This is a genomic window from Pseudomonas sp. SJZ131 (assembly GCF_007828705.1).
GTDB classification, from domain to species: domain Bacteria; phylum Pseudomonadota; class Gammaproteobacteria; order Pseudomonadales; family Pseudomonadaceae; genus Aquipseudomonas; species Aquipseudomonas prosekii.
Map to the genome: position 1 here is coordinate 40,075 of NZ_VIVC01000004.1, position 115,343 is coordinate 155,417.

A 115,343-nucleotide genomic window follows, 5' to 3' on the forward strand; every position below is an offset into this window, starting at 1 on the left:
GCGATGGCGGCCTCAAAAACAACACACCAATTGTTGCCATGTTGATCATTCCCATGCGCACGCGCCGAGGCGTTGCACGAGCGGTAATCTTCGCTGCGGCTGATGGCCTCATCGCGAGCAAGCTCGGCTCCCACAGGGGATTTGTGATCGACGCAGGTCCAATGTGGGAGTGAGCCTGCTCGCGATGGCGGCCTCAAAAACAACACACCAATTGTTGCCATGTTGATCATTCCCATGCGCACGCGCCGAGGCGTTGCACGAGCGGTAATCTTCGCTGGGGCTGATGGCCTCATCGCGAGCAAGCTCGGCTCCCACAGGAGTTTTGTGATCGACGCAGATCCAATGTGGGAGCTGAGCTTGCTCGCGATGACGGTATAGCAGCCAAGCCATCTCAAATGCCATATCGTTATTCACTATCGGTATTTAAATTTCATTTCTTATGCCTATAAAGTCATTCCCCTGCGTACCTGCCGACCAATCGGCGCGCCGCACGACACGAACCAACACGGGACCTCCGTGAGTTTCTGATCGACGCGCGCGCCCTTGAGCGTGCCGTGCGTGGGAGTGATTAAATGTCAGCCGTCTCTGCAGCCTCAAGCATCGCACCGCAAACCTTCGACATCCGCCCGTTCACCGGCGCCGTCGGTGCTGAAATCATCGGCCTGGACCTGTCCCGCCCGATCAATGATCAGGACTTCGCGCGCATTCACCGCGCGCATCTGGACCACCACGTCGTGGTGTTCCGCGACCAGCGCATTACCCCTGAGCAGCAAATCGCCTTCAGCCGTCGTTTCGGTGTGTTGCAGATCCACGTGCTCAAACAATTCCTGCTGGCCAATCACCCGGAAATCCTCATCGTTTCCAACATCATCGAAAACGGCGTGTCCGTCGGCCTCGGTGATGCCGGCAAGTTCTGGCATTCAGACCTTTCCTATAAAGAGCTGCCGAGCCTCGGCTCGATGCTGCACGCGCAGGAATTACCGTCCGAGGGCGGCGACACACTGTTCGCCGACATGCACAAAGCCTGGGACGGTTTGCCCGACGCGCTGCGCAACGCCGTCGAAGGCCGCTTCGCCGCGCACTCGTACACAGCGCGCTACAGCGAGACCAAATTCGAAGGCAACTGGCGCCCGACGCTGACCCCGGAACAACTCGCGCAAGTCGCCGAAGTCGTGCACCCGATTGTCCGCACTCACCCGGAAAACGGCCGCAAAGCGTTGTTCGTCAGCGAAGGTTTCACCACGCGCATCGTCGGTTTGCCCGAGGACGAGAGCAAACACTTGCTCGCCGAGCTCTACGCCCACAGCGTGCTGCCGCAAAACATCTACCGCCATCAGTGGCAGCCCCACGACCTGGTGTTCTGGGACAACCGTTCGCTGATTCACCTTGCCGCCGGTTGCCCGAGCCACCTGCGCCGCAAGCTGTATCGCACCACCATCCAGGGCGACGCGCCTTTCTGATTTGCCGGAGAACCACCATGTCCAAACGTCTTTCATTGGCACCGCTGGCCGCCGCCATTGGCCTCGGTTTCAGCCTGATCGCCAGCAGCCTCTTGGCGCCGACCGTGGCGCAGGCCGAAGGTGAAATCCGCATCGCCGAACAGTTCGGCATCGTTTACCTGCTGCTCAACGTGGTCCGCGACCAGAACCTGATCGAGAAGTACGGCAAACAGGAAGGCATCGACATCAAGGTCGACTGGACTCAGCTCTCGGGCGGCGCGGCAGTCAACGATGCGCTGCTGTCCGGTTCCATCGACATTGCCGGCGCCGGTGTCGGGCCGCTGCTGACCATCTGGGACCGCACTCACGGCAAACAAAACGTCAAAGCCGTGGCCTCGCTCGGCAACTTTCCCTACTACTTGCTGAGCAATAATCCGAAGGTCAAAACCATCGCCGATTTCACCGAGAAGGACCGCATCGCGGTGCCGGCAGTTGGCGTTTCGGTGCAGTCGCGGTTCCTGCAATACGCGGCTGCCAAGCAGTGGGGCGACAAGGAATTCAATCGCCTCGACAAGTACACCATCGCCGTTCCGCACCCGGACGCCACCGCTGCGCTGATCGCTGGCGGCACCGAGTTGAGCGGGCATTTCTCCAATCCGCCGTTCCAGGATCAGGCGCTGACCAACCCCAACGTGCACGTAGTGTTGAACAGCTACGACCTGCTCGGCCCGAACTCGCCGACCGTGCTGTTCGCCACCGAAAAATTCCGTGACGAGAACCCGAAAACCTACAAAGCCTTCGTCGAAGCGCTGACCGAAGCCGCGCAATTTGCGCAGAACGACAAGGGCGCCGCCGCCGACACTTACATCCGCGTCACCAAAGCCAAAATCGACCGCGCAGCGCTGCTGAAAATCATCGACAACCCGCAGTTCGAATTCAGCGTCACGCCGAAAAACACCTATCCGCTCGCCGAATTCCTCTACCGCGTCGGCGCGATCAAGAACAAACCGGAATCGTGGAAGGATTACTTCTTTCAGGACGCCAAACCGCTGCAAGGGAGCTGATCAACATGAACGCCCCTTTGCCAGGCCACACGGCCAGCAACCCGATCGCGGCAGCGCAGGCGCTGCTGTCGGTCGATCACGTCAGTCTCGAATACCGCACGCCGCAACGCGTGGTTCGCGCCACGCATCAGGTCAGTTTCGAGATTGATTCGGCGGACCGTTTTGTCCTGCTCGGGCCGTCCGGGTGTGGCAAGTCAACCTTGCTCAAAGCGGTGGCCGGATTTATCCAGCCGTGCGAAGGCGAGATTCGTCTGCAGGGGCAAACCGTGCATGCGCCGGGGCCGGACCGGATCGTGGTATTTCAGGAATTCGATCAATTGCCGCCGTGGAAAACCGTCAAACAGAACGTGATGTTTCCGCTGCTGGCGTCAAAAACCCTCAAGCGTAAAGAGGCCGAAGAGCGGGCGCTGCATTATCTGCACAAGGTCGGTCTGGCGGCGTTTGCCGATGCTTATCCGCACACCTTGTCCGGCGGCATGAAGGCGCGGGTGGCGATCGCCCGGGCGTTGGCGATGCAGCCGAAAATCCTCCTGATGGACGAACCGTTCGCTGCGCTCGACGCGCTGACCCGGCGCAAGATGCAGGAAGAATTGCTGCTGCTCTGGGAAGAGGTGCGCTTCACCCTGTTGTTCGTCACGCACTCCATCGAAGAAGCGCTGGTGGTCGGCAATCGCATCCTTTTGCTGTCGCCGCATCCGGGCCGAGTGCGCGCCGAAGTGCACAGCCATCAATACGATTTGCACAGTCTCGGCGGCGTGGCGTTTCAGGAGTCGGCGCGGCGCATTCATCGGTTGTTGTTCGATGAAGGCCAGTCGCCGGAAACCGAGCGTGAGCTGGATTTCTCCGACATTCGCATCGCTTATTGAGCCATTGAGAGGATTGCCCGATGAGCCAGTTTTCATCCACGCGTAAAGAATTTGAAACCCAGTTACAGCCGTTGACCAGCGTGCCGCTTGAGCGCGAATTACCCCTGCGCCAACGTCTTTGGCAACAGGGTTGGATTCGCAAAAGTGTGATCCTGGTTCTGCTCGCAGTGCTGTGGGAAGTGGTCGCGCGCATTCAGAACAACGACTTGCTGCTGCCGAGTTTTGTGCAGACCAGCAGCGCGTTGTACAGCGGTCTGCTTAGCGGCGAACTGCTGAGCAAAGTGTGGATTTCGCTGGTGGTTTTGTTGAAGGGCTATTTGATCGGAATTGTTCTCGCATTCGGTCTGACGACCTTGGCGGTGTCCACGCAATTTGGCCGTGATTTGCTCAGTACGCTGACCTCGATGTTCAACCCGTTGCCGGCGATTGCCCTGCTGCCGCTGGCGTTGCTGTGGTTTGGCCTGGGGCAGAACAGCCTGATTTTTGTGCTGGTGCATTCGGTGCTGTGGGCGTTGGCGCTGAACACTTATGCCGGGTTTCTCGGGGTCTCGGAAACCCTGCGCATGGCCGGGCGCAACTATGGGCTCAAGGGCATGCGTTTTGTTTTGTTCATCCTGATTCCGGCGGCGCTCCCATCGATTCTCGCCGGATTGAAAATCGGCTGGGCGTTTGCCTGGCGCACCTTGATCGCGGCGGAGCTGGTGTTCGGCGCGACCAGCGGCAAGGGTGGTTTGGGTTGGTACATTTTCCAAAACCGTAACGAGCTGTACACCGACAAGGTTTTCGCCGGGTTGGCGGTGGTGATTCTGATTGGGTTGCTGGTGGAGAATCTGGTGTTCGACACCTTGGAGCGGGTGACGGTGAAGCGTTGGGGGATGCAGCGCTGAGTTCTGCAGTGGTTGAACTGGCCTCATCGCGAGCAAGCTCGGCTCCCACAAGGAATGGCGTCGCCCACACATTTTTCACTCACTGAAAATCCCCTGTGGGAGTGAGCCTGCTCGCGGTAGGGCCAGTCCAGTCAATAACAATCCCAAGGATGTTTGCTAGCATTGCGTCTGAATCATTCCTGATCAGCCATGAGTGCTCAGCATGCAACTCCCGGACATGAACCTGTTGGTCGCCCTCGACGCCTTGCTCGACGAGGGCAGCGTGGTCGGCGCTGCGCGGCGGATGAACCTCAGCCCGGCGGCCATGAGCCGGACCTTGACGCGAATCCGCGAAGCCATCGGCGACCCGATCCTGGTGCGCGCCGGTCGTGGATTGGTGCCGACCCCCAAGGCCTTGGCATTGCGCGAACAAGTACGCGATGTGGTCGAGCAAGCGGCGTTGCTGTTTCGTTCAGCGGATGCGGTGGAATTGGCCACGTTGCGCCGGCGCTTCAGCATTCGCGCCAACGATTTTTTCATCGGCGTCTACGGCGGCAAATTGTTCGATACGCTTGAGCGCCAGGCGCCGCACTGCGAATTGCGTTTCGTCCCGGAGGGCGATGGCGACGACGAGGCGCTGCGCGAAGGGCGGATCGACCTGAACATCAGCAATAACCGCCCGTTGATGCCGGAAGTGAAAGTGCAGAATCTGTTCTCCACGCACTTCGTCGGGTTGGCGCGTGAGGATCATCCGTTGTTCGATGCGGAAATCACCGCAGAACGTTTTGCCGGTTTTGCCCACATCAGCATGTCGCGTCGCGGGATCGCCCGAGGGCCGATTGATACGGCGCTGGAAGCGCTGGACCTGACACGGCGGGTCGCGGTGATCGCGCCGAGTTTCCACGCGGCAATGTTCGCCCTGCCCGACTCCGACCTGATTCTGCCAGTGCCCAAGGAAGCGCTGCTGAGCGTGCGCCGCCTCGGTTTGAAGTTGCGGTCGTTCACCCTGCCGATCCCGCTGCCGACCATCATGCTGACCCAGGCCTGGCACCCGCGCTTCGACAAAGACCCGGCGCACCGCTGGATGCGCGAAACCCTCAAAACCTGCTGCGACGAAACCTGGCTGGCTGCGCAACCAACCTGAACCAACCCCATACAAACCCCTGTAGGAGCGAGGCTTGCCCGCGAAGAGGCCGCCACATCCGACTTGAGTGTCGACTGACCCACCGCCATCGCGAGCAGGCTCACTCCTACAGGGGTTCTTTATTCATGTGTTTGATTGCTGCGTCTGGTGCACTTATAAGCTGCCCATAAGTCAATTTTCGTAATGCCTCGTCCACCCTAAAATGCCTCGGTCTTACCACCCGGAGCTGCAGTAAATGACTTCCCTCACGGCCCCGGCACCTCTTGCCGTGGCCAGTCCCGCCACTGTCACACCACCGATCTTCGGCCTGCGCATCATCATTGGCCTGGTCGGCGTGTTGCTGGCGGTATTGGTTTCAGGCCTGAACGAAATGGTGACCAAAGTCGCGCTCGCCGATATTCGCGGCGCGCTGGCCATCGGTTACGACGAAGGCACTTGGCTGGTCGCCAGTTACACCGCGACCTCGGTGGCCGCAATGGCGTTCGCGCCGTGGTGCGCGGTGACGTTCTCGCTGCGCCGCTTCACTCTCTGCGCCATCGGTCTGTTCACGTTGCTCGGGGTGCTCTGCCCGTTCGCGCCGAACTACGAAAGCCTGTTGCTGATGCGCATCGTCCAGGGTCTGGCCGGCGGGGCGTTGCCGCCGATGTTGATGACCGTGGCGCTGCGCTTCCTGCCGGCCAACGTCAAGCTGTACGGCTTGGCTGGCTACGCGCTGACCGCAACTTTCGGCCCCGGCCTCGGCACGCCGCTGGCCGGGTTGTGGACCGAATACGCCGGATGGCAGTGGACCTTCTGGCAAATTATCGCGCCGTGCCTGATCGCAATGGCCGCCGTGGCTTACGGCTTGCCGCAGGATCCGCCGCGTCTGGAACGCTTGAAGCAGTTCAATTGGCGCGGCTTTCTCTTGGGTTTTCCAGCGATCTGCATGTTGGTGATCGGCATCCTCCAGGGCAATCGGCTGGACTGGTTCGAGTCGAGCCTGATCAACGTTTTGCTCGGCGGCGGCTTGCTGTTGCTGGTGCTGTTTCTGATCAACGAATGGTCGCAACCGGTGCCGTTTTTCAAGTTGCAGATGCTCGGGATTCGCAACCTCGCGTTTGCCTTGATGACGTTGGCCGGGGTGCTGGTGGTGCTGCTGGCGGTGGTGCTTATTCCGTCGAGCTACCTGGCGCAGGTCCAGGGTTACCGGCCGATCCAGACTGCGCCGATCATGCTCATTGCGGCGCTGCCGCAATTGATCGCACTGCCGCTGGTGGCGGCGTTGTGCAATTTTCGCTGGGTCGATTGCCGCTGGGTGCTGGGGATTGGCCTGGGCATGCTCGCGCTCTCCTGCATCGGCGGTTCGCAACTGACCTCGGCGTGGATTCGCGACGATTTCTATGTGCTGCAACTGCTGCAAATCTTCGGTCAGCCGATGGCGGTGTTGCCGTTGCTGATGCTCGCCACCGGCAGCATCACGCCAATGGAAGGGCCGTTCGCCTCGGCGTGGTTCAACACCGTCAAAGGCCTCTCGGCGGTGATCGCCACCGGCGTTATCGAAGCGCTGACCACCTCGCGCCTGCATTTCCACTCGACGATGCTGGTCGACCGTCTCGGCAATTCGCCGCTGGTCGATGCCGACAGCGCCGGCCTCGCGCATCGCTTGCACGAGCAAGCCGTGGTGCTCACGGCGTCGGACCTTTATCTGTGCATGACCGGCGTCGCGGTGGCGCTGATCCTGCTGATTTTCTGGCTGCCGACGCGGATGTATCCGCCGCGCGCACCGACCTGAACGCTTGACTGAAACTGAAGGTTTTTATGACGACTTATTCCAGAAAGAAATTGGCTGTCGGCGTTGCCGCAGCGATCGCGGTCGGGGTGTTGATCTATCTGATCGCGCCGGGGCTGCTCGGCAAACGCACGCAGCAGAGCACCAACGACGCCTTTGTCTCGGCGGACTTCACGCTGGTGGTGCCGCGTGTGGCCGGGTTTATCAAAGAGGTGCTGGTGGAGGACAACCAGCGGGTAAAGGCTGGGCAGTTGCTGGCATTGATCGATGACCGCGACCTGCGCGCCGCCGCTCAGGCTGCCGATGCCGAAACGTTGGTCGCGCGCGCGCAGTTGCAAAATGCCCGGGCGACCCTTGAGCGGCAGACCTCGGTGATCGCTCAGGCGCAAGCGACGGTGGTTTCCGCGAAGGCTGAAATGGCCTTCGCCGAGCATGAACTGAATCGCTACAACCACTTGGCCGGCGTTGGCGCCGGCACCGTGCAGAACGCGCAACAGGCGCGCACGCGCATCGATCAGGCCAGCGCGCGGCTGGCTAATGCCACCGCAGTGTTGGCGGCGGAGCGCAAGCAAGTGGAGATTCTGACCGCGCAACGTGACGCCGCCGAAGGTGGGTTGAAGCGTTCGCAAGCGGCGCTGGAGATTGCCAGTTTCGAGCTGTCTTACACGCGCATCACCGCGCCGCAGGACGGCATGGTCGGCGAGCGCGCGGCGCGGGTCGGCGCGTATGTCACGCCGGGCAGCAAGATTCTCGCCGTGGTGCCGCTGGCGCAGGCCTATGTCGTGGCCAATTTTCAGGAAACCCAACTGACGGATGTGCAGCCGGGGCAAGCGGTGCAGGTCAGCGTCGACAGCCTCGGCGGTGAAGTGTTGCGCGGCCGCGTCGAGAGCATCGCGCCGGCCACTGGCGTGACGTTTGCCTCGATCAAACCGGACAACGCCACCGGGAATTTCACCAAGGTTGTGCAGCGGATCCCGGTAAAAATTGTCCTGGATGCCGACCAGCCGTTGGCCGAGCGGTTGCGGGTGGGGATGTCGGTGGAGGCGCGGATCGACACCGCGACAGCACGACGTGAGGTGGCCGAACGATGAAAAGTCTCCGTAGGTTTTCATCCCTGTGGCGAGGGGGCTTGCCCCCGTTCGAGTGCGCAGCGCTCGCAGATTTTGGGTCCGCTTCGCGGCCCAACGGGGGCAAGCCCCCTCGCCACAGGGAGCGCATGCAGTCAGTGACGATGGTTTTGAGCCTGTTATCTCTGACCGCCTGCACCGTCGGCCCGGATTTCCGCAAACCCGAACCGCAGAAAATCGCCGAATGGGCACAACCCACCAAAGTCGCCGAAAGCCAGGCCGTCGCGCAAACCATGGACGAACGTTGGTGGGAAGTTTTCCACGACGCCAAACTTTCAGCGCTGAGCCAGCGCGCGCTCACCGATAACCTCGACCTCAAACTCGCCAGCAGCCGCCTGCAACAAAGCCGCGCCGCGCGCCAGGTGATCACTGCCGAACGCTACCCGAACACCGCCGCCACTGGCAGTTACGGGCGCAAACGCAACAGCGCCGAAGGCCTGAACGATCCGTCCGGCAACGAGGGCAAATCGGCGTTCAACCTGTGGGACGCAGGCTTTTCGGCATCGTGGGAACTGGATTTCTGGGGCCGCGTGCGCCGCGAAACCGAGGCGGCCGACGCGACCCTCGAAGTCGCGGAAAATGATCGTCGCGGCGTGCTGTTATCGGTGTTGGCCGAAACCGCCCAGGACTACATTCAACTGCGCGGCGTGCAGAGCACCCGCGCGGTCACCGAAGAGAACCTCGACGTCGCGCGCCACAGTTTGAAGCTCTCGCAATTGCGCCTGGCCGACGGCGTTGCCACTGACCTCGACGTTGCCGAAGCAGCGGCGCAAGTGGCGGCCATCGAGTCGCGCCTGCCGGCGCTGGAGCAGCGTCAGTCGCAACTGATCAACGCCCTGAGCCTGATGATGGGCGCGCCGCCGCAAGCGTTGCTCGCCGAATTATCCACCGACGGCCCGGTGCCGCAGACGCCGCGCCAGGTCGCCATCGGCCTGCCGTCGCAACTGGCCGAACGCCGCCCCGACATCCGCCAGGCCGAAGCGCGGCTGCATGCCGCGACCGCCAGCATCGGCGTGGCCAAAGGCGATTTCTATCCGCGCATCACCCTGTCCGGCAACCTCGGTTCGCAAGCCATGCAACTCAGCGATTTCGGTTCCTGGGGCTCGCGTGCGTTCGGCATCGGCCCGCAATTCAGCCTGCCGCTGTTCGACGGCGGGCGCCTGCGCGGCATGCTCAACCTGCGCGAAGCACAACAACAGGAGGCGGGGTTGGCTTATCAACAAACCGTGCTGCGCGCCTGGCACGAAATCGACGACCAACTGAGCGCCTACAACGCCAGCCAACTGCGCCGCGACAGCCTCGCCGAAGCCGTGCGCCAAAACCAGATCGCCCTGCGCACCGCGCAACAGCAATACGTCGAAGGCGTGGTCGATTTTGTCAACGTCCTCACCGTGCAAGGCGAATTGCTCGCGACGCAGCAGCAATGGGTCGAGAGCTCGACCGGGGTGTCGTTGGCGATGGTGGGGTTGTACAAAGCGTTGGGTGGGGGCTGGGAATCGGTTTATCCGGTGGCGGAGACTGCGCAGCGCTGACGGTAATGGTCTGGAAGCGTAAACGAGCAAACCAGTCCCCTGAAACGAAAAAACCGGCTTTCGCCGGTTTTTTCACCCCAACGGCCAGAGAACTAAATCTCTGCGTACGGGGTTGAGTAGTGTCGGCAGCCTACATGCATTCCATTGCGTACGGCACCCGCTGAATTAACAAAGACTGTGCGTCGAGATCCGCGATCAACTGATTTTTCTGCCATTGAGCAACCAGCTCCAATGAACAGGGCGGAAAACCGCCGTTTCGAAATGCCCATTGTTTTTGAAACAACACATTTCCCCCCGATGATGGCTATTCGCTTGACGCTACCCGCCGCTGTCGTAGACTCCGGCAATCCGTCAGGGAGTAACGGCGATGCCACGTTTTTGTAGTTGGGTTCTGGGATTGACCTTTGTAACGTGCGCGGTACAGGCGCAAACGCCTGCGCCAGGCGATCCGCTGCTGGATAGCTCGGCGGTTGCAAGTGCCGGTGCGGCGCCGGTCAGCAGTGAAGCGCGCGGTGTGTTGCGCGCTCGCGATCAGGCGGTGTTGGCGAGTGAGTTGCCGGGGCGGGTGGTCGAGTTGCCGTTCAGCGAGGGCGAGTCGTTCAAGAAAGGCGACACGCTGGCGAAGTTCGATTGTTCGGGTTTTCAGGCGCAGCTCAACGCGGCGCAGGCGGCCAGCCGTGGCGCCAGTGAAGAGTTGGCGCATAACCGGCAGTTGGCGGCGTTGAATTCGGTCGGGCGTTTTGAAGTGGCGCGGGCCGAGGCCAAGGTCAGCGAGACTCAGGCGCAGTCGCAGGTTTATCAGGTTCAGGTGCGGCGCTGCAGCGTGTTGGCGCCGTTTGACGGGCAGGTCGTCGAGCGCAAGGTCCAGCGTTATGAAAGCGTGGCGGCGGGTGCGCCGTTGCTGGACGTGGTCGACAACCGCACGCTGGAAATCCATCTGCTGATTCCCTCGCGCTGGATGGGCAAGCTCAAGCCCGGCCAGACCTTCAGTTTTATTCCCGATGAAACCGGGCAGCCGCTGGACGCCACGGTCAAGCGCCTCGGCGCGCGCATCGATGAAGGCAGCCAGACCTTGCTGCTGGTGGCGACGTTGCCGAATGCCAACGGATTATTGGCCGGCATGAGTGGCACGGCGCGTTTCGCGGAGCTCAAGTGAACGCGCCGCTGAGCGGTGGCGCGGAACAGGTCTTCGCCCGGTTTCTTGATCTCGAACGCCAGACCCGCGCCGCGCGGACCTCGGCGCAGTTGGCCTACAGCCTGGTAAACGACGGCCAGGCACTATTTGGTTTTCGCCACGCGGCGCTGTTGATTGCCGGCAAGGTGCAAGCGGTGACCGGCGTCAGCGCGGTGGATGCGAATGCGCCGTTTGTGGCATTCGTCGAGCAAGCGGTGGCGCAGCTGTTCAAGCGAGACGTGCTGAAACAGGCACGGGTGATCCCGCACGATGCGCTCAGCGAATCGATCCGCGCCGACTGGCAAAGCTTGTCCGCCGCCCAGGTGTTCTGGTTGCCGCTGATCGATCACTCCGGCGCGGTGTTCGGCGGTTTATGGCTGGCCCGCGACAATCCCTGGAATCCTTCCGAACAAGTGCTGCTGTCGCAATTGGGCGACACCTACAGCCACGCTTGGCTGGCGTTGCAACCACGCAAACCGTGGCGGCTGCGCTGGACGCGCAAACGTCAGGTGGCGCTGGTGGCGGCGGCGCTGCTGTGTCTGCTGATCCCGGTGCGCCAATCGGTGCTGGCGCCGGCCGAAGTGGTGCCGCTGGGTGGCCGCGTGGTCGCCGCGCCGCTGGACGGGGTGATTGCCGAATTCCTGATCAAACCCAATCAAGCGGTGAAAACCGGCGACCTGCTGCTGCGCTTCGAAAGCACTACGCTCAAGGCTCAGGCTGATGTCGCGGAACGGGCGCTCGGCGTCGCTGAAGCTGAACTCAGGGCCAATTCGCAGCGTTCGTTCGCCGACGCTGAATCGAGTTCGAAAATAGATTTGTTGGCGGCGCGGGTCGAGCAGAAACGCGCCGAACGCGATTACGCCCGCGAGTTGCTCAAACGCAGCGAAGTGCGCGCCGAGCGCGACGGCATCGCGGTGTTTGCCGACGCCGAACGCTGGACCGGCAAACCGGTGCAAACCGGCGAGCGCTTGATGGAAATCGCCGACCCGAATCAGGCCGAATTGCGCATTGAATTGGCGGTGGGTGACGCGATTGCGCTGGAACCGGGCGCGCAGGTTTCGCTGTTCCTCGACAGCGATCCGTTGCAGCGGCATCAGGCTCGACTCGAACGCTCGGCTTATGAAGCGCAGCCGACGGCGGGCGGACAATTGGCTTATCGGCTGGACGCCAGTTTCGACGCAGCGCCACCCCGCATCGGCCTGCGCGGCACTGCGAAAATTTTCGGCGACCGCGCGCCGCTGGCGTTGTATTTGCTGCGACGGCCGCTGGCCGGTTTGCGCCAAAGCGTGGGCCTGTAAATGAGCCTGCCGAGCCTGCGCGCCGACCTGCAACTGCAAGCGGCGGCCCCGGCCCTCGACGGTTCGCCGCGCTGGACCCTTGCCGACCCGGTGCGCGGGCGTTATTTCAAACTCGGCGCAGCGGCCATGCGTTTGCTCCGGCACTGGTCGCTGGGCGATCCCGAGCAAGTGCTGCGCGCGGCCAATCGCGAACCGGGTCTGCCGCTCGACGGCGCCGAACTTGAGCAGTTGCTGAATTTCCTGCGCGGGCATGATTTGATCAGCGCCCTCGACCCGCAGCAACGAGCGAGCTACAGCCTGAAAACCGCCGCGCAACGGCAGACGCTGTGGCAGATCCTTTTGCATCAATACCTGTTTTTCCGCATTCCATTGTGGCGCCCGGACGCGTTTCTCAATCGTGCCTGGCCGTGGTTGCAGCGCTTCGGCCCCCACGCGTTGCGCATCGGTTTGCCGGCGACGCTGGCGCTCGGAGTGTTTCTGGTGTCGCGCGACTGGCAGCGTTTTATCGGCACGTTCCTGCACCTGTTCAGCCTCGGCGGTGCCCTGGCGTTCGGTGTGGCGCTGTTTTTCGCCAAGCTGTGCCACGAGTTCGGCCACGCGTTCATGGCCAAGCGCGCCGGTTGTCGGGTGCAAAGCATGGGCGTGGCGTTCATGGTGATGCTGCCGATGTTCTACACCGACGTCAGTGATGCCTGGCGGGTCAACGACCGGCGCGCGCGATTGTTTATCGGCGCCGGCGGGGTGTTTGCCGAATTGCTTCTGGCCTGCCTCGCGTTGCTCGCCTGGTCGCTGCTGCCCGATGGCCCGGCGCGCACGGCGGCGTTCATGCTGGCGAGCGCGACGTGGATCACCACGCTGGTGATCAACCTCAACCCGTTCATGCGCTTTGACGGTTATTTTTTGCTCAGCGACTTCTGGGAAGTCGACAACCTCCAGGGCCGCGCGTTTGCCCTGTGCCGATGGCGTTTGCGCGAGGCGCTGTTTGGCTACGGCGCGCCGGCACCGGAACCGTGGTCGCCGTCGATGCAGCGGCGTTTGCTGATTTGGGGTTACGGCGCGTGGCTGTGGCGCGCGGTGTTGTTTTTCGGGATTGCGCTGGCGGTCTATCACTTGTTTTTCAAGGTGCTGGGCATTTTCCTGATGTTCGTCGAATTGATCTGGTTCATTTTCCTGCCGATCGTGCGTGAGTGGCGCGAATGGTGGACACGCCGCGATCAGGCGCATGCGCCGCGTGTGTTGCTCAGCGCGTTGGGGTTGCTGGCGATTGTTTTGCTGTTGGCGGTGCCGTGGCGCAGCGCCGTGGAACTGCCGTCGATGCTCGAGGCCGGGCGCGTCAGCACCTTGCATGCGCCGGTCGCTTCACGGGTCAAGCAAGTCAATGTGCGCGACGGGCAAATGGTTGCGCAGGGCGAGGTGTTGATTGAGCTGGAATCGCCGGATCTCGATTCGCGTCAGGCCATCGTCCGCCGCGAAATCCAGATTCAGCAATTGCAGATGCGCCGTCAGGCCAGCCGCAGTGAAACCGTGGCCGATGCCGGGATCGTCGAGCAGCGTCTGGCCGAAGCGGTGGCCGAGTATCGCGGGTTGGCCGCGCAACGTGAGCGCTTGCTGATTCGGGCGCCGCAGGCCGGCAAGGTGCGTGACGTGTTGCCGCAATTGAATGCCGGGCGCTGGTTATCGCCCAAGGAAGCGCTGGTGCGCATCGTCGAACCCGGCGCGCGGTTGCGCGGTTATCTGGCCGAAGCCGAGCTGTGGCGGATCGCGCCCGGCGCCGATGGCCGGTTTATCGCCGAAGACCCGATGCACCCGGCTGTTGCCGTGCAATTGAGCGAAATCGACGCCAACGGCGTGCGGTTTATCGAGCAGGAAGCGTTGACCTCCGATCACCACGGGCCGATTGCCGTACGCCGTGACCAGAGTCAGCGCCCCGAGCCGGTGCAGGCGCAATACGCGGTGCGCATGACGCCGCTGGACAACATTGCCGCGCCGACCCAGCCGTTGCGCGGCGTGGTGGTGATGCAGGGTCGCGGTGAATCGTTGTTGGGCACTGCCTGGCGCCGGTTGGCGGCGTTGGGGGTGCGGGAGAGTGGTTTTTAGCGCAGGGAGATTGGGCAATGCTGAACAACAATTCCAAAGACGTCGGTGATCTGGTGGTGCGTCCATCGGCGGCCAGCGACGGGCCGTTTTTGCACAGTCTGTACCGCGCCGCGCGGCCCGATCTGCAATGGATCGATGGCGAGCAGGAGCTGGTCGAGGAAGTGGTCGCCCAACAACTGCGCGTGCAGGAACAAGGCACCGGTGAGACTTACCCGAACGCGATGCACTTTGTGGTGGAAAAACTCGGCACGCCGATTGGCGCATTGACCGCCGATTTCGGCACCAACGAAATTCGTGTGTTGTACCTGGCGTTCATCCCCGCCGCGCGCGGCAAGGGTTATGGCCGCACCGTTTTGCAGGGTGTGCAGAAAGCCGCCGAACAGGTGCGCTGTCCGGTGGCGACGGTGGTCTGGGCGAATAACCCGCATGCGCGCCGGCACTATCTGGCGCTTGGGTTTCAGGTCGAGGAAAGCAACGTCGCGGCCGAGCGGCTGGTCTGGTATCCGGGCCAGCCGCAATCAGCTCAAAACGCGCTGCTCAGTTAACCGTGATGTCGAAGTAAACGTGCCCGGCGTCGCGCCCAAGCTCCGGGGTGCGCGAGACGACAATGCCTTCAATCAGGCCCAGCTCTGGCAGTTCGATGGCGCAAGGGCCGTCGATGAAAGAGGTCTGCGCCGGGCTGCTCAGCTCCACGCCAAACGGCATTCGCCCGGTGGCCGACATGCGCGCATTGGGTTTGTCGACCACCGACACGATGGTCACGGGAATCTGGCTGCCATCGCTGAGGTAAAGCGCTTTGGAGGTGCCGAGCAACTGGCGGAAGTGCTCGCCGGTAATCTGATCAAGCATCAATCTGCTCCCTGAAAATCACTGAAAAATCCTCTGAACAAAAAAACTGGGTCGGGGCCATTGGCCCCGACACCAGAGTCAGTTGCGCGAGGGGAAAAGACCTTGCAGGGCGACGCAAAAGTTCAGCACCAGCACCGGGTTGACGATGCCCAGCGGTGTGCCGCTGCCGATCGGTTGCGCGGTGGCGGTGACATTGACGGTGCCGCCGATGGTGCTGTCGACACCTTTGAGCGCGACCGGATTGGCGCCGAGTGCGGTCGAGTAAATCGCCGCAGAGCTTGGCCCTGCTGCTGCCGAAGCGCCGATGTAGGCGTTGTCGTTCGACGGTGTGGTGGTCGCCGTGCTGGGCACGCTGGCCAGATTGACCGTGGTTGTGGTGGTCAGCGCCGAGGTGGCGGTGGCGGTGATGACAGGTGCGTGCGGCGGCAGGTTAGCCACGAGAACGTTGGTGTTTTCGGTGCCAATCACTTGGCCGATTACCCGATTGGTCAGGTTGACGCCTTGGCCCTGGTGCATCGGCAAACGCCCGCACAGGTTCGGCAGCATGAAGGTGGTCGAGCCATTGCCACCGTAGGTAATGCCCAGCAACGCGTAGAGCGCCTGATACTGGTTGAGCGGCAGCGTCTGCCCGTTGGCTTGCATCCAGCCACTTGGCGCAAAAGGGAAACCGAAGGGAAGAATCGTTCCGAGAAACACGTCCATAGTCGTTTTATCCATGAGTTTTTTGGAAGGAGAGACGTACTGGCACGAAGCTACCGCCCGAGCCAGTGCTCAGCGTAGACGCTGTTGCAAAAGTCGCACGCAATTGGCGAGGGTGGTGGTTTAGCGGCAGTGTTTCGACTGTCAGAGCGCTTTCGCGAGCAAGCTCAGCTCCTACAGGGATCGGCGGTGGATCGGCGATGGGGTGTGCGGTGAAGGTTTTTTCAGGCTGCGAAAACGCGCCGAAGCGTCTAGCTCGATATTTGTGAAGGACCAGGGGTTTTTTAGCTTCTAATTGATATCAAAACACCACTATCCGATCCGGCACACGATGTATTACGCTCATCTTCCAAAGGGATTTTTCACACATCAGGGTGAAGGGATGCAGCAGTTTCACTTTATCTCGGGGCTGCCTCGCTCAGGGTCGACCCTGCTCTCCGCCATTCTTTTGCAAAACCCGCGTTTTCACGCCGGGATGAGTAGCCCGGTCGGCACGCTGTTCACCAGTGTCCTGGAACAATGCAGCGCCGGCAGCGAGTTCGGCGCGGTGATCGACACCCCTTTGCGTCGGCGCCTGTTGCGCGGATTATTCGATTCCTACTACGCCGATCAGGCCGACAAACCGGTGGTCTTCGACACCAACCGGCAGTGGTGCGCGCGTTTGCCGGCGCTGCAAGACTTGTTTCCCCAAGCCAAAACCATCGCCTGCGTGCGCAACGTTGCCTGGGTGATGGACAGCCTTGAACGCCTGTACCGCGCCAACCCGTTCGAGAACACCAAGCTGTTCAACGACGAAACCGAGCGCAATACCGTCTACAGCCGCTGCGAAACCCTGGCCCAGCGCAATCGCCTGGTCGGGTTTGCCTGGACCGCGCTCAAGGAAGCCTATTACGGCGAAAACGCCGAGTCGCTGCTGATCGTCGATTACGACCTGCTCAGCCAGGCGCCGGAGCGCGTGCTGCGGCTGGTCTACGAATTCATCGGCGAGCCGTGGTTCGAGCACGATTTCAACAACCTCGTGTACGACGCGCCGGAGTTCGATCAGGCGCTGGGCGTGGCGGGGTTGCATCGGGTCAAACGCAAAGTGGCGCTGGAGTCGCGGCGCACCATCCTGCCGCCGGACTTGTTCGACAAATATGCAGAGCTGTCCTTTTGGCACGATGGGTCATCCAGCGCCGCCAATGTCATTCGTATGAAATCCGATGCCGCGATCAATTGATCGCGGTTTTTTCTGGCAGCAATAGAAGTTCGAGTTCGGGTGAGCAGCATGTGGTGGAAAAACGGCAAATCGCAAAAGGCCCAGGGCGCGCGCGTACTGGCTTCGCCGATGATCATGTCTCTGGAACCGCGCATGCTGTTCGACGGCGCAGTGGCGGCGACCGTCGCGGACGCGGCGCAGGCTGATAGCCAAGCCACCGCCGACGCGGCCAAGGCACCCACCGCCGATCACCCGACGGCGAGCAAAGACACACATGGCCAGGCCGATAATGCCTCGCCCGCGACCCCGGCCGCTGCGGCCTCGCCGACGGCAGTTCCGGGCCAGAGCGTGGTGTTTGTCGACGCGCGGATCAAGGATTCCGACAGCCTGCTGAAGGGTGTGGCGCCCGGCACTGAAGTGGTCACGCTGGACGCGAGCAAGGATGGCTTGCAGCAAATCGCCGCTTACCTTGATACGCACCAAGGCGTGAGCTCGGTGCAAATCATCGGCCACGGCAGCGCTGGCGATCTGTGGCTGGGCAACAGTTATCTGTCGGCTGACAACGTCGCCGAGCGCAGCGCCGTGCTGGCCGACATCGGCAAAGACATCAACGTCGGTGGCGATATTCTGATCTACGCCTGCGACACCGGCGCCGGCGAGCGCGGCGTGAGTTTTGTCGATTCGCTGGCGCAACTTACCGGGCGCGACATCGCTGCGTCGACCAATCGCACCGGCGTGGGCGGCGACTGGGATCTGGAAATCGCCACCGGCACGATTGAAAGCCGCAGCGTGCTGTCGTCGGCATCGCTGGCCGGTTATCAGTACAGCCTGGCGACGCTGACCGTGGTCAACAACGCCGACAGCGGCGTCGGTTCGTTGCGTACCGCCCTGTCCAGTGCGGTGGCCGGCGATACCGTGACCTTCAGCACCGGCATGACCGTTGCGCTGAACTCACAACTGACCCTGACCAAAAACGTCATCATCGACGGCGACCTGAATGACGACGGCGTGGCCGATGTCACCCTCAACGGCCAGTACAAAACCCGCGTGATACAGGTTAACTCCGGCATCACGGCGACCTTTGACGGCTTGGTCATCAAGCAAGGCATGGTCGCCGGTGTCGGCGCTGCGGCGGGCACGGACGGTGCCGGGGCGATGGGCGGCGGGATTCTCAACTCCGGCAACCTGACCCTCCGAAACGTGACCGTAACCGATAACGCGGCCTCGGGCGGCGGCGGTGGCGGTGGCGTTACCGCGCCTTATGTCGGCGGTGCGGTCGGCGGTGGCGGTGGTGGCGGGGGCTCGCTCGGTGGCCAAACCGGTGGTCGTGGTGGCGCCGCCGGTTTCGGCACTGGCGTTTATGCCGGTACGGCCGGCGGGGCGGGCAGTGGCGGTACTGGCGGCGCCTACAACCCCAATTACATGGGCGGCAAAGGCGGGACTACCGTCGGTGGCGCCGGCGGCATTGGCGCGTCCAATTACAGCAGCGGCGGCGCTGGCGGCACGGCGAGCAACGGCACCGTGTCCATCGGCGGCGGTGGTGGTGGCTCCGGTTGGGACAGTCCCGGCCGGGCCGGCTCGTCGGCCTCCGGCGGTATCTACAACGCCTCGACCGGCACCCTGACGGTGGTCGGTACGTCCGTCATCTCCAATAACGTCGCGGCGGGTGGCGGCGGCGGTGGTGGCGGTGGCCTGGGCGGCTCCCCTGACAACGGTGGCGCGGCCGGCAAAGGCGTCGGCGCGATCTGGAACAAAGGCACGTTGCTGATGACGGCGGCCAACTTCAACGCTCTGGCCGGCAACGCCGGCGGCAGCGGCGCGGGTGGCCTGGCGGCGGGCGGCGGCAGTACGGGCAGCGTCCCGGCGGCGGTGAACAACATCTTCAACGACGGCGGCGTGGTCGATACCAACTACTTGCCGGATGTCACGCCACCAACCGTGTCGAGCATCGTCGTCGCCAACACTAACCTGAATTCCGGCGGCACCTCGCTGGTAACCATCACCTTCAGTGAAGCGGTTAACGGTTTCACCAACGCCGACCTGACCGTCGCAAACGGCACGCTGAGCGCGGTGAGCAGCAGCGACGGCGGCATTACCTGGACCGCGACGTTGACGGCGGCGGGCAATATCAATGCGCCGACCAACGCCATCACCCTCAACACCCCGGGTGTGCAGGATCTGGCCGGCAACATCGGCACCGGCACCGGCACTTCCAACAACTACGTGATCAACGACACCGTGGCGCCGACCGCGACCATCGTCGTTGCCGACAACGCGCTGAGAATCGGCGAAACCTCGCTGGTGACCATCACCTTCAATGAAGCCGTGACCGGTTTCACCAACGCCGACCTGACTATCGCCAACGGCACACTCAGCGCGGTGAGCAGCAGCGACGGCGGCATCACCTGGACCGCAACGCTCACGCCGACCGCCGGCCTGACCGACACCACCAACCTCATCACTCTGGACAAAACCGGCGTGCAAGACCTGTCCGGCAACGCCGGCGTGGGCGTGACCAACTCGAACAACTACGCGATCGATACCCAGCGCGCAACCGCGACCATCGTGATGGCGGACACCGCGCTGAGAATCGGCGACACCTCGCTGGTGACCATCACCTTCAGCGAAGCCGTGAGCGGTTTCACCAATGCTGATCTGACCATTGCCAACGGCACCCTGACCTCGGTGAGCAGCGCTGATGGCGGCATCACCTGGACGGGCACTTTTACCCCGAGCGCAAGCATCACCGACACCAGCAACGTGATCACCCTGGACAACACCGGGGTCAGCGATCTGGCAGGCAACGCCGGCACGGGCACCACCGATTCCGCCAACTATACGATCGACACCGCACGTCCGACCGCCACCATCGTGGTCGCCGACAGCAACCTGAGCGCCGGTGAAACCTCGCTGGTGACTATCACCTTCAGCGAAGCGGTCAGCGGTTTCACCAACGCTGACCTGAGCATCGCCAACGGCACACTGAGCGCGGTGACCAGCAGCGACGGCGGCATCACCTGGACTGCAACATTCACCCCGACTGCCGGTATCACTGACACAACCAATATCATCACCCTGGCCAACACCGGCGTGGCTGACCTGGCAGGTAACGCCGGCAGCGGCACCACCAGCTCCAACAACTACATCGTCGACACCGTGCGCCCGACCGCGACCATCGTCCTGGCCGACACCGCGCTGAAAATCGGCGACACCTCGCTGGTGACCATCACGTTCAGCCAAGCGGTCACCGGTTTCACCAACGCGGATCTGACCATCGCCAACGGCACACTCAGCGCCGTGAGCAGCAGCGATGGCGGGATTACCTGGACGGCGACGCTCACGCCGACCGCCAGCATCACCGACGCGACCAACATCATCACCCTGGACAACACCGGCATTCAGGCCGCCAGTTCCGGCAACGTCGGCACGGGCGTGAGCAATTCCGGCAACTACACCGTCGATACCGCACGCCCGACCGCGACCATTGTGTTGGCCGACAGCGCACTGAAAATCGGCGACACGTCGCTGGTGACCATCACCTTCAGTGAAGCCGTGAGCGGTTTCACCAACGCCGATTTGACCATTGCCAACGGCACATTGACGGCGGTGAGCAGCGCCGATGGCGGCATTACCTGGACCGCCACGTTCACGCCGACCACCAGCATCACCGACGCGACCAACCTGATCACCCTCGACAACACCGGCGTCGCCGACTTGGCGGGCAACGCCGGCAGCGGCACCACCGATTCCAGTAATTACGTGATCGACACACTGCGCCCGACAGCGACTATCGTCCTCGCGGACCCGGTCCTGAGCGTCGGCGAGACTTCGCTGCTGACCATCACCTTCAGCGAAGCGGTAAGCGGTTTCACCAACGCCGACCTGGCGATTGCCAACGGCACCTTGACTGCCGTCAGCAGCGCCGACGGCGGCATCACCTGGACCGCGACTTTCACCCCGACCGCTGGCGTCAAGGACATGACCAACATCATCACCTTGGCCAACACCGGCATCGCTGACCTGGCGGGCAACGCGGGCACAGGCACCACCAACTCCGGCAACTACACCATCGACACCGTGGCGCCGACCGCGACCATCGTGGTCGCCGACAATGCGCTGAACATCGGTGAAACCTCGCTGGTGACCATCACCTTCTCCGAAGCCGTGAGCGGTTTCAGCAACGCCGACTTGACCATCGCCAACGGCACGTTGACGGCCGTCAGCAGCAGCGATGGCGGCATCACCTGGACGGCGACCTTCACCCCGACCAACGCCATCACTGATGCGAGCAACCTGATCACCCTGGACAACACCGGCGTCCAAGCCGCTGCCTCTGGCAACGTCGGTGTCGGCAGCACTGATTCGAACAACTACGCCATCGATACCGTGCGCCCAACCGCCACCCTCGTAGTCGCCGACCCGACCCTGGCCCTCGGCCAGACTTCGGTGGTGACCATCACTTTCAACGAAGCCGTAACCGGCCTGACCCTCGCCTATTTCACGGTACAAAACGGCACCCTGAGCGGCCTGACCACCAGCGACAACATCACCTACACCGCGACCTTCACGCCGGGCGGCGGCGTCAACGACGCTACCAATATCATCACGCTGAACAACATCGGCGTGGCGGACGTGGCCGGTAACGTCGGCGCGGGCACCACCGATTCCAACAACTACGTGATCGACAGTCTGCGCCCGACCGCCACCATCGTGGTCGCCGACCCAGCCCTCAGCGCTGGCGAAACCTCCTTGGTGACCATCACTTTCAGCGAGGCGGTCAGCGGTTTCGACAACAGTGATTTGAGCGTGCCCAACGGCACGTTGAGCGCGGTCAGCAGCAGCGACGGCGGGATCACCTGGACCGCAACCTTCACGCCAACGGTTGGCGTGCGTGACACCACTAACCTGATCATTCTGAACAACGCCGGCGTGGCCGACATTGCCGGCAACGCGGGCATCGGCATCACCAACTCGGCCAACTTCACGGTCGACACCGTGCGGCCGACCGCCACCATTGTGGTCGCCGACACCGCACTGAACATCGGTGAAACCTCGCTGGTGACCGTCACGTTCTCGGAAGCGGTCAGCGGTTTCAGCAACGCCGATTTGACCATTGCCAACGGCACGTTGAGCGCGGTCAGCAGCACCGACGGCGGAATTACCTGGACGGCCACTTTTACGCCGACCAACGCAATTACCGACACCACTAACCTGATCACCCTGGACAACAGCGGCGTGGCCAATGCGTCCGGCAACGCTGGCGTCGGCTCCACCGATTCGAACAACTACGCTATCGACACCGCGCGGCCCACCGCAACCATCGTGGTCGCCAACGATGCATTGGCGCTGGGCCAGACGTCGCTGGTGACCATCACCTTCAGCGAAGCCGTGAGCGGTTTCACCAACGCCGATCTGAACGTTGCCAATGGCACGTTGAGCGCGGTCAGCAGCAGCGATGGCGGCGTAACCTGGACCGCGACGTTTACCCCGATCACCGGCATCAACGACACCAGCAACGTCATCACTCTGGACAACACCGGGATCGCAGATGCGGCGGGTAATGCCGGCAGCGGCACCACCGATTCCAACAACTACGTGATCGACAGCCTGCGTCCGACCGCCACCATCGTTCTCGCCGACCCGACTTTGAGCGCCGGCGAAACCTCGCTGGTGACCATCACTTTCAGCGAGGCGGTCAGCGGTTTCGACAACAGCGATTTGATCGTCCCGAACGGCACGCTGAGCGCGGTCAGCACTAGCGATGGCGGCATTACCTGGACCGCCACGTTCACCCCGACCGTCGGTATTAATGACACGACCAACCTGATCACCCTGAACAATGCCGGCGTGACCGACATTGCCGGTAACGCGGGCGTTGGCGTCAGCAACTCGGCCAACTTCACCATCGACACCGTGCTGCCGACCGCCACTGTTGTGGTTGCGGACAACGCACTCAGCGTGGGCGAAACGTCGCTGGTAACCATCACCTTCAGCGAAGCGGTCAGCGGTTTCAGCAACGCCGATCTGACCATCGCCAACGGCACACTCAGCGCCGTCACCAGCAGCGATGGCGGGATTACCTGGACCGCGACTTTCACGCCGACCAATGCAATCACCGACACCACTAACCTGATCACCCTCGACAACAGCGGCGTGGTCAATGCGTCCGGCAATGCTGGCGTCGGCGCCACCGATTCGAATAACTACGCAATCGATACCCTGCGCCCAACCGCGACCATCGTTGTCGCCAACGATGCATTGGCGCTGGGCCAGACGTCGCTGGTGACCATCACTTTCAGCGAAGCGGTCAGCGGTTTCAGCAATACCGATCTGGTTATTGCCAACGGCACGTTAAGCGCAGTCAGCAGCAATGACGGCGGGCTGACCTGGACCGCAACGCTGACGCCGACGGCCGGCATCAACGACACCAGCAACGTCATCACTCTGGACACCACCGGGATCGCGGACACAGCGGGCAACACCGGCAGCGGCACCACCGATTCCAACAACTACGTGATCGACAGCGCGCCTCCAACCGCAACCATTGTGTTGAGCGACACCACGCTGAAACCCGGCGAAACTTCGCTGGTGACCATCACTTTCAGTGAGGCCGTGAGCGGTTTCGACAACGCCGATTTAAGCGTCGCCAACGGCACGCTGAGCGCGGTCAGCAGCAGCGACGGCGGGCTCACCTGGACCTCCACGTTCACCCCGACCGCCGGTGTCACCGACGCCAGCAACCTGATCAGCCTGAACAACAGCGGCATCGCCGATCTGGCCGGCAACACCGGCGCCGGCACCACCGATTCCGCCAATTACGTGGTCGAAACCCAAGTGCCGACCGCGACCATCGCCGTCGCCGATAACGCCCTCAAGGCTGGCGAAACGTCAGTGGTGACCATCACGTTCAGCGAAGCGGTCAGCGGTTTCAGCAACGCCGACCTGAGCATCGCCAATGGCGCGCTGAGCAATGTGTTGTCGAGCGACGGCGGCATCACTTGGACCGCGACGTTCACGCCCACCGAAAACATCACCGATACGAGCAACCTGATCAGCCTCGACAACAGCGGCGTGATTAATGCCTCGGGCAACGCTGGCGTCGGCAGCACCGATTCCAACAACTATGCGATCGACACTGCGCGGCCAACCGCGACCATCGCCGTCGCGGATAACCGTTTGGGCATCGGCCAGACCACCACGGTGACCATCACGTTCACCGAGGCCGTTGCCGGTTTCGACCTCTCGGACCTCAGCGTCGCCAACGGCACGCTGAGCAATCTGCTCAGCAACGACGGCGGCAAAACCTGGACCGCGACGCTGACGCCGACCGCCAATATCAGCGACACCAGCAACCTGATCCTGCTCGACAGCAGCAACGTCAGCGACGCCGCAGGCAATGCTGGCGCCGGGATCGCCATCTCCAACAACTACACGCTGGACGCGACGCGGCCGACCGCGACCATCGTCGTCGCCAACCCGAACCTGGGTATCGGCCAGACGTCATTGGTGACCATCACGTTCAACGAAGTGGTGAACGATTTCGACCTCTCGGACCTCAGCGTGACCAACGGCGAGCTGACCAATCTGGCCAGCAGCGACGGTGGTAAAACCTGGACCGCGACCTTCACGCCGACCGCGAATATCAGCGACCCGAGCAACTTCATCGCCCTCGACACCAGCAATGTTGCCGACCTCTCGGGCAACAGCGGCGCAGGCGTCGCGGTGTCCAACAACTACGTGATCGACGGCGAGCAGCCGAGCGCCACCGTGGTGGTCGCCAACCCTAACCTGGGCGTCGGCCAAACCTCGTTGGTGACCTTCACATTCAACGAAGCGGTGAGCGGTTTTGACCTCTCCGACGTCAGCGTGGCCAACGGCACTTTGTCCGATCTGGCCAGCAGCGACGGCGGCAAAACCTGGACCGCGACGCTGACCCCGACCGGTAACTTGAGCAACGCCAACAACGCGATCAGCCTGAACCTCGCCGGCGTCACCGATGGCTCGGGGAACGCCGGCAGCGGCAGCACGCAATCCAACGGTTATGCGATCAACACCGTGACCGCGCCGTCGACCACGGTTGTGGTGGTGCCGCCGGATCCGGAGTTCCGCGTCTCGCAACCGGTGGTGGTGATCGATCAACCGCGCGTGCCGCTGCAACCGATGATCTTCGTCGCGCCGACCGGCACGCTCGCTTCGCCGCTGACCTTTGCGCCGTTGTTCGAAGATCGGGTATTGGGCGACGGCATTCGCCCGCTCGGGGATATTTTCATCAATCGCGGTGCATTGGCGCCGAGCTATCTGGCGCAAGTGTTCGGCAGCAGCGACAGCGCGGGCGACGGTTCCGGCCACGGTTTCCTCGGGTTTGGCGGCGGCGATGGCGGGGTGTTTGGCACCAGCACGCTGTCGAGCCTGTTCCATCAGGACAGCGACAACGGGCGCGATTCGTTGAACGTTTTCGGCAGCCGTTCGCTGAGCAACGGCGATGTTTCGCAAGGGCTGCGCGGGGCGTTCGGCGCACCGTCGCTGACTCAGCAATTACAAGAAATCAAAGACACCGAGCAACGTCAGGTCGATAGCCTGGCGGCCGCTTTGCAACAAGTCGGCATCAGCGAAATGCAGGCTTGAACCACAACATAATTTCAGTGCGGTACCTAGGGGCGATCCAGGGATGAATAGAACTCATAAGTTATTCGGCGCCAGCCTGCTGGCGCTGGCGATCAGCGGTTGCGCGGTGAAGAGCGATCCTATTGAGCGCAGCGTCAGTGAACAACGCGCCAGAAGCGATATGCAGAACATGTTCACCGGTCAGGAGCCGCTCAGCGGCCCGTTGACCTTGCACCAGGCGATGGCGCGCGCGGTGAAGTACAACCTCGAAGGCCGGCTGAAAATCATGGAAGAGGCCCTGGCCAAACGCCAACTCGACCTCGCCAGTTTCGATATGCTGCCGCGCATGGCGCTCGACGCCGGTTACGCCGGGCGCAGCAACCAGGGCGCATCGAGCAGCCAAAGCGTGCTGACCGGCACCCAGTCGCTGGAACCGTCGACCTCGCAGGACCGTGACCGCCGCGTCGCCGACCTGACCATGGTGTGGAACGTCCTCGACTTCGGCGTCAGCTACATCAGCGCCAAGCAGCAGGGCGACCAACGCCTGATCGTCCAGGAACGTCGGCGCAAAGTGATCAACACCATCGTGCAGGACGTGCGCTCGGCGTATTGGCGCGCGGTGGCCGCCGAACGTCTGCTGACGCAGATTGACAGCCTGGCGGCGCGGGTCGATACCGCGCGCAAAAACAGTCAGAGCATGAGCGATCAGCGCATCGGCGATCCAGTGGTTGCGCTGGGTTATCAGCGTTCGCTGATCGAGGCGACGCGTCAGTTGCAAGAGCAGCGCCGCGCGTTGTCGCTGGCGAAAACCGAACTGGCGACGCTGATCAACCTGCCGATGGGCACTGACCTGAAATTGGCCACGCCGGACGACTACACGATTCCGCAATTGAAAGTCGCCATGACCAGCCTCGAACACGAAGCGCTGGCCAGCCGCCCAGAGCTGCGCGAGCAGGATTACCAGACGCGCATCAGCACCGCCGAAACCCGCAAAGCCATGCTGCGCCTGCTGCCGGGGCTGGAGTTTTCCGCTGGTGGGCATTACGACAGCAACTCCTTCTTGGTCAACGACAAGTGGGCCGACTACGGCGTCAAGCTGACCTGGAACCTGTTCAACGTGATCTCCGCGCCAGCGGCAATCAACGTGGCCAAGGCTGGCGAAGAAGTCGCCAAGGCGCGGCGTCAAGCGATGTCGATTGCGGTGCTGGCGCAGCTTTACGTGGCCAACGCCAACTATCAGGAAGCGCTGCATCAGTTCCAGACCAACCAGGAGCTGTCGAGCATCGACGGGCAGATTCTCGGCCAGTTGCGCAACCGTCATCAGGCTGCCGGCCTCGGTGAACTGGACCTGATTCAAGGTGAATTGAACACCTTGCAGGCGGATCTGCGGCGCGACTTGTCGTACGCCGATTTGCGCAACGCGTACGGGCAAATCTTCGCCAGCGCCGGGCTTGATCCGATGCCGGATGAAGTGCAATCCACCCAAGTGCAGTCGATCGCCAATGCGTTGGCCAGTCGCGAAGCAGCGTGGGCGTCGGGCAACATTGCCGTGCCGGTGGCCAGTGTCCCGGCCGAATAACCTGCTGGCGCCGACTGCCAGCATCAGCCGTGCACAACGCGAGGCCCGCAACGGCCATCGCGGCACGGCGATTTTGCTCACCGGTTTGCCGGCGGCGGGCAAATCGACCCTGGCCCAGGCGCTGCACGCCGCGTTGTTCGAGCGCGGCGTGCAAAGCGTGGTGCTCGATGGCGACGGATTGCGCGTCGGGCTCAATCGCGATTTGGGATTTGCTGACAGCGACCGTCAGGAAAACATTCGCCGTGCCAGTGAGCTGGCGGCGTTGCTGGTCGAGAACGGACAGATTGTGATTCTTGCGATGATCGCGCCGTTGCTCGAATTGCGCGAAATCTTCGCCCAGCGCCTCGGCGCGGATTATCACGAAGTCTGGTGCAGCGCCTCGCTTGCGGTGTGCGAGCAGCGCGACCCGAAAGGTCATTACGCCCGCGCTCGTCGCGGCGATCTGGCGGGGTTCACCGGGGTTTCTGCGCCGTACCAGTCGCCACGCTCGGCAGCGCTGGTGCTCGACACCGGTGAGCAATCGGTCGAGGCCTGTCTGCAGCGCTTGCTGACTTGGCTCGGCGACTGCGCGGTGCTGCCAACACCATGAATCGCGCGGCGTTTTCGCGCTTGCCGGTGACGGTGGATTTGCCGCTGCTGTTGCAGGCGTTGGCGGCGATTGGCGAGGACGAATGGCGCGGTCATTTCAACAGTGCTTTCTACGCCGGCGACTGGAGCGGCGTGGCGCTGATTTCCGCGGCGGATGCGCTGACCGAGTTATCCCCGGGCCTTGGCCAGCCGCTGCTGCGCGCACCGTGGCAGCGCGATGGGCGATGGCAGCAGGGCTTGTGCGAGTTGCCGTTGGAGATCGTTTCGGCGCGTCTGTTGCGACTAGGTCCGGGCGGGCAAATTCATGAACACCGCGACTATGATCTCGGCGAGCCGGATGCCGATCTGCGTTTGCACATTCCGCTGTTGAGCCCGGTGCACGTGGACTTTTTCCTTGATGGCCAGCGCATGCCGATGGCTGCGGGGGAATGCTGGTTTCTCGACCTGTCGCGGCCGCATCGCGTGGACAATCGCGACTGTTCGGCGCGGGTGCATCTGGTGCTCGATTGCCGGCCCGGTGCGTGGTTGCAGCAGGCGATTATCGAGGGTTTGGCGACCACGCCTGCGCCTCCCGTCGCGGAGGGCGCCTTGCTGCAATTTCAGCGTTTGGTGGCGGGTGATTTGCAACTGTCGCAAGCGTTGCAGGGTTTGACCGACAGCGAAGTTTTCATTGCCCGTACGCTGGCGCTGGCAGCCGAACGCGGCTTGGTGTTTTCCCGCGAAGAATTGCGCGCGGCGATGCGCAATGGACGTCGGCAATGGAATGAACAATGGAACGCTTGAACCTCGACGGCTGGCTGCCGATTCGCATCTGGCAGCAGGCCGGCGAATGGCGGGTTGATTGGTGTTGGTTTGGTGATACGCCGCTGCATCAGCCGTTCTTTCGCGAAGCGGTGGACGCTGCGCTGCGCTTGCCGTTCAACCAGGCATTTCGGCGGCAGACGCCGTTGGCGGTGCTCAGTGAGTGGCGGGCGATCAGCCCTGGATTGGCGCCGAGTGCGTTTATCTTTCACGCGTCGCGTTGTGGCTCGACATTGATCAGCCAAATGCTCGCGCAACTCGACAATCACATTGTCATCAGCGAACCGCCGCCGCTGGACACGTTGCTGCGCGGTGATTTGCCGGCGGCGGAGCGGCGCAGCGCGATTGCGGGATTGTTGTCGGCGTACGGCCAGCGTCGGCGCGGGGTGGAGCAGCGGCTGGTGATCAAACTGGACGCGTGGAACATCGCCGAATTGCCGCTGTTGCGTGAATGTTTTCCTGCGACGCCCTGGATGTTTGTCTATCGCGACCCGCTGGAGATTGCCGTTTCCCATAGCCGCCGTCCGGGCATGCACATGGTGCCGGGGATGATTGGCGCGAGTGGGCTGGATGATGGGTTGCCGTTTGATAGCCGCGAGGCTTACATCGCGCGACGACTGGGGCGATTGCTGGAAATGGCGGTCGTGCATTGCCGGGACTATGAAGGGTTGGCGGTGAATTACCGCGAGTTGCCGGACGCGATGGCGGGCCGATTGGCCGAGTTTTTTGCGTTGGATGCGGTTCAGCGCGAGCAGGTATTTGCAGCGGTCGGGCGGCACGCGAAACAGCCGACTGAAGTATTTGTCGGCGATAGCCAAAGCAAACGGCGCGAGGCCTCGCCACAGCTGCGCGAATGCGTGGAGCGCTGGGCGCGCGGGCCTTACGAGGCGCTGGGCGGCGGGTTTTTTGTCGACAGTGACGACGCCATCGCGAGCAGGCTCGCTCCTACAATTGATCTGCAGTGAACCCAGATTTCACGCACGCCCCACGACCCTGTAGGAGCGAGCCTGCTCGCGATAGCAACAGTCAATCCAACACAAACCCGCCTGACCCCACAGCAAAATCCCTCAAGACTTCGAAGACAAATCCGCCATCCCTTTCAGCAGTTCAATCGGCAGCGGAAAGACAATCGTCGAAGTCTTGTCCCCGGCGATCGAACTGAGTGTCTGCATATACCGCAACTGCATCGCGCCCGGCTGCCGGCCGAGCATTTCTGCGGCTTGCATCAATTTCTCCGAGGCCTGCAATTCACCTTCGGCGTGAATCACCTTGGCTCGCCGCTCGCGCTCGGCTTCGGCCTGTTTGGCGATGGCGCGGACCATCGATTCGTTGAGGTCCACATGCTTGATCTCGACATTGGCCACTTTGATGCCCCAGGCATCCGTCTGCGCGTCGAGCACTTGCTGGATATCCACATTCAAACGCTCGCGCTCGGCGAGCAATTCATCGAGTTCATGTTTGCCGAGCACTGCGCGCAAAGTGGTCTGCGCCAATTGGCTGGTCGCCATCAAGAAGTCTTCAACCTGGATGATCGCTTTCTGCGGATCGAGCACTCGGAAGTACAGCACGGCGTTGACCTTCACCGAGACGTTGTCGCGCGTGATCACGTCCTGCGGCGGCACGTCGAGGACCACCGTGCGCAGGTCGACGCGGACCATTTGCTGGATCACCGGAATCAGCAGAATCAGCCCCGGCCCCTTGACCTGCCAGAAGCGCCCGAGCTGGAACACCACGCCGCGCTCGTACTCGCGCAGGATGCGAAACGTCGACCCCGCCAGCGCAATGAGCAACAGCAGCAGCGCGACAAATCCCAGTTGCAGGCCCATGGCTCAATCTCCACTTGGTGTTGGCGCCGCGTCAGTCGCGGCCACTTCCAGCAATAATCCCTTGCGCGCCACCACCCGCACCCGTTGCCCCGGTTGCAGCGGCGTGGCGCTGAGCACTTGCCACTGTTCGCCCTGCAAATGCACCCAGCCGTTATAGGCATTGCCGCGCTGCAACAACGTCACCGGGGTCACGCTGCCGATCAGCCCGGCATCGCCGCTGACCGTCGCGCGCGGTCGAGTCCTGAGCGCGCGCACCAGCAGAAAAACCAGCAGCAGGGCGCTGATCAGTCCGAGGCCGATCATCAGCGGCACCGGCATGTCGGCGTTGGTCAAAATCACCGCGCCGATGACAAACATGACGATGCCGCCCAGACCGATCACGCCGTAATTGGGCAGCGCCGCCTCGGCGATCAGAAAGCCGATGCCGAACACGATCAGCCACAGGCCAATCGGGTCCGCCACAAACGGCATAACCGTATCCGCCGCGAACGCCGAACCGCTCAACGTCAGCAACAGGCACGCAACCACACAACCACGAATATTCACGTGACCCTCCGCGAGAGTCCTGGATGGTGCTTTTTACAGTCTAGTCGAGCGCTGGGTTGGGCGAATTCTGCGGCTTCAATGACGCCGCCCTCACAGGCCGGCCTCGCGCCTGCGGTGGGCCGCGTATACCCTGTAAAAGCAAAGCTTGCCCGCGAATGATTTCCCAATCACCCAGGAGCGCCCCATGGAATCCCCAACCCACAGCCTGCCGTCCCTGTTCAAACAACTCGGCCTGGCCAGCGATCCGATCAGCATCGACCAATTCATCGCCACCCATTCACCGCTCAAACCTGAATTGCATCTGGCAGACGCGTTTTTCTGGAGCAAGAGCCAGGCACAGTTTTTACGCGATGAAATTCTCGAAGACGCGGATTGGGCAGAGGTGGTGGATCAGTTGAATGTGTTGTTGCGCAAGGGACGGGACGGTGCGGCGCTTTGAGCAGGCCCGACGAGGCTCCTGTTATCGACCTCCAACTTGTTTCTACGCTTGACTGTCTTCACTTAGGTCGGATGTTGTGTGTAAAAAAAAATGTAGGAAATGGCTGAAATGTAAAAAAATCTGGTGGGTGGTAAATAAATCTGGGCTTTAATCGCCGAAGTGAATTTTTTCTTTGGACGCTCGCCATGTCTTTCGTTGGATACGCCTACCTGCGTGATGTGCTGAACCTCAAAGCTTTCGCGCCCCACCGCGCTGCGATGATCAAGCCGGTCACTCGTATCACATTGATCGGTGATTGCCTTGCTGTTCCGCAATCAGTCGCTCCGGCTCAAGGGTCGATGCTTGAGCATGTTCTTTTTGCCCTCAAGCACGAAGGCATCAACCTTGGCATTCTGGCCCAGGCACTTGAATCAGTTTCTGCCGAACAACTGTTGGCTGAGTTGGCCCGATCTCCGAATGGCGTGTTTATCCGTAAAGCCTGCTTTTTGTGGGAGAGCTTCAACGGCCAACGACTTGAGTATTCGATACCGGTTCGGGGCAGTGTTGTCGCGTTGTTCGATCCCACACGCTATGTGACTGGTCCGGCCATGCGCAATAGCCGGTGGCGCGTCGACTTTAATGGCTTGGGGTCTCTGCTCTATTGCGCCACCGTAGAGCGAACCGCTGAACTGGAAACCCTGCTCAGTCTCGACATACTCGGTCGAGCCAAGGCCTTCATGGCCACGTTGCCCCCGGAAATGATGGACCGTGCAATCAATTGGGCTTATCTGCACGAAACCCGCGATTCCTTCGCCATCGAGAGAGAAGAACCCAGCGAAGAAAAATCGCGGCGCTTTGTTCAACTGCTGCGCCAGGCCCATGAAGGGCGCGCGTTGAGCGAAGACTATTTGGTCGAACTGCAAAACAGCACCGTTTCCAACCCCTTCGACAAAGCAGTCCTGTTTCGCCACGAACAGAATCACCTGCATAACGGTTTGCGTGGTGCTGCTGGCGTCAGCTACGTTCCGCCTGCCCCGGACCTCTGTCGTGAACTGATGGAAGAACTGATGAGCTTCGCCAATCAGTCATCAAAACAAGTCGACCCTCTGGTGGCGGCTGCCGTGACCGCTTTCGGATTCGTGTTTCTTCATCCATTCATGGACGGCAACGGTCGACTTTCGCGATACCTGATCCACCAAACGCTCTGTCATTGCGGCGCACTGGAAAACGGCTTGTTGCTGCCCGTGTCCGTGGCCATGAAACACGAAGAGGCAAACTACCTCCAAGCGCTGAAGGACTTCTCGACACCTGCCCGCGATTTCTGGAACGTCACCTGGTTGGACGCAGACCAAATGGCCTTCGAATTCGTTGGGCATCCTTCTATTTATCGCTTCTGGGATGCCACCCGTTGTGTCGAATTCACCTTGCGGATGGCGAAACGTGCCTTGGAGGTTGAACTGCGGGAGGAAACCGAGTTTCTGAACCGTTACGACCGGGTGATCAAAGCGGTAAATGAGCGTTTCGATGTGCGGGGGAGTGATCTGTCCAAGCTAGTGATGATGTGTCTGGACAACGATGGGAAGGTTTCCAAGCACCGTCGCAAGCAATTTCAGTACAGCGTGCCGGAGGAAGTGTTTGCGTTTATTGAAGAGGCCGCCGCGAAAGTGATGACGGACGAATAACCGTCAGTCTCGTTTCCAGCAACGAATATGTTTCAAAACTTGACCAAGTTTCCCCGGCAATGAGATATTGATAGTTAGCAAACTAACAGTGTGTCTTCCCGTGTCTCAAAACCTCGATGCTCTCCAGATGAATATCAGCAGTTCGATGGTGGTCGCCGCCCGGCATTGGCGGAAGATTTGCCAGACCACGCTGGTCAATTATGGAATTTCCGAAGCCTGCGCCGTGCCGTTGTTGATGATCGGGCGGTTGGGCGAGGGTGTGCGTCAGGTCACGGTGGCGCAGGCGGCGGGGATGGAAAGTCCTTCGCTGGTGCGCTTGCTCGATCAGTTGTGTCATTCCGGTTACGTGCGCCGCACTGAAGATGCGCAGGATCGCCGGGCCAAATGCCTGAGCCTGACCGACACTGGTCGCGAGTTGGTGCAAGCCGTTGAAGTCGAGCTGGTGCGTTTGCGTCATGAGGTGCTGGAAGGCATCGATCAGAGTGATCTGGAAGCCGCGCTGCGTGTGCTGCGGGCGTTCGAAGGCGCCAACCATCCTTCGGTGATTCAGTCTTGAACGGTTTTTTTACCGGCGTTCCCTCGGCGCGAGACTGGTTTTATGGCGTGCGCACGTTTGCCGCGTCAATGATCGCCTTGTACATAGCCATGCTTATGCAGATGCCGCGTCCTTATTGGGCGATGGCCACGGTGTATATCGTCTCCAGCCCGTTTGTCGGGCCGACCAGTTCCAAGGCGTTGTACCGCGCCATCGGCACCTTCATGGGCGCGGCGGCGGCGGTGTTTTTTGTGCCGATGTTCGTCCAGAGCCCGTACGTGTTGGTGGTGATTATTGCGCTGTGGACCGGCACGCTGCTGTTTCTGTCCCTGCACCTGCGCACCGCCAACAGTTACGCGTTGATGCTCGCCGGTTACACCCTGCCGCTGATCGCTTTGCCGGTGCTGGATAACCCGTTGGCGGTGTGGGACATCGCCGAGGCGCGGACCGAAGAAATCTTCCTCGGCATCGCCGTCGCCGCCGTGGTCGGCGCGATGTTCTGGCCGCGACGGCTGGCGCCGGTGTTCAACGATTCGGTGAACAAATGGTTCGCCGATGCCTCGACCTACAGCCAACGGTTCCTCAGCCGCAACGTGCAACCGGAGGAAGTCAGCGCCTTGCGCTCGGCGATGGTCGCCACGTTCAACAGCCTCGAACTGATGATCGGCCAGTTGCCGCACGAAGGCGCGCGGCCGCAAACCGTGCGCAACACCAAGGAATTGCGCGGGCGGATGATCCATTTATTGCCGGTGATCGATGCCCTCGACGACGCGCTGTATGCGTTGGAGCGGCGCACCCCGGAGCTGGTCGACAAGTTCGCACCGCTGCTGGCCGCGACCTCGGAATGGCTGGAGCACAAGGATGCCGACCTCGCTCGCTGGCAGGCCTTGAAAGATCAGATCGAAGCGCTGCAACCGAGCCCCGAGGCACTGGATGATCGCAAGCAATTGCTGTTTTCCAATGCGCTGTATCGCCTCGGCGAATGGGTCGATTTGTGGCAAGACTGCCGCAGCCTGCAATTCGCCATTCAGTGTGAAAGCCAGGACAGTTGGCGCGCGGTGTATCGGCACTGGCGGCTCGGCCGGCTGACACCGTTTCTGGATCGTGGACTGATGTTCTACTCGGCCATGTCCACGGTCAGCGCGATCATTGTCGCCTCGGTTCTGTGGATTCTGCTCGGCTGGACCGACGGCGGCAGCGCGGTGATTCTGGCGGCGGTGGCGTGCAGTTTTTTCGCCTCGATGGACGACCCGGCACCGCAGATATTCCGCTTCTTTTTCTGGACCGCCATGTCGGTGTTGTTCGCCAGTCTTTACCTGTTTCTGGTGCTGCCGAACCTGCACGATTTTCCGATGCTGGTGCTGGCGTTTTCCGTGCCGTTTATCTGCATCGGCACGCTGACGGTCAAACCGCAGTTTTACCTCGGCATGCTGCTGACGCTCGTCAATACCTCATCGTTCATCAGCATTCAGGGCGCTTACGACGCGGACTTCCTCAGCTTCGCCAACTCCAACCTGGCCGGGCCGATCGGTTTGTTGTTTGCGTTCGTCTGGACGCTGATCGCGCGGCCATTCGGCGCGGAACTGGCGGCCAAGCGCCTGACGCGTTTCAGCTGGCGCGACATCGTCAGCCTGACTGAACCTGCGACGTTGTCCGAACATCGCAAGTTGGGCGTGCAGATGCTCGACCGCTTGATGCAGCACTTGCCGCGTCTGGGCCTGATCGGCCAGGACACCGGCGTCGCGCTGCGTGAAGTGCGGGTGGCGCTGAACCTGCTCGACCTGCTCGCTTACACGCCGCGCGTGGTCGGCGCGCCGCAGGTATTGCTGCACCAAGTGGTGGGCGAGGTTGGCGGGTACTTCAAGGCGTGCCTCAAGGCTGGCGAGCGATTGCCGGCGCCGAGTCCGCTGCTGATGACCCTTGATCGCACCCGCCGCGCGCTGACTACCGAATGCGATGAAGGCGCGCGCCTGCATTTGCTGCACGCCTTGAGCGGGCTGCGTCTGGCGCTGCTGCCAGGGGTTGAATTCGTCGGCTCCAGCGCACTCGAAGAACCGCTTCCGCATGGCATCGATGGAGCGCCTTTATGATCGGTGATCTGGATATCAGCGGGGTGTTCCTGCCCACGCTGCTGGTGCTGATGGGCATTACGTACGTGATTTACCTGCTGGTGCACGGGTTGCTCACGCGCCTGCACTTTTACCGTCTGGTCTGGCACCGGGCATTGTTCAACGTGGCTCTCTACGCTTTGCTGCTCGGCGCCGTGGACTCACTCAGTCGATACCTGATGACATGAAAAAACCTTTTTTGACCCTTGGCCGCGTGGTGTTGACGCTGCTGATCGTAACCTTCGCCGTCGTCGTGGTCTGGCGCATGGTGATGTATTACATGTTCGCGCCGTGGACCCGTGACGGGCACATTCGCGCCGACATCGTGCAGATCGCCCCGGACGTTTCCGGGCTGATCCAGCAGGTGCAAGTGCGCGACAACCAACTGGTGCAACGCGGCCAGGTGCTGTTCAGCATCGACCAGGACCGCTTCAAACTGGCCCTGCGCCAAGCCAAAGCGGCAGTCGCCGACCGTCAGGAAACCCTGGCCCAGGCGCAACGCGAAGCCAAGCGTAACCGTGGCCTCGGCAATCTGGTGCCGGGCGAGCAACTGGAAGAAAGCCAGTCGCGCGTTGCCCGCGCCGAAGTTGCGCTGATGGAAGCGCAAGTGGCGGTGGACAGCGCTCAGCTCAACCTCGATCGCTCGACCATTCGCAGCCCGGTCGACGGCTACATCAACGACCGGGCGCCGCGCGCGCAGGAATTCGTCACCGCCGGGCGGCCAGTGTTGTCGGTGGTCGACAGCAATTCCTTCCACATCGACGGCTATTTCGAAGAAACCAAACTCGACGGTATTCACGTCGGCATGGGCGTCGATATTCGCGTGATCGGCGACCGCGCGCGCCTGCGCGGACACGTCGAAAGCATCGTCGCCGGCATCGAGGACCGCGACCGCAGCAGCGGCAGCAACCTCTTGCCGAACGTCAACCCGGCGTTCAGTTGGGTGCGGCTGGCGCAGCGGATTCCGGTGCGCATCGCTTTCGACGAAGTGCCGGCGGATTTCCGCATGATCGCCGGGCGCACCGCGACCGTTTCGATCATTGACGACACTACCGAGGAGCCGGCGAAATGAGCAAAGCCTCGGCTTTGGCGGTGGCCGGTTTAGGCCTGTTGCTGTCGGCGTGTCAGGTGGTCGGCCCGGATTATCAGTTGCCGGACGACGCCGCCGTGCATCGTCAAGACTTGCAGGGCAACCTCGCGGCCAACGACAAAGACGTGGTGTCGGCGCCGGTGCCGGGCGATTGGTGGCGTTTGTATCAGGACCCGCGCCTCGATCAATTGGTCCAGCAAGCCATGGCCTCCAACACCGATTTGCGTGTCGCGGCGGCCAACCTGTCACGGGCACGGGCGCAGGTTGACGAGGCGCAAGCGGCGGGCGGCTGGAGCGGCGGCGTCAAGCTCGGCGCGCAGCGTTTGCAGGAATCCGGTGAGGCGTTTTTGCTGGCCGACAAAGTGCCGGTGGCCAACGTTGGCGACATCGGCATTACCACTTCTTATCAGTTCGATTTGTTCGGCACCTTGCAGCGCGGGATCGAAGCGGCCCAGGCCAATGCCGATGCCACGCAAGCGGCGGCGGACACGGCGCGCATCACCTTGGTCGCCGACGTGGTTCGGGCCTACACGCAAGTCTGCGCGGCCAATGAAGAACGCGAAATCGCTCAGCATTCCCTCGACCTGCAAGCGCAGAGCACCACCCTGACACAACGCCTGCGCGACGCCGGGCGTGGCGATGAAACCCAGGTCACGCGCTCGCAAACCCAATTCAAATCGTTGCGCGCCGACATGCCGCGTTATGAAGCGCTGCGTCAGGCGGGCCTGTTCCGTCTGTCGATGTTGCTGGCCAAACCGCTGAATCAACTGCCGGCCGGCACTGACAGCTGCGCCGAGCTGCCGAAGATTGCGCAATTGTTGCCAGTCGGTGACGGCGCAACCTTGCTCAAGCGCCGCCCGGATGTGCGACAAGCGGAACGGCGCTTGGCCGCCGCGACGGCCGGCATCGGCATCGCCACGGGCGAGTTGTACCCGGACATCAGCATCGGCGCGTCCGTCGGCACCGTTGGTCTGCTGGAAAATCTCGGCAAACCTGCGGCCAATCGCTGGGGTTTCGGCCCGTTGCTGAACTGGACCGTGCCGTCCAACGGCTCGCGCGCGCGAATCCGCGAAGCAGAAGCCTCGACCCAAGGCGCACTGGCGCACTTTGACGGCGTGGTGCTCAACGCGATTCGTGAAACGCAAACCGGGCTCGCGCAGTACACCGCGCTGCTGCAACGCCGCGATGCGCTGGCCGACGCCGAGCAGTCCGCGCAACTGGCGGCGGACCAGACACACCGCTTCTTCCAGGCTGGCCGCGCGTCATTCCTCGCCGACCTGCAAGCGACCCGCACCTACACCGATGTCACCGCGCAACTGGCCGCCGCCAACACCCAGGTTGCGATGAGCCAGATCGATCTATTCCTCGCCCTCGGCGGCGGTTGGGAAAGCGGACGAACGCAAGCGTCACAACCCGGCAAACCCTGAGGCCGTTGCTATGCTTTGACTTGATGAGATCGCGCGACGATTTCATCGGTCAAGGCTCGCGTTGGTCATGGGGACTCTAATAATGAAAAACCCTTATGCTCCCGGCTTCTGGTGCGCTATTGCGGCGTTGGTGCTGCTCTCGGCCACCTATTTCTACGGCATCATGCTCGCCCATCAGATCGACAAGGCGCTGGTGTTCCTCGACAGCGCAGCGGCGCTGATCGCGGTAATGTCCATCGTCGTGGTTGCCTGGTCCTCGGTGCAGGGCGCACGCATCAAGAAACGACACCTCGAACAGGGCAAGACTCGCGTGCTGATCTGGGACACCAAGGTTGCGCTGCGCCGGGTCGAAACCGTGTTCGACCGCTATTTCTGGGGCAGTTACTGGCAGCCGGGGCGCACGTTCCAGGAAGTCATGGGCGAACTCACCGGCACGCCGCTGGAAAAAAGCCTCGAAGCCTTGAAAACCCAATGCCTGGCGCTCGACAAGCAAGTCACCGAAGAAGGCTGGCACTGGCTGAACAATGCCCGCGAACTCTGCGATGTCGCCAACGCGATGGCCCGCGAACGCTATCAACTGGACTTCTGCGACCCGCGCGCGGAAGTCATGGGCGGGGCGGTGATCAATCGCGATTTCGAAGTGCTGGTCTATACGTGGACGGCGCGGCTGAAGAGCTTTGATCATCAGCTGGATGAGATTGAAGTGCAGTATTCCTGAATCTGTGTTCGCAGTTCTGACGCCTTCGCGGGCAAGCCTCGCTCCTACAGGGGACCGCATTCTCCTTGTAGGAGCGAGGCTTGCCCGCGAAGGCGTTTTCAGGAACGCCGAAACTCTCAACCCCGATACAGGGTCCATAGACACTCTTGCACCTTTAAACATTGGGCCTTCGCGCCGCGCAAATGCTAATCTCCACCGCACTTTCAGCACAGTCGCGACCACAACCCGACATGGGTTCAGGGAAGACGACCACATTTCAACAACGGACATTGATCGGGTAATTCATGAATAAATCAGCAGGCGTGCTTCTTGGGATTGTTGTCGCCATCGGTGCCATCAGCGCCGGCGGGGCGTGGTACACCGGGACCAAACTGGAAGGCGTTCTGACGTCCTCCGTGGCGGACGCCAACAAGGAGCTGCAAACCGCGCTGGTGGGTTCAAACGGCACCGCCGCCCTGGAACTGGTGTCCGTGGAACGTGGCGTGTTCAGCAGCACCGCGCATTACCGCCTCAAGGGCGAAGGCGAGATGTTCGGCCCGGCGCCGGTGGAACTGCTTTTCGTTGATCGCGTCGAACACGGCCCGCTGCCGTTTTCGCGTCTGATGTCGCTGAAATGGCTGCCGGTGATGGCGACCAACCATTTCGAACTGGAAAAAACCCCGACCACCGAAAAATGGTTCGCGGCCGCCAACGGCCAGTCGCCGGTCAAAGGCGTGGTCAACATCGGTTATGACAAATCCACCAACGGCAATTTCGAATTGCTGCCGCTGGAAGTGGCTCTGGATGACAAGTCGAGCCTGAAGTTTTCCGGCCTGAGCATGGACGTCGATGCCAGCGCCGAGGCCAAGAAGGTCAAGGCCAACGGCTACATGGACAGCCTGAAACTGACCACCGTGTCGGAAGATCAGGCACCGGTGCTGGTCGAGCTGAATGGTTTGACCGTCGCCAGCAACCTCGCCAAGAGCACCTACGGTTATTACACCGGCGAAAACACCATCGAGCTGACCAGCAGCAAAACCACGTTCGGCGCCAAGCAATCGGTGGTCGGCGTGAACAAGTTCGAGATGAAAAACCAGACTGAAGAATCCGGCACCAGCGCTTCCGGGCGTGCCGATTACAAGGTTGGCGAAATCACCTTCAACGGCAAAACCGTTGGTTCCGCACAAATGGCCATGAGCCTGAAGAACCTTGATATCCCGGCGACCATGTCGTTGATGGAAATCTACCAGGACAAATTGCAGCCTTACGAGAAGGCTGCCGCTGAAGCCGCTGCCGCCGGTCTGCCAGCCCCAGAGCTGAACCTGACGCCGGCCGAAGAAGCTCAGGTCAAGGCTGGCCTGGAAAAACTGCTGGCCGGTGGACCGCAGTTCGCCGTGGAAAATCTGTCGTTCAAAAGTGAAAACGGCGAGAGCCGCGCCAATCTGGTGGTCGACCTGACCAAACCGAGCTCGATGGACCTGCCGCCGGATCAACTGGTGCGCCAGTTGCTCGCGCTGCTGGACCTCAACGTGCAGGTTTCCAAACCAATGCTGGTTGACCTGCTGAGCTTGCAGGCACAAGCGGATGGCCAGACCGATGCCAAGCTGATCGTCGATCAGGCAACCGCCACCAGCGACATGTTCAGCAGCATGGCGGTGGGCACGCAACTGGCGACGATTGACGGCACCAACGTCGTGACCAAACTGCACTACGCGAACAATCAGGTAGATTTCAACGGCCAGAAAATGACCGTCGAGCAGTTCGTCAGTTTCGTCATGAGCAAACTCGGCGGCGCTGGGCAAGTCCAGTAAAACCAAGGGTTTCATCGCAAACGCCCGGCCTTGAGTGCCGGGCGTTTTGCTGTCCGGGGTTTGACAATCCACTGAACACGCGGAGCTGAATCTGACGAATCTGAACAAATATTGTGTTCTGAATAGCTGACCGCTTTCGCATGCAAGACTGCGCCCCGATACGCTGGCTGGGTCCTCCCGACTCAGCTTTCCATCACGAATGGGCAAAGGGGCATTGCGACCCGGCTGGCCATGTAAGGATGCTGACGAATGCCGCGTTTTGCAGGTCCCTTTATTCATCGTGGCTTACGCCCGTTGTTCCGCGTTGCGCTGTGCAGCCAGTTGCTCTGGCCTGCGCTGGCGTTCGCCGACACGCCTTACGATCAACTGGTGCGCGATGCGCGCGCGGGCGATTACGCGCCCGCGCTGACGCTGCTGCGTCAGGTGCCGCCGAGCCAGGCCACCACCGGCCAGGTCAGCGATCACTTGCAGATCGCCAGTTGGGCCGGCCTCGACGCCGAAGTGGTGCAGGTCTATGAAACCCAGGGGCGCAACCTGGCGCTACCGGTTCAGGCGTTGACCGCCACCGCGCGCGCGTATCGCAACCTCAAGCGCTGGGACGCCGCGACCGACGTCTACAACAAGGCGTTGGCGCTGGAGCCTGAAAACCCGGACCTGCAATTAGGTTTGGCCCTGACCCAGGCTGACGCCGGCAAACCCGACGCCTCGGTCACTCGCGCCAAAGCCCTGGTTGCGGCGAAACCGGACGACGCCACCCGACGCATGGCGCTGGCGTATGCCTTGACCCGCGCCGGCAACAATTACGACGCGCTGTTCGAATACGATCAGGCCTTCATCCGCGCCGGCAGCAAACCTGAAGTCGCCCGTGAATACGTCACCGCGCTGCAACGTGCGCGCCTGCCGGAGCCGGCGCTGCGTCTAGCCAAGCAACGGCCGGGGCTGATCGATCCGGTTCAGACCCGTCGCCTCGAAGGTGATCTGGCCGCCGAGCGCGTGCGTCTGGCCGAACTGGCGACGCGCAACGAAAAAGACCGTTACGTCATCGCTGACCGTGCGCTCGCCGATTACGACAAATTGCTCGCCACATGGAACCCGGACCCGACTGCGCGTGAGGACGTGACGCGCTGGCGCATCGACCGCATGGGCGCGCTCAAGGCCCGCGCGCGCACCGCCGAGATCATCAGCGAATATCAAAAACTCCAGGCCGAAGGCGTGAAGATTCCGACTTACGCCCTGCGTTGGGTGGCTTCGGCGTACCTCGACCAGCGTCAGCCGGAAATCGCCACCGACCTCTACCGCCAAGTGCTGGTGGCGCCGGATGCCGACGTCGGCAATCGCCTCGAAGACAGCACCGCGCTGTATTACGCGCTGCTCGAAAGCGACAAGTCCGAGGAGGCACGCGGCGTCGCCGAAAACCTGGCGAAATCACAGAAACCGCGCGTCGAACTCAAAGGCTTGCCGGCCGGTAACCCCAACGATGAATGGATGGACGCGCAGCAACTCGCCGCGCAAGCCGGGACCTACGGCGCCGATCTGCCGACCGGTGAACAGCGCTTGCAGACCTTGGTCGATCAGGCGCCGGGCAATACCGGTTTGCGTCTGGCGCAGGCTGATTTGTCGCTGGCGCGCGGGATGCCGCGCCGCGCCGAACTGCAGCTCAAGGAAACCGAGAGCATGGTGCCGCGCGACGCTGGCCTCGAAGTGGCGCAGGCGCACACCGCGATGGAATTGCAGGAATGGCGGCAGATGGACGTGCTCACCGACGACGTCGCCGCGCGTTACCCGGACAACCGTCAGGTCCAGCGTTTGCAGCGTCAGCGTGAAGTGCATGACATGGCCGAACTGCGCGTGCAGAGCTACGGCGGCAAGAGTTATGGCGGCAGCGACAGCAACGCTGGCGCGGTTACCGGGAGCAAGGATTTCGGGATCGAAAGCGTGCTGTACAGCCCGCCGATCGATGAAGACTGGCGCGTGTTCGCCGGTGCCGGTTACGCCACTGGCGATTTCCAGGAAGGTACCGGGCGTGATCGCACACAACGGGTTGGCGTCGAGCGCCGTACCCGCGACATGACCCTTGAAGCGGAAGTGTCCAATCACAATTACGGCTACGGCAACAAGCAGGGTGCGCGTCTGGCGATTGCCCGCGACATCAACGATCACTGGCAGTACGGCGGCAGCCTCGCGTACCTCTCGGCCGACACGCCGTTGCGCGCACTCAACAGCGACATCAGCGCCAACGGTGGCAGCGCGTTCCTGCGCTGGCGCGCCAATGAAAGCCGCGAATGGCGACTGGCCGTGAGCCCTTCGCATTTCAGCGACGGCAACAACCGCGTCGAAGCTTTGCTGACCGGGCGCGAAGGCGTCTACACCACGCCGAAAGTGCAAGTCGACCTCGGCCTCGAAGTCGGCACCAGCCATAACTCGGCGTCCGACGACGTGCCGTACTTCAACCCGAAATCGGATTTCAGCGTGCTGCCGACGGTCAACGTCAACCACGTGCTGTATCGCCGTTACGAAACTTCCTGGAGCCAGCAGTTCCAGGCCGGCGCGGGTACTTACAGCCAACGCGATCACGGCACCGCCGGCCTCGGCCTGTTGGGCTACGGCCAGCGCTACAGCTGGAATGACGTATTCGAGGTGGGCGGTCTGGTCACGGTGATCAACCGGCCGTATGACGGCGATCGCGAAACCGATCTGCGCCTGCTCGTCGACTTCACTTTCCGCTTCTAGAAGAGTTTGAAAATGCCTTTTATCTCGCGTTTCATCCTTTTGCTGGGAGCGCTGCTGATCAGCGCCTGCGCCCAGCAAGCCCCGGCGTTCACGCCGCCCTCCGAACGCCCGGTGCCGGTCAACGAAAAACCGTGGCCGAAAAACCACGTGCTCGGCATCGCCTACCACGACATTGAAGACCGTGACCCCGATCAAGCAGTGGTCGCGGTGCGCACCGAGCGCATGATCGAGCAACTGGCGTGGCTGCGCGAAAACAACTACAAACCGGTCACCATCGACCAGATCATGGCCGCGCGCAACGGTGGCCCGGAGCTGCCGCCGAAAGCCATCCTGCTGAGTTTCGACGACGGTTATGCGAGCTTCTACACCCGCGTTTTGCCGGTGCTGCGCGCCTATAACTGGCACGCGTTGCTGGCGCCGGTCGGGGCCTGGATCGACACGCCGCTGAACCAACCGGTGGATTTCGCCGGCACTCCGCGCCAGCGCTCGGACTTCCTGACCTGGGATCAAATCCGCGAAATCTCCAAATCCGGTCTGGTGGAAATCGCCGCGCACACCGACGCCAGCCACAAAGGCGTGCTGGCCAACCCGCAAGGCAACTTGCAACCGGCCGCCGCCACCCGTGGCTACGATCCGGCAAAAGGTCGTTACGAAAGCGAAGCCGAGTTCCAGGCGCGGATGCGTGCCGACGTCGCCGCCATCACCGAGAAGATTCGCAAGGTCACCGGTTACAAGCCGCGTGTCTGGGTCTGGCCGTATGGCACGGCGGACGGCAGCACGCTGCAAGTGGTCAACGAGCAGGGCTACCAAATGGCCCTGACGCTCGACGACGGTCTCGATTCCCTCGACAACCTGATGAGCGGTCCACGTTTTCTGGTGGCCTCGGACCCGGACAGCGAACGCTTCGCCAACAGCGTCGTCGGCGTGCAGTCGGAGTCGCCGATGCGCGTGGTGCACGTCGACCTGGATAACGTCTACGACCCTGACCCGGCGCAACAGGAAGTCAACCTCGGCAAACTGATCCAGCGCATGGCCGACATGGGCGCCAACACCGTGTTCCTGCAAGCCTTCGCCGACCCCAAGGGCGATGGCCTAGTGCACTCGTTGTACTTCCCCAACCGCCATTTGCCAGTGCGCGCCGACATCTTTGATCGGGTCGCCTGGCAGTTGCGCACTCGCGCTCACGTCAAAGTCTATGCGTGGATGCCGGTGCTGAGTTTCGGCCTCGATGCGAAGCTGCCGCGCGTGACCCGCTGGGACCCGAAAACCGGCGCCACTTCGGTGGACCCGAACCAGTACAAACGCTTGTCGCCGTTCGACCCGAACGTGCGCCGGATTATCGGTGAAATCTACGAAGACGTGGCGCGCCTGACTTCGGTCGACGGCATTCTTTACCACGACGATGCGGTGATGTCGGACTTCGAAGACGCCGGCCCCGACGCGCTCAAGGTCTACGCCGCCAACGGCTTGCCGGGCTCGATTGCCGCGCTGCGCGATGACCCGGCGACGCTGCAACGCTGGACGCGTTTCAAGAGCCGTTACCTGATCGATTTCACTAAAGAGCTGACCGCCAAGGTCCGCGCCATTCGCGGCCCGCAGGTGCAAACCGCGCGCAATATCTTCGCCGAACCGATGCTCAATCCCGAGAGCGAAACGTGGTTCGCGCAGAACCTCGACGACTTCCTCGGCACCTATGACTGGACGGCGCCGATGGCCATGCCGCTGATGGAAAAACAGACTTACGCGCAATCCGGACCGTGGCTCGAAGCGCTGGTGGCGACGGTCAAGGCACGTCCCGGAGCGCTCGATCGCACGGTGTTCGAATTGCAGGCCAAGGACTGGACCAAACAAACCGATTCCGACATCGACGGCGCGCATCTGATCGACTGGATGGGCCGCCTCAAGCGTCAGGGCGCCACCAGTTTCGGCTACTACCCGGACAATTTCCTCGAGAACCAGCCGGACCTGAAAACCGTGCGGCCCGCGCTCTCCAACAAGTGGAATCCATAACATGCTGGACAGACTGCTGGCCCTGCTGGTACTGGCGATCGTCCTCGGGATACCCCTGGGGCTGATCTTCCTGGTCACCGGCCAATTCCTGATGGACTTCGTGTTCTTTTATCCACTGTTCATGTCGGCGCTGTGGATCGCCGGTGGCCTGTATTTCTGGCTGCACTGGGAGCGTCACTGGCCATGGAAGGACGACACGTTGCCGCCGCCATTGGCCGGCGAGCCGCTGATCTCGATCCTGATCCCTTGCTACAACGAAGGTGACAACGCCGCCGACACCATCCACGCGGCGCTGGCCCAGCATTACCCGAACATCGAAGTGATCGCGATCAACGACGGTTCCAAGGACAACACCGCCGCCGTGCTCGACGCCCTGGCCGAGCAGGACCCGCGTTTGCGCGTGCTGCACCTCGCGGAAAATCAGGGCAAAGCCGTGGCCCTGCGCATGGGCGCCATCGCCGCGCGCAGCGAATATCTGGTGTGCATCGACGGTGACGCGCTGCTGGCGCCGAACACCGCCGCATATCTGGTCGCGCCAATGCTCGACAACGCACGCCTCGGCGCCGTGACCGGCAACCCGCGCATTCGTACGCGTTCAACCTTGATCGGGCGGGTGCAGGTCGGCGAGTTCTCCTCGATCATCGGTTTGATCAAACGCACGCAACGGGTGTTCGGGCGGATCTTTACCGTGTCCGGGGTGATCGTCGCGTTCCGCCGTTCGGCGCTGCACCGTGTCGGTTACTGGAGCACCGACATGATCACCGAAGACATCGACATCAGCTGGAAGCTGCAGCTGGACCACTGGAGCATCTTTTACGAGCCGCGCGCGTTGTGCTGGATTCTGATGCCGGAAACCCTCGGCGGCCTGTGGAAGCAGCGTCTGCGCTGGGCCCAGGGCGGCGCCGAAGTGTTGTTCAAGAACATCCGGGGCATCTGGCAATACCGCCACCGTTATCTGTGGCCGCTGTTGTTCGAATATTGCCTGTCGACCGGTTGGGCGTTCACGTTCCTGCTGTCGGTGATTTTCTGGGTGGTCGGCAAATACGTCGAAATGCCGGAAGCCATCGCCGTGCATAACCTGTTGCCGCCAGCCTTCACCGGGTTGCTGCTGGCGCTGGTGTGCCTGATGCAATTTGCGGTGAGCATCCTGATCGACCGGCGTTACGAGAAAGGCCTGGGCAAGACGATGTTCTGGGTCATCTGGTATCCGCTGGTGTTCTGGTTCGTCAGCCTGCTGACGACGCTGGTGAGTTTTCCCAAGGTGCTGTTTGGTCAGCATCAAAAACGTGCGCGCTGGGTCAGTCCGGACCGGGGCATAAAACCGCTGGTTGATGAGGAAGAAGAGGTCATCAAATGAAAATCATCAGAACCCGACAGCGCCCGATCCTGCTGGTTATCGACGCATTGTTCACCGTGCTGGCGTGGGTCGGCCTGCTGTATATGCTGATCCGCGGCGTGTGGCCGCTGATTGATACCCGCGGCGGCGCTCTGATCGAGCCCTCGGCGTTTGACGCGCTGGGCACCTTGCAGATTTATTTGTGGGTGGCGGTGGTCAACGCGCTGATCCTGGTGACCTGGGCGCGTTATCAGCATCGCAAAAGCAGGGGTTACGCCCAACGCCGACTCGCCGCGCCGGTGGTCGATGACCACGGGCTGAGCAAGAGTTTCAAGCTCACCGGCGATGGTCTGGCGCAATTGCGCGCACCGGGCTCGATGACCATTCACAACAATCAGGATGGCGACGTCAGCCACGTAGTGCCGCACTATTTGCCGCTGAATGCGCCGCTGCAGCGACCGTTGGTAATTCGCCTGCCGGCTGAAAATGACCTGATCGGGCGCCGCTGAGCCAGCGTTCAAATGGCCCCTTGTAGGAGCGAGGCTTGCCCGCGAAGGCGTCCTTGAGATCGCCTTCGCGGGCAAGCCTCGCTCCTACAAGGTCAGAATCGAGTTCGCCAGATGATCGGCTTCAGCCGATATCGCGAACTAACATCCAGGCCTCGTCCATCGGCAGCGGCTGTTTCATCCGCTCTGCCAGCATCGCCATCGCGCGGTCCTCATCGCACGCCACTGCCGCGACCACCACGCCGTGTTTGCCGAACAAACCGATAAACGGCGGATGGTAGGGATCACCCTTGAATTCGACTTCGTCCCAACTTTCGGCGTGACCTAGGTAGTGGTAATTCTTGCCGAAATGCCAGGTCCAGAAAAACGGCACATCCAGATAATGCTCATCGCCGCCGAGCATGTTCGCCGCAGCGATCCGCGCCTGTTGCTGGGCCAATCGCCAATGCTCGATGCGCTGCGGCTGGCCGTTGAGCGGGAACGTTGCGATGTCGCCGACCGCCCACAAATCCTCGCTGACGCGCATGCCACCGTCGACTTTCAGCGATTGGTCCTGCTCTTTCGGCAAATCGGCAAACACCTGGGTCGCCGGGCTGACGCCGATCCCGACCAGCACCAGATCCGCCGGCAGACGCTGGCCATTATCGAGCAGCACCGCTTCAACCTTGTCCGTTCCGGCAATCGAGGCCGCCTCGCCGTCGGTGTGGAACACCACGCCGTTGGCCACGTGCCGGGCGCGAATTGCCTTGCCGACGGTGTCGCCGAATTGCTTGGCGAACGGGATCGCGTGACGCGCCAGCACCGTCACTTCCAGCCCGTATTGGCGCAGGGCGCCCGCCGATTCCATGGCGATAAAACTGTCGCCAATCACCACCGCGCGCTGCCCGGGTTTGGCTGATTCGACAATCCGCTGCGCCTGATCTTTCGAGCGCAGCAAGAACACCTGCGGCAGGTCGGCGCCGGGCACGTGCAGCGGTTTCGGAATGCCGCCAGTGGCGAGCAACACAGCGTCGTAATTCAGGGTTTGGCCGTCCACCAAATGCACGGTTTTGTTCGGCCCGTCGAGGCTGGCGACTTCGCCGCGAACACGTTCAATGCGCTGCTCTTGATAGAAATGGTCTTCGCGCAGCGGCGGCACTTCCTCGGGCGGCATGTCGCCGGCAAGCACAAACTTGCTCAAAACCGTACGGTCGTAACCAGCGTCAGGCTCGCGGTCGATCAACTGAATACGTCCACCAAAACCCTTTTCGCGCAAAGCACACGCTGCCGCTGTGCCGGCGGCGCCTGCGCCAACGATCACGAACACTCGCTCATCGTCAGCCGGTGGCGTATGCGCGTCGAGCAGCGGCTGATCGTCGACCCAGACCTCGTCCTCGCGAATTTCCAGTGGATATCGCTTGAGGCTGTCCAGCGCTGGCGGTTCACACAACGCGCCGTCCTCGATACGAAAAGCCGCTTTGTGCCACGGACAAATCAGCCGGCCGTTACACAGCGCACCTTCGGCCAGCGGCGCCCCGGCGTGCGGGCATTCACCTTGGAAGGCGCGCAATTGCTCGCCGACCCGCAGCAGGACAATTTTGATCTCGCCAATGCACACTTCCAAACCCCGATTCAGCGGCACATCGGCGAAACGGGCGACGCGGTGCAGGGTCATGAGCGCTCTCCAGCAGGTGCTTCTCAACAGGTGTTTCTTTATGGAGTTTGCGGCGTATCCCGAGGTTCAGCCCAATTGCCACTGCCACCGCGCGAACGGTCCGGCTATAGTTCGCGAGCCGACGACGGCCCAACCCGCACAAGGTGCTCCGGTATGACCCGATTGACCTCTCTGAACCCTTGGCTGGCGGCCGTTGCAGTCGCCCTCTGCGTGCAAATGCCGGTGCAGGCCCAGGAACGTTTCACCCTGAATATCCCCGGCGTCACCGACGACCGTTTATTCACCTCGGCCGCCGCCAGCGACGCTTCCGGTTGCGGCGGGCATAACCAGTCTCCCGCGCTGAACTGGAACGCCGGCCCGGCCGGGACGCTGAGTTACGCGATCGTCATGCACGACCCGGATGGCGGCAAAGGTCAGGGCGTCGATCATTGGGTGCATTACGGCATCAAGCCGACCACGCATCAGATCCCGGCCGGGGTTGGCGCCAAATCCGCGCTCGAAGGCGTCGGCGGCACCAACAGCAAAGGCTCGACCCACTACGTCGGCCCGTGCCCACCGGTCGGCGACAGCGCGCACCATTACATCATTCAGCTGTACGCGCTGGACCTCGCCCCGGACGCATTGCCCGCCGGTTTGACCCGCGCGCAGTTGCTGGAAAAAATCAAAGGTCACGTGCTGAAAAACAGCAGCGTGGTGCGCCGTTACCACCGCTGACCGCAGGTATTGAGCTCGCGCGTTTCGTCCGAAACGCGCGGTTGCGATTGGCGTCATTCCCTGAAATCAAGCACTATCGTGCCACTTTCTGATCGGCCGACGGCACGACCTTTTCCCAGTGCGCGCCGTCCTTGCTTGACGACCCACCATGTTCACCGCTAATTACGCTTTTTGACCGACCGGCATCAGTTCGAGCCCGAGTGTCGGCAGGGATGGCCGAGTGCAGGCGTTTACCTAGAGGCATCACCTCGCTGGGCAAACGCAGTACCCAACGCACCAGGATTGAAGCGATTGAGCATGAACCCAACTAAAGATTCGACTTTTGCCTACCAGGCCGTCTACCGCTACCTCGTCGAACTGATCGAAGCCGCAAACCCCGAGGGCGAGCAAAAACTGCCGTCGCTGCGTCAGTTGGCGCAGCGCTTGAACGTGTCCGTGTCGACCACCAAATACGCCTATTCATTGCTCGAAGATCAGGGCCGAATCTACGCCCGGCCCAAACTCGGTTATTACACCAAGGCAATGCCCGCCGCGCTGCTCAACGAAGGTTCGCCGAACCTGCTCGACAATGTGTTCGCGAATGCCCGGCAGCCGGGCATGCTCGCCCTCAGCAGCGATGCGCCAGCGATGTTGCTGTCGCTGGAAAACCCGCTGCTGATGACCGAACGCGAATTGGCGCGCCAATACCCGCGCTCGCATGCGCCGCTTTACCAGCCTTTTGGCGAGACTGAACTGCGCAGCGTTCTGGCCGATCGCTACACGCGCTCGACCCGCTGTTATTGGCGCGCCGAGCACGTGTACATCGGCTCGGACCTGCGCAGCGTGCTGGAATTGTCCCTCGAAGCCCTGAACCTGATCGGCACCGTGGCACTGGTGGAATCGCCGTGCTCGTGGGCGATTTTGCGGCAACTGCACGCGGCGAAAATCCGCGTGATCGAAGTGCCGCTGGGCGACGACGGACGCTTCGATCTGGCGCACGTCCAGGCGTTATTGCAGCGTGAGCCGATCAGCCTCGCGGTGTTGTCGTCGACGGTGAATATTCCGCACGGCAGCCTGATGCCGGCGGAGGACAAACAGACCCTTTGCCGCTGGTTGGCGGAACGGCGCATCTGGCTGTTCGAGAATGACAGTTATGGCGAATTCAGCTTTGAGCCCAGCGCCACGCGCTATCGCGACTTCGCCGACCCGGAGCGTTTGCTGGTGTTTTCCACGTTCGACAAGATCATCGGTTCGGAAGCGCCTTACGGCTATGTGCTGAGCCGTTTTCAAGGACCGGAGCTGCACCGCTTGTTCCTCGACCGCGCTTTTCGTCTGTCGCCGATTCGGCAAAAGGCGATTGCCAAGCTATTCACCACGCGCCGTATCGACCAGCACACGCAGATGCTGCGCAGCATGTTGATCGACCGCATGCAGCGAATGAAAGCGCTGTTGCACGAGCACACCGAAGGCCAATTGCGCGTGGTGGCGCCACAGGGCGGCGCGGCGTTCTGGATCGAGTCCACGCGCCCGGTGAACATGCGCCGGGTCTTCGAGCGTCTGTTGGCTAAACGCATCGTTATCGCGCCCGGCGAGATCTTCAGTCAGCAAGGCGCGTGGCAGCATCATTTGCGCCTGAGCTACACCATCGACTGGAGCAAGGACATCGTCCACGCCCTGAAGATGCTCACCCAGGCTATTCAGGATGAAAGTTGAGCCAGGCGCTCAGTTGACGCCGTAACAGTGCTTGGGCTCGGGGAACGTGCCGTCGCGCACCTGGGCCGCGAACTCTTCGCACGCCTGGCTGATCAGCGCGCCGACATCGGCGTATTGCTTGACGAAACGCGGCACGTGATCACCGCCGAGCCCGAGCATGTCTTCGGTCACCAGCACTTGGCCGTCGCACGCCAGCGAAGCGCCGATGCCAATGGTCGGCATCGGCGAAAATTCCGTCACTTTGCGCGCCAGCCCTTCGGCCACGCCTTCGAGCAGCAAGCTGAATGCGCCGGCCTGCAGGTGCGCGCGAGCGTCGGCCTCGATGGCCCGGGCCGTGGCGTCGTTCATGCCCTGGGCCTTGAAACCGCCCATGGCGTTGACGTATTGCGGCATCAGGCCGATATGCGCCATCACCGGGATGCCGCGCTGGACCAGAAACTCGACGGTCTCGGCGAGGACCGCGCCGCCCTCAAGTTTGATCGCATCGCAACCGGTGCGCGCCAGCACTTGCGCGCAGTTGCGGTAGGCTTGCTGCGGCGACTCCTGATAACTGCCGAACGGCATGTCGGCAATTACGCAGGCCTGGCGCGTGCTGCCGACCACGGCGCGGGTATGGGCAATGATTTCGTCCAGGCTCATGTCGAGTGTCGACGAGCGGCCGTAGCCGACCATCGCGGTTGAATCGCCGACCAGAATGAAGTCGACAAAGGGGTCCATCAGTTTCGCGATAGAGCTGGTATACGCGGTCAGGGAAACGATTTTCTGTTGTCCCTTCATAGCGACCAATTGAGGAACGGTCAGTCGTTTGGTTCGGGTATGCAGGCTCATGGCGCTCTTCCTTGTTAAACCCCGTTGGCGGGGCTGTGTGCAGTTGCAACCGAGGTTTCCGCCCGTGGTTTACATCAACGATTTCCACCAAGGTTTCCGCCGACGATTGCAACCAACGATTACAACCAATCCTTTTCCCAGTCACGCCAGGCGTGATAGTCGGCGTCGATGCGGGCGCTCTGCGGGTGCAGCAGAAACACCGCGCCCGGCGAGCTGTTGAGGTCGATGGTGGGCGCAATCCTTGCGCCTTCCGCGCAGCGAAAACGCACGTTATGAAAACTCGGCAACGCTTCGAGGCGACGGCGCACGTGGCCCTGCGCAAACAAGCCAGGCTGGTGCGCAATCAGGTTCAGACCGCGTGCGTGTTGCAGCAATCGGTAGCGCTTGGGCCAGTCGGCCAGGCGCGCCGGGTCGAGATAACTGAGGCAGGTCAGCGCCACCTGATCGTTGCCGGTGGCCGCGTGCAGCGCCGGTGGGCAGGCCAGCCCGGACAGGCGCGCGCCGGTTTCGAGCAGGCGCGGGCCGTTGGCGGTGAGGATCAGCTCGGTGTGCGCCGGGCCGTGGACGATCCCCAGCGCATCGAGCACGCCTTGCACGTATTCGATCAGTTCGGGCAACTCGCGCGCCTCTGCCGGCAGCAGGTCTTCGCGGTCGTAGATTTTGCGGCCGTCGGCGGTGAAGGTCTTGGAGCACTTCCAGACGTCGGTGATCCAGTGCTGGCCGCCGTGGCTTACGCTGTTGATCACGTATTCGGCGCCGGTCAGGTATTCCTGCAACAGCACCGATTCGTTGTTGAGCATCATCAGGTTGGTCGCGCCAAGGATCGACTCGATGGCGTTCTGCAACTGGAGCGCATCGTGGCAAATGAACACGTTGTCGGAGCCGGCGCTGTCCAGTGGTTTGGCCACCACGCTGGCGCCGCCCCGTGCCTTGAACCACGCCAGCGCCCGCGCCATCGAGTGCGTGCGCAGTTGCGCGGCGACCGGCAGGCCGGCCTCGGCGACGCGTTCGGCCATCAACGACTTGTCGCGGCGCGCGGCGGAGGTGGCGGGGTCGTTGCCCGGCAAACCCAGGCGCGCGGCGAGCAAATCCGCCAGTTCGACGCCGAACTCACTGCCGGTCAACACCGCCGCCGGGTGCTGCGCGGCGAGTGTTCGCAGCAACGGTTCGAGGCCTTCTTCGGCGACGCTGTAATCCTCGGCAAACAGGTTTTTCGGGCAACTGGCGGCGAACGCAGCGGGCATGTCCGCGCGTGAGCGCACGTGCAACAAACGGCGCTGCCCGGCGAGCGAGTGAGCGAGCAGGGCGCCGGTCGAATACGCGTCCACCAGAATCAACGGTGCGTCGCTGTTATCAATGCAAGGGTTGGTCATAACGGTTCACCGTGTAATGCAACATCTGAAACAGTTCGGAGGAGCTGATGCCCGGCCCATTCGCCGACCAGCCGCTGGCGCGCGGCAGCGGCAGGCCGCCGATATTGCCCCAGCGCAACGCACCTTTTTCGTCGATGCGCGTGGTGGCGCGGCCAGGGTTGTCGGGGTGCAGGCAGTAGGGAATGTCCAGCAAGCCACGGGCGAACGCCTGGATCAGCGCGACGCCGATGTCGGCGTGCAGGTTGAGCACGGTTTCGATCAGGCGCCGGGCTTCGAAGACGATTTCCTCGTAATACACGGCGCTCGCCGGATCAATCGGCGTGGGCTCACCGGCCGCGACCTCGGCGGTCATGCGCAAGGCGTCGAGGTTGTCGTCAACCGAAGGAATCTGCCGCGATTCGGCGACGGTCTTGACGATCAGCCGCTCGCAACCCGCGGCGCGGGTCAGGCGCGCACTGTCGCAAATCAGCCGACGAGCGCCGTGCGCCGTGGTCGGGAATACGCCCATGTAGGAATACACCACGACATGCCAGTGGTCGCCGGCGAGATACTCCCCGGCCAACTCGCGCAACGCTTGCAGCGCGCCGAAATCCTGGGCCATCGAAGTGCCTTGGGCGTAGCTCAGCGACACCCCGCGCACGCCGTGCTGACGGAAAAACAGCGCTTCGAGCAAGGTCATGGCGATCAGCATCGACGGCGGGCACAACTGCCCCAACAGGCAGCCGCCGAAACTCTCGATATGCGGGTGCTCGGTGGCGGCGGCCAACACCTGGCAACTCTGCGCCCAGGCACTGACCGCCTCGGCCAGCGGCAAACGGCTGTAAGGCATGCAATACGAAACGGGCCCGCCTTCCGTGGCATCCAGGCCCAACGCCGCCAGACGCTGAAAGACGTTCTGCGGTTTGGCCGTACCGTGGCGGATCTGAATCGGAAACTGCGCGCCGTATACGCCATCAAGCATGCCGCGCACGGCTTCGATCGGGTGGCTGATGATCGGAAAGCCGTTCATCGGGCTCGAACTGTTGAGGCATTGCAGCGCGCTTTGGTAATCGCCGACGCGCGTGTAACTGTCGAGGGTGATGGTGCCGATGGCCGCGCAGGGCAGGGCGGCAACTCGCTCCAGCCCCGCGCGCATTTGCGTCAGCGCGCCGAACCCCATGCGCGGTTGCACCACCAGCTCGTCGCGGGCGCGGGCGCGCTCGATGAATTGTTGAAAATGGCCGCCCTGGAAAGCACTCATGCTTCAGCGTCCCGAAACCAGTTCGACCACAGTTTCGCCGGTCGCCGGGTCATAACGGCTGATGCGGCCCTTGTGCGGATCACCGGCGCGAACCCGTGCGATCAACGTCGCGGCGCTGTCGAAGTCGATGCGCTGGTGCGCGTACAAACTGCGCAACGCCGGTAACGGCAGGCCGCTGACTTGTGTCAGCCACTGGCTCAGCGCCGCATCCTCGCGTTCACCGCCGAGCAACTGATGCAAGGCGTCGAGTGCAGGCAAACGCTGCGGATGGCAGAGCCCGAGGAAACTTGAGAGTTCGCGACCGCGGTCAACGAACGGCGCGAATTGCATGCACACCAGTTGCGCTTCATCGAGCCCGAAAGCCTGCTCGGCAAAATTCGCCGCAAGCGTGCGCCGTGCTTGCATGCCCTCGGCATCGGCGTACGCGGCCATCGCCAAGTCGATCAGGCGCTGCGGCATTTCTTTCTTGCGCATCAGCGCTTGCGCCAGTTCCAGGTATTCAGCGATGCCTTGGTTGTAGCTGCGACCCTGCACGTATTGCGCCTTGAGACCGCGAAAGTGCGCCATCAACATCGGGTTGGCGCAGTCCGATTCGGTAAAGCTGAACGCCAGTTCTTCGAAGCGGAAATCGAGGAATTCGGTGATCAGTTCCCAATGATCCTCAACCTTGTAGCTGACCAGATCGTAGATGCTGATAAACGCCGGGTCCGCCTGGTCATCACCGCAAGCCACGCGGCGCTCGTCACGCTGATGGTCAAAACCTTCGCCGAACAGTTCGACGAAATACACCTGCGCCACGCCATCCAGCGCTTGCAGCAAACCGCGAAAACCCTGACGCCGGCATTCATCGACGTTCAGCCCCAGACGTTGGGCCAAACGCATGATCCAGGTGAAATAATGCTTTTGTTCCTTGCGCGAATCGCCCGTGACCACCGCGTTGACGCCGCCCTGCCACCATGCGGCCCGACCGTAGAAATCCGCCACCGCGAGGTTGCAGCTGTTGCAGAAGGTTGGCCGGCCGTCACCAGCGGTGCGGTGGCCGTTCATCAAAACGTCGAAGCGGTTCATGGCCTGGACGTCGTCCGGGAACGGCAAATGCCGCTCGAACGGGCGGATCAGCCGGTGATCGACCACGAGCATTTCCACCCGTGGATCGTCGAACAGATGCAGCGCGCGGTAGACCCGGTCGATGTTGGCCATCACCGCATCCGGCACGCCGGCATGGCGCATGTTGGCGATGCGCAACTGGAACGTGCGGCCATGCAGCACCGCCAAGTGCAATTGCGCGGCGCGGAGCATGGCGACGGTGTAGGAACTGTCTTTGCCGCCGCCGTAAGCGACCATCAATTTGTAGCGGCTCAGCCCGTCGAGGCCACCGGCGGCATCGATCAGCCGCTCACCCAGCGTGGCGACTGCGCGGCGTTCATCGGCGCAGAAATAGCGATTGAGCTGACCGAGCAACGACTCGTCGTTGAAGGGCTGCAACGTGGTGGCGTTCATAGCGGTTCGGCCTGGAATTGGAAGGTCTGGGTTACGTGGCGGATATCGTTTTCAGTGGCAACTTCGCTGCCGCCGACAAAAATGAAGCGGCCGCTGTGCAGCGCGTCATAGCTGCCGCCGGCCTCAAGAATCTGCCCCGGCTCGGGCAGCAATTCGCGCCAGAGGTTGGGCAACTCGGCGCGCAATGAATCGGCGCGCAGCACCCGGCACGGCAAGCGCGCCGGTTTCGGAATCACCAGCCAGCCGCCGCTCGGGTCGTGGCTGACGGCCGGCAACGGCACTTGCTCGCCGGCCAGACGTCGCAGCCAGTGCTCGTACAAATTGACGCCGAAGACCTTGTTGATCAGGTGCGGCACTTCGCTGCCGCCGACCCGCGCGCCGATTTCAAGGAACACCAGCGAGTCGTCCGGCTCGACGAATATCTCCAGATGAAACGCGGTGCAGCGCAGGTTCAGCGCTTGCAGGATCTGTTTGCTGAACGCTTCGATGCGCGTGCGCAGCGCCGATTTCTGCACAATCACCGAGCCCAGCGGCTGCGCCTTGGCGAAGTCCAGGCAGCTGTTGATGTAACGCGAAACCACCTGGAACGGCACGCTGCCATCGACGTCGGCAAAACCGTCGATGTGATACGTCTGGCCGTGCATGAAACCTTCGATTTCATAGCGCGGCAGCTCGATGTCATTCAGCAGTTTGCGCAGCGCCGGCTCGTCCTCAACCTTCTCGACGCCCATGCTGGCGGCGCCGTCCACGGGTTTGACGATCAGCGGAAAACCGATCTCGCGAGCGAAGTGCAGAGCCTGCTCTACGGACTGGCAACGGGCAAAGGGCGGCACGCGCAGGCCTTTGGCCTGGAGGATTTCCTTCATGCGCGCCTTGTCGCGGTACACCGCCACTTCGTCCGGGCCGTGCCCCGGAATGTTCAGGGTCTGGCGCACGCGGGCGGCGATTTCCAGGGTGAATTCCGACAGCGCGATCAACTGATCGACCGGGCCGACATGCGCGATGACTTCTTCCACCGCCGCGAGCAACTGCTCGTACTGATTGACGTCGCCGACCTGCACTTGATGGGCAATCTGCTGCGCCGGGGCGAGCACGCCTTCGGCACCCGGCGCATCGACCACGTAGCTGATCTGGTGCTGCTGATGGTCGAAGAAATCTTCGTAGCGCGTCAGTTCATTGTCCCAGCGGCGCTCGTCACGAAAGCGCGGCCAGCGGTTGACGATAACGATGTGCATCGTAGTGATCCTTTGAATGAGAAGAACAGGCGTGGCCGGGCTCAGCCCCAGGACGTCACGCTGTTGGCAGGCGCGGGTTCGGCGTCGTGCTGGCTGTGCAACGTGCCCAGGTAAGCGCTGAACGCTTGAATGGCATCGGCGCCGACGAATACTTGCTGGTAACCGGCGTCGATCAGCGGTTGCCGGACCGCGAGGGTTTCGTCCTCGGAAGTGGTCAATTTGCCGCCGATCACGCAGGGCAGGTGCGGGTGCAATCGGCGCACCTGGCGGATCAGTTCCAGCCCCTGGGAATAGCCGTGGCCATTGACGCTGCTGACCACCAGCAATTGCGTGCGCCGCTGTTGCAGCGCCGCCAGTACGGCGTCTACCGGCGTGCAACTGCCGAGGTTTTTCACGCTGAAACCGTGTTCGGCCAGCCACAGTTGCAGGTACACCAGGTTCCACATGTGCGAGTCGGATTCGACGGTGGCGATCAGGCAGTGCGGCAAGGTTTTCATTGGGAAGCCTCCATGGCGAGTGACGGACCATCCAGGGCAAGACGAAAACGCCGAGTGGTAAGAATGAACAGCAGCGTGCCGGGCACCGTCAGCACCAGCGCGAGCACCAGAATCAGCACTTGCACGCCGTAGACGTGGCCGACAGTGGCGGTGAGCAGGCCGCCGAGCGGGTACGAAAGCAGGTTGACCAGATAAAACGGGCCCATGACTTTGCCCAGATGCGCAGTGCCAATCGCCTTGATTCGCTGCGTGCGGTTGAACACGTTGAACAATGCGCAACCGGCCATCGCCAAGAGAAAACTCAGGGCATACAGCAGCACGCCAGCGGCCATGCCCATGCAGATCAAACCCAGGCACAACAAGGCAAAACCCAGTGCGCCGAGGCGATAGATCGACATCCGCGCCAGCAGCCTTGGTACCAGCACAAAATTCAACAAGCCGAGGGCGCCAGCGCCGGCATTCATCAGCCCGAACACGCCGTCGGCAGCGCTGAAGACACCGCTGATCACAAACGCGTTGGCGCTGAGCACAGCGGCAAACGCGAGGTTGATGGTGAAGTTGAGCGCGGCCAGGGAAACCACCGGTGGGTTGCCGAGCAACAGGCGCCAGCCGAGGGCCAGGTCCTTGAAAATGCTAGTCGGGTGGTTGGCAGTTCGCGCGGTCGGCAGGCCTTTCCAGAACATCGATGCGGCGAACAACGCCACCGCCGCGAGACCGAGCAACCAGCGTTTGTCGGCGTACATGGCCAGCCCGGCGGCCAGCGCCGGACCGAGTGCCATGGCCAGCAGCTCCATGTTTTGCACCAGCGACTGGCAGTGCGCCAGACGCTGCGGTCCGGCGATCAGCGGCACGCTTTTCTCCACCGCCATGCGCACCGGCGCCATCAACACCGACAAGACAATGCCATTGCCGATCAGCGCCCAGACCATCCATTGCGGCTGATACCAGCAAATCCCCAACGTCAGCGCCAGGCTCAAGGCGCGCGCGGTGTTGGCGCTGCGAAACAGCAGGCGACCACCGAAGCGATCAGCCAGCAGCCCGGCAAACGGATAAGCGATCAGCGCCGGCAGCCACTCCAGCGCAAACGCGACGCCGGAGTAGCGTACGTTGCCAGTCAGTTGATAGATCATCAGCGGCACGGCGAACAGCACCGTTTGCTCGGCCAGCAGCGCACACAGCAGCCCGGCGCCAAACCAGCGGACGGCGCTGTGTCGTGCGTCGAGGCCGGTTTCACGCATGATCGCGATCCCACACGGTTTCCAGTTCGCGCAGGTAAGGCAGCACGTAAGTGCAGAAGCGGCGCATCTCGTCGCGGGTCGGCCAACCGGAGAAAATGAATTCGCTGACGCCGACTTTTTTGTACTCGAACAGGTATTCGGCGACTTCCTGATAGCTGCCGACCACGCACAACGCCGGACCGCCACGGTACGCCACAGCGCCGGACCAGAGCATCGGCGACAGCCAGTCGTGTTCCGCCTTGTCGGCTAGGCGGAACGACGTTTTCACCGCTTCCGAGTCGCAGCGCCCGACAAATTGGCGAACCCATTCGCGGTGCTGCTCGTCCGGGTTTTCCATCATGCTTTCGACGGCGGCCAAGGCTTCGGCGCGGGTTTCGCGGGCGAGCACGTGCATGCGAATCCCTATCGAGCAGCCGGATTCCAGCACGGTGCGGCTGGCTTCGGCGATGCCTTGCGGGGTGTCGCCATAACGCAGCCAGCAATCGCTGTGTTTCATCGCAATTTGTTGGGCGATGTCGGACGCGCCGCTGAGGTAAATGCGCGGTCGCTCGGCGTCCTTGAAAGGCAAGCCGAGCTGGGCTTTTTCGATGCGGTAATGCTTGCCGTGGTAGGTCAGCGGTGATTCACCGCTCCAGAACCGATGCAGGATGTCGAGGAATTCGCCGGTGCGCTCGTAGCGCCCGTCGTGCGCCACAAAGTCGCCGTAATACGCCTGTTCGTCCGGTGAAATCCCGGCCACCAGATTCAGTGAAATGCGCTTGTCGGACATCCACGACACGGTGTTGACGATTTGCGTGAACAGGGTCGGCGGCACCAGGCCGGGACGGTACGCGAGGATGAACTTGACCCGTTCGGTCTCGCGAACCAGCGCGCCGATCATCGGCAGCGGATCGGGCATGTGGTAGCTGATCCCCATCAGCAACGAGTCGATTCCCAACTCATCGGCCTCTTGGGCAAAGTCGACGATGCCGGCAAAATCCAGCGCCCCGGTGTCATATTTTTCCGAAGCCTTTTGCTGGCCGCTGTCGAGCGGCGAACACCAGTGAATACGCAGTGCAGGCATTGTGTTTCTCCATGGCAACGCCGGCCGCCGCGACCAGCGGGGCAGGCGTCGCAAGACAGGTCCTTGGTCAGAACAGGAAGCTGGTGCCAACGGTGCGATCGAACAGCGCGACGTCGCGGATGCGTCGCTTGCCGCAGATGAACTTGAGCAGGCGTTCGATCCCTAGACCGCCGCCAGCGCTCGGGTGCAGCAAGCCGCGCCGCGCGACTTCCAGGTAGTTGGCGAACGGTTGCAGGTCCATCGACAGCTCGTTCATGCGGTAGACGATCTGCTCGTATTCGAACTCGCGCTCCGCACCGGACAGCGCCTCGCCGTAGCCATCCGGGTAAATCAGGTCATAGTTGTTGTACGCGCCGCGCTTGCCGGGGGTTTCCCGGTCGTAGAATTCGCGACGGTAGTTGGTGACGAAAAACGGCGTTTGCGCGCTGGCCGACATGATCTTTTCGAAGTCGTCGCCGTGTTCGGCGCGCAATTCGTCGGAACTGTAGATCGGGAACGCGCTGGTGAAGTGCGGCAGTTGGCGGTTGAGCTGCGCGAGTTCGGCGGCGCAATGCTGATTGACCTCGCTGAACACGTGCTTGATCAGGCCTTCGATCAGCGCCATGACCTGATGCATGTCGCCGTCGCGAATCTCGAAATCGAACTGCGAGAACTCCAGCAAGTGGTTCTCGGAATCCTTGATTTCGGCCTTTTCCAGGCGAATGTTCGGCGCGACGATGAAGATCTTGTCGTGGCCCTTGGCGGTCAGTGCCAACTGTTTATGGAAGATCATGCTCGCGGTCAGTTTCAGGCGCCGCTGTTCGTACTGGATCTCGGCGGGATACACCGCGTGGTTCAGCGGATCAGTGATCGGCGACATCAGAATCGGCATCAGCTGTTTGAAGTCACGATCCAGCAAATAATGCTGCAAAGCCTGTAGGACGCGGCCCCGGATGATGGCGATGGATTCTGTATCGGGATGATCAAAATCGGCGAAGTTACGTGCTATTTCTTCCATGATTGGCCAAATATTCAGGGAGTTGGGAGGCCCTGATTATTGTTTAAACCGAGGAAAACTCAATGTACAGATTCCAGCTAAAAAGCAACACAGAGGCACAGGCCGGTTGTCCGCACAGGCTTTTGTGTAGACCATATCGCGCTGCTGAAATTGATCCGACGACGCACCCGTGAACCGGCTTGAGCAATTGCTGAAATTGCCAGGCGTCGTCCTCTATAGACTGTTCAGAGTTTGCCCATGACTGCCCTTACTGATTCGCCAGCCCATCAGTTTTCCAAGGCTGACTACAAGACCCTCGGGCTTGCGGCCCTCGGCGGCGCGCTGGAAATCTACGACTTCATCATTTTCGTGTTTTTTGCGCTGACCCTCAGCCAACTGTTTTTCCCGCCGGAAATGCCCGAGTGGCTGCGCTTGCTGCAAAGCTTCGGCATCTTCGTCACCGGTTACCTGGCGCGTCCGCTGGGCGGCATCCTGATGGCGCACTTCGCCGATCAGTTGGGCCGCAAACGCGTGTTCAGCCTGAGCATTCTGATGATGGCGCTACCGTGCCTGTTGATCGGCATCATGCCGACCTACGCACAGATCGGCTATTTCGCGCCGTTGCTGCTGCTGTTGCTGCGCGTGCTGCAAGGCGCGGCGGTGGGCGGCGAAGTGCCGAGCGCGTGGGTGTTCGTCGCCGAGCACGCGCCTGCCGGCCACCGTGGTTATGCGCTGGGTTTTTTGCAGGCCGGGCTGACGTTCGGTTATCTGCTCGGCGCGTTGACCGCGACCCTGTTGGCGCAAGTGTTCACTGCCGCGGAAATCCTCGATTACGCCTGGCGCCTGCCGTTTCTGCTGGGCGGCGTGTTTGGCGTGATCGGCGTCTGGTTGCGCCGCTGGCTCAGTGAAACGCCGGTGTTCATGGCCCTGCAGGCTCGTCGCGAAGCGGACGCCGAGTTGCCGTTGCGCACGGTGTTGCGCGAGCACCGGCACATGCTGCTGCCGGCGATGATCCTCACTTGCGTGCTGACGTCTGCGGTGGTGGTGCTGGTGGTGATCACCCCGACGGTCATGCAAAAAAGCTTCGGCATGAGCCCCAGCCATACCTTCGCGCTGAGCAGCCTGGGCATCGTCTTCCTCAACATCGGCTGCGTGCTGGCCGGGCTGATCGTCGATCGCATCGGCGCCTGGCGCACGGTCATGCTCTACAGCGTGCTGTTGCCGATCGGCATCGCCCTGCTTTATGCCTGCCTGATCAGCGGCGGTGCGTGGCTGGGCCTGGCGTATGCGCTGGCCGGCTTGAGCTGCGGGGTGGTCGGCGCGGTGCCGTCGGTGATGGTCAGCCTGTTTCCGGCGCACATCCGCGTGTCGGGCATTTCCTTTACCTACAATATTGCCTACGCGCTGTGGGCGAGCACCACGCCGTTGCTGTTGATCGCGCTGATGCCGTGGAGCCCGTGGGTGTGCGTGGCGTATTGCGTGGTGATGGGCGCGGTCGGCGTCGCGTGCGCCGGGTTTTTTGGCGGACGGCAAGCTGCCGATCACAGCCAGGCGTTGCTCGCAGAGCGCTAAAGGCAAGCACCTCGCAGAAGCGCAAAAAAAGTTTGGCAAGGATGGCTATTCGATGAGCGATTTACAGGATTTGTCCGCCGCGCAACTGTTGGCGATGTACGCCAGCCGCACGTTGTCGCCGCTGGAATATTACGACCACTTGCTGGCGCACATTGAACGCTGGGAGCCGAGTCTCGCGGCGCTTTATGCGTTTGATCCGCAGCGCGTACTTGAGCAGGCGCGCGCATCCAGCGAGCGCTGGAGCAAAGGCGCGCCAACCGGAGCGTTGGACGGCGTGCCGGTGACACTCAAGGAATTGATCGCCACCGCTGGCGATTACATTCCTCAGGGCAGCGCCGCCACCGCGCTGGTCGCGGCAACCGCAGATGCGCCACCCGCCGCGCGCTTGCGTGAGGCCGGGGCGATCATTCTCGGCAAAACCACAGTGCCGGACTTCGGCATGCTGTCGTCGGGGCTTTCGAGTTTTCACGGGATCACCCGCAACCCCTGGGATCTTGAGCAAAACCCCGGCGGTTCGAGTGCCGGTGCAGCCGCCGCCGCAGCCGCCGGTTACGGTCCGCTGCACGTCGGCACGGACATCGGCGGTTCGGTCCGACTGCCGGCAGGCTGGTGCGGTTTGGTCGGATTCAAACCGAGCCTTGGGCGAATTCCCATCGACCCGTATTACACCGGCCGCTGCGCCGGGCCGATGACCCGCACCGTCGATGATTGCGCGTTGATGATGCGTTATCTGGCGCAAGCTGATGCGCGCGACGCCACCAGCCTGCCGCCGCAGGTGCTGGACTGGAACCTGGCAACGCCATCGTTCAAAGGCTTGAAAATCGGCTTGATGCTCGACCCGGGCTGCGGCTTTCAGCCCGAAGCGCAGGTGTGCGACGCCGTGCGCAACGCCGCGCAGTTGTTCGCGGAACACGGCGCCGAGGTGCGTTTGATCGGGCCGTTGATGGATCGCCAGTTGCTCGACGGTCTCGACGATTTCTGGCGCGCTCGGCAGTTGTCACAACTGCAAACCCTGAGCGCGGCGCAACGGGAACGGGTCTTGCCGTACATCGAAGACTGGGCGGCGCCGGCCACGACGATGAGGGCGGTGCAAGCGGTCGAAGGCTTCAACCAGACCTTTGAAATTCGCCGCCGCTGCGCCCGGTTGTTCGGCGATCTGGATTTGGTGCTGTCGCCGACCAATCAGGTCAGCAGCTTCCCCGCGCACTGGCCGTCGCCGAGCAACGATCCGCGTCAGCCGTTCGAACACATCGTGTTCACCCTGCCGTGGAACATGGGCGAGCAACCGGCGTTGTCGATCAATTGCGGGTTCACCGACCAAGGCATGCCGATCGGCCTGCAAATGATCGCGCCGCGCTTCGCCGATCAATGGTTGCTGCAATGCGCCAAGGCCTACGAAGACTGGCGCGGGCCGATCAAGCACTGGCCGACCGCGCCGTCCCGCTGATCGCTACTTGGCTGATCCCTCACAAGCTGATCCCTTCTGAAGCATGGCCGCTCGAACGCCAGGTGCGTGAGCGGCGCGGGATTTCTTTACAGGCGTTTTTTCATGCACGCACATTTGTTTCGCACGTTGCCCCTGCTGCTGGCCGTGGTTCAGCCAGGCTGGGCCGCTGAACCGGTGGCACCTCAGGATCAGGCGCCGGGTTTTATCGACGGCAGCCATCTGGGCCTGAACCTGCGTCACTATTATTCCAATCAGCACACGCAGCGCAGCACGCATCTGGTGATCAAAAAGCACGGCGTCGCCCAACCGACACGCGAACGCGACACGTGGGTGCAAACCGGCATGCTCAATTACAGCTCCGGTTACACCCAAGGCCTGGTCGGATTTGGCGTCGATGCCTCGCTGTTCAGCGCCGTGACCCTTGAGCGCGGCCACGGCGCGGTAGCCAACGGCGGGGACCGCGTGCTGGTCGACAGCGATGGCGACGCCGTGCCCACGTGGAGCCGCTTGGGCGTCGGCGATCTACGGTTGCGGGTGTCGAGCACCGAATTGAAGGCCGGGCGGATGCTCACCGAGAATCCGGTGCTGCGCTACAAAGACAACCGCGCCTTGCCCTCGACGTTTCAGGGCATCGCGCTGAACAGCAACGAACTCGACTGGCTGGCGCTGCAGGCAGGCAGCTTCGAGCGCGCCATCCCGCGCACCGGCACCGGCAGCGAACGGCTGACCACCACGTTCGGCAACCGCGCCTACAGCGGCTCGCGCATCAGTTATTTGGGCGCCACCGCGAAGTCATCCTACGGCCTGACAGTGAGCGCTTACGGTTCGCGGTTCGAAGACATGTGGCAGCAATATTATCTGGGCGCGACTCACCTGGCAGGCGACCGCGCGCACTTGGCGTTGAAGACCAGCCTCAACTATTACCGCACCCGCGATCAGGGCGAACAGCACTTGGGTTTCATCGACAACGACGCCTACAGCCTCGCCGTCACTGCGGCCCACGGCGCGCATGGCTTGACCGCCGCGTGGCAGCAGGTGTTTGGCGACGAATACTTCGACTATGTCTGGGAATCCACCGGCAATTACATGGCCAACTCGCTGTACTCCGACTACAACGGCCCGAACGAAAAATCCTGGCAACTGCGCTACGACCTCGACTTCGCCGCGTATGGCGTCCCCGGACTGACCGCCAGCCTCTGGCACGCCAAGGGCTGGGGCATCGACGGCAGCCATTACAACGGCGACCGCGACGGCCGCAACACCGGCTACAACGTGCGCGGACTCGACGGCGCCAAACACAACGAAAACGGTCTGATGCTGGCTTACGTGGTGCAATCCGGCGCGCTGAAAAACGCGGTGCTGCGCAGCATCGTTTACAACCATCGAGAGAGTGGCGGGCAGATTGACGGCAGCTATGACGAGTTTCGCCTGGTGGCGAATGTGCCGTTCACGCTGTTTTAGTTCACGTCACCTATGGCCGGCGCGGAAATTCTTTTTCAGCGCTTTAACCCGAACCGGTCGGGCGCTCCGTCTCAGAGGATGAATGGATCAATTTCCTCCTGAGGTCAGCCCACCATGTCCCTCCCTCTGCACTTCCTGCGCCCGGCCACCCACGGTTTCGCCATCGGTTTGCTGCTGGCCGTTGCCGGTTGCGGTGTTTCTTCCAAACCTGATTCGGCGGTCGTTGCGCCGCCGTCACCGTCACCGGCGCAGGCTGAGTCGAAAACTCAACCGGCGGTGCAGCATGAGGCGGTGATGGCGGACGCCAGCGTGGCCAAACGCAGCGTGCGCGCGGCGCCGATGGCGATGTATGCGCCCGAGCCTGCTGCGCCGGGCTATCGCGATGAACAACGCGAGCAATATCAAGCGCTGGCTGACAACCCGATTCACAGCGTCGCCGAAACCCCGGTGTCGACCTTCAGCGCCGACGTCGATACCGGCGCCTACGCCAACGTGCGCCGCTTGCTCAATCAGGGACGCCTGCCGCCCGACGGCGCGGTGCGCCTGGAGGAAATGGTCAATTACTTTCCCTACGATTACGCCTTGCCCACCGATGGCTCGCCGTTCGGCGTGACCACTGAACTGGCGCCGTCGCCGTGGAACCCGCACACGCGGTTGCTGCGCATCGGGATCAAGGCCTCGGACCGCGCGGTCGCCGAACTGGCGCCGGCCAACCTGGTGTTTCTGGTCGATGTGTCCGGTTCGATGGACCGCCGCGAAGGCTTGCCGATGGTCAAAAGCACGCTGAAATTGCTCGTCGATCAACTGCGCGAACAGGATCGGGTGTCGCTGGTGGTGTACGCCGGCGAATCGCGCGTTGTCCTCGAGCCGACTTCCGGACGCGACAAAGCGAAAATTCGTACAGCCATCGACCAATTAACCGCCGGTGGCTCGACCGCTGGCGCGTCAGGCATCGAGCTCGCGTATCAGATGGCGCAACAGGCGTTTATCCCCAAAGGCATCAACCGCATCCTGCTGGCCACTGACGGCGACTTCAACGTCGGCATCAGCGACTTCGACAGCCTCAAGCAAATGGCTGTGGATAAACGCAAGACGGGTGTTTCCCTGACCACCCTGGGTTTTGGTGTGGATAACTACAATGAACACCTGATGGAACAACTGGCCGATGCCGGCGACGGCAACTACGCCTACATCGACAACCTGCGTGAAGCGCGCAAAGTGCTGGTGGACCAGCTCGGTTCGACCCTCGACGTGGTGGCGAAGAACGTGAAGCTGCAAGTCGAGTTCAACCCGGCGCAGGTCAGCGAATATCGCTTGTTGGGTTATGAAAACCGCGCGTTGAAACGTGAGGATTTCAGTAATGACAAGGTCGATGCCAGTGAAATTGGTGCAGGACACACGGTGACGGCGTTGTATGAAATTGTCCCTGCTGGCGAGAAAGGCTGGTTGGAGCCGCTGCGTTATGGCAATTCTGCAGCCGCTGTTGCCGGAAAATCCGAGGAAATGGCCATGTTGCGCGTGCGATATCAGTTGCCGGAAGGTGGGAAAAGTCGCTTGATCGAGCGGCCGATTACCTCTGGCTCAGCGCCCGCCAGTGATGACCTGCGATTCGCGGCGGCCGTGGCGGCGTTTTCCCAGCAACTGAAGGACGGCCGCTACACCGGCGATTTCACCCTCAAAGACACCGAGGCCCTGGCCCGTGGCGCTCGTGGCGATGATCGCTTTGGCCTGCGCGCCGAGTTTGTGCAATTGGTCGAGTTGGCGCAGAGCCTGCGCACGTCCACGGCCTCGGCTGCATCCGCCAATGCCAATGCCAATGCCAACGCCAACCGCATCGAGTGAAAGGAACCTCAGCGAAATGACTGCTCCTGAATTGAGCACTGCCGCCAGCAGCGATGAATCGCTGCTGGCGCGTTATCGCAGCGGCGACGGCCCGGCGTTCGAAACCTTGTACGCGCGCCATCGCCAAGGGCTCTATCGATTCCTCCTCGGCCTCAGCGGCAAAGCGGAACTGGCCGAAGAGGTTTACCAGGACACCTGGCTGAGCCTGATCCGCAGCACCAGTCAGCCACAAGGCCGGGCGAACTTTCGTACATGGCTTTACCAGATTGCCCGCAACCGACTGATCGATCACTGGCGCAAACATGGCATCCACAACCCTTTGCACGACAGCTACGACGAACAGGCCCACGCCGTGATCGACACCGCCACCGACCCCGAACAATTGCTGAGCCTGAGCCGCGACACTCAGCGCCTCGAAACCGCCCTGCAAACCTTGCCCGCCGACCAGCGCGAAGTGTTCCTGCTGCGCGCCCACGGCGACCTCGACCTGCCGCAAATCGCCACCCTCACCGAAACACCGCTGGAAACCGTCAAAAGCCGGTTGCGCTACGCCCAGCAAAAACTGCGTCGGCTGCTGGCCGAGGAGGTACTGACATGACTGACGCCCGTAAAACTCCGGTCGATCCCGTGATCGAACATTTCCGCGAACACGGCAGCGATGGCCCACCAGCGCATCTCGACGCGTTCATCCTTGCTACCGCCCATCGCGAAGCGCCCGTGCGCAAACCGAGCCTGTGGCAGCGTTGGGTCCAGGCCTGCCAGAAACCCCGTTGGCAAGTGGCGTTTGCCAGCCTCGTCGGCGTGGCGTTGATGGTCACATTGGTGCAGCGCACGCCGGAGCAAGAGCTGCAGTACGACGCCGCTCCCGCGCCGAAAACATCGTCGTTTGCCGCCAGGAAAGAGGCTCCAGCGCCCGTCGCACGCTCCCTCGCCGCACCGCCGCCCGCAGCGCCGATGGCTGAACTCGCCGCGCCCGCGCAAAGTGAATCGCTCAGTGCGCCCATGGCTGACGAGGCCAAAGTCAGCAAGCGTGCGGCTGCGCCGGTGAAGCCGCTCGATGACCAACTGCGAGAAGTGATTCGCCTGCAAAACGCGGCTCAAACCCAGGCTGCCGATGAGCTGTTGAAGACATTGCACCAGCGTTTCCCGGACGAAAACCTCGCCGCCAGGCTCAAAGCCCTGAAGAAAAACTGAGGCCCGGCCCCTCCAGCCATTTGGCATCAAGCCCCGAAAGCGCGCACTATCGGGGCATAGCCGATGCGTTGGAGGAAGCCGTGGCGAAAAAAATCGATCGCATCGCCCAAATGCTCAACTGCCCGCAGAAGGGCGAAGAGCTGAGGCGGGGGATAATTGAGAGTCGCAAGGAGTTTCTGCTGAAAAAGCAGGAAGGAAGCGTTCCCGACGAAGATGCCGTTGAGGAAGAGGTGCTGGAGGAGGGGGATGAAGATGATGAGGAATATGACGAGTTTGATTGGACGACTGAATGATAAAAAAACCGCTTAGGCGGTTTTTTCGTTCAGTGATTCGGATAAACCGAATAACTGAGTCCTTGAGCATGTCGCTCATTTTGAGATTTAGAGCACCCACAAAAAAGCCCCAGTCCCTACGGGCCTGAGGCTTTCTCGTTCTTCTATATGGTGCACCAGGCGGGATTCGAACCCACGACCACTGCCTTCGGAGGGCAGTACTCTATCCAGCTGAGCTACTGGTGCAAGCGGGCGCCATGATACTCATATGCACTGCGGGCGTCCATGCTGCTGAATAGCCTGTGTTTTTTTAACCTGTAACAGCCTTTTGCTACGTTGATCAGAAAAAATCGGCAAATGCGCCGTTTTCGTTCTTTTTTTCGAACGGCCTATTGTCCTTTACCGGCATTGATCCTAGGATTCGTTCGAGATTTCAAACGCTCTTGCCTGGGTGCTGAACCGCACGAGATTCGATCAGTGCGCTATTTATGTGCTTCAGCCCGGTGAATGATTTCCCTGACGGCAGCCTACGAGGCGCCTTTCTACAATCATAATTTGCTCCGCGCTGGTCGCGGTGCTGTTAAGGAAAGCCGACATGCAGCTTAAAGACAGCCAGTTGTTCCGCCAGCAAGCCTTTATTGATGGCGCTTGGGTTGATGCGGACAACGGTCAGACGATCAAGGTCAACAACCCGGCAACCGGCGAAATTCTGGGCACTGTGCCGAAAATGGGCGCTGCCGAAACCCGCCGTGCCATCGAAGCCGCTGACAAAGCGCTGCCGGCCTGGCGTGCACTGACCGCCAAGGACCGCGCGAACAAGCTGCGTCGCTGGTTCGAACTGATCATCGAAAACCAGGACGACCTCGCGCGCCTGATGACCCTCGAGCAGGGCAAGCCACTGGCCGAGGCCAAGGGCGAAATCGTTTACGCCGCTTCCTTTATCGAGTGGTTTGCCGAAGAAGCCAAGCGCGTCTACGGTGACGTGATTCCGGGCCACCAGCCAGACAAGCGCCTGATCGTGATCAAGCAGCCTATCGGCGTGACCGCTGCAATCACCCCGTGGAACTTCCCGGCCGCGATGATCACCCGTAAGGCCGGCCCAGCACTGGCCGCCGGTTGCACCATGGTGCTCAAGCCTGCTTCGCAAACTCCTTTCTCCGCATTCGCTCTGGCTGAACTGGCCCAGCGTGCCGGCATCCCGAACGGTGTGTTCAGCGTGGTTTCCGGCAGCGCCGGCGACATTGGCAGCGAGCTGACCAGCAACCCTATCGTGCGTAAATTGTCGTTCACTGGCTCGACCGAAATCGGTCGTCAGTTGATGGCCGAATGCGCCAAGGACATCAAGAAAGTGTCCCTGGAATTGGGCGGCAACGCGCCGTTCATCGTGTTCGACGACGCGGACCTGGATAAGGCCGTCGAAGGCGCGATCATCTCCAAGTACCGCAACAACGGCCAGACCTGCGTCTGCGCCAACCGTCTGTACATTCAGGATTCGGTGTACGACGCGTTCGCCGAGAAGCTGAAAGTGGCCGTGGCCAAACTCAAGATCGGCAACGGTCTGGAAGACGGCACCACCACTGGCCCGCTGATCGACGAAAAAGCCGTGGCCAAGGTTCAGGAACACATCGCTGACGCCGTGAGCAAAGGCGCGACCGTGCTGGCGGGTGGCAAGGTCATGGAAGGCAACTTCTTCGAGCCGACCATCCTCACCAACGTGCCGAAAAACGCTGCCGTGGCCAAGGAAGAAACCTTCGGTCCATTGGCGCCGCTGTTCCGCTTCAAAGACGAAGCCGAAGTGATCGCGATGTCCAACGACACCGAATTCGGCCTCGCTTCGTACTTCTATGCTCGCGACCTGGGCCGTGTGTTCCGTGTCGCTGAAGCGCTGGAATACGGCATGGTCGGCGTCAACACCGGGCTGATCTCCAACGAAGTTGCGCCGTTCGGCGGCATCAAGGCGTCGGGCCTGGGCCGTGAAGGCTCCAAGTACGGCATCGAAGATTACCTGGAAATCAAATACCTCTGCCTGGGCATCTAAGCTCGGCGGATGGGAATGCAATAAGCGGAAAGGGCACGAGAGCGCTGACCCTTTCTGCGTTTCAACCGGTATTTTCTCTGTGGCCGGGAACGCTGTGGCAGTCGATCATCGCATGCTGCCGCCGTTGCCTCCCCGCCGCATTTTCCTTGAGCAACGCCGCCCGATGAGCGGCGAATGAGGACTTTATGAGCAAGACTAACGCTTCTTTGATGAAACGCCGCGAAGCCGCTGTACCACGCGGTGTTGGCCAGATTCACCCGATCTTCGCCGAGTCCGCGAAGAACGCCACCGTGACCGACGTTGAAGGTCGCGAGTTCATCGACTTCGCCGGCGGTATCGCCGTGCTGAACACCGGCCACGTGCACCCGAAAATCATTGCTGCCGTGACTGCGCAACTGAACAAGCTGACCCACACCTGCTTCCAGGTATTGGCGTACGAGCCGTACGTTGAGCTGTGCGAGAAAATCAACGCCAAGGTCCCAGGTGATTTCGACAAGAAAACCCTGCTGGTCACCACCGGTTCCGAAGCCGTCGAAAACGCCGTGAAAATCGCCCGTGCCGCCACTGGCCGTGCCGGCGTGATCGCGTTCACCGGTGCTTACCACGGTCGCACCATGATGACCCTGGGCCTGACCGGCAAAGTCGTGCCGTACTCGGCCGGCATGGGCCTGATGCCGGGCGGCGTGTTCCGCGCGCTGTACCCGAACGAGCTGCACGGCGTGAGCGTCGACGACTCGATCGCCAGCATCGAACGCATCTTCAAGAACGACGCCGAGCCGCGTGATATCGCTGCAATCATCATCGAGCCGGTTCAGGGCGAAGGTGGTTTCTACGTCGCGCCTAAAGAGTTCATGAAGCGTCTGCGTGCGTTGTGCGACCAGCACGGCATCCTGTTGATCGCTGACGAAGTGCAAACCGGCGCTGGCCGTACCGGTACTTTCTTCGCCATGGAACAGATGGGCGTTTCCGCCGACCTGACCACATTCGCCAAATCCATCGCTGGCGGTTTCCCGTTGGCCGGTGTCTGCGGCAAAGCCGAATACATGGACGCGATCGCGCCGGGCGGCCTCGGCGGCACTTACGCCGGTAGCCCGATTGCGTGCGCCGCAGCCCTGGCGGTGATGGAAGTGTTCGAAGAAGAACACCTGTTGGATCGCTGCAAGGCAGTTGGCGAGCGCCTGGTGACTGGCCTCAAAGCCATTCAGGCGAAATACCCGGTGATCGGCGAAGTCCGCGCGCTGGGCGCGATGATCGCGGTCGAGCTGTTCGTTGATGGCGACAGCCACAAGCCGAACGCTGCGGCGGTCGCTTCGGTAGTCGCCAAGGCGCGTGACAAGGGGCTGATCCTGCTGTCGTGCGGCACTTACGGCAACGTTCTGCGCGTGCTGGTGCCGCTGACTTCGCCGGACGAGCAACTGGACAAAGGTCTGGCCATCATCGAAGAGTGCTTCTCCGAGCTCTGATCGCCGAGTGTGACCTGATCGACAAAAAACCCGCTTCGGCGGGTTTTTTTATGTCCTTTGAAACACATCAGGGATAAATGCGCTGTATCGAATGGCCAGCATTGTCTAAGGTTCAGGCATTGCCAATGGAGTGTGCGAATGACCGCTGTGGTTTTGCCCGCCGTACCGCGAGTGTTGATTGCCGAGGCCGATCCCTGGTCGCGCGACCTGTTGAAACAGGTGCTGTTGAATGTGCGTTGCGACGCGCGGCTGGATTTGTGTGCCGATGGCCAGCAGGCCATGGAGCAATTGGCGCAGGTGCCTTATGACCTGGTGATCGTTGACTGGGAACTGCCCGGCATCGATGGCCTCAATGTGTTGCGCAGCGTGCGCCAGCGCAAACGCAATCCACCGCTGCCGTTCATTTTGATGAGCCATCGCAACGACAGTGCCAGTGTCCGCGAAGCCTTGCCGCTGGCGCCCACCGCGTATTTGACCAAACCGCTGAACATGGAAAGCCTGACCCAACGCCTGCAGGACTTGCTGCTGAATGCTGGCGAAGAAGTGTCGTGCGAGATTCCGGCGCTGGCGTCGGGCATGACGTTGTCGGTGTACCTGGAGCGTCGGCGTGAATCGACCGACGGCGCACCGTTGATGACTGACGTGCAATTAGCGGTCAAACGCAGCCTCAATCCCAACGGCCTCGACCTGACGCGGCTGGAAAGCGAGATCCGCAATGATCCGCAAGTCACAGCGGTGCTGATCGCTGCGGCTAACAGTGCCGCGCAGCATCATGGCGTCGGCGTGCAGACCTTGGCGCAAGCGCTGCAGCGCTTGGGCACCGGGCAAAGCATGAACCTGATTCTGGGCCTGGCGCTCAAGCGCTGCGCGCGGCTGAGCGATCCGCAGCTGGCCGATTACGCCGAACGTTATTGGGAAATGTCGCTGCGCACCGCCGAATATGGGCGGACGCTGGCGCGCTTGCTCGATCTGGATCAGGAACGCTGTTATTGCGCGGGCATGCTGCATCGCCTCGGCGATTTGGCGTTGCTGCGCTGTTTGCAGGAGTGGAAGCAGGCGGGCGGCGAGCTCAACGAATGGGACGAAGTCGGCGAAGCGCTGGATGAGTTTGGTGCGAGTTATGGCTCGGCGCTGCGAGCGCGCTGGCGTCTGCCGCTGGAGCTGCGCGATTTGATCGCGGCGGTCTATCAGCTCGGTGGCGGGGTTTATTCGCGCGAGGCGCTGGTGATGAACATGGCGGCGCAACTGGCACGTTTGACCGAGCATGAGGGCATCGAAGAACTGGCCAAGAGCCGCACCGCACGGCTGCTGAAGATCGGCCTGCCGGAACTGATGCGACTGCGCAAAAAGTAGCCACCCCTCGAATCACGAACACTGCAAATCCCTTGTAGAAGCGAGCCTGCTCGCGATGAGGCACTGACATTCAGCATCGGTGGTGGCTGACAGTGCGCTATCGCGCGCAGGCTCGCTCCCACATGGGGATTTGTGTTCAGGCTTACGTCGAGATGATGCGGTTTTTGCCTTGACGCTTGGCTTCGTACATGGCCGCGTCCGCGCGGGCGAACAGGCTGTCGAGGTTGTCGTCGTCGTGGGTCAGGCTGGTCAGGCCCTGGCTGACGGTGATGCCGAACGTCTGGTCGTCATGGCTGAAGCTCAAGCGCTGAATCTCCCGTTGCAGGCGCTCTGCCACTTGCATGGCCATGTCCGGCGCGCAACCGGGGAACACCGCGGCAAACTCTTCGCCGCCGATTCGCCCGAACAAGTCACCCCGACGCAGCGCCGCGCGGCCGCTCTCGGCGATGCGTTGCAGCACAGTGTCGCCGCCCTGATGGCCATAGGTGTCGTTGATCTGTTTGAAGTCATCGATATCCAGCAGCAGAAAGGCCATTTGCGCGCCTTGCAGTCGTGCGTGCTCGAACTCGCGGTGGGCGCATTCGAAGAAGTGTCGACGGTTGCTGCTCTGGGTCAGCACATCAGTGGTCGCCAGGCGTTGCAGCTCGGCTTCCATCTGCTTCTTTTCGGTGATGTCCTCGGCGATGCCGACGATGATCACCGGTTGCCCAGGGTCTGGCTGGCGATTGATGAAGCATTTGTCGCTGAGCCAGCGCACTTGGCCATCCGCCGCGATGATCCGGTATTCGCGATCTTCGACGGCGCCCTTGTCCAGCACTTCGGCGAGGCTGCGTTCGGCGTAATCCAGGTCATCGGGGTAAATGCTGTCGCGCCATTCGTTGTAGTCGGCCAGCAGCAGTCCGGCAGATCTGCCGAAAATCCGTTCATAGGCAGGGCTGACGTAGAGCACTTGCCGGGTTTCCCAGTTGAACGCCCAAAGCACCGCGTTGACGCTGACCAGCAGCGAGCTGAACAACTGTTCGCGTTCGCTCAGGCGTGCGACTTCCCCTTGCGCGTGCATCAGCGCCATCAGGGTTTGTGCGGCTTCAGGCCACTGCGGGAGGGATGAGTCTTGTAGGTTTTTATTGACCATCGGCACAAATCTCAAAAAGGCGTGCGCCACTCGAGTTTCAAAGTGGCGACTACAGGGGCCTTTTATCGATTATTTCTTGTGCCACAGCAGGCGATTCACGCGTTGGTGGGAAATAATTGATAACAGGTCTCAGCCCGCCAGGATGGCGAAGTGTCTTTGAGATAGGCGATTTTGAGCTTAGTTCCCGCGTAGTGCGGCTAGGGAGAAGGCTCCCGCCGGGCGGTAGTGGCGATATGATTTTTGCGGAAATGTCGCGTGAGCGAGCGAAGGTGTAACGGCAAGGCTGTTTAAAAACAGGCAGGCCTCTGGGTAGAGGCCTGCGTGCGGTTTCAGTCAGACAGCGGCGGGGCGCAGGGAGTAGGTTTTCAGCTGATTGGCGAAATCGCGCAGGGATTGAATCCCGCTCGCTTCCGCTTCGTGCACCCAATCCTTGATCGCGGCGAGCATGTCGTGACCATTTGAGCTGGTCTTGACCCAGATCTGCTGCAGCGCCAGACGTTTCTCGTAAATTACCTTCAGCGCCTGGCTGTGCTCGAGCATGTTCTGGATGCGCACATGGTGCTTGTCATCCAGCAAGCTGGTTTCCCGCGAGAGCAAGCGCTTGGCGCGGTGAAACTGGTGACGGACCGAGTGATCGACCTTTTCCAGCTCCTGCTTGACCAGTGGTGCGATGACCAATTTGCGGTACTGCGCCATGATCTGGAAACGGTTGTTGAGGATGGCCATGGCGGTGTCCATGTCCAGGCTGCCCTTGCCTTCGACCCGATGGGCAATCGGCGCAACACGCTGCACTTTGGCCAGTCGGAAGAAACTGAAGACTTTGATCCAGGCCCAGCCAAGGTCAAATTCCCACTTCTTCACCGAGAGTTTTGCCGAGTTCGGGTAGGTGTGATGGTTGTTATGCAGTTCTTCGCCGCCGATCAGGATGCCCCAAGGCACCAGATTGGTCGCCGCGTCGCGGCATTCGAAGTTGCGGTAGCCGATGGCATGGCCCAGGCCATTGACCACGCCGGCAGCCCAGAACGGAATCCACATCATCTGGATCGCCCAGATGGTGATACCTATGGTGCCGAACAGCAGCAGGTCGATGATGCCCATGATCGCTACGCCCAACAGCGGATAACGGCTGTAGAGGTTGCGTTCGATCCAGTCCTCAGGGCAGTTCTTGCCGTAGATGCGCAGGGTTTCCGGGTTTTCCGCTTCAGTGCGATACAGCTCGGCACCTTTGCGCAGAACCGTGGAAAGGCCTCTGATCACCGGGCTGTGCGGGTCATCGACGGTTTCACATTTGGCGTGATGTTTGCGGTGGATAGCGGTCCACTCGCGGGTGTTCTGCGCCGTGGTCAACCACAGCCAGAAGCGGAAGAAATGTTTCAGGCCGGCATTCAACTCCAGGGAGCGATGGGCTGAATAACGATGCAGATAGACCGTGACGCCAACAATCGTGACATGGGTCATCAGCAGGGTGACTGCCACCAGAGACCAGGGTGACAAGCCGAGAAAACCTTCGTACCACATAGGCTATAGGGCCCTCGATAAATAAATAAACAGCCGATGCATTATCACTAAGCCCACAGATAAAACCAGTCGCCCTTTCAGATAAGAGTGGCTGGATGTTTCTTTCGCCTATAATTCCAACCCTTTTGTAGGGACATGGACTGCCGAATGTCTGCCACATATCGCGATGCCTTGCGTGCAGCGCTGCTTTACCTGGTGCTTTCAGTGATCTGGCTGCAGCTCAGTGGTTATTTATTGAACAGTTTCTTCGATAGCTCCCACGAACAGCTGCGCTGGCAACTGATCAACGGTTACGCCTGGGTGGTGCTCAGCGCCGGGTTGATCTTCCTGGCGCGCGCCAAATTGTTCCGATGCCTGGGCATCGGCGCTAAATTGCGTGAGCGCAGCGATGACCGCGAGCGCCTGCGCCAGGCCGCTGCCGTATTCGATTGCACCCGCGAAGGCGTGCTGGTCACCGACCGCCAGGGCCTGATCGTCCACGTCAATCGCGCGTTCATCGAAATCACCGGTTATCAGGGTGACGAAGTGCTCGGCCAGCAGCCCAGCCTGTTCAAGTCCGGCCACCATCCGCCAGCCTTCTATCAGGAAATGTTCGCCACGCTGGGCGATAACGGCGAGTGGAGCGGCGAAATCTGGAACCGGCGCAAAAGCGGCGAGATTTATCCGCAGTGGCAGACCATTCGGGTCATTCATGACGATCTTGGCCACGTCAGTCATTACGTGGCGGTGTTTTCCGACATCAGCGCCATCAAGAACTCCGAGGATGAGCTGGCGCACCTCGCGCACCACGACCCGCTGACCGACTTGCCCAACCGGCTGCTGTTCTCCGACCGCATCGAGCAGGCGCTGACTTCGGCGCAACTGCACAAGCGCGGTTGCGCGTTGCTGATGATCGATCTGGATCATTTCAAGATGATCAACGACAGCCTCGGCCACAACATCGGCGATCAGTTGCTGAAAAGCGTCGCCGGACGCTTCATGGGTTTGTTTGCGCCGGGCGTGACATTGGCGCGATTGGGTGGCGATGAATTCGCCGTCCTCGCCGAAAACTGTCCGCAACCAGTGCTGGCCGCGGCATTGGCGCAACGGATCATCGATGGTTTGAAAGAGCCCTTCGAGATTGACGGCCATCAGTTGTTCATCAATGCCAGCGTCGGCATCAGCCTGTTTCCCAGCGATGCCTTGAGCGCCGGGCAGTTGCTGCGAAATGCCGACTCGGCGTTGTTCAAAGCCAAAAGCGCCGGGCGCGATGGTTACGCGCTGTACACCGAAGAGTTGACCGCGCATGCCCAGCAACGCGTCGAAATCGCTTTTGAGCTGCGCCGCGCGCTGGAGCAGCAGGAGTTGCGTGTGCATTACCAACCGGTGCATGACCTCAAAAGCAGCCGCTTGATTGGCGTCGAGGCGCTGGTGCGCTGGGAACATCCGCAGCGCGGGCTGATTTCGCCGGCAGAATTTATTCCGGTCGCCGAACGGACCGGGCTGATTTCTGAGATCGACGCCTGGGTCATGCAGCAGGCCTGCCAGCACATGTGCGAATGGCAGCGCGCCGGGGTGGTGCTGTCATTTGTCGCGGTGAACGTGTCGTCGCGGTTGTTTGCGCGCCGTGAGTTGTATCAACAGGTTGCGCACGTGCTGCACGAAACCGGGCTGGATCCGGCGTTTCTCGAATTGGAGGTCACCGAAAGCGCAGTCATGGACGACCCGGAAGTGGCGCTGGAGCAGATGCATCGCTTGCGCGAGTTGGGCGTGCGGCTGGCCATCGACGATTTCGGCACTGGGTATTCGTCATTGCTGCGCCTCAAGCGTTTGCCGGTGCAGAAGCTCAAGATCGATCAGGGTTTTGTCGCCGGGTTGCCGTGGGACGATGACGACGGCGCGATTGTGCGGGTGATCATCGCGCTGGCCAAAAGCATGGGCATGCAGGTGCACGCCGAGGGCATCGAGCAAATGGAACAGGCGCGGTTCCTGCTCGATCAGGATTGCGATCTCGGCCAAGGCTACTGGTTTGGCCGACCGGTGCCGGCGGCGCAACTGGATTGGGCGCGGGCTCCGGTAATCAACTGATCTGTGGCAAGGGGGCTTGTGTGGCGAGGCGGCAAGCCCCCTCGCCACGGGGTTTTGTGGGGCTTTCGAAAATGTGAAATCCCGCGCAAGCCCTTGTCCCTTCAAATAATACTTTCTGGTTATATAAACATTCTTAAATAGTCTTTTTAAGAATATCCGCTCCTATCTACTATTGGCCCCACGCCGCAAGCAGTGCCGCCACTGCCAGGCAACCTCTCAGTCGAAGGAGCAGCACCATGAGCGCATCCCTACGTAGCGTTGACGGCCAGGACGAAGCAACCATTTTGCGTGAGATCCAAAGCGCATTGCGCGACCTGCGTTTCGGCGCGGTGGAAATCACCGTGCACAACGCGCAGGTGGTTCAGATCGAACGCAAAGAGAAATTCCGTCTGCAAAACCCGGCACACAAGCCGAGCTGAGACGCCTTGTTCGCAACACCCGAAAATCGCGGCTTCATGCTGCGATTTTGCTGACCGGCAACCGCAACTCCAGCACCTCATAAGAAAAAGCCAACACCACAGAATTCCAGGAGCTTTCACCATGTCGTCGATTCGTCATTTCGCTTTGGCCGCGCTGGCCAGTGCCCTTTTTGCTGGTACCGCGGTTGCCAAGGATTACGAGCTGCTCAACGTTTCGTACGACCCGACGCGTGAGCTGTATCAGGATTACAACGCCGAATTCATCAACTTCTGGAAGAAAGAGCACGCTGGCGACAACGTCAAAATCCAGCAATCCCACGGCGGTTCGGGCAAGCAGGGACGTGCGGTGATTGACGGTCTGCGCGCCGACGTCGTGACCCTGGCGCTGGCCGGTGACATCGACGAAATCGCCAAACTCGGCAAGACCCTGCCGGCCGATTGGCAGACACGTCTGCCGGACGCGAGCACGCCTTACACCTCGACCATCGTGTTTCTGGTGCGCAAGGGCAACCCGAAAGGCATCAAGGACTGGGGCGATCTGGTCAAGAACGACGTTTCGGTGATCACGCCAAACCCGAAAACCTCCGGCGGTGCACGCTGGAACTTCCTCGCGGCGTGGGCCTATGGTCTGAAAGCCAATGGCGGCGACGAAGGCAAGGCAAAAGAATACGTGCAAACCCTGTTCAAGCACGTGCCTGTGCTGGATACCGGCGCGCGCGGTTCGACCATTACCTTCGTCAACAACGGTCAGGGTGACGTGTTGCTGGCCTGGGAAAACGAAGCGTTCCTGGCGCTGAAAGAAGACGGTGGCGCCGACAAATTCGACATCGTCGTGCCGTCGCTGTCGATCCTCGCCGAGCCGCCAGTGGCCGTGGTCGACAAGAACGCCGAGAAAAAGGGCAACGAGCAAATCGCCGAGGCGTACCTCAAGCACCTGTACAGCCCTGCCGGTCAGGAAATCGCTGCGAAAAACTTCTACCGTCCGCGTGACAAAGACGTCGCGGCGAAGTATTCCAAGCAGTTCCCGACGCTGGATCTGGTGACCATCGATAAAGACTTCGGCGGCTGGAAAACTGCACAGCCGAAATTCTTCAATGACGGTGGCGTGTTCGACCAGATTTACCAGGCGCAGTAAACAGTAAGCCGATTCAAAACGGGCCTTATGCCCAGGCACGAAACATGTGGGAGCGAGCTTGCTCGCGAAGGCGGTGTGTCAGACGACATAAATGTTGACTGAAATGGCCTCTTCGCGAGCAAGCTCGCTCCCACATTGATGCGTTATTGACCAAGGACTTTTATGTCGCGTCGTATCTCCCCCGTCATACCCGGCTTCGGGCTGACGCTGGGCTACACCTTGGTGTACCTCAGCCTGATTGTGCTTATTCCACTGGCGGCGATGTTCGTGCATGCCGCCCAACTCACCTGGGATCAGTTCTGGACGATCATCACCGCGCCACGGGTGTTGGCGGCGTTGAAGCTGAGCTTCGGCACCGCGCTGTACGCGGCGATCATCAACGGCATCATCGGCACGCTGCTGGCCTGGGTGCTGGTGCGCTACACCTTCCCCGGTCGCAAGATCATTGACGCGATGATCGACCTGCCGTTCGCGCTGCCGACGGCGGTGGCCGGTATCGCCCTGACCGCGCTGTATACGCCGACCGGCCTGGTCGGGCAGTTCGCCGCCGACATGGGTTTCAAAATCGCCTACACCCCGCTCGGCATCACCCTCGCGCTGACCTTCGTCACGCTGCCGTTCGTGGTGCGCACGGTGCAACCGGTGCTGGCCGACATCCCGCGTGAAGTCGAAGAAGCCGCCGCGTGCCTGGGCGCCAAACCCCTGCAAGTGTTCCGCCACATCCTCGTGCCGGCGCTGCTGCCCGCGTGGCTGACCGGGTTTGCCCTGGCGTTTGCGCGTGGTGTCGGCGAGTACGGATCGGTGATTTTCATCGCCGGCAACATGCCGATGAAAACCGAGATCCTGCCGCTGCTGATCATGGTCAAACTCGACCAATACGACTACACCGGCGCCACTTCCATCGGCGTGCTGATGCTGGTGGTTTCCTTCGTCCTGTTGCTGCTGATCAACTTGCTGCAGCGGCGCATCGAAACCCCATAAGGAGGCGCCAACCATGTCCCAATCGTCTATTGCGGCCGCCTCTTCGGCCAACGCCGCCCGCCGTGGCAGCGCCACCTCGCGGCGCATCCTGATCGGCCTGTGCTGGCTGGTGTTTATCCTGTTTCTCGGTCTGCCGCTGTTCATCGTGGTGTCGCAGGGATTGAAGAATGGCCTCGGCACGTTCTTCGCCGCGATCTTTGAACCCGACGCCTTGTCGGCGCTGAAACTGACGGTGATCGCCGTGCTGATTTCGGTGCCGCTGAACGTGGTGTTCGGCGTCAGCGCGGCGTGGTGCGTGAGCAAATATTCGTTCCGCGGCAAGAGCATGCTGGTGACGCTGATCGACTTGCCATTCTCGGTATCGCCAGTGATCGCCGGTCTGGTCTACGTATTGATGTTCGGCGCTCAGGGCCTGTTCGGGCCGTGGTTGCAGGACCACGACATCCAGATCGTCTTCGCCCTGCCGGGCATCGTCCTGGCGACGATTTTCGTTACCGTGCCGTTTGTGGCGCGTGAATTGATCCCGTTGATGCAGGAACAAGGCACGCAGGAAGAAGAGGCCGCGCGCCTGCTCGGCGCCAATGGCTGGCAGATGTTCTGGCACGTCACCGTTCCCAATATCAAATGGGGCCTGATCTACGGCGTGGTGCTGTGTACCGCGCGGGCGATGGGTGAGTTCGGTGCGGTGTCGGTGGTTTCCGGGCACATTCGCGGGGTGACCAACACCTTGCCGCTGCACGTCGAGATCCTCTACAACGAATACAACCACGTGGCCGCGTTCGCTGTGGCGAGCCTGTTGCTGATCATGGCGCTCTTCATCCTGCTGCTGAAGCAGTGGAGCGAAAACCGCATTAACCGCCTGCGCGCCAGCGCCGCGGAGGAATAACTCATGTCGATCGAAGTGCGTAACGTCAGCAAGAATTTCAATGCGTTCAAGGCGCTGGACAACATCAGCCTGGACATTCAGAGCGGCGAACTCGTGGCGCTGCTCGGCCCGTCGGGTTGCGGCAAAACCACGCTGTTGCGGATCATCGCCGGCCTGGAAACGCCCGATCAGGGCAACATCGTGTTCCACGGCGAGGACGTTTCCGGCCACGACGTGCGTGATCGCAACGTCGGTTTTGTGTTCCAGCATTACGCCTTGTTCCGCCACATGACCGTGTTCGACAACGTCGCATTCGGCCTGCGCATGAAACCGAAAAACCAGCGCCCGAGCGAAAGTCAGATCGCGGTGAAAGTCCACGAACTGCTCAACATGGTGCAACTCGATTGGCTCTCGGATCGCTACCCGGAGCAACTGTCCGGAGGCCAGCGTCAGCGCATCGCGTTGGCCCGTGCCCTGGCGGTCGAACCGAAAGTGCTGCTGCTCGACGAGCCTTTCGGCGCGCTGGATGCCAAGGTCCGTAAAGAGCTGCGTCGCTGGTTGGCGCGCCTGCACGAAGACATCAACCTGACCTCGGTGTTTGTCACCCACGACCAGGAAGAAGCGATGGAAGTCGCGGATCGCATCGTCGTGATGAACAAAGGCGTGATCGAGCAGATCGGCTCGCCGGGCGAAGTCTACGAAAACCCGGCCAGTGATTTTGTTTATCACTTCCTCGGCGACTCGAACCGGCTGCATCTGGGCGATGACAAACACGTGCTGTTCCGCCCGCACGAAGTGTCGCTGTCACGCCATGAGATCGAAGACCACCACGCCGCCGAAGTGCGCGATATCCGGCCGTTGGGCGCGACCACGCGGGTGACATTGAAAGTCGAAGGGCAGAGCGAATTGATCGAGGCCGAAGTGGTGAAGGACCACGACAGCCTGGTCGGTCTGGCCAAGGGTGAGACGTTGTTTTTCAAACCCAAGGTCTGGCAGAAAGTCGCCAACATCTAAGATCAAAAGCTTCTAAGATCAAAAGCTTCGCGGGCAAGCCTCGCTCCTACAGGTCAACGTTGTCATCACGACCGACAAAATCCTGTAGGAGCGAGGCTTGCCCGCGAAAGCGATCTAGACAGCAGCACGCTTCGGATTGACCCGCTCACCCCCCACTCGCGCCTCGATCTGCTCTTTGAGGTCATGCCGTAACCCCAATAAAAACGCCAGTTCAACCACCACGAACAACGGCCCGACAATCAACCCTGTTACGTCGTCGACAAACGCCGGTTTACGTCCTTCGTAATGGTGCCCGACAAATTGGATCACCCAGCCAATCACAAACATCGCCACGCCGCTGCTCAGCCAGAGCAGGGTGCTTTGCTGCGCCAGCACTTGCCCGGCCCACACGCACGCCCCCAGCAAAATCGTCATCAATACGCCGAGGCGCAACTCCAGGCGCAGGTAAAACCATGCCGATGCCAGTGCCACCAGCATCGCCGGCGACAGCCAGCCGCCGGCCCATTGCGGCCGCGAGAGCAACACCGCGACGGCCAGCACAATCAGCGGAATGCCGATAAAGTGCGTGACGATGTTGCGCGGATCGCGGTGGTAGGCGGCGTATTGACTGAGATGGTCAACGAGGCTTTTCATTGTTATTCCTCCTGTAGGGTGAGGGATCATGCGCCGGGTTCAGTGCTCGTTCTGTCAGCCAGGCGACAATTTCCAGGAGATTCAATGGACATGCAGGTTTGGCGTGCGCGCCTGATGAGTGGGCAGTGGTTCAGCCATTTACCTGTTCTGTTACAGGATAGTCTGCTGGCGGCGGCGCGGTTGCGGCGCCTGACGGCGGGGCAGTTGCTGTTCAAACGCGGGGATGCGCCGTGTGGTTTGTACGCGGTGCTCGAAGGTGCGGTGCGCATCGGCACGGTCAGCGAGCAGGGCAAAGAGGCGTTGCTGAGTCTGGTCGAGGCACCGCACTGGTTCGGCGAAATCTGCCTGTTCGATGGCCAGCCACGCACTCACGATGCTTTCAGCGCCGGGCCGTGCACCTTGCTGCACATCCCGCAAACCACGCTGCTGAAATTGCTTGATGAGCAACCGGTGTACTGGCGGCAACTGGCGCTGCTGATGAGCCACAAACTGCGCCTGACGTTTATCAACCTCGAACAGCTGAGCCTGATGCCGGCCCCGGCCCGCCTGGCCCATCGCTTGCTGATGATCGCCGAGGGCTACGGCGAAATCGATCCGCCACGCCGGGTTTTGCAACTGCCGCAGGAACAACTGGCGTCGATGCTGTCGCTGTCGCGCCAGACCACCAATCAACTGCTCAAAGAGCTGCAGGCGCAGGGCATTATCGGCCTGAGGTATGGCGAGATCGAAATCTTCGACGCCGAGCGACTGCTCGCGTTGACTGCGATCTGATCAACCAACCGGCAGTTGCCAAAATCTCACTGCCGACCCGGCCCCTGACTCAAATCTCACTGCCAACGCGGCCCTTGACTCAAATCTCACTGCCGACCCCGCCCCTGTGGGAGCTGAGCTTGCTCGCGATGGCGTCGGGTCAGCCAACGTTGAAGGTGACTGACACTACGCCTTCGCGAGCAAGCTCAGCTCCTACAGGAATCGGGGCGGGTTTGAGTTTGAGGTGAGGCCGGTTTTCGGTTGCCCTACGAACCGCGATACGTCGAGAAACCATACGGGCTCAGCAGCAACGGAATGTGGTAATGCTGGTCCGTCTGCTTGACCTCGAAAATCACCGGAATTTCCGGGAAAAACGTCTCGTGTTTAGTCTTCTGGAAATACTCGCCAGTCTTGAACACCACCCGGTATTCGCCCTTCTCGAACGGCTTGTCCGCCGGAAACAGTTCGCCAATACGGCCCTGTTCGTTAGTGGTGCCCTGAGCCAGCGGCTGCCAATTCTGCCCGACGTGTTTTTCCAGCGTCACGTTGACGCCCGGTGACGGCAGACCGTTTTCCAGATTCAGCACATGCACGCTCAACGGGTTGCCGGCCGCCAGGGCCAGGCTCGACAGGCTGCCGAGGGCGAGGGCGGCGAAAGTCATGCGGAACAGGTTCATTTTGAAGCTCCTTGGTTTGAAGGTTTGATCTGCAGGCCGGCGACAGTCGCCGCTTTGATTGCGCAGTTTTCGTCTTGCTCGCCGCCACCGGAACCGGCTACGCCGAGCGCGCCGACCAGCTCATCGCCGGCAAACAGCGGCACACCGCCGCCCAGCAGGAGCAATTCGTCGAGGGTATTGAGGTTGGCCGCTTCAGGATTGCTGCGTGCGCGTTTGGCGAACAAGCGTGTCGGGGTTTTGGTCGACAGCGCGGTGTAGGCTTTGCGTTGGCTGGCGGCGGTGTTGTGCGGGCCGATGCCGTCAGCGCGCAAGGTCACCAGCAGGTTGCCGCCACGGTCCAGCACCGACACCGTGCCGGTGCAACTGGCCAACGTGGCATCGGCCAATTGGCGCGCGGTGCGCAGATCGAGGTCGGCGTGGCGCGGCAATTCGGCGGCAAACGCGCTGCCGGTCAGCCCGGTGGCGAGGCTCAAGACAAGGGTTCTCAACAGCATGGGGGCAGCTCCAGAAAATCAGGAGGCCACCTTATCCAGGCTTTTTTGCACAACTCCGTCAGCATGATTACAAGTTTGTAATGGGCAATTCGCCCGAAGGCGCCTAGCCTGTCGCTCTGATCAATCGAGGTGTGCCATGCGTGTCCTGTTAGTGGAAGACAAACCAGCCGTCGCCAAACAACTGGCCAATGCCTTGGGCGAGGCGAGCTATTCGGTGGAAATAGCCAACGACGGCATGCATGCCCGACGCCTGATCGAATCGGGCGAATACGACCTGATCATCCTCGACGTCATGCTCCCGGGCCTCAACGGCTGGCAGCTGCAGCAGCAAATCCGCAAACTCGGCGAAACCCCGGTGCTGTTCCTCACCACCACCGACGGCATCGAAGATCGCCTGCGCGGCTTGGAATTGCACGAGGATGATTACCTGCTCAAACCGTTCGCAATGAGTGCGCTGGTGGCGCGAGTGCGCAAGTTGCTGCGGCGTGATCGCGGGCGGTGATCAAAATTTGAGCTAGACACCGGCGGGCTAGTGCATTAAATACGATGCACAGTTACAGTTTTATGCAATTTTGCACTGTATGCGATGCAGGTCTTGTCGATGGAAAATATTGGTGAACTGATCCGGTCATTGCGCAAAGAGAAAAAGCTTTCTCAGGCTGCATTAGCGCAACAGTACGGCATGAGTCGTACAACGATCTCCGGAATTGAAAACAATACGATTGCTGAAGTCGGCATCCGCAAGGTTGAGGCGATCCTCAATGGCTTTGGGTACGAACTCACAGCGGTGCCTCGGCAATCGACGCGCCCGACGCTCGATACCCTGAAAAAGGTCAATTTCCATGAATGAGCCGAGGGCCAGCGAACGGCTGCACATCAGCGTTGCCGCTAACGCCGTCGGCACATTGGGTCGCAGTGAGTCGCGCCAGGATTCGGTTTTCAGCTACGCCGAAAATGCAGCAGAAAGAAATGCCGTGTCGCTGACCATGCCGGCTCGTCTCGAGAGCTATCAGTGGGAACATGGCATACATCCTGTTTTTGAAATGAATCTACCGGAAGGTGCGTTGCGCGAGGAGCTGGTTCGGCGCTTCAGCAAAGCGGTTCGAGGATTCGACGACTTCGCGATGCTGGCTATCGTTGGCCCGCATCAGCTCGGGCGAGTCGGCATTGCCAACGCCCGAAACACCAACGAACGGCTGCCCGAAACCAGCCTCGCAGACCTGCTCGTGCATGATGGCGCGCAGGGTCAGTTCGATGATTTGCTGCACATTTATGGCCAATATTCTGGCGTATCAGGTGTTCAGCCCAAGGTCCTTGTGCGCGACAGTGCGGCGAGTGCCGACCGGGTTACCCATCGCGGGGCAACGCATCTGGTCAAAGCATTTCGCTCAGAGGAATTCCCAGAGCTTGCCGCCAATGAGTATTTTTGCATGCGGGCCGCGTTGCATTCCGGGCTTGAGGTTCCAGAGTTCGATCTCAGCGAAAACGGCAAATTTCTAGTGGTAAAACGCTTTGACCTGTACGACCAGGGGTATCGGGGATTTGAGGACTTCTGCGTCCTTAATGGCTGGCCGTCCAAGGCCAAATACGATGGTTCATACGAAGGTGCCGCCAAGCAAATCAAAGGATTTGTTTCGCCGTCACTGCTCAATCAGGCGCTCGAGTCATTCTTCAAGATCGTTGCGTTGTCAGCCGGCTTGAAAAATGGCGACGCGCATCTGAAAAATTTCGGCGTGCTTTACGAGCATTGCGCGGCGGATGCCTTGATCGATCTGGCTCCGGCATACGATATCGTCACCACCTCGGTGTACATAAAAACCGACAGCATGGCGCTGCTCTTGGGCGGCTCGAAAGCGTGGCCTAAGTACAAAATGCTCATGCGTTTTGGTCGTTCAGCCTGCAACCTGACGGAAAGCCGCTGCAATGAATTACTGCAGCAAGTCGCTCATGGAATGGAGGTGGCAATGGGTGAGATGGCTGAATACATCAAAGCCAACCGCAGATTTGCCGAGATCGGCGGCGCCATGCTTGATCAGTGGAAACTGGGTATGGCCCGCAGCTTGATAAAAGACTGACGTTCTAAAAATCCCGGTGGGACCAAGGCTTGCTCGCGAAGCGGCCGGCCGCCACAACACTACGTTCAAATCCCTCACCGCAACCCATCGCGAAACTGCCCCGGCGTCATCCCCGTCCAGCGTTTGAACGCGCGGCTGAAGCTGCTGGTATCGGCAAATCCCAGCAAATAACTCACTTCACTCAATGAGCATTGCGGATCGCGCAGGTGCAGCAGCGCGAGGTTTTCGCGGCTTTCGTTGAGCAGCGTGTCGAACCGGCAACCTTCGTCGGCCAAGTGCCGTTGCAGGCTGCGCAGGCTCAGGTGCAGGGTCTTGGCAATGTGTTCGGCGCTGGGTTCGCCTTCGGGCAGTTGCTCTTCAATCGCGTCGCGCACTTTACGTTCCCAGGTCAGCGGTTTGAGCTGGGCGAGGGTGCGTTTGAGCACGGTTTCGTTGTGTTCGGCGAGTTCCGGGTTGGCGTCGTCGAGGTGGCTTTCGAAGTCGATGAGGGCGAACTCGAGGCGATCCTCGTCGGCGGCAAAATGCACCGGCGAGCGGAACACCTTGTGCCATTGGTGCGGGTCCGCCGGTTCCGGCCGGCGCAAGTACACCGCCAGCGGCGCGTATTCACGGCCCAGCCGATTACGGCAGGTGCGCACGTAGATCGCGGCAAATGCGTCGATGGCTTCAAAGGCTGGCGCGGGATTGCCTGACGGAACTTTCAGATGAAAACGGTAGCGGTCCTCGGCGCGAATCAGTTCCAGTTCCAGCGCATCGCTGACCACCTGGTGATAACGCACGATGCGCTCGAACACCTCACGCAAACTGGCGCTGGCCACCAGCGCATAACCGAGCGCATGGAACGTGGTCGGGCTGACGAAACGCGACACGCGCAGGCCGATTGCCGGATCGCCGCTGACTTGCACGGCGATTTCCCACAGTCGCGTGGTATTGGACAACGGATAACGGGCGTTAGGGTCGTCCATCAACTGCGGGTCGAGCCCCGCCTGTTGGCACAGCGCGGTGCTGTCCAGGCCCAGCGCATCGAGCTGCTTGCGCAGGGCGCGGGTCCAACTGGCGAGGGAGGTCGGTTCAGTCATGTTGATTGGCGCTTCCGGTCAACAGGTTGGCGCTCACGGCTACTACACTTGCAGAGTTCACAAGCGAGGATGTGAGCATCAATAACCAGAGGATGGAAGCATGCACGGTACTTCTGCAAGTCCCCAGCGACTGAATGCAGGCCAGCGATCAGCGCATATTCGCGAAGTGGTGCTGGCCAGAGGCGTTGAACTGCGTAAACGCTACCCGATTCTCAACCATCAGGACGCCTTGGGCGCCGGCATTCTGGCCTTTGCGCTGGCCGGGATGATCGGTTCGGCGGCGCTCTACATCAGCGGCCACATGGCGTGGTGGGCGTGTCTGCTGCTCAACGCGTTTTTTGCGTCGTTGACCCACGAGCTCGAACACGACCTGATCCACAGCATGTATTTCCGTAAACAACGCGTGCCGCACAACCTGATGATGGGCCTGGTGTGGCTGGCGCGGCCGAGCACGATCAACCCGTGGATTCGGCGGCATCTACACCTCAACCATCACAAGGTTTCGGGCACCGAAAGCGACATGGAAGAACGCGCCATCACCAACGGCGAGCCGTGGGGCATCGCGCGATTATTGATGGTCGGCGACAACATGATGTCGGCGTTCATCCGCCTGCTGCGGGCGAAAACCTTGCCGCACAAGCTGAGCATTCTCAAGCGCGTGCTCAAGGTCTACGCGCCGTTGGCGTTGCTGCATTGGGGCGCGTGGTACGTGTTTCTCGGCTTTCATGCGGCCAACGGCGTCGCCCATTTGCTCGGCGCACCGATCGAATGGTCGGCGACCACGTTGTCGGCAATGCACGTGATCGACATCGCGGTAGTGGTGATCATCGGCCCGAACGTGCTGCGCACTTTTTGCCTGCACTTTGTCAGCTCCAACATGCACTACTACGGCGATATCGAGCCGGGCAATGTGATCCAGCAAACCCAAGTGCTGAACCCATGGTGGATGTGGCCGCTGCAGGCGTTCTGCTTCAACTTCGGCAGCAGCCACGGGATTCATCATTTTGTGGTGAAGGAACCGTTTTACATCCGCCAGATGACCGTGCCGGTAGCGCATAAAGTCATGCGCGAGATGGGCGTTCGGTTCAATGACTTCGGCACGTTTGCCCGGGCGAACCGCTTTGTGCGCAAGGAAAAAGTTCAGGACGAACCGGTAGCAGGTGTGCGCGTCTGATCGCCTCTTCGCGGGCAAGCCTTGCTCCCACGTGAACCACCATCACCTGTAGGAGCGAGGCTTGCCCGCGAAGGCGTCCGACCAGCCACCCTCAGTCCGACCGATACAGCGACTCGCTCAGTGGTTCCCAATACTCCGTTTAGACACCCCTAATCGCTACCCTACAGTTGTAGGGTGGTGTCTTCCCTGTGGTTGCTCTAGGGTCTATACCGAGCGAGACAGCTCGGTGTTAAAACCAGGAAGGATAGGCCGCTTGAAACTTTTTTTTGTCCTGTTAATTACGATCTCAGTTGGAATCGCCGTTGGCAGCGTTGCCGAATATTTTTTGATTAACAAGTACATCAAGCTCGCGTTGATGATTGCGGCGATATGTATTTGCCTTCGACTAATCAACTACAAACAGAGCACTGGCCAACAAGTTTGATCGTGAAGCCTGAAAATTCATCAGATGGCTAATAGCTAGGGAAGCAGAATGAGAGATTTAACGAACGCCGAAGTGCTGGCGGTTTACGGCGCCCAAGGTGGGCTGACCGTCTCGGCAGAGACCGTAGGAGGCGCCGTAGGAGGGACAATTGGAGGGCTCGTGGGCGGGCCAATCGGAGGAGGAGTCGGTGCTGTCGTGGGCGCTGCCGTCGCCAACTCGCTGGCAAACGGAACGCGCGCCACGGGTTCGGTAGGCAGTAGTGGTATTCCGTGGGGAGCCTCGATGGGCGGCGCTTATACGCCAATCGGGGCTTGACCAGCCGCGCACGTGCCCGCACGTAATCGGGCTCCGTGCTTGGCGTGGAATCGGAACCGCCGAATTCCGCGACATCAAAACTTCCCCATCAGCAAGCAATAAACGACAGCGGCAGATCCCGGATCTGCACCGCCGCGCTCGGTTTGTAATGGTCGTCGCTGGTGAGTTCGTGCAGCAGTTCTTCGCGCAGTTGGTGGAAGTCGAAACTGCTGCGCTGGCGCGGGTGGGGCAGGGCGATGTCGACCACTTGTTTGATCCGGCCGGGGCGTGGCTCCATGACCACCACGCGGTCGGCGAGGAAGATCGCTTCTTCGACATCGTGAGTCACCAGAATGGTGGTGATTTTCGCCCGCGCGCGGATCGCCAGCAGTTCGTCCTGCATCTGCTGGCGGGTCAGCGCGTCGAGGGCGCCGAACGGTTCGTCGAGCAGCAGGATCCGTGGGCTGGCGACCAGTCCACGGGCGATTGCCACCCTTTGCGCCATGCCGCCGGAGAGCTGATGCGGGTAGGCGCGGGTGAAGTCGGTGAGGCCGACCAGTTCGATGAAATCGTTCACGCGCTGGTGTTTTTGCTCGGCGCTCAATGGCTCGTTGACCAAGCCTAAACCGATGTTGTCGGCGACCGTCAGCCACGGGAACAAACGGTGTTCCTGGAAGACGATTCCGCGTTCGCTGCCGATGCCGCTGACGGCTTTGCCGTCCACGCTGATCTGCCCGCGAAATTCGGTGTCGAGCCCGACCAGCAAGCGCAGCAAAGTCGATTTGCCGCAGCCGCTGGAACCGACGATGGCGACGAATTCGCCCTCGGCAATGTCCAGGTTGAATTCGCGAATCGCTTCCAGTTCGAAGCCGTCGACGTCGAAGGATTTGCCGACATGGTTGAAGCTGACAATCGGTGCGTTCATGCGTGTCTCCAGCGAGTGGCGCGGATTTCCAGGCGTTGGCCAATAAGGTTGAGGAGCGCGCCGGTGAGGCCGACCAGCAGCATGCCGGCCATGATCAGGTCCATGCGCAGCAGTTGTTGCGCGCCGATCATCTGGCTGCCGATGCCGCCGTTGGACGGCATGAAATATTCGGCGCCGATGGTGCCGAGCCAAGCGTAGATCAGGCTCAGGCGCAGGCCGGCGAAAATCCCTGGCGCGGCACCCGGCAACACCAGGCGGCGCAGGCGTTGCGCCAAGGTCAGGCGCAGCACTTGCGCCGCTTCATTGAGTTGCGGCGAGAGGTTGGCGACGCTGCGTTGGGTGGCGATGAACAGCGGGAAAAACGCCGCGAGCGCGACAAACACCCACTTCGCCAATTCGCCCAGACCGAACCACGCGGTGAGCAGCGGCACCCAGGCAAAAATCGCAATCTGGCGGATCGCCGCCAGCGTCGGGCCGAGCACCCGTTCACTGTTGCGCGACAACCCGAGCAGCAAACCGACGGCAAATCCGAGACCGCCGCCGAGCAGCAAACCGCCGAGCGTGCGCCCCAGGCTCAGGGCCATGCCGCCGCTCAACGTGCCATCGAGCAAGCCATGCCCGGTGGTTTCCAGCACCACCAGAGGGCTGACCAGAATGTTCGCGTCGACCCATTGCTGATCCGCCGCCACTTGCCACAGCGCCAGCAGCGCTAACGGCAGCAGCCACGGTTGCAGCCGTTGCCAACCGGCATAGCGCGGGCCGCGACGAATTTCTGCGGTCGCCGGGTGCGGCCAGTGCACCAGTTTTTTGTCGAGCCAACCAATGCCGCGATCCATCGTCACGCCGATCACACCGATGACCACGATCACCACAAAAACGATGTCGAGCATGAACAACTGCCGCGCCCACACCATCAGAAAACCGATGCCTTCGCTGGAGGCCAACAACTCCACCGCGAGCAACGACGTCCAACCGGCAGCCAACGCCAAACGCACGCCCGCCATGAATGCCGGCAGCGCGGCGGGCAGCACCAGGCGCCGGATCAACAGGTGCGTCGGCAGGCGCAGGACGGCAGCGGCCTCGCGCAATTTCGGTTGTGCATCGCGCACGCCGACCAGCGTGTGCAAGGTCACCGGCACCACAATTGCCTTCACCAGCACCACCAGTTTCAGCGTTTCGCCGATGCCGAAAAACACCATGAACAGCGGAATCCACGCCAGCGTCGGCACTTGCGCCAACCCGGCAAATGTCGGAAACACCAGACGCTCCAGACGTCGGCTGAAACCCAGCGCCGCACCCAACGCGGCGCCCGCGCTGACCCCGGCGAGCAAACCCCAGAACAGCCGTTGCAGGCTGATCCACAAGTGCCCCCAAATTTCACCTTGGGCCAGTTCGACCGCGCTGCTCCACACCAGCGCTGGCGCCGGCAGGATCTGCTCGCTCATCCAGTGATTGCGGCTGGCCAGCCACCAAAGGGCAAACAGGCTGATGGGCAATAACCATGGCAGCAGGCGTTGGCTGACGCTGGGCCACACGCGCCGACGATTGAGCGGCGGCGCGGCCAGCGGCAGGCTGAGAAGGGAAACACGGGCCATGGGTGACCTCCGTTGTCGGGTTGCAAACAAATCCCGCTTTTGTGGGAGCGCGCTTGCTCGCGATGACGGAGTGTCAGGCACTGCACATGTCGATTGACCCGACGCCATCGCGAGCAAACTCGCTCCCACAGGTTTTTGGTGTATGCGAAATCGATCTATAAAGATGCGCATCAATGCTATTGAGAGATAAGCGAGACCATTTAAGGCTTCCAGCCCACCCGCATCCAATGCATTCGAAGAATATTTTCGATGCTGTTTATGCATACCCTCCGCAGAGCCGCGTTTTGACTTGCATAGATCCAGATGATCTAAAAATGTGAATTTATAGTATTTAAGTGTCGCGACCGATTCAGCCTACGTTCTGCTCCTCAACGCCGTCGTCACCAGGAGCCGCACCCATGAATCGTCCCTTCAAACGTGTCATCAATCTTTTTGCCGCACCGGCGCTGGCAGGGTTAATCGCACTCAGCGCGCAGGCCGCTGAACTCAAGGAAATCCGCATCGCCGTGCCCGACCTCAGCGCCGGTACGCAGAACAGCGGCGGTGGGATTACCGATGTTTTGCGCGATCAGCAGATCCTCGAAAAGGCCTTCGCCGATCAAGGCATCACGATCAAGTGGAGCTTCTTCAAGGGCGCCGGCCCGGTGATCAACGAGGCGTTCGCCAACGGCCAGGTGGACCTCGCCTACCTCGGTGATCTGGCGGCGATTATCGGCAGGTCGAACGGCCTCGACACCCGGCTGCTCAGCGCCACCGCGCGCGGGGTCAAACAATATTTGGGCGTGGTCCCCGGTTCGGGGATCAAGACGCTGCAAGACCTCAAAGGCAAGCGCGTGGCGATCTTCCGTGGCACCGCCACGCAGTTGTCGTTCGATGCGGCGTTGGCCAGTCAGGGTTTGAGCGAGAAGGACGTGAAGGTCATCAACCTCGATTTCAGCGGCGCGGTGGCGGCGTTGGCGGCCAAGCAGATCGACGCGTCGTGGGGCAGCTCCGGGCTGACCGCGTTGCAAGCCAAAGGGCTGGCCGAGTTGCCGCTCAACACCAAGGACCTCGGCGGCGCGGGCAGTGTGCAAGCGGTGCTGGTGGGCAGTGGCAAGTTTGTCGACGAACATCCGGAAGCGGTGGCGAAGTTACTCAAGGCACAGCAGCAAGCGGTGGAATGGTTGACTCAGGACGCCAACAAGGACGCCTACATTCAGCTGGTTTCGGGGCTGGCGAGTTATCCACCGATCATTCTTCAGCAGGATCTGAAGGATCAGAAACTCAGCGAAGTTTTCCCCTCGACGCTGGACCCGGTGTTCCTCGGCAAATTGCAGGATTCGGTGGATCTGGCGGCGCAGCAGCGGCTGATCCGCAAGCCGTTCAAAGTAAGCGACTGGGTGGCGCCGCAGTTGGCGGCCGCGAAGCTCTGAGATTTCAAGCGTCTGTTCGCACGTCTTCGCGGGCAAGCCTCGCTCCTACAGGGCTTGCGCAAGAACTGTGGGAGCAAGGCTTGCCCGCGAAGACGTCCTAAACCGCGACGCTGATCTGCTGCTTATCCACCGCCACCAACGTCTCGATCATCGCCCTTGCGGCCGGTGACAATCTGAACCCGGTGCGGCTGACGATCCCGCATCGCGCGTTCATGCTTTCGATGTTCTGCGGCAAATTGCGCCAGTGCAGCAGCACCAGCGAACCCTGCGCCACGTCCTCGATAAATGCCTCCTCGGTGCCAATCCCAATCGCGTTCGACTGCAACACGATCTTCACCAGCGCCGGGAAGTGTTCAGTCTCGATGGTCGGTGAAAAATCCATCCGTCCACTGAGGTTCGCCAGCAGTTTGCGGATGCCCGGCGGGATCAGCGTGGTCGCCAGCGGATAGTCGAACATGTCGTTGGTCGAGAGGCTGTCCTTGACCAGCAACGGATGCCCCGGCCGGCAGAAAAACACCCCGCGCTTGGGCGTCAATGCCTGGGTCTGGAAGTTCGGGTCAGCCTCGAAATGGCGGATGTCGGCGATGAAGAATTCGATCTCTTCGCGGCTCAACGCGCGGCTGAGTTTTTCCCAGTTATCCACCTGAAAACAGGTGCGCACTTTCGGGTGCGCATCGATGAATTGCGCCACCGCATCCGGCACCAGTTTCACCGCCGGCGCCGGGCCGCAACCAAAGCGCAATTCGCCGGCATCGAGCTTGGTCATTTGCGTCACTTCGGCGTTGAGCAGCGCCGCGCCTTGCACCAGGGTCAAGGCATGTTGCAGCACTACCTGGCCCTCGGGCGTGGGGCGCAAATCCTTGTTGCCACGGTCCACCAGCACACAGCCGAACTCTTGCTCCAGCCCTTGAATACTGCGGCTGAACGCCGGTTGAGTGATGCCCATGGCGTCGGCCGCGCGGACAAAACTGCGGTGTTCGTTGAGGGCGATGAAGTAGCGCAACTGGCGAAGATCCATATGCTTTTCCGGCATCCTAAAAATAGCTCGAAGGCATTTGCGACGAGGGTTGCATGAGGTTTTAAATGCAAGCTCTTATTCCGTCAACGAAGCATGTGAATATCTATTAGACCTAAATTGAATATAGATAGAGCATTGTTTCGCTGGCGCTCAACCGTCAGCAGTCCGATCGAGGGTCTACCCATGAGCAATGCCGCTTTAGCTGTAAAACCCGCTGTCCACGCACTCGAAATCCACCCGGTGGCCGGTCGTATCGGCGCCGAGATTCGCGGCGTGCACCTCTCCGGTGAACTGGACGCCGCCACCGTGGAAGCGATTCAGCAAGCGCTGGTCGAGTACAAAGTAGTGTTCTTCCGCGAGCAGACGCACCTCGACGATCAGCGTCAGGAAGCCTTTGCGCACTTGCTCGGCGAGCCGGTGGCGCACCCGACCGTGCCGGTGCGCGACGGCACCCGTTACCTGCTGGAACTCGACGGCGCTGAAGGTCAGCGCGCCAACTCCTGGCACACCGACGTGACCTTCGTTGACGCCTACCCGAAAGCCTCGATCCTGCGCTCGGTGGTCGCCCCTTCTTACGGCGGCGACACCGTGTGGGCGAACACGGCGACCGCTTACAACGAACTGGCGCCGGAGCTGCGCGAACTCGCCGACAAACTGACTGCGGTGCACAGCAACGAATATGACTACGCGAGTGCCAAGCCCGACGTGTCGGCGGAGAAGCTTGAGCGCTACCGCAAAGTCTTCACCTCCACTGTTTACGAGACCGAGCACCCGGTGGTTCGTGTGCACCCGATCAGCGGCGAAAAGAGCTTGCTGCTGGGGCATTTTGTGAAGCGCATCAAGGGGTATTCGCAAGCGGATTCGGCGCACTTGTTCGGGCTGCTGCAAAGCCATGTCACCCGTTTGGAAAATACCGTTCGCTGGCGCTGGCAGGCCGGTGATGTGGCGATCTGGGATAACCGTTCGACCCAGCATTACGCGGTGGATGATTACGGAACTCAGGACCGCGTGGTGCGCCGGGTGACGTTGAAAGGTGAAGTGCCGGTGGGCGTGGCGGGGCAGCGTAGCCAGACGATCAAAGGAGCGGAAATCGTCGGCGTCTGATCCGCCGCCATCGCCAGCAGGCTCGCTCCCACAGTGGATTGGTGTTGTCACAACATCAGTAAATAGGCACAAACCCTGTGGGAGCGAGCTTGCTCGCGAAAGCGGCGTATCCATCGATATATTTATCGACTGACACTGCACCATCGCGAGCAGGCTCGCTCCCACAGTGGACTGGTTACCACACGCCGATTTGCACCAGCTTCTCGGTTTCCGGCTCGCCATATCGGAAGCGCTGCCCGCGCAGATCAATCTCCTGATGGCTGATCGTGGTCCGGCGCTTCAACCCGCGCAGCCACTCGAACAAATACCCCGCATGCTCCTCGCGCACCGCCGCGAACGCCGGGTCCGCGCCGAGGTCGTGCAATTCCTGCGGATCATTCAGCAGATCAAACAACTGTGGGCGAAAGCCGTCATACGCCAGGTATTTCCAGCGCTCGCTGCGGACCATGGTCATGCGGCAGCGGTCGATCGGTTGCGCCAATCGCTCGCGTGCCGGCGCCTGAAATGCGTAGTCGTATTCACTGATCGCATAGCGCCGCCAATCGGTTTCGACGCCGTGCAGCAGCGGGATCAGCGAACGGCCTTCGAGCCGGTGATCGGCGCTGGGCAAACCGAGGGCCTGGAGAAATGTTGGCAAGGCGTCGATGGTTTCCACCAGCCGCTCATCCACCGAACCGCGGGTGACATCCGCTGCAGCCCTCGGGTCGCGCACGATCAGCGGAATGCCCACCGCTGGTTCCAGCAGAAACTCTTTCTCGCCCAAATAGTGATCGCCGAGGAAGTCGCCGTGGTCGCTGGTGAAGACAATCAGCGTGTCGTCCCAGCGACCGTTGCTCTGGAGAAAATCGAACAGGCGCCCGAGCTGATCATCGACCTGTTTGATCAAGCCCATGTAGGTCGGCACCACGTTCAGCCGCACCTCGTCGCGGGAAAAATTCAGGCTCTCCTCATGTTGGCGAAACGCCTCGTACACCGGGTGATCGCTGGCCTCACCGGCCGCCGCGCGCACCGGTGCAATCACTTGATCGGCGCCGTACAAAGCGTGATACGGCGCCGGGGCGATGTAGGGCCAGTGCGGCTTGATGTACGACAGGTGCAGACACCACGGCTGCGCGCCTTGCTCGGCGATAAAGTCGATGGCGCGGTCGGTGGTGTAGACCGTTTCCGAATGCTGCTCGGGGACGCGCGCGGGCAGATGGGCGTTGCGCATTTGCCAGCCGCTGAGGATTTCGCCGTTATCACCTTCGGCGGCATTCGCCCAGTCGTGCCATGGGTTGAGCCCGTCAAAACCGTGTTCGCGCAGGTAATGCGTGTAGGGCGCGGATTCGCGTTTGTCGGCGAAAATCGGGTCGTCGGGGAAGATCCCGTCGTGGCGGAAATACGCCTCGAAACCGACCTCGTTCAAATCCTCCGCTTGCGCACTTTCAGGGTCGATGGCCAGGCGTTGCAACGCTTCCAGATTGGGCGTGGCGTGGGTCTTGCCGACCAGCGCAGTGCGGATGCCGTGCGGGCGCAGATAGTCGCCGATGGTCAGTTCTTCGAGGGGCAACGGCACCGCGTTCCACGCCACTTGATGGCTGCTGACGTAACGGCCGGTGTAGGCCGACATGCGCGAGGGTCCGCAGATCGTGCCTTGGGTGTAGGCACGGCTGAAACGCACGCCGGCCGCGGCCAGACGATCAATATTAGGTGTGTGCAAATGCGGATGGCCGTAGCACGACAGGTAATCGCGGCGCAGCTGATCGCACATGATGTACAGCACGTTACGCACGGGTTTTTCGGGGTTGGACATGGGGTTCACCAATCAGAAGACAGGCGAGGTTTTTCGCTGTTGCGGTGGGGTTGAGGCAAGTGCATTTGGGGAATGGGTTTTATGCAGGGATTGCATCGGCGGCCAGAAAATCGCCATCGCGGGCAAGCCTTGCTCCTACAGGTCCGAGCACGACACAAAACCGTAGGAGCAAAGCTTGCTCGCGATGGCGGTCAATCAGACAGCCAGATTTTCCAGCGAACACACCTCTTCATCCACCGCATCCACCTCTTTGATCTGCGCAATCATCGCCTCGGCCAGCGGCGATAAACGATAGCCGGCGCGGCTGACAATCCCGTAACGCGTGTACAACTCCTCCAGGTCATCGGCCAGCCCGTCAATCCTCAAACAGACCAATTCACCCTTCGCGTGATGCAGCGCATCCGAGTACGCGCCGACGATGCCGATGGCGTCCGAGCGCATCACCACACTGAGCAGGCTGTAGCTGTTTTCGCACTCCACATTCGGGGTGAAATCCGGGCGGCCGCTCAAGTCGACGATGACTTTGCGCAGGTTCGGCGGGCGGATGCTCACGGCCATCGGATAGCTCATCAACTCCGCCGCGCTGATACGTTCGCGCGCCGCCAGCGGATGCCCGGCGCGGCAGCAGAAATGCCATTTGCGCGGGCGCAGACGCTGCGTCAGGTAGTCCGGATCGGCCTCGAAATAACGCGTGTCGGCGACGAAAAATTCGAACTCTTCGCTGAGCAGCCGCTTGCTCAGACTCTGCCAGTCATCGACCTGAAACTGCACCCGCGCCTTCGGGTAGCGCCCGATAAAACTGCCGATTGCGCGGGGGATCAAGCCCGCCGCCGGTGCCGGGCCGCAACCGAAGCGCAACTCGCCGGCCTCGAGGCCATTGAACTGGCTGATCTCGTTGGCCATCTGCTGTGCGCCGCTGACCAGCCGCCGCGCATGTTCGAGCAGCATCTGCCCCTGCTTGGTCGGCGCCAGATCCTTGCGGCCGCGATCAACCAACTGACAACCGACGCTGTGCTCCAGCGCCTGAATGCTGCGGCTGAAGGCCGATTGCGAGAGGTTCACCGCCAGCGCACCCGCGACGAAGCTGCGCTGGTCGGCGAGGGCGATGAAGTGTCTGAGTTGGCGCAAGTCGATATGCATTTTTCACATAAAAAATATCGGGCGAATGCATTGGATATGCATCAGGTGGACTCCTTATAAAGGCAATCTCTTATGCAGTAAATCTTTGTAAAAACATAAATAAATAACTTAAAAGAATATGCAGTGCTGAACGTCGTTGCGTGTTTTTTGATCAGGAGCCGCCTCATGAGTCCGTTGAACCTCGCCTCACCCTTATCGCCCCGACGGCTCAAACGCCTGCCCCTGGCGCTATTACTGGCGAGCAGCGCCCAGGCTTACGCCGCGCAACCGGCGCCGACCGCCGCCGCGCCCGCCGGCAAACCCGCCGCCGACAGTGCACAACTGGAAACGGTCACCGTCACCACCCGCCGCCGCGAAGAAAGTTCGCAAGATGTGCCGACGCCGATGAGCGTGGTCAGCGGCCAGGCGCTGGAAACCCAGCGGGTTTATCGCATTCAGGATCTGCAGCAACTGGTGCCCAGCGTCAACGTTGCCTACATGCATGCGCGGCAGTCCAGCGTGTCGATTCGCGGGCTCGGCAACAACCCGGCCAGTGACGGTCTGGAGGGCAGCGTCGGGCTCTACATCGACAACGTTTACCTCGGGCGGCCGGGCATGGCGGTGTTCGACTTGATGGACATCGAGCAGCTCGAAGTGCTGCGCGGTCCGCAGGGCACGCTGTTCGGCAAAAACACCACGGCGGGGGTGATCAACATCAGCACGCGCGCGCCGTCGTTCACCCCGGAGCGCAGCATCGAAACGTCGGTCGGCGAGGACGGTTATTTCCAGACCAAAGGGACGATTTCCGGACCGCTGAACGATGAACTCGCCGGACGATTTTCGGCCTATCGCACGCGCAGCGACGGTGACATCAAAAACGAATTTAATGGCCACGACTTGAACGGCGGCTCGCGTGAAGGCTTTCGTGGACAGTTGCTGTACAAGCCCAACGAGTCGTTCAACCTGCGCTGGATCGGCGATTACAACGAAGAGGATTCCAGCGCCGGCACCCGCGTGTTGTACAACACCGGGCCGACCATCAATGGCGTCAACCTTTATGAGTCACGCGCCGCTGCGGCAGGCGCGACGCTGGTCAACGGCTCGCATCGCAAGGTCAATCTGGACAACGATCAACACGTCACCGTGCATCAGGGCGGCACCTCGCTGGAGGCCAACTGGAACTTGCCGAGCGACTTCACCCTGACCTCGATCAGCTCCTATCGCTGGTGGAATTTCACCCCGCGCAACGACGATGGCTTGAACGTGCCGGCGAGCTACAACGCCGGGGTTTCGGTGGAAGACAAACAGTATTCGCAGGAATTTCGCCTGGCTTCGCCCAAGGGTGAATTCTTCGATTACGTGCTCGGCGCGTACTACTTCGGCAACGATCTGGACAACAAATCCTTCGCCAACTACGGCCCGCAAGCGGACATCTGGAACGGCACCCCGGCGGGCGCACTGGCCAACGTCGACAGCGTCGGCAAGGGCCACATCAAGACCGACAGCTTTGCGCTGTTTGCCCAGGGCACCTGGCACCTCACGCCACGCCTGGATTTCACCGCCGGCGTGCGCGGCACTTATGAAGAGAAAAACGCCTCGGTGACCCGCGCGGCTCCGGTCGGTGGCGCCGCAGTAACCGGCGCAGCGGCGACGGCGCGACGTGGGCGCACCGGCGCTTACGACTCCGGTGATTTGAATCAGTACAGCGCCAGCCCTTCGGGCTTGTTGAACCTCAGCTATCGCTTCACCGATGACTTGCTCGGCTACGCCACTGTGTCCCACGGCGAGAAGTCCGGCGGGGTCAACCTCGCGGTCGGCTCGGCGCCGACGGCGGGCGCCGACTCGCTCCTGATCGGCACCGAGCGTGCGAACAATGCCGAACTCGGTTTCAAAAGCACGCTGTGGGACCGCCGTCTGCAACTCAACGCCAACGTGTTCTGGACCCAGGTCAACGCCTACCAGACCAACGCTTATGACGCCGCCAATCGCGTGCAATACCTGACCAACGCCGGCTCCGTGCGCTCACGCGGCGTCGAATTCGAAAGCACCCTGGTGCCGCTGCGGGGCCTGACGCTGAACATCAATGGCTCGTACAACGACGTCAGCTACCTCTCGTACAAAGACGCGCCGTGCCCGCCGGAAATCAGCCAGGCACCGGGCGCCCCGGCGTCGTGCGACCTCAGCGGCCACCAGGTGGTGGGCGCGTCGAAATGGATCGGCAACGCCAACGGCGAATACAAATGGAACCTGAGCAGCGGCCTCGAAGAGTACGTCACCGCCAGTTACGCGTTCCGCTCCAAAGCCGTCGGCACTGTGGAAGATTCCGACTACGGGCAGATTCCGAGTTACGCCGTGGTCAACCTCTCCACCGGCCTGCGCGGCGACTTCAACCAAGGCCAGTGGGACGTCTCGCTCTGGCTGAAAAACGCCTTCGACAAAACCTATTACACGACCCTCTGGACCGGCGGCAACGGCGGTTATGAAGGCTTGCTCGGAACCCCGCGCACCCTCGGCCTGACGGGTCGCTACGACTTCTGATTCGTGACTCAAGGAGTTCCATCATGTTGAGCATCAAAACCGCTTTACCGCTGTTGCTGACCGGCGCGGTATTCAGCGCAGGCACCTTCGCCGCACCCAGCGTCTACCCCACGGGCGTGACCCGATATGCCCCGGCCAAGGCGTTTAACCAATACGTGATTTTTAGCGGCGCCGACAAGCAGACGCACTTGATCGACATGAACGGCAACGAGGTGAAAACCTGGCCGCACGCTGGTTTCCCTTCGGCGGTAATCGATCCGCAACTGGTCGGCGGCGAGCGCGGCCATGTGTTGCTGCAACTCAGCGACAAGGACCCCGGCAAACTCGGTTCGGCCGGCAACGGTTTGGGCAACCAGAGCATTGGTGAGCTCGACTGGAACGGCAAAGTCGTCTGGCAGTGGGGCGACAAGGCGCCGGGCGGCGCTGCGCAACAGCACCATGACCAACGGCGTCTGGCCAACGGCAACACCGTGGTGTTGGCCAATAAAGTGCACAAGGTCGCCGGGTTCAAAGTGCCGGAAGTCATCGACGATGCCATCTACGAAGTCACGCCCAAAGGTGAGGTGAAATGGCAATGGCTGGCCTCGGAACACCTGGATGAATTCGGCTTTACGCCCGAGCAATTGAAACTGGTGCACGCCAGCGACAACCCGGATTACCTGCACATCAACAACCTCAGCCTTGTCGGCCCGAACAAGTGGTTTGACGCGGGCGACAAACGCTTCAATCCGGATAACTTGCTGCTCGATTCACGCAACGCCAATTTCATCGCGATCATCGACAAGCAAAGCGGCAAAGTGGTCTGGCGTCTCGGCCCGAACCTGCCGCTGATCGACCCTAAAACCGCGCAAAAACTGCCACGGCCGGTGGACCAGTTTGTCGGTCAGCACGACGCGCACATCATCCCCGCAGGCTTGCCGGGCGCGGGCAATATTCTGCTGTTCGATAACCAGGGCTCGGCGGGTTATCCGAACGTCACGCTGGGGCTGATCTCGGGTTCGCGTGTGCTGGAAATCGACCCGAGCACAAACCAAATCGTCTGGCAGTACAGCGCGGCCAATTCGAAACAGCCGGGATGGGCGTTTTACAGCTCGTTCATCAGCAGCGCGCGACGTTTGCCGAACGGCAATACGTTGATCGACGAAGGCATGAACGGACGGTTTTTCCAGGTCACGGCCAGCGGCGAAAACGTCTGGGAATACGTCAGCCCTTATCTCGGCAAAGCGCCGGGTGGCGATGCGATCAGCAACTGGGTCTATCGCGCGTTGCCGGTGAGCTACGACTGGGTGCCGCTGGGCACGCCGCGCGCCGAAACCGCGGTGATTGCGCCGACGGTCGCTGCGCAGCAAACCAGCGCAAGCCGCTGACCAGAGCCGCACGAGCGCCGAAAACCATGCCTGCGGGGAATATTTTCAATGCCTGGAATGCATGCGTAATCGGGCTCTCGCGCACAGGCCTCGGCGGATAAGGCCTGCGGCCAAATGGGCAGTTCTTATATTCGCTAATGATCTATCAGTAATCTAAAAGATTACTTTAAGAGATAAGCGTCTAGCTCAATGATCACGCCATCGACAGGCCGGCGGGGAATGTTTGTTCCGGCCTGTCTTTTTATGTAGACGCGTTTTGAAGGACTGTAGGGAGTAAAACCATGGGCAATGTCCAGACCGCCGCCGGCGCGCATGAGGTGCTGTGGCGCCACGCGCCGAGTGGTGAGTTGGTCGACCTCGGCCGCGTGCCTCGGGTGCCGTTGGGCCAGTTGCGTTTGCAGCGTGCGCCCAAGGGGATTTTGAGCCGCCGCGAAGCGATTCTGCTCGGTGTGCTCGCGTTGCTGGTGCATGGCGCGGTGATCTATTGGCTCAATCAGCAGCCGATCAAGGAATTGCCGATTGTGCCGCCGGAAATCCCGCCGATGACCATCGAGTTTTCGCGCCCGGCGCCGCCCGTGGTCGAGCCGCCACCGCCGCAACCGGTACAACCGGTGGTCGAGCCGCCGCCACCCGTCGAAGACGAATTGGCTGTAAAACCGCCGCCACCCAAACCGGTTCCGAAGCCTAAGCCAGTCGCCAAACCGCTGCCCAAGCCAACGCCAAAGCCAACGCCCAAAGCGGTCGAGCAACCGCCCGCGCCGCCACAACCGACAGCGCCGGTCGCCGCGCCTGCACCACCGGCGCCACCAGCGCCAGCACCGGTAACGCCGGCCTCGGCCAACGCGGCGTATCTGAAAAACCCGGCGCCGGAATATCCGTCGCTGGCCCAGCGTCGCGGGTGGGAAGGCACGGTGTTGCTGCGGGTGCATGTGTTGGCCAACGGCAAACCGGGGGAAATCCAGATTCAGAAAAGCAGTGGTCGCGATCAGCTCGACGACGCGGCGCTCAGCGCGGTCAAGCGCTGGAGTTTTGTCCCGGCCAAGCAAGGTGAGGTGGCCCAGGATGGCTGGGTCAGCGTGCCGATCGATTTCAAGATTCATTAAACCGAAACCCAATTCGCGCCAAATGTTTACACGAGGGAATACATCATGACGTTACTGGCCTCTCCACTTGAATCCATCGAAAGCGCGGTGATCTGGCTGCTGGTGGTTTTTTCCGTTGCCACTTGGGGTTTGGCGTTGCTCAAAGGCGTGCAGTTCGGCCGTTTGAAAGCTCAGGATCGCAAGTTTCACAAGCAGTTCTGGGCGGCCTCAAGTCTGGATGCCGCCGCCGAATTGAGCGAAACCCAGCCCGGCGCCGCCGCACGGGTTGCCCAGGCCGGTTATGCGGCGATTCAGGTCGGTGAAGCGCCGCAGGCGCAGGATTTGAGCCAGGCGATCAATCACCAGGATCGGCTGGAGCGTGCCTTGCGTCAGCAGATCGTCCGCGAACGGCGTTCGCTGGAAACCGGGCTGGCGGTGGTCGCGAGTATCGGCAGCACCTCGCCGTTCATTGGTTTGTTCGGCACGGTGTGGGGAATCATGGAAGCGTTGAAAGGCATCAGCGCGGCCGGTTCGGCGAGCCTGGAAACGGTCGCCGGACCGATCGGTGCAGCACTGGTCGCGACCGGTGTGGGGATCGCGGTCGCGGTGCCGGCAGTGCTGGTTTACAACTACTTTTTGCGGCGTTTGAAACTGACGGCGGCGGACCTGGATGACTTCGCCCACGACTTCTACAGCCTGGCGCAGAAGAGTTCGTTCCGACTGCTGATTCACCCGACGTCGCACAAAGTCGTGGCCCAGGGTGGCGCGCAGAAAGTCAAGGAGGCGTCCTGATATGGCGTTCTCCACGCAAGACAGTGATGAGGTGCTGAGCGAGATCAACGTGACGCCGCTGGTGGACGTGATGCTGGTGCTGCTGGTGGTGTTTATCGTCACCGCGCCGCTGCTGACCAACGCGATCCCGATCAACCTGCCGAAGACCGAAGCGGTGGCGCCGGTGGAGCAGAAGGACCCGCTGGTGGTGAGCATCGATGGCGCCGGCAAGCTGTTTATCAACAAGGATGAAATCAAGCCGGATCTGCTCGAGTTCAACCTCAAATCAGCGAAAGCCAAGGATCCGGAAGTGCGCGTGCAATTGCAGGCCGACGACGGGGTGAATTACGGCGAAGTGGCGCGGGCCATGGCCTCGATTGAACGGGCCGGAATTACCAAGTTGTCGGTGATCACCGCGCGCTAGATTTTCCACAGTTTCCGGGGCCGTCTCCTTGGCAGGGTGCGGCCCTTTTTTTTGCGTAGGGCTCGAGAGCCATCCCCTCACCCCAACCCTCTCCCCAGACGGGAGAGGGGGAAAGGGGGCCGATCTTCATTCTTTTCGACCCTGAGTTCGACTCAGGACTTTCAGGTCGCAGCATCTCGCGAAAACACCTCAGTCAGGCCCCTCTCCCCTTTGGGGAGAGGGTTAGGGTGAGGGGTGGTTCTGATGATCAATCCCAAATATTCAATCCATCACTCATATGCATTTAAGGTCTTAATAAATAGCTTCTTATTCCTTAACGAATATAACTCCCATCCCTATACTCGCTCAGGAACAGACACGCAGCAGGAGAGCTCCCCCATGCGCAACGAATCAATTCGCTACCTGATTGTGCCGGGCTGGCAAGGATCGCCAGATGATCATTGGCAAAGCCACTGGCAGAACAGTTTGCCGAACAGTGCGCGCGTGGAGCAGGCCGACTGGCTGACGCCGCGTCGTGAAGACTGGGTCGCAGCGCTTGCCGAGGCAATTGCCGCCGACAGCACGCCAGTCATCCTGATCGCCCACAGCCTCGGTTGCATCACCGTCGCGCATTGGGCAGCGACCGCGCCGTCGCAGTTTTTGCGTCAGGTGCGCGGTGCCTTGCTGGTCGCGCCTGCGGACGTCGAGCGCCCGGCGTGCGTGCCGGCCCTGCGCAATTTCGCACCGATTCCGACCACGTTGTTGCCGTTCCCCAGCCAAGTCGTCAGCTCCGACAACGACAGCGCCGTCAGTGCCCCGCGCGCACTGGAACTGGCGCGCCACTGGGGTGCGGAGGCGGGGATTCTGTCCGGCGCCGGGCACATCAACGTCAAGTCTGGTCACCAGCGTTGGGAGCAGGGTTTCGCCTATCTCTATCGCCTGCAAAACCGCATGGAACATCACGCCCTGCGGCGCGCCTGATTTTTTTATCTTTTCAACGCCCCCGTCTCCCGGCGGTTTTGGGCGGGAGTTCTGCCATGAGTTTTGAAGCCTTCGGTCAGCCGCTGCTGACCTTTCCCGACGCCGAAAAAAGTCCCCTGAGCATTCGCGCCAAAGCGCTGGTGTTTGTCGATCCACGTTCGCGCCAGTTGCGCGAGGAATTGGAGCAACTGGCTCCGCGCTCAGTGTGCGTGTTGATTCGCGGCGAAACCGGCAGCGGTAAGGAACTGCTCGCGCGCCACATCCATCGCGCCAGTGATCGCAGCGGCTTGTTCGTGTCGGTCAATTGCGGCGCGATCAGCCCGACCTATGCCGACGCCGAATTGTTCGGTTACGCCGCCGGCAGCTACAGCGGCGCGGCGAGCAGTCGCGCCGGGTGGTTTGGCTCGGCCAATGGCGGCACGTTGTACCTGGACGAAATCGGCGACTTGCCGCTGCCGATCCAGATCAAATTGCTCTCGGCGCTGGAAAACCACGAAGTCACCCGCGTCGGCGCGCACCAGCCGAGCCCGGTGGACGTGCGCCTGGTCGCGGCCACCAGCATCGACCTCGCGCAAGCGGTGGCCGCCGGCAAATTCCACGAACGGCTTTATCACTACCTCAGCGAAGGCCAACTCGAACTGCCGGCGCTGCGTGAACGCGTGGGCGATATTCTGTCGCTGGCCGAATATTTTCTCGGCATCTACAGCCAACGCCTCGACCTGCCGGTGCCGCTGATCAGCGAAGCCGCGCAACAAGTGCTGGAAGCGCACAGCTGGCCGGGCAACACCCGCGAACTGGAAAACGTCATTCACTTCGCGCTGTTGGTGAGCACCGGCGACGAAATCCTGCCCGAGCATCTGAACCTGCCAGACGCGACGCCATCGTTGCAGCAGATCGAGCGGCAACTCAAACACATCCTCGCCAACGGATCCGCCGCCGAACAAGCAGCGCTAAACCAACTCCTGAAAAACACCGCGCTCCTGTAGGAGCAAAGCTTGCTCGCGAACCAGACGACGCGGTGCATCGGGCAAGACGCCGCCCCCTGTAGGAGCAAAGCTTGCTCGCGAAGCAGACGACGCGGTGCATCGGGCAGGACGCCGTCCCCTGTAGGAGCAAAGCTTGCTCGCGAAGCAGACGACGCGGTGCATCGCGCAAGACGCCGTCCCCTGTAGGAGCAAAGCTTGCTCGCGAACCGAAACGACGCGGTGTACCAGCAAGGACGCCTTCGCGGGCAAGCCTCGCTCCTACGGGTAATGCGCGAGCCAGAGGAGTCTGGAAAAAAAGGGGTGTATGAACAAAATGGAATATGAAAGTGAATAAAAGATATTGTTCGGGAATAAAAAATCCCGGTATTGTCCGCTTCACGCCAGCGATAGCACTTCACTGGCACTCGTACTAATAGCCGTCGCCGCTGGCGACCGTGATTTTCGATAAGGACACTGCATGAAAAAGGTTCTGTTGTTCACCGCACTGGCGGCTGCCCTGACTGCTGGCCTGGCCCAGGCTGGCGAGAAACTGGTGGTTGCGGCGACCCCGATTCCACACGCCGAGATTCTTGAACTGATCAAGCCGACTCTCGCCAAAGAAGGCGTGGATCTGGAAATCAAAGTCTTCACCGACTACGTTCAGCCGAACGTGCAGGTCGATCAGAAGCGTCTGGACGCCAACTACTTCCAGACCCTGCCGTACCTGGACAGCTTCAACAAAGGCAAGGGCACTAACCTGGTCACCGTGATCGGCGTGCACGTCGAACCGTTCGGCGGCTACTCGAAGAAAGTCAAAACCCTGGCTGAGCTGAAGGACGGCGCCACCATCGCCATCCCTAACGAAGGCAGCAACAGCGGCCGTGCCCTGATCCTGCTGCAGAAGGCTGGCCTGATCGAGTTGAAAGACCCGAAAAACGCCCTGGCCACGCCGAAAGACATCGCCAAGAACCCGCACAACTTCAAGTTCAAGGAACTCGAATCGGCCATGCTCCCGCGTGTGCTGGATCAAGTCGACCTGGACATGATCAACACCAACTACGCGCTGGAAGCAGGTCTGAACCCGGCTAAAGACGCGCTGGTCATCGAAGGCGCGGATTCGCCTTACGTGAACTTCCTGGTGGCGCGTCCGGACAACAAGGACAGCGACGCCATCCAGAAACTGGCCAAAGCCCTGACCAGCCCGGAAGTGAAAGCGTTCATCGAGAAGAAATACAGCGGCGCCGTACTGCCGGCGTTCTGATTCGACGCAGCACCAAACCCCTTCAAGGTTTCAACGCCGACGGCTGCTACAGCGTCGGCGTTTTTGCGTGCGCCCAAATCCTTGTAGGAGCAGACCCCTGTAGGAGCGAGCCTGCTCGCGATAGCGCCGGGTCAGGCAAGTGACATGTTGACTGACCCACCGCTATCGCGAGCAGGCTCACTCCTACAAGGGTTCTGTGTGGTTCAGGAAATCGGATCGATCAATTTTTCTGCGCTCTTTTGCCGCTTTCACCACACCTCAGCCAGATAGTTTTTTGCGTGATATCAATATGCTTTAACGGTATTTAAATTCTTCTTTTTATACCTTTAAAGTCGGTGCCTGCCGGGTGGTTATCCGCCGCCCATGGACTGCGCCACCGTCGCTTACCCCGCGACGTCAGGATGTTCAATGACCCTCGATTACGCTTTTATCCTCAGCACGCTGCCGGCGTTTCTCAAAGCCGTGGGCGTGACTCTGCAGGTCGGTTTTATCGCCATCGGCACCTCGCTGCTGGTGGCGCTGATCAACGCGACGATCCTGGTGTTTCGCACGCCATATCTGCAGCGCCTCGTCGGTCTGTACGTGGAACTGGCGCGCAACACGCCGCTGCTGATTCAGCTGTTTTTCGTCTACTTCGCCCTGCCGACGCTGGGCATCAAGGTTTCGGGTTTCACCGCGGCGATCATCACCATGACCTTCCTTGGCGGCGCTTATCTCACCGAAGTGCTGCGCGCCGGGGTCGACGCGGTGCCGCACGCTCAGCTCGAATCCGGCCGTTCCATCGGCCTGTCCCACGGCCAATTGCTGCGCTACGTGATCCTGCCGCAAGCCGGAATCCTCAGCCTGCCGTCGCTGTTCGCCAATTTTATTTTCCTGCTCAAGGAAACCACCGTGGTCTCGGCGGTGGCGGTGCCGGAGATTCTCTACACCACCAAAAGCTACATCGCGCTCTACTACAAAACCTACGAAATGCTCGCCATGCTGACGCTGATTTGCGTGCTGCTGTTTTTGCCGCTGTCGCTGCTGCTCAGCCGTCTGGAAAGGAGGCTCCAGCATGGCCAGTTCGGGTCTTGAATTGCTGTGGGTGTCGTTGCCGCAACTGGGCAAAGGCGCGGCGCAAACCTTGTCGATTTCCTTTCTGAGCATCGCCATCAGCAGCGTCGGCGGTGTGCTCTACGGCGTGTTGCGCACGCTTGACTCGAAATGGCTGAACGCAATCCTGCGGGTTTATCTGGAACTGTTCCGGGCGATTCCGGTGCTGGTCTGGCTGTACTTGCTGTTCTTCGGTCTGCCGATTTTCTTCGGCCTGAGCATTCCGAGTTTCTGGTGCGCGGTGCTGGTGTTGTCGCTGTGGGGCGCCAGCGAGGTGGGTGAAGTGGTGCGCGGCGCGCTGCATTCGTTGCCGCGCGGTCAGCGTGAAGCAGGCTTGTCGATTGGCCTCAACGGCCCGCAACTCTACGGTTACGTGCTGCTGCCGCAAGCGCTGAAACGCATGACGCCGCCGACCATCAATGTCTATACGCGGATCATCAAGACCAGCTCGCTGGCGGTGCTGATCGGTGTGGTGGACGTGATCAAGGTCGGCCAGCAGATCATCGAACGCACTTACGAATCGGTGCTGATCTACGGCGCACTGTTCCTGTTTTTCTTCTTCATTTGCTACCCGCTGTCGGCCGCCTCGCGCGTGCTGGAGCGGCGCTGGACGCAAGCATGAGCGCACTGATCGAGTTCAACGGTTTCAACAAGTTTTTCGCCGAGCAACAAGTGCTGAAAGACATCGACCTGAGTGTGAAGTCCGGCGAGGTGATCGTCATTCTCGGCCCCAGCGGCTGCGGCAAAAGCACTTTGCTGCGCTGCCTGAATGGCCTGGAAGTGGCGCACAGCGGCAGCCTGACATTCGACGGCCGCGAGTTGCTGGACAAAAGCACCGACTGGCGCGACGTGCGTCAGCAGATCGGCATGGTGTTCCAGAGTTATCACCTGTTTCCGCACATGAGCGTCCTTGACAATTTGCTGCTCGGCCCGGTCAAAGTGCAGAAGCGCGAACGCCGCGAGGCCCGCGCTCAGGCTGAAGCCTTGCTCGAACGGGTTGGCTTGCTGGACAAACGCGACGCCTTCCCGCGCCAGCTCTCTGGTGGCCAGCAACAACGCATCGCCATCGTCCGCTCGCTGTGCATGAACCCCAAAGTGATGTTGTTCGATGAAGTCACCGCCGCCCTCGACCCGGAAATGGTCAAGGAAGTGCTGGAAGTGATTCAGGGTCTGGCCCGCGAAGGCATGACCCTGTTGATCGTCACCCACGAAATGGCCTTCGCCCGCGCGGTGGCCGACCGCATCGTGTTCATGGATGCCGGGCGCATCCTCGAACAAAACCCTCCCGAGCTTTTCTTTACGAACCCGCAAACCGCACGCGCGCAGCAGTTCCTGGAGAAATTCTCCTACGTCGAAGCCCTGCCCAAAAAGACTCAAACACAGGAACTGGAACTGCTATGAAAACTGCCAAGTCGTCACTCTTTTTACTGCCGCTGCTCGGCCTCGCACTGCTGGCCGGCTGCGATAAAACCGAACAACCGCCGAAACCCAAAGTCGCCAGCGAAAGCACGGCACCGGCCGGCTACCTGGACAAAATCAAGGCGCGCGACAAGTTGATTGTCGGGGTGTTTACCGATAAACCGCCGTTCGGTTTTGTCGATGAGGCTGGGCGCTACGTTGGTTTTGATACCGACATCGGCCGCCAATTCGCCAAGGATTTGCTGGGCGATGAAAACAAAGTCGAGTTCGTTGCGGTGGAACCGGCGAGCCGGATTCCGTTTCTGCAAAGCGACAAGGTTGATTTGATCCTGGCCAACATGACCGTCACTCCGGAGCGCCAGCAAGCGGTGGAATTCACCAACCCGAACCTCAAGGTTGCGGTGCAAGCCTTGGTGCCGCAGGACAGCTCGGTAAAAACCCTGGACGACTTGGCGAGCCGCACGACCATCGTCACCACGGGCACCACGGCGGATATCTGGCTGACGAAAAATCACCCGGACTGGAAATTGCTCAAGTTCGAGAAAAACTCCGAGTCGCTGCAAGCCTTGGCCAATGATCGTGGTGACGCGTATGCGCAGGACAATTTGGTGCTGTTCAGCTGGGCCAAGCAAAATCCCGGCTACCGCGTGCTGGAGCAGACTCTGGGCGCCGAAGCACCGATTGCGCCGGCGGTGAAGAAGGGCAACATCGAACTGCGCGACTGGGTGAACACCGAGTTGGCGAAGTTGGGCGAAGAGAAGTATCTGCTCAAGCTGTACGACCAATACGTGCGCAAAGAACTGAGCGACGACACCAAGCCTGAGAGTGTGATTGTTGAGGGTGGGAAGTGGCAGGGGTGATCTTCTGCTGAGCTCTGTTGGTTCTGCGGTGCGGCTGAGAACCAGCCCCTCACCCCAACCCTCTCCCCAGAGGGGAGAGGGGGAAATGGGGCCGATCTCCATGCTTTTCAACGTATGGATTCGGCAGACGTCTCGTCTTTTTCCGGCCTGAGTTCAACTCGGTTGTTCAGGTCGATGCAACTCTAAGAACACCTCGGTCAGTCCCCTCTCCCCAGAGGGGGAAAGGGGGCAGATCTCCATGCTTTTCAAAGTATCGGTTCGGCAGACGTCTCGTCTTTTTCAAGCCTGAGTTCGACTCGATATTTCGAGTGTTAATTCTCTTCAGAGCCTGAGTTCAACTCGGTTTTTCAGGTCGATGCAGCTCTAAGAACACCTCGGTCAGTCCCCTCGCCCCTTTGGGGAGAGGGTTAGGGTGAGGGGGCATTCTCAAGCCAGACACTCAATCCGGCCAATACCACGCCGGTTCATCCAGCACCCCCCGCCCGACAATCCCGGTCTGGCCCAGGGTTTTCTCCAGCACGATGCAATTGCACTCAGGGTCTTCCTGCAGCGCCGAAATCAACCGCCGCGCGTGCGACACCACCCACACCTGACACTGCTCGGACGCGCGGATGATCAAGCGCGCCAGCGCCGGCAGCAGGTCCGGGTGCAGGCTGGTTTCCGGCTCGTTCAACACCATCAGCGTCGGCGGCCGGGGCGTCAGCAGCGCCGCGACCAGCAACAGATAACGCAACGTGCCATCGGACAATTCCGCCGCTGACAATGGTCGCAGCAAGCCTTCCTGATAAAACTCAATCGCAAACCGACCACCCGGCAACGGCGCGATGTTCAGCCGCGCGCCGGGGAAGGCGTCGCTGATCGCCGCTTGCAGCACCTCGGGATCACCGATCTCGCGAATGGTCTGCAACGCGGCAGCGAGGTCGCGGCCGTCGTGGTGCAGCACCGGCGTGCGCGTGCCCAGTTGCGGCTGGCGCACCGGGGCGTCGGCGTCGCTGCGAAAGTGATCGTAGAAGCGCCAGCGGCGGATGAATTCGCGCAGGTGCATGACTTCCGGTGAAGTGCGCAAACTGCCGACCTGATCGAACAGGCTGTCGAAATTCGGCGTGTGTTGCGCCAGCACATCCCAACTGCGCCCTTCGCGCGCGCGAATCATCGGGCCTTCGCGGTCTACCAGCAGGCTCGCGGGGCGGTAGTGCGGGCCGGACCAGATGCATTCCTTTTTGATTTCCGGGTCGAGGGAAAAGTACGAAAGAGTTTTTTCCGGCAACCCGAGGGCAATCGAATAACTGAAATCCTCACCGGCAAATCCCAGGCGCAAACGCTTGACGCCTTGGCGCACGCTGGCTTCAATCGGCACTTCGCCGTTGCGCATGCGCCGGCTGATGGTTTCCGGCCCGGCCCAGAAGGTCGAATCGAGCCCGCCCTCACGCGCCAACGCATTGATCACGCCACCCTGCGCGGTTTCCGCCAACAGGCGCAAGGCGCGATAAAGGTTGGATTTGCCGCTGCCATTGGGGCCGGTGATCAAGTTCAGCCGACCCAACGGAATCACCAATTTATTGATCGAGCGGTAATTGGCCACCGCGAGAGTCTTGAGCATGGGAAGCTTCCTGCTGCGTAGCGGGGCAGTTTGCCTTATCTTCAGCAACTTGAAGATCCCTTGCGGGAGCGAGCCTTTGTGGCGAGGGGGCTTGCCCCCGTCGGGCTGCGAAGCGGCCCCGTGGTTTTGTCAGATATACCGAATACGCCTGCTGCGCAGTCGAACGGGGGCGAGCCCCCTCGCCACAGGTCATCGTTTGGCGGCAGGATTGAGTGTCAGCCACAGGGTTTGCAGTAAACCCTAGCGGGCGTGGAACCCTGTTCTAAGCTCACAGTCGTATCGTCACTTGCACGTTCGTACCACGAAAAGGAGTCTGCATGGCGGGTACCGGGTTGAAAATGATGGCGGGGCTGTGCGCTGTTGCGCTGCTGACCGCTTGCGGCGATAAAAAACCGGTCGAAAAAGACCTGCCACGGGTGTTCGTGCAAGCGGTGCAACCCGCCGATTACGCCGCTTCCGTGACCCTCACCGGCGATGTCCAGGCGCGCGTGCAGACCGAGTTGTCGTTCCGCGTCGGCGGCAAAATCATCGAGCGCAAAGTCGACCTCGGTGACCGCGTTTCGGCGAAACAGGTCTTGGCCAGACTCGACCCGAAAGACCTGCAGACCAACGTCAATTCCGCCCAGGCGCAAGTCGTTGCCGAACAGGCGCGGGTCAAACAGACCGCCGCCGCGTTCGTTCGCCAGCAAAAACTCCTGCCCAAGGGTTACACCAGTCAAAGCGAATTCGATGCCGCCCAGGCTGCATTGCGCGCGAGCCAGAGCGCGCTGACTGCCGCTCAGGCGCAACTGGCGAATGCACGTGAACAACTGAGCTACACCTCGTTGATTTCCGAAGCGCCGGGCATCATCACCGCGCGGCAAGCGGAAGTCGGGCAAGTGGTGCAAGCCACCGTGCCGATCTTCAGCCTCGCGCGGGACGGCGAGCGCGATGCCGTGTTCAACATCTACGAATCGCTGCTGGCCGAACCGCCCTCGGACAAAACCGTGGTGGTCAGCCTGCTCGGCAACCCGAACATCAAAACCACCGGCACCGTGCGCGAAATCACCCCGGCGGTCTCGGCGCAAACCGGCACCGTGCAAGTCAAAGTCACCCTGCATGGGCTACCCGAAGGCATGCAACTCGGCTCGGTGGTCAGCGCCACGGCGAAAACCGCCGGCAAATCCGCGGTCGAACTGCCGTGGTCGGCGCTGACCAAAAATCTCAGCGAACCCGCCGTGTGGCTGGTCGACGGCGACGGT

95 protein-coding genes and 1 tRNA gene (1 of these 96 running past the window's edge) are annotated in these 115,343 nt (G+C 61.2%); 69 read left to right on the top strand and 27 right to left on the bottom strand.

Annotated elements, in window-relative coordinates; translation table 11 throughout:
• The first annotated feature begins 572 nt into the window (after positions 1-572).
• The 12 genes from FBY12_RS18155 to FBY12_RS18210 all read left to right on the top strand — a co-directional run bounded on the left by FBY12_RS18155 (position 573) and on the right by FBY12_RS18210 (position 14,920).
• Complete coding sequence (locus tag FBY12_RS18155; RefSeq protein WP_145254600.1) at positions 573-1,460, top strand: TauD/TfdA family dioxygenase; 888 nt, start codon at positions 573-575, stop codon at positions 1,458-1,460.
• Positions 1,461-1,477: 17 nt separating this feature from the next.
• Positions 1,478-2,503 carry an ABC transporter substrate-binding protein gene (locus FBY12_RS18160; protein WP_145254603.1) on the top strand — a complete coding sequence of 342 codons (1,026 nt, stop codon included), beginning with the start codon at positions 1,478-1,480 and terminating at the stop codon, positions 2,501-2,503.
• A gap of 5 nt (positions 2,504-2,508) precedes the next feature.
• The gene (locus FBY12_RS18165) at positions 2,509-3,369 is read left to right on the top strand and encodes an ABC transporter ATP-binding protein (protein WP_145254606.1); all 861 of its coding nucleotides are present in this window, start codon (positions 2,509-2,511) and stop codon (positions 3,367-3,369) included.
• A gap of 20 nt (positions 3,370-3,389) precedes the next feature.
• Positions 3,390-4,256, top strand: coding sequence for an ABC transporter permease (locus FBY12_RS18170; RefSeq protein ID WP_145254609.1), 867 nt, complete (start codon positions 3,390-3,392; stop codon positions 4,254-4,256).
• Positions 4,257-4,458: 202 nt separating this feature from the next.
• On the top strand, positions 4,459-5,379 hold the full coding sequence (locus FBY12_RS18175) for a LysR family transcriptional regulator (RefSeq protein WP_121733772.1): 921 nt from the start codon (positions 4,459-4,461) through the stop codon (positions 5,377-5,379).
• Positions 5,380-5,614: 235 nt separating this feature from the next.
• Complete coding sequence (locus FBY12_RS18180; RefSeq protein WP_145254612.1) at positions 5,615-7,150, top strand: MFS transporter; 1,536 nt, start codon at positions 5,615-5,617, stop codon at positions 7,148-7,150.
• 26 nt (positions 7,151-7,176) lie between these two features.
• Positions 7,177-8,238 (top strand): HlyD family secretion protein, encoded by a 1,062-nt coding sequence (locus tag FBY12_RS18185; RefSeq protein WP_145254615.1) that lies wholly within the window; start codon positions 7,177-7,179, stop codon positions 8,236-8,238.
• Between the two features lie 125 nt (positions 8,239-8,363).
• Positions 8,364-9,806, top strand: coding sequence for an efflux transporter outer membrane subunit (locus FBY12_RS18190; RefSeq protein WP_371927466.1), 1,443 nt, complete (start codon positions 8,364-8,366; stop codon positions 9,804-9,806).
• A gap of 367 nt (positions 9,807-10,173) precedes the next feature.
• Positions 10,174-10,962 (top strand): efflux RND transporter periplasmic adaptor subunit, encoded by a 789-nt coding sequence (locus FBY12_RS18195; protein WP_145254622.1) that lies wholly within the window; start codon positions 10,174-10,176, stop codon positions 10,960-10,962.
• Entirely contained in the window at positions 10,959-12,278 is a 1,320-nt protein-coding gene (locus FBY12_RS18200; protein ID WP_145254625.1) for an efflux RND transporter periplasmic adaptor subunit, read from the top strand. The genes FBY12_RS18195 and FBY12_RS18200 overlap by 4 nt, the downstream gene beginning before the upstream one ends.
• Positions 12,279-14,375, top strand: coding sequence for an efflux RND transporter periplasmic adaptor subunit (locus FBY12_RS18205; protein WP_145254628.1), 2,097 nt, complete (start codon positions 12,279-12,281; stop codon positions 14,373-14,375). It begins immediately after the preceding gene.
• A 17-nt stretch (positions 14,376-14,392) separates the two neighbouring features.
• A complete protein-coding gene (locus FBY12_RS18210) occupies positions 14,393-14,920 on the top strand; it encodes a GNAT family N-acetyltransferase (RefSeq protein WP_145254631.1) in 528 nt (175 codons plus the stop codon).
• Here FBY12_RS18210 and FBY12_RS18215 read toward each other — a convergent pair.
• Positions 14,913-15,224: a hypothetical protein gene (locus FBY12_RS18215; protein WP_121733779.1), complete on the bottom strand. Its 312-nt coding sequence runs from the start codon at positions 15,222-15,224 to the stop codon at positions 14,913-14,915. The two genes, FBY12_RS18210 and FBY12_RS18215, sit on opposite strands and share 8 nt — an antisense overlap.
• 78 nt (positions 15,225-15,302) lie before the next feature.
• Positions 15,303-15,926, bottom strand: a complete 624-nt coding sequence (locus FBY12_RS18220; protein ID WP_145254633.1) for a phage tail protein — start codon at positions 15,924-15,926, stop codon at positions 15,303-15,305.
• A 379-nt stretch (positions 15,927-16,305) separates the two neighbouring features.
• On the opposite strand from FBY12_RS18220, the gene FBY12_RS18225 reads away from it, so the two are divergent.
• The 6 genes from FBY12_RS18225 to FBY12_RS18250 are packed head-to-tail and all read left to right on the top strand — an operon-like array spanning position 16,306 to position 29,658.
• Entirely contained in the window at positions 16,306-17,142 is an 837-nt protein-coding gene (locus tag FBY12_RS18225; RefSeq protein WP_092275297.1) for a sulfotransferase, read from the top strand.
• Positions 17,143-17,190: 48 nt separating this feature from the next.
• The gene (locus tag FBY12_RS18230) at positions 17,191-25,746 is read left to right on the top strand and encodes an Ig-like domain-containing protein (RefSeq protein WP_145254635.1); all 8,556 of its coding nucleotides are present in this window, start codon (positions 17,191-17,193) and stop codon (positions 25,744-25,746) included.
• Positions 25,747-25,789: 43 nt separating this feature from the next.
• Positions 25,790-27,304, top strand: coding sequence for a TolC family protein (locus FBY12_RS18235; RefSeq protein WP_121733781.1), 1,515 nt, complete (start codon positions 25,790-25,792; stop codon positions 27,302-27,304).
• Positions 27,288-27,893 (top strand): adenylyl-sulfate kinase, encoded by a 606-nt coding sequence (gene cysC / locus FBY12_RS18240; protein WP_145254638.1) that lies wholly within the window; start codon positions 27,288-27,290, stop codon positions 27,891-27,893. Before FBY12_RS18235 ends, cysC begins: the two co-directional genes overlap by 17 nt.
• On the top strand, positions 27,890-28,675 hold the full coding sequence (locus FBY12_RS18245) for an aspartyl/asparaginyl beta-hydroxylase domain-containing protein (protein WP_145254641.1): 786 nt from the start codon (positions 27,890-27,892) through the stop codon (positions 28,673-28,675). The genes cysC and FBY12_RS18245 overlap by 4 nt, the downstream gene beginning before the upstream one ends.
• Complete coding sequence (locus tag FBY12_RS18250; protein ID WP_145254644.1) at positions 28,663-29,658, top strand: sulfotransferase family protein; 996 nt, start codon at positions 28,663-28,665, stop codon at positions 29,656-29,658. Before FBY12_RS18245 ends, FBY12_RS18250 begins: the two co-directional genes overlap by 13 nt.
• Before the next feature lie 102 nt (positions 29,659-29,760).
• Here the strand turns inward: FBY12_RS18250 and FBY12_RS18255 are convergent, their stop codons facing one another.
• Positions 29,761-30,519, bottom strand: coding sequence for a slipin family protein (locus FBY12_RS18255; protein WP_145254646.1), 759 nt, complete (start codon positions 30,517-30,519; stop codon positions 29,761-29,763).
• A gap of 3 nt (positions 30,520-30,522) precedes the next feature.
• Positions 30,523-31,065, bottom strand: coding sequence for an NfeD family protein (locus tag FBY12_RS18260; protein WP_145254649.1), 543 nt, complete (start codon positions 31,063-31,065; stop codon positions 30,523-30,525).
• A 184-nt stretch (positions 31,066-31,249) separates the two neighbouring features.
• Here FBY12_RS18260 and FBY12_RS18265 point away from each other — a divergent pair, with 184 nt between their 5' ends.
• The 13 genes from FBY12_RS18265 to pgaD all read left to right on the top strand — a co-directional run bounded on the left by FBY12_RS18265 (position 31,250) and on the right by pgaD (position 47,418).
• Positions 31,250-31,504 carry a DUF2789 domain-containing protein gene (locus FBY12_RS18265; protein WP_145254652.1) on the top strand — a complete coding sequence of 85 codons (255 nt, stop codon included), beginning with the start codon at positions 31,250-31,252 and terminating at the stop codon, positions 31,502-31,504.
• Between the two features lie 185 nt (positions 31,505-31,689).
• On the top strand, positions 31,690-33,165 hold the full coding sequence (locus tag FBY12_RS18270; protein WP_145254655.1) for a Fic family protein: 1,476 nt from the start codon (positions 31,690-31,692) through the stop codon (positions 33,163-33,165).
• Positions 33,166-33,292: 127 nt separating this feature from the next.
• Positions 33,293-33,721 (top strand): MarR family winged helix-turn-helix transcriptional regulator, encoded by a 429-nt coding sequence (locus FBY12_RS18275; RefSeq protein ID WP_092275275.1) that lies wholly within the window; start codon positions 33,293-33,295, stop codon positions 33,719-33,721.
• The gene (locus tag FBY12_RS18280) at positions 33,718-35,790 is read left to right on the top strand and encodes an FUSC family protein (protein ID WP_145254658.1); all 2,073 of its coding nucleotides are present in this window, start codon (positions 33,718-33,720) and stop codon (positions 35,788-35,790) included. The genes FBY12_RS18275 and FBY12_RS18280 overlap by 4 nt, the downstream gene beginning before the upstream one ends.
• On the top strand, positions 35,787-35,996 hold the full coding sequence (locus tag FBY12_RS18285) for a DUF1656 domain-containing protein (protein ID WP_008034684.1): 210 nt from the start codon (positions 35,787-35,789) through the stop codon (positions 35,994-35,996). Before FBY12_RS18280 ends, FBY12_RS18285 begins: the two co-directional genes overlap by 4 nt.
• A complete protein-coding gene (locus FBY12_RS18290; RefSeq protein ID WP_092275268.1) occupies positions 35,993-36,880 on the top strand; it encodes an HlyD family secretion protein in 888 nt (295 codons plus the stop codon). Before FBY12_RS18285 ends, FBY12_RS18290 begins: the two co-directional genes overlap by 4 nt.
• Positions 36,877-38,325 (top strand): efflux transporter outer membrane subunit, encoded by a 1,449-nt coding sequence (locus tag FBY12_RS18295; RefSeq protein ID WP_121733787.1) that lies wholly within the window; start codon positions 36,877-36,879, stop codon positions 38,323-38,325. Before FBY12_RS18290 ends, FBY12_RS18295 begins: the two co-directional genes overlap by 4 nt.
• A gap of 82 nt (positions 38,326-38,407) precedes the next feature.
• Positions 38,408-39,043: an NADH:ubiquinone oxidoreductase subunit N gene (locus FBY12_RS18300; protein ID WP_092275262.1), complete on the top strand. Its 636-nt coding sequence runs from the start codon at positions 38,408-38,410 to the stop codon at positions 39,041-39,043.
• Positions 39,044-39,327: 284 nt separating this feature from the next.
• Positions 39,328-40,833, top strand: coding sequence for a YdgA family protein (locus FBY12_RS18305; protein WP_145254661.1), 1,506 nt, complete (start codon positions 39,328-39,330; stop codon positions 40,831-40,833).
• Between the two features lie 249 nt (positions 40,834-41,082).
• Positions 41,083-43,563, top strand: a complete 2,481-nt coding sequence (gene pgaA / locus FBY12_RS18310; RefSeq protein ID WP_145254664.1) for a poly-beta-1,6 N-acetyl-D-glucosamine export porin PgaA — start codon at positions 41,083-41,085, stop codon at positions 43,561-43,563.
• A gap of 12 nt (positions 43,564-43,575) precedes the next feature.
• Entirely contained in the window at positions 43,576-45,573 is a 1,998-nt protein-coding gene (pgaB, locus tag FBY12_RS18315; RefSeq protein ID WP_145254667.1) for a poly-beta-1,6-N-acetyl-D-glucosamine N-deacetylase PgaB, read from the top strand.
• 1 nt (position 45,574) lies between these two features.
• On the top strand, positions 45,575-46,930 hold the full coding sequence (gene pgaC, locus FBY12_RS18320) for a poly-beta-1,6-N-acetyl-D-glucosamine synthase (RefSeq protein ID WP_121733792.1): 1,356 nt from the start codon (positions 45,575-45,577) through the stop codon (positions 46,928-46,930).
• Positions 46,927-47,418: a poly-beta-1,6-N-acetyl-D-glucosamine biosynthesis protein PgaD gene (gene pgaD, locus FBY12_RS18325; protein ID WP_121733793.1), complete on the top strand. Its 492-nt coding sequence runs from the start codon at positions 46,927-46,929 to the stop codon at positions 47,416-47,418. The genes pgaC and pgaD overlap by 4 nt, the downstream gene beginning before the upstream one ends.
• Positions 47,419-47,539: 121 nt before the next feature.
• Here pgaD and FBY12_RS18330 read toward each other — a convergent pair whose 3' ends face one another.
• Entirely contained in the window at positions 47,540-49,069 is a 1,530-nt protein-coding gene (locus tag FBY12_RS18330) for an FAD-dependent oxidoreductase (protein ID WP_145254670.1), read from the bottom strand.
• Positions 49,070-49,222: 153 nt separating this feature from the next.
• Between FBY12_RS18330 and FBY12_RS18335 the strand changes: the two genes are divergently transcribed.
• Positions 49,223-49,783 carry a YbhB/YbcL family Raf kinase inhibitor-like protein gene (locus FBY12_RS18335; RefSeq protein ID WP_121733795.1) on the top strand — a complete coding sequence of 187 codons (561 nt, stop codon included), beginning with the start codon at positions 49,223-49,225 and terminating at the stop codon, positions 49,781-49,783.
• A gap of 297 nt (positions 49,784-50,080) precedes the next feature.
• Positions 50,081-51,475, top strand: a complete 1,395-nt coding sequence (locus FBY12_RS18340) for a PLP-dependent aminotransferase family protein (RefSeq protein ID WP_109520827.1) — start codon at positions 50,081-50,083, stop codon at positions 51,473-51,475.
• 9 nt (positions 51,476-51,484) lie between these two features.
• Here the strand turns inward: FBY12_RS18340 and panB are convergent, their stop codons facing one another.
• From panB to FBY12_RS18385, 9 genes are all read right to left on the bottom strand, one after another.
• Entirely contained in the window at positions 51,485-52,303 is an 819-nt protein-coding gene (panB, locus tag FBY12_RS18345; RefSeq protein WP_121733797.1) for a 3-methyl-2-oxobutanoate hydroxymethyltransferase, read from the bottom strand.
• A gap of 119 nt (positions 52,304-52,422) precedes the next feature.
• Complete coding sequence (locus tag FBY12_RS18350) at positions 52,423-53,676, bottom strand: ATP-grasp domain-containing protein (protein ID WP_145254673.1); 1,254 nt, start codon at positions 53,674-53,676, stop codon at positions 52,423-52,425.
• Positions 53,657-54,916 (bottom strand): methylaspartate mutase, encoded by a 1,260-nt coding sequence (locus FBY12_RS18355; protein ID WP_145254675.1) that lies wholly within the window; start codon positions 54,914-54,916, stop codon positions 53,657-53,659. Before FBY12_RS18355 ends, FBY12_RS18350 begins: the two co-directional genes overlap by 20 nt.
• Positions 54,917-54,919: 3 nt before the next feature.
• Positions 54,920-56,416, bottom strand: coding sequence for a hypothetical protein (locus FBY12_RS18360; protein ID WP_145254677.1), 1,497 nt, complete (start codon positions 56,414-56,416; stop codon positions 54,920-54,922).
• A complete protein-coding gene (locus FBY12_RS18365; RefSeq protein ID WP_145254681.1) occupies positions 56,413-57,651 on the bottom strand; it encodes an acetyl-CoA carboxylase biotin carboxylase subunit family protein in 1,239 nt (412 codons plus the stop codon). Before FBY12_RS18365 ends, FBY12_RS18360 begins: the two co-directional genes overlap by 4 nt.
• 41 nt (positions 57,652-57,692) lie before the next feature.
• On the bottom strand, positions 57,693-58,148 hold the full coding sequence (locus FBY12_RS18370; protein WP_109520831.1) for a cobalamin B12-binding domain-containing protein: 456 nt from the start codon (positions 58,146-58,148) through the stop codon (positions 57,693-57,695).
• The gene (locus tag FBY12_RS18375) at positions 58,145-59,386 is read right to left on the bottom strand and encodes an MFS transporter (protein WP_145254684.1); all 1,242 of its coding nucleotides are present in this window, start codon (positions 59,384-59,386) and stop codon (positions 58,145-58,147) included. The genes FBY12_RS18370 and FBY12_RS18375 overlap by 4 nt, the downstream gene beginning before the upstream one ends.
• Positions 59,379-60,449: an LLM class flavin-dependent oxidoreductase gene (locus FBY12_RS18380; RefSeq protein ID WP_145254687.1), complete on the bottom strand. Its 1,071-nt coding sequence runs from the start codon at positions 60,447-60,449 to the stop codon at positions 59,379-59,381. Before FBY12_RS18380 ends, FBY12_RS18375 begins: the two co-directional genes overlap by 8 nt.
• A gap of 67 nt (positions 60,450-60,516) precedes the next feature.
• Complete coding sequence (locus tag FBY12_RS18385; RefSeq protein WP_145254690.1) at positions 60,517-61,446, bottom strand: asparagine synthetase A; 930 nt, start codon at positions 61,444-61,446, stop codon at positions 60,517-60,519.
• Between the two features lie 237 nt (positions 61,447-61,683).
• Here FBY12_RS18385 and FBY12_RS18390 point away from each other — a divergent pair, with 237 nt between their 5' ends.
• The 7 genes from FBY12_RS18390 to FBY12_RS18420 all read left to right on the top strand — a co-directional run bounded on the left by FBY12_RS18390 (position 61,684) and on the right by FBY12_RS18420 (position 69,234).
• Positions 61,684-62,997, top strand: coding sequence for an MFS transporter (locus tag FBY12_RS18390; RefSeq protein ID WP_145254693.1), 1,314 nt, complete (start codon positions 61,684-61,686; stop codon positions 62,995-62,997).
• Positions 62,998-63,049: 52 nt separating this feature from the next.
• A complete protein-coding gene (locus tag FBY12_RS18395; protein WP_145254696.1) occupies positions 63,050-64,444 on the top strand; it encodes an amidase in 1,395 nt (464 codons plus the stop codon).
• 102 nt (positions 64,445-64,546) lie between these two features.
• Complete coding sequence (locus tag FBY12_RS18400) at positions 64,547-65,905, top strand: OprD family outer membrane porin (protein WP_145254698.1); 1,359 nt, start codon at positions 64,547-64,549, stop codon at positions 65,903-65,905.
• 114 nt (positions 65,906-66,019) lie between these two features.
• On the top strand, positions 66,020-67,747 hold the full coding sequence (locus FBY12_RS18405) for a VWA domain-containing protein (protein ID WP_145254701.1): 1,728 nt from the start codon (positions 66,020-66,022) through the stop codon (positions 67,745-67,747).
• A gap of 16 nt (positions 67,748-67,763) precedes the next feature.
• On the top strand, positions 67,764-68,345 hold the full coding sequence (locus FBY12_RS18410; protein WP_145254704.1) for an RNA polymerase sigma factor: 582 nt from the start codon (positions 67,764-67,766) through the stop codon (positions 68,343-68,345).
• The gene (locus tag FBY12_RS18415) at positions 68,342-68,941 is read left to right on the top strand and encodes a hypothetical protein (RefSeq protein ID WP_145254707.1); all 600 of its coding nucleotides are present in this window, start codon (positions 68,342-68,344) and stop codon (positions 68,939-68,941) included. The genes FBY12_RS18410 and FBY12_RS18415 overlap by 4 nt, the downstream gene beginning before the upstream one ends.
• Positions 68,942-68,961: 20 nt before the next feature.
• Positions 68,962-69,234 carry a hypothetical protein gene (locus tag FBY12_RS18420; protein ID WP_145254710.1) on the top strand — a complete coding sequence of 91 codons (273 nt, stop codon included), beginning with the start codon at positions 68,962-68,964 and terminating at the stop codon, positions 69,232-69,234.
• A 148-nt stretch (positions 69,235-69,382) separates the two neighbouring features.
• Here FBY12_RS18420 and FBY12_RS18425 read toward each other — a convergent pair.
• Positions 69,383-69,459 (bottom strand) — tRNA-Arg (locus FBY12_RS18425).
• A 349-nt stretch (positions 69,460-69,808) separates the two neighbouring features.
• Here FBY12_RS18425 and gabD point away from each other — a divergent pair.
• From gabD to FBY12_RS18440, 3 genes are all read left to right on the top strand, one after another.
• Positions 69,809-71,251: an NADP-dependent succinate-semialdehyde dehydrogenase gene (gene gabD, locus FBY12_RS18430; RefSeq protein ID WP_092275145.1), complete on the top strand. Its 1,443-nt coding sequence runs from the start codon at positions 69,809-69,811 to the stop codon at positions 71,249-71,251.
• Positions 71,252-71,436: 185 nt separating this feature from the next.
• Positions 71,437-72,714 carry a 4-aminobutyrate--2-oxoglutarate transaminase gene (gene gabT / locus FBY12_RS18435; protein WP_121733815.1) on the top strand — a complete coding sequence of 426 codons (1,278 nt, stop codon included), beginning with the start codon at positions 71,437-71,439 and terminating at the stop codon, positions 72,712-72,714.
• Between the two features lie 138 nt (positions 72,715-72,852).
• Complete coding sequence (locus FBY12_RS18440) at positions 72,853-74,067, top strand: response regulator (protein WP_145254713.1); 1,215 nt, start codon at positions 72,853-72,855, stop codon at positions 74,065-74,067.
• Positions 74,068-74,209: 142 nt separating this feature from the next.
• Here FBY12_RS18440 and FBY12_RS18445 read toward each other — a convergent pair whose 3' ends face one another.
• Entirely contained in the window at positions 74,210-75,199 is a 990-nt protein-coding gene (locus tag FBY12_RS18445; protein ID WP_145254716.1) for a sensor domain-containing diguanylate cyclase, read from the bottom strand.
• A gap of 333 nt (positions 75,200-75,532) precedes the next feature.
• Complete coding sequence (gene desA, locus FBY12_RS18450; RefSeq protein WP_145254718.1) at positions 75,533-76,717, bottom strand: delta-9 fatty acid desaturase DesA; 1,185 nt, start codon at positions 76,715-76,717, stop codon at positions 75,533-75,535.
• Between the two features lie 147 nt (positions 76,718-76,864).
• Between desA and dibA the strand changes: the two genes are divergently transcribed.
• The 6 genes from dibA (at position 76,865) to FBY12_RS18485 (ending at position 83,198) form a co-directional block, all read left to right on the top strand.
• Positions 76,865-78,784, top strand: a complete 1,920-nt coding sequence (gene dibA, locus FBY12_RS18455) for a phosphodiesterase DibA (protein ID WP_145254721.1) — start codon at positions 76,865-76,867, stop codon at positions 78,782-78,784.
• A gap of 236 nt (positions 78,785-79,020) precedes the next feature.
• Entirely contained in the window at positions 79,021-79,203 is a 183-nt protein-coding gene (gene oscA / locus FBY12_RS18460) for a sulfur starvation response protein OscA (protein ID WP_092275127.1), read from the top strand.
• Between the two features lie 121 nt (positions 79,204-79,324).
• On the top strand, positions 79,325-80,338 hold the full coding sequence (locus FBY12_RS18465) for a sulfate ABC transporter substrate-binding protein (RefSeq protein WP_092275124.1): 1,014 nt from the start codon (positions 79,325-79,327) through the stop codon (positions 80,336-80,338).
• A 162-nt stretch (positions 80,339-80,500) separates the two neighbouring features.
• Positions 80,501-81,319, top strand: coding sequence for a sulfate ABC transporter permease subunit CysT (gene cysT / locus FBY12_RS18475; RefSeq protein WP_092275122.1), 819 nt, complete (start codon positions 80,501-80,503; stop codon positions 81,317-81,319).
• A 13-nt stretch (positions 81,320-81,332) separates the two neighbouring features.
• Positions 81,333-82,205: a sulfate ABC transporter permease subunit CysW gene (cysW, locus tag FBY12_RS18480; protein ID WP_092275119.1), complete on the top strand. Its 873-nt coding sequence runs from the start codon at positions 81,333-81,335 to the stop codon at positions 82,203-82,205.
• Positions 82,206-82,208: 3 nt separating this feature from the next.
• Entirely contained in the window at positions 82,209-83,198 is a 990-nt protein-coding gene (locus tag FBY12_RS18485) for a sulfate/molybdate ABC transporter ATP-binding protein (protein WP_092275116.1), read from the top strand.
• A 114-nt stretch (positions 83,199-83,312) separates the two neighbouring features.
• Here FBY12_RS18485 and FBY12_RS18490 read toward each other — a convergent pair whose 3' ends face one another.
• Positions 83,313-83,831, bottom strand: a complete 519-nt coding sequence (locus FBY12_RS18490; RefSeq protein ID WP_145254724.1) for a DUF962 domain-containing protein — start codon at positions 83,829-83,831, stop codon at positions 83,313-83,315.
• A gap of 84 nt (positions 83,832-83,915) precedes the next feature.
• On the opposite strand from FBY12_RS18490, the gene FBY12_RS18495 reads away from it, so the two are divergent.
• Positions 83,916-84,602, top strand: coding sequence for a Crp/Fnr family transcriptional regulator (locus FBY12_RS18495; protein ID WP_145254727.1), 687 nt, complete (start codon positions 83,916-83,918; stop codon positions 84,600-84,602).
• A 245-nt stretch (positions 84,603-84,847) separates the two neighbouring features.
• Here the strand turns inward: FBY12_RS18495 and uraH are convergent, their stop codons facing one another.
• A complete protein-coding gene (gene uraH, locus FBY12_RS18500) occupies positions 84,848-85,258 on the bottom strand; it encodes a hydroxyisourate hydrolase (protein WP_092275107.1) in 411 nt (136 codons plus the stop codon).
• A complete protein-coding gene (locus FBY12_RS18505; protein ID WP_145254730.1) occupies positions 85,255-85,752 on the bottom strand; it encodes a heme-binding protein in 498 nt (165 codons plus the stop codon). The genes uraH and FBY12_RS18505 overlap by 4 nt, the downstream gene beginning before the upstream one ends.
• Before the next feature lie 136 nt (positions 85,753-85,888).
• On the opposite strand from FBY12_RS18505, the gene FBY12_RS18510 reads away from it, so the two are divergent.
• From FBY12_RS18510 to FBY12_RS18520, 3 genes are all read left to right on the top strand, one after another.
• Complete coding sequence (locus FBY12_RS18510; RefSeq protein ID WP_145254733.1) at positions 85,889-86,254, top strand: response regulator transcription factor; 366 nt, start codon at positions 85,889-85,891, stop codon at positions 86,252-86,254.
• 99 nt (positions 86,255-86,353) lie between these two features.
• Entirely contained in the window at positions 86,354-86,602 is a 249-nt protein-coding gene (locus FBY12_RS18515) for a helix-turn-helix domain-containing protein (protein ID WP_121733826.1), read from the top strand.
• Positions 86,595-87,827 (top strand): type II toxin-antitoxin system HipA family toxin, encoded by a 1,233-nt coding sequence (locus FBY12_RS18520; protein WP_145254736.1) that lies wholly within the window; start codon positions 86,595-86,597, stop codon positions 87,825-87,827. Before FBY12_RS18515 ends, FBY12_RS18520 begins: the two co-directional genes overlap by 8 nt.
• A 74-nt stretch (positions 87,828-87,901) precedes the next feature.
• Here the strand turns inward: FBY12_RS18520 and FBY12_RS18525 are convergent, their stop codons facing one another.
• Positions 87,902-88,906 (bottom strand): AraC family transcriptional regulator, encoded by a 1,005-nt coding sequence (locus FBY12_RS18525; RefSeq protein WP_121734402.1) that lies wholly within the window; start codon positions 88,904-88,906, stop codon positions 87,902-87,904.
• 100 nt (positions 88,907-89,006) lie between these two features.
• On the opposite strand from FBY12_RS18525, the gene FBY12_RS18530 reads away from it, so the two are divergent.
• Positions 89,007-90,080 carry a fatty acid desaturase gene (locus FBY12_RS18530; RefSeq protein WP_145254739.1) on the top strand — a complete coding sequence of 358 codons (1,074 nt, stop codon included), beginning with the start codon at positions 89,007-89,009 and terminating at the stop codon, positions 90,078-90,080.
• Between the two features lie 827 nt (positions 90,081-90,907).
• Here FBY12_RS18530 and FBY12_RS18540 read toward each other — a convergent pair.
• On the bottom strand, positions 90,908-91,723 hold the full coding sequence (locus FBY12_RS18540; protein ID WP_145254744.1) for an ABC transporter ATP-binding protein: 816 nt from the start codon (positions 91,721-91,723) through the stop codon (positions 90,908-90,910).
• Positions 91,720-93,318: an ABC transporter permease gene (locus FBY12_RS18545; protein WP_145254747.1), complete on the bottom strand. Its 1,599-nt coding sequence runs from the start codon at positions 93,316-93,318 to the stop codon at positions 91,720-91,722. Before FBY12_RS18545 ends, FBY12_RS18540 begins: the two co-directional genes overlap by 4 nt.
• Positions 93,319-93,716: 398 nt before the next feature.
• Here FBY12_RS18545 and FBY12_RS18550 point away from each other — a divergent pair, with 398 nt between their 5' ends.
• The gene (locus tag FBY12_RS18550; RefSeq protein ID WP_121734406.1) at positions 93,717-94,730 is read left to right on the top strand and encodes an ABC transporter substrate-binding protein; all 1,014 of its coding nucleotides are present in this window, start codon (positions 93,717-93,719) and stop codon (positions 94,728-94,730) included.
• Positions 94,731-94,827: 97 nt separating this feature from the next.
• On the opposite strand, the gene FBY12_RS18555 is transcribed toward FBY12_RS18550, so the two are convergent.
• On the bottom strand, positions 94,828-95,748 hold the full coding sequence (locus FBY12_RS18555; RefSeq protein ID WP_145254750.1) for a LysR family transcriptional regulator: 921 nt from the start codon (positions 95,746-95,748) through the stop codon (positions 94,828-94,830).
• A 183-nt stretch (positions 95,749-95,931) separates the two neighbouring features.
• On the opposite strand from FBY12_RS18555, the gene FBY12_RS18560 reads away from it, so the two are divergent.
• Positions 95,932-96,852 carry a TauD/TfdA family dioxygenase gene (locus tag FBY12_RS18560; protein WP_121734408.1) on the top strand — a complete coding sequence of 307 codons (921 nt, stop codon included), beginning with the start codon at positions 95,932-95,934 and terminating at the stop codon, positions 96,850-96,852.
• 175 nt (positions 96,853-97,027) lie between these two features.
• Here the strand turns inward: FBY12_RS18560 and FBY12_RS18565 are convergent, their stop codons facing one another.
• On the bottom strand, positions 97,028-98,644 hold the full coding sequence (locus FBY12_RS18565) for an alkaline phosphatase family protein (protein WP_145254753.1): 1,617 nt from the start codon (positions 98,642-98,644) through the stop codon (positions 97,028-97,030).
• 195 nt (positions 98,645-98,839) lie between these two features.
• Positions 98,840-99,784 carry a LysR family transcriptional regulator gene (locus FBY12_RS18570; RefSeq protein WP_145254756.1) on the bottom strand — a complete coding sequence of 315 codons (945 nt, stop codon included), beginning with the start codon at positions 99,782-99,784 and terminating at the stop codon, positions 98,840-98,842.
• Positions 99,785-99,949: 165 nt separating this feature from the next.
• On the opposite strand from FBY12_RS18570, the gene FBY12_RS18575 reads away from it, so the two are divergent.
• The 12 genes from FBY12_RS18575 to FBY12_RS18630 all read left to right on the top strand — a co-directional run bounded on the left by FBY12_RS18575 (position 99,950) and on the right by FBY12_RS18630 (position 112,502).
• The gene (locus FBY12_RS18575; protein WP_145254759.1) at positions 99,950-102,301 is read left to right on the top strand and encodes a TonB-dependent receptor; all 2,352 of its coding nucleotides are present in this window, start codon (positions 99,950-99,952) and stop codon (positions 102,299-102,301) included.
• A gap of 23 nt (positions 102,302-102,324) precedes the next feature.
• Entirely contained in the window at positions 102,325-103,668 is a 1,344-nt protein-coding gene (locus FBY12_RS18580) for an aryl-sulfate sulfotransferase (RefSeq protein WP_145254762.1), read from the top strand.
• A gap of 281 nt (positions 103,669-103,949) precedes the next feature.
• Complete coding sequence (locus FBY12_RS18585; protein ID WP_145254765.1) at positions 103,950-104,771, top strand: energy transducer TonB; 822 nt, start codon at positions 103,950-103,952, stop codon at positions 104,769-104,771.
• A 45-nt stretch (positions 104,772-104,816) separates the two neighbouring features.
• On the top strand, positions 104,817-105,542 hold the full coding sequence (locus tag FBY12_RS18590; protein ID WP_121734411.1) for a MotA/TolQ/ExbB proton channel family protein: 726 nt from the start codon (positions 104,817-104,819) through the stop codon (positions 105,540-105,542).
• 1 nt (position 105,543) lies between these two features.
• Positions 105,544-105,945, top strand: coding sequence for a biopolymer transporter ExbD (locus FBY12_RS18595; RefSeq protein ID WP_145254769.1), 402 nt, complete (start codon positions 105,544-105,546; stop codon positions 105,943-105,945).
• Between the two features lie 378 nt (positions 105,946-106,323).
• Positions 106,324-106,905: an alpha/beta hydrolase gene (locus FBY12_RS18600; RefSeq protein WP_145254772.1), complete on the top strand. Its 582-nt coding sequence runs from the start codon at positions 106,324-106,326 to the stop codon at positions 106,903-106,905.
• A gap of 56 nt (positions 106,906-106,961) precedes the next feature.
• The gene (locus FBY12_RS18605) at positions 106,962-107,891 is read left to right on the top strand and encodes a sigma 54-interacting transcriptional regulator (protein ID WP_145254775.1); all 930 of its coding nucleotides are present in this window, start codon (positions 106,962-106,964) and stop codon (positions 107,889-107,891) included.
• A gap of 457 nt (positions 107,892-108,348) precedes the next feature.
• Positions 108,349-109,131, top strand: coding sequence for a MetQ/NlpA family ABC transporter substrate-binding protein (locus tag FBY12_RS18610; RefSeq protein WP_145254778.1), 783 nt, complete (start codon positions 108,349-108,351; stop codon positions 109,129-109,131).
• Positions 109,132-109,539: 408 nt separating this feature from the next.
• Positions 109,540-110,205, top strand: coding sequence for an amino acid ABC transporter permease (locus FBY12_RS18615; protein WP_145254781.1), 666 nt, complete (start codon positions 109,540-109,542; stop codon positions 110,203-110,205).
• Complete coding sequence (locus tag FBY12_RS18620) at positions 110,186-110,845, top strand: amino acid ABC transporter permease (protein WP_121734463.1); 660 nt, start codon at positions 110,186-110,188, stop codon at positions 110,843-110,845. The genes FBY12_RS18615 and FBY12_RS18620 overlap by 20 nt, the downstream gene beginning before the upstream one ends.
• A complete protein-coding gene (locus tag FBY12_RS18625; RefSeq protein ID WP_145254784.1) occupies positions 110,842-111,624 on the top strand; it encodes an amino acid ABC transporter ATP-binding protein in 783 nt (260 codons plus the stop codon). Before FBY12_RS18620 ends, FBY12_RS18625 begins: the two co-directional genes overlap by 4 nt.
• Positions 111,621-112,502: a transporter substrate-binding domain-containing protein gene (locus FBY12_RS18630; RefSeq protein ID WP_145254787.1), complete on the top strand. Its 882-nt coding sequence runs from the start codon at positions 111,621-111,623 to the stop codon at positions 112,500-112,502. The genes FBY12_RS18625 and FBY12_RS18630 overlap by 4 nt, the downstream gene beginning before the upstream one ends.
• A 439-nt stretch (positions 112,503-112,941) precedes the next feature.
• Here FBY12_RS18630 and FBY12_RS18635 read toward each other — a convergent pair whose 3' ends face one another.
• Positions 112,942-114,102 carry an AAA family ATPase gene (locus FBY12_RS18635; protein ID WP_145254790.1) on the bottom strand — a complete coding sequence of 387 codons (1,161 nt, stop codon included), beginning with the start codon at positions 114,100-114,102 and terminating at the stop codon, positions 112,942-112,944.
• Positions 114,103-114,419: 317 nt separating this feature from the next.
• On the opposite strand from FBY12_RS18635, the gene FBY12_RS18645 reads away from it, so the two are divergent.
• A protein-coding gene (locus FBY12_RS18645; protein WP_145254796.1) for an efflux RND transporter periplasmic adaptor subunit crosses the window boundary here: on the top strand, positions 114,420-115,343 show its 5' portion. It continues 180 nt past the right edge of the window; only the first 924 of its 1,104 coding nucleotides appear in the window; it begins with the start codon at positions 114,420-114,422; the stop codon falls past the right edge of the window.

Excerpts from the sequence above, each read along its gene's own strand:
- FBY12_RS18505 (WP_145254730.1), bottom strand. The coding sequence starts at position 85,752 with ATGCTGTTGAGAACCCTTGTCTTGAGCCTCGCCACCGGGCTGACCGGC.
- FBY12_RS18510 (WP_145254733.1), top strand. The coding sequence starts at position 85,889 with ATGCGTGTCCTGTTAGTGGAAGACAAACCAGCCGTCGCCAAACAACTG.
- FBY12_RS18300 (WP_092275262.1), top strand. The coding sequence starts at position 38,408 with ATGAAAAACCCTTATGCTCCCGGCTTCTGGTGCGCTATTGCGGCGTTG.
- FBY12_RS18185 (WP_145254615.1), top strand. The coding sequence starts at position 7,177 with ATGACGACTTATTCCAGAAAGAAATTGGCTGTCGGCGTTGCCGCAGCG.
- FBY12_RS18570 (WP_145254756.1), bottom strand. The coding sequence starts at position 99,784 with ATGCATATCGACTTGCGCCAACTCAGACACTTCATCGCCCTCGCCGAC.
- FBY12_RS18265 (WP_145254652.1), top strand. The coding sequence starts at position 31,250 with ATGGAATCCCCAACCCACAGCCTGCCGTCCCTGTTCAAACAACTCGGC.
- FBY12_RS18255 (WP_145254646.1), bottom strand. The coding sequence starts at position 30,519 with ATGGGCCTGCAACTGGGATTTGTCGCGCTGCTGCTGTTGCTCATTGCG.
- FBY12_RS18515 (WP_121733826.1), top strand. The coding sequence starts at position 86,354 with ATGGAAAATATTGGTGAACTGATCCGGTCATTGCGCAAAGAGAAAAAG.
- FBY12_RS18305 (WP_145254661.1), top strand. The coding sequence starts at position 39,328 with ATGAATAAATCAGCAGGCGTGCTTCTTGGGATTGTTGTCGCCATCGGT.
- pgaC (WP_121733792.1), top strand. The coding sequence starts at position 45,575 with ATGCTGGACAGACTGCTGGCCCTGCTGGTACTGGCGATCGTCCTCGGG.
- FBY12_RS18560 (WP_121734408.1), top strand. The coding sequence starts at position 95,932 with ATGAGCAATGCCGCTTTAGCTGTAAAACCCGCTGTCCACGCACTCGAA.
- FBY12_RS18620 (WP_121734463.1), top strand. The coding sequence starts at position 110,186 with ATGGCCAGTTCGGGTCTTGAATTGCTGTGGGTGTCGTTGCCGCAACTG.
- pgaB (WP_145254667.1), top strand. The coding sequence starts at position 43,576 with ATGCCTTTTATCTCGCGTTTCATCCTTTTGCTGGGAGCGCTGCTGATC.
- FBY12_RS18575 (WP_145254759.1), top strand. The coding sequence starts at position 99,950 with ATGAGTCCGTTGAACCTCGCCTCACCCTTATCGCCCCGACGGCTCAAA.
- pgaD (WP_121733793.1), top strand. The coding sequence starts at position 46,927 with ATGAAAATCATCAGAACCCGACAGCGCCCGATCCTGCTGGTTATCGAC.
- FBY12_RS18250 (WP_145254644.1), top strand. The coding sequence starts at position 28,663 with ATGGAACGCTTGAACCTCGACGGCTGGCTGCCGATTCGCATCTGGCAG.
- FBY12_RS18295 (WP_121733787.1), top strand. The coding sequence starts at position 36,877 with ATGAGCAAAGCCTCGGCTTTGGCGGTGGCCGGTTTAGGCCTGTTGCTG.
- FBY12_RS18365 (WP_145254681.1), bottom strand. The coding sequence starts at position 57,651 with ATGCACATCGTTATCGTCAACCGCTGGCCGCGCTTTCGTGACGAGCGC.
- FBY12_RS18625 (WP_145254784.1), top strand. The coding sequence starts at position 110,842 with ATGAGCGCACTGATCGAGTTCAACGGTTTCAACAAGTTTTTCGCCGAG.
- FBY12_RS18525 (WP_121734402.1), bottom strand. The coding sequence starts at position 88,906 with ATGACTGAACCGACCTCCCTCGCCAGTTGGACCCGCGCCCTGCGCAAG.
- FBY12_RS18615 (WP_145254781.1), top strand. The coding sequence starts at position 109,540 with ATGACCCTCGATTACGCTTTTATCCTCAGCACGCTGCCGGCGTTTCTC.
- FBY12_RS18235 (WP_121733781.1), top strand. The coding sequence starts at position 25,790 with ATGAATAGAACTCATAAGTTATTCGGCGCCAGCCTGCTGGCGCTGGCG.
- FBY12_RS18585 (WP_145254765.1), top strand. The coding sequence starts at position 103,950 with ATGGGCAATGTCCAGACCGCCGCCGGCGCGCATGAGGTGCTGTGGCGC.
- FBY12_RS18275 (WP_092275275.1), top strand. The coding sequence starts at position 33,293 with ATGAATATCAGCAGTTCGATGGTGGTCGCCGCCCGGCATTGGCGGAAG.
- FBY12_RS18330 (WP_145254670.1), bottom strand. The coding sequence starts at position 49,069 with ATGACCCTGCACCGCGTCGCCCGTTTCGCCGATGTGCCGCTGAATCGG.
- uraH (WP_092275107.1), bottom strand. The coding sequence starts at position 85,258 with ATGAACCTGTTCCGCATGACTTTCGCCGCCCTCGCCCTCGGCAGCCTG.
- FBY12_RS18290 (WP_092275268.1), top strand. The coding sequence starts at position 35,993 with ATGAAAAAACCTTTTTTGACCCTTGGCCGCGTGGTGTTGACGCTGCTG.
- FBY12_RS18530 (WP_145254739.1), top strand. The coding sequence starts at position 89,007 with ATGCACGGTACTTCTGCAAGTCCCCAGCGACTGAATGCAGGCCAGCGA.
- FBY12_RS18160 (WP_145254603.1), top strand. The coding sequence starts at position 1,478 with ATGTCCAAACGTCTTTCATTGGCACCGCTGGCCGCCGCCATTGGCCTC.
- FBY12_RS18355 (WP_145254675.1), bottom strand. The coding sequence starts at position 54,916 with ATGAGTGCTTTCCAGGGCGGCCATTTTCAACAATTCATCGAGCGCGCC.
- FBY12_RS18580 (WP_145254762.1), top strand. The coding sequence starts at position 102,325 with ATGTTGAGCATCAAAACCGCTTTACCGCTGTTGCTGACCGGCGCGGTA.
- FBY12_RS18375 (WP_145254684.1), bottom strand. The coding sequence starts at position 59,386 with ATGCGTGAAACCGGCCTCGACGCACGACACAGCGCCGTCCGCTGGTTT.
- FBY12_RS18380 (WP_145254687.1), bottom strand. The coding sequence starts at position 60,449 with ATGCCTGCACTGCGTATTCACTGGTGTTCGCCGCTCGACAGCGGCCAG.
- FBY12_RS18220 (WP_145254633.1), bottom strand. The coding sequence starts at position 15,926 with ATGGACGTGTTTCTCGGAACGATTCTTCCCTTCGGTTTCCCTTTTGCG.
- FBY12_RS18335 (WP_121733795.1), top strand. The coding sequence starts at position 49,223 with ATGACCCGATTGACCTCTCTGAACCCTTGGCTGGCGGCCGTTGCAGTC.
- FBY12_RS18230 (WP_145254635.1), top strand. The coding sequence starts at position 17,191 with ATGTGGTGGAAAAACGGCAAATCGCAAAAGGCCCAGGGCGCGCGCGTA.
- gabD (WP_092275145.1), top strand. The coding sequence starts at position 69,809 with ATGCAGCTTAAAGACAGCCAGTTGTTCCGCCAGCAAGCCTTTATTGAT.
- desA (WP_145254718.1), bottom strand. The coding sequence starts at position 76,717 with ATGTGGTACGAAGGTTTTCTCGGCTTGTCACCCTGGTCTCTGGTGGCA.
- FBY12_RS18385 (WP_145254690.1), bottom strand. The coding sequence starts at position 61,446 with ATGGAAGAAATAGCACGTAACTTCGCCGATTTTGATCATCCCGATACA.
- FBY12_RS18520 (WP_145254736.1), top strand. The coding sequence starts at position 86,595 with ATGAATGAGCCGAGGGCCAGCGAACGGCTGCACATCAGCGTTGCCGCT.
- pgaA (WP_145254664.1), top strand. The coding sequence starts at position 41,083 with ATGCCGCGTTTTGCAGGTCCCTTTATTCATCGTGGCTTACGCCCGTTG.
- FBY12_RS18415 (WP_145254707.1), top strand. The coding sequence starts at position 68,342 with ATGACTGACGCCCGTAAAACTCCGGTCGATCCCGTGATCGAACATTTC.
- FBY12_RS18550 (WP_121734406.1), top strand. The coding sequence starts at position 93,717 with ATGAATCGTCCCTTCAAACGTGTCATCAATCTTTTTGCCGCACCGGCG.
- oscA (WP_092275127.1), top strand. The coding sequence starts at position 79,021 with ATGAGCGCATCCCTACGTAGCGTTGACGGCCAGGACGAAGCAACCATT.
- FBY12_RS18395 (WP_145254696.1), top strand. The coding sequence starts at position 63,050 with ATGAGCGATTTACAGGATTTGTCCGCCGCGCAACTGTTGGCGATGTAC.
- FBY12_RS18155 (WP_145254600.1), top strand. The coding sequence starts at position 573 with ATGTCAGCCGTCTCTGCAGCCTCAAGCATCGCACCGCAAACCTTCGAC.
- FBY12_RS18370 (WP_109520831.1), bottom strand. The coding sequence starts at position 58,148 with ATGAAAACCTTGCCGCACTGCCTGATCGCCACCGTCGAATCCGACTCG.
- FBY12_RS18215 (WP_121733779.1), bottom strand. The coding sequence starts at position 15,224 with ATGCTTGATCAGATTACCGGCGAGCACTTCCGCCAGTTGCTCGGCACC.
- FBY12_RS18610 (WP_145254778.1), top strand. The coding sequence starts at position 108,349 with ATGAAAAAGGTTCTGTTGTTCACCGCACTGGCGGCTGCCCTGACTGCT.
- FBY12_RS18465 (WP_092275124.1), top strand. The coding sequence starts at position 79,325 with ATGTCGTCGATTCGTCATTTCGCTTTGGCCGCGCTGGCCAGTGCCCTT.
- FBY12_RS18540 (WP_145254744.1), bottom strand. The coding sequence starts at position 91,723 with ATGAACGCACCGATTGTCAGCTTCAACCATGTCGGCAAATCCTTCGAC.
- FBY12_RS18190 (WP_371927466.1), top strand. The coding sequence starts at position 8,364 with ATGCAGTCAGTGACGATGGTTTTGAGCCTGTTATCTCTGACCGCCTGC.
- FBY12_RS18225 (WP_092275297.1), top strand. The coding sequence starts at position 16,306 with ATGCAGCAGTTTCACTTTATCTCGGGGCTGCCTCGCTCAGGGTCGACC.
- FBY12_RS18605 (WP_145254775.1), top strand. The coding sequence starts at position 106,962 with ATGAGTTTTGAAGCCTTCGGTCAGCCGCTGCTGACCTTTCCCGACGCC.
- FBY12_RS18410 (WP_145254704.1), top strand. The coding sequence starts at position 67,764 with ATGACTGCTCCTGAATTGAGCACTGCCGCCAGCAGCGATGAATCGCTG.
- FBY12_RS18165 (WP_145254606.1), top strand. The coding sequence starts at position 2,509 with ATGAACGCCCCTTTGCCAGGCCACACGGCCAGCAACCCGATCGCGGCA.
- FBY12_RS18490 (WP_145254724.1), bottom strand. The coding sequence starts at position 83,831 with ATGAAAAGCCTCGTTGACCATCTCAGTCAATACGCCGCCTACCACCGC.
- FBY12_RS18440 (WP_145254713.1), top strand. The coding sequence starts at position 72,853 with ATGACCGCTGTGGTTTTGCCCGCCGTACCGCGAGTGTTGATTGCCGAG.
- FBY12_RS18170 (WP_145254609.1), top strand. The coding sequence starts at position 3,390 with ATGAGCCAGTTTTCATCCACGCGTAAAGAATTTGAAACCCAGTTACAG.
- FBY12_RS18205 (WP_145254628.1), top strand. The coding sequence starts at position 12,279 with ATGAGCCTGCCGAGCCTGCGCGCCGACCTGCAACTGCAAGCGGCGGCC.
- FBY12_RS18495 (WP_145254727.1), top strand. The coding sequence starts at position 83,916 with ATGGACATGCAGGTTTGGCGTGCGCGCCTGATGAGTGGGCAGTGGTTC.
- FBY12_RS18445 (WP_145254716.1), bottom strand. The coding sequence starts at position 75,199 with ATGGTCAATAAAAACCTACAAGACTCATCCCTCCCGCAGTGGCCTGAA.
- FBY12_RS18545 (WP_145254747.1), bottom strand. The coding sequence starts at position 93,318 with ATGGCCCGTGTTTCCCTTCTCAGCCTGCCGCTGGCCGCGCCGCCGCTC.
- cysW (WP_092275119.1), top strand. The coding sequence starts at position 81,333 with ATGTCCCAATCGTCTATTGCGGCCGCCTCTTCGGCCAACGCCGCCCGC.
- FBY12_RS18390 (WP_145254693.1), top strand. The coding sequence starts at position 61,684 with ATGACTGCCCTTACTGATTCGCCAGCCCATCAGTTTTCCAAGGCTGAC.
- FBY12_RS18175 (WP_121733772.1), top strand. The coding sequence starts at position 4,459 with ATGCAACTCCCGGACATGAACCTGTTGGTCGCCCTCGACGCCTTGCTC.
- FBY12_RS18180 (WP_145254612.1), top strand. The coding sequence starts at position 5,615 with ATGACTTCCCTCACGGCCCCGGCACCTCTTGCCGTGGCCAGTCCCGCC.
- FBY12_RS18405 (WP_145254701.1), top strand. The coding sequence starts at position 66,020 with ATGTCCCTCCCTCTGCACTTCCTGCGCCCGGCCACCCACGGTTTCGCC.
- FBY12_RS18360 (WP_145254677.1), bottom strand. The coding sequence starts at position 56,416 with ATGAACGCCACCACGTTGCAGCCCTTCAACGACGAGTCGTTGCTCGGT.
- FBY12_RS18600 (WP_145254772.1), top strand. The coding sequence starts at position 106,324 with ATGCGCAACGAATCAATTCGCTACCTGATTGTGCCGGGCTGGCAAGGA.
- FBY12_RS18350 (WP_145254673.1), bottom strand. The coding sequence starts at position 53,676 with ATGACCAACCCTTGCATTGATAACAGCGACGCACCGTTGATTCTGGTG.
- FBY12_RS18590 (WP_121734411.1), top strand. The coding sequence starts at position 104,817 with ATGACGTTACTGGCCTCTCCACTTGAATCCATCGAAAGCGCGGTGATC.
- FBY12_RS18630 (WP_145254787.1), top strand. The coding sequence starts at position 111,621 with ATGAAAACTGCCAAGTCGTCACTCTTTTTACTGCCGCTGCTCGGCCTC.
- FBY12_RS18285 (WP_008034684.1), top strand. The coding sequence starts at position 35,787 with ATGATCGGTGATCTGGATATCAGCGGGGTGTTCCTGCCCACGCTGCTG.
- FBY12_RS18635 (WP_145254790.1), bottom strand. The coding sequence starts at position 114,102 with ATGCTCAAGACTCTCGCGGTGGCCAATTACCGCTCGATCAATAAATTG.
- FBY12_RS18270 (WP_145254655.1), top strand. The coding sequence starts at position 31,690 with ATGTCTTTCGTTGGATACGCCTACCTGCGTGATGTGCTGAACCTCAAA.
- FBY12_RS18340 (WP_109520827.1), top strand. The coding sequence starts at position 50,081 with ATGAACCCAACTAAAGATTCGACTTTTGCCTACCAGGCCGTCTACCGC.
- FBY12_RS18245 (WP_145254641.1), top strand. The coding sequence starts at position 27,890 with ATGAATCGCGCGGCGTTTTCGCGCTTGCCGGTGACGGTGGATTTGCCG.
- FBY12_RS18485 (WP_092275116.1), top strand. The coding sequence starts at position 82,209 with ATGTCGATCGAAGTGCGTAACGTCAGCAAGAATTTCAATGCGTTCAAG.
- FBY12_RS18195 (WP_145254622.1), top strand. The coding sequence starts at position 10,174 with ATGCCACGTTTTTGTAGTTGGGTTCTGGGATTGACCTTTGTAACGTGC.
- dibA (WP_145254721.1), top strand. The coding sequence starts at position 76,865 with ATGTCTGCCACATATCGCGATGCCTTGCGTGCAGCGCTGCTTTACCTG.
- FBY12_RS18400 (WP_145254698.1), top strand. The coding sequence starts at position 64,547 with ATGCACGCACATTTGTTTCGCACGTTGCCCCTGCTGCTGGCCGTGGTT.
- FBY12_RS18210 (WP_145254631.1), top strand. The coding sequence starts at position 14,393 with ATGCTGAACAACAATTCCAAAGACGTCGGTGATCTGGTGGTGCGTCCA.
- FBY12_RS18595 (WP_145254769.1), top strand. The coding sequence starts at position 105,544 with ATGGCGTTCTCCACGCAAGACAGTGATGAGGTGCTGAGCGAGATCAAC.
- cysT (WP_092275122.1), top strand. The coding sequence starts at position 80,501 with ATGTCGCGTCGTATCTCCCCCGTCATACCCGGCTTCGGGCTGACGCTG.
- FBY12_RS18555 (WP_145254750.1), bottom strand. The coding sequence starts at position 95,748 with ATGGATCTTCGCCAGTTGCGCTACTTCATCGCCCTCAACGAACACCGC.
- FBY12_RS18565 (WP_145254753.1), bottom strand. The coding sequence starts at position 98,644 with ATGTCCAACCCCGAAAAACCCGTGCGTAACGTGCTGTACATCATGTGC.
- gabT (WP_121733815.1), top strand. The coding sequence starts at position 71,437 with ATGAGCAAGACTAACGCTTCTTTGATGAAACGCCGCGAAGCCGCTGTA.
- panB (WP_121733797.1), bottom strand. The coding sequence starts at position 52,303 with ATGAGCCTGCATACCCGAACCAAACGACTGACCGTTCCTCAATTGGTC.